General features: G+C 59.9%; 100 protein-coding genes (2 of these 100 running past the window's edge). 40 read left to right on the forward strand and 60 right to left on the reverse strand.

The genetic code is table 11. The features are described from left to right. Both zapE and AC1UK9_RS13695 read left to right on the forward strand, forming a co-directional pair. A protein-coding gene (gene zapE / locus AC1UK9_RS13690; protein ID WP_025109961.1) for a cell division protein ZapE crosses the window boundary here: on the forward strand, positions 1–330 show its end. 786 nt of this gene lie to the left of the window's left edge; the window shows 330 of its 1116 coding nt (coding positions 787–1116); its start codon lies beyond the left edge, outside the window; it ends in the stop codon at positions 328–330. Between the two features lie 209 nt (positions 331–539). Continuing rightward, a complete protein-coding gene (locus AC1UK9_RS13695; protein WP_473015994.1) occupies positions 540–1037 on the forward strand; it encodes a GNAT family N-acetyltransferase in 498 nt (165 codons plus the stop codon). 83 nt (positions 1038–1120) lie between these two features. On the opposite strand, the gene AC1UK9_RS13700 is transcribed toward AC1UK9_RS13695, so the two are convergent. Both AC1UK9_RS13700 and AC1UK9_RS13705 read right to left on the reverse strand, forming a co-directional pair. After that, positions 1121–1330 (reverse strand): hypothetical protein, encoded by a 210-nt coding sequence (locus AC1UK9_RS13700; RefSeq protein ID WP_025109959.1) that lies wholly within the window; start codon positions 1328–1330, stop codon positions 1121–1123. A 132-nt stretch (positions 1331–1462) separates the two neighbouring features. After that, on the reverse strand, positions 1463–3709 hold the full coding sequence (locus AC1UK9_RS13705) for a TonB-dependent siderophore receptor (protein WP_482580419.1): 2247 nt from the start codon (positions 3707–3709) through the stop codon (positions 1463–1465). Between the two features lie 197 nt (positions 3710–3906). Here AC1UK9_RS13705 and gorA point away from each other — a divergent pair, with 197 nt between their 5' ends. Beyond that, the gene (gene gorA, locus AC1UK9_RS13710; protein ID WP_482580420.1) at positions 3907–5265 is read left to right on the forward strand and encodes a glutathione-disulfide reductase; all 1359 of its coding nucleotides are present in this window, start codon (positions 3907–3909) and stop codon (positions 5263–5265) included. On the opposite strand, the gene AC1UK9_RS13715 is transcribed toward gorA, so the two are convergent. Continuing rightward, a complete protein-coding gene (locus tag AC1UK9_RS13715) occupies positions 5262–6278 on the reverse strand; it encodes a DNA-binding protein (protein ID WP_482580421.1) in 1017 nt (338 codons plus the stop codon). The genes gorA and AC1UK9_RS13715 overlap by 4 nt on opposite strands. A gap of 177 nt (positions 6279–6455) precedes the next feature. Here AC1UK9_RS13715 and AC1UK9_RS13720 point away from each other — a divergent pair, with 177 nt between their 5' ends. The 3 genes from AC1UK9_RS13720 (at position 6456) to ahpF (ending at position 9781) form a co-directional block, all read left to right on the forward strand. After that, positions 6456–7394 (forward strand): site-specific integrase, encoded by a 939-nt coding sequence (locus AC1UK9_RS13720; RefSeq protein WP_025109954.1) that lies wholly within the window; start codon positions 6456–6458, stop codon positions 7392–7394. Positions 7395–7530: 136 nt separating this feature from the next. Next, a complete protein-coding gene (gene ahpC / locus AC1UK9_RS13725) occupies positions 7531–8094 on the forward strand; it encodes an alkyl hydroperoxide reductase subunit C (RefSeq protein WP_003224621.1) in 564 nt (187 codons plus the stop codon). Between the two features lie 124 nt (positions 8095–8218). Continuing rightward, entirely contained in the window at positions 8219–9781 is a 1563-nt protein-coding gene (ahpF, locus tag AC1UK9_RS13730; RefSeq protein ID WP_025109953.1) for an alkyl hydroperoxide reductase subunit F, read from the forward strand. Between the two features lie 105 nt (positions 9782–9886). Here ahpF and gloA read toward each other — a convergent pair whose 3' ends face one another. Beyond that, entirely contained in the window at positions 9887–10408 is a 522-nt protein-coding gene (gene gloA / locus AC1UK9_RS13735) for a lactoylglutathione lyase (RefSeq protein ID WP_025109952.1), read from the reverse strand. A gap of 139 nt (positions 10409–10547) precedes the next feature. Here gloA and AC1UK9_RS13740 point away from each other — a divergent pair, with 139 nt between their 5' ends. Beyond that, positions 10548–11066, forward strand: a complete 519-nt coding sequence (locus AC1UK9_RS13740; RefSeq protein WP_025109951.1) for a DUF4946 domain-containing protein — start codon at positions 10548–10550, stop codon at positions 11064–11066. A 218-nt stretch (positions 11067–11284) separates the two neighbouring features. On the opposite strand, the gene AC1UK9_RS13745 is transcribed toward AC1UK9_RS13740, so the two are convergent. The 3 genes from AC1UK9_RS13745 to AC1UK9_RS13755 all read right to left on the reverse strand — a co-directional run bounded on the left by AC1UK9_RS13745 (position 11285) and on the right by AC1UK9_RS13755 (position 14409). After that, complete coding sequence (locus AC1UK9_RS13745; RefSeq protein ID WP_025109950.1) at positions 11285–11650, reverse strand: histone-like nucleoid-structuring protein, MvaT/MvaU family; 366 nt, start codon at positions 11648–11650, stop codon at positions 11285–11287. Positions 11651–11885: 235 nt separating this feature from the next. Further along, entirely contained in the window at positions 11886–13421 is a 1536-nt protein-coding gene (locus tag AC1UK9_RS13750; RefSeq protein WP_482580422.1) for an EAL domain-containing protein, read from the reverse strand. Positions 13422–13536: 115 nt separating this feature from the next. After that, the gene (locus AC1UK9_RS13755; RefSeq protein ID WP_482580423.1) at positions 13537–14409 is read right to left on the reverse strand and encodes a LysR family transcriptional regulator; all 873 of its coding nucleotides are present in this window, start codon (positions 14407–14409) and stop codon (positions 13537–13539) included. A 78-nt stretch (positions 14410–14487) separates the two neighbouring features. On the opposite strand from AC1UK9_RS13755, the gene AC1UK9_RS13760 reads away from it, so the two are divergent. Then, the gene (locus AC1UK9_RS13760; RefSeq protein ID WP_482580425.1) at positions 14488–15435 is read left to right on the forward strand and encodes a DMT family transporter; all 948 of its coding nucleotides are present in this window, start codon (positions 14488–14490) and stop codon (positions 15433–15435) included. A 245-nt stretch (positions 15436–15680) separates the two neighbouring features. Beyond that, positions 15681–16757, forward strand: a complete 1077-nt coding sequence (gene hppD, locus AC1UK9_RS13765; RefSeq protein WP_025109946.1) for a 4-hydroxyphenylpyruvate dioxygenase — start codon at positions 15681–15683, stop codon at positions 16755–16757. A gap of 126 nt (positions 16758–16883) precedes the next feature. On the opposite strand, the gene rarD is transcribed toward hppD, so the two are convergent. From rarD to AC1UK9_RS13785, 4 genes are all read right to left on the reverse strand, one after another. Further along, positions 16884–17765 (reverse strand): EamA family transporter RarD, encoded by an 882-nt coding sequence (rarD, locus tag AC1UK9_RS13770; RefSeq protein WP_025109945.1) that lies wholly within the window; start codon positions 17763–17765, stop codon positions 16884–16886. A gap of 427 nt (positions 17766–18192) precedes the next feature. Continuing rightward, positions 18193–19206, reverse strand: coding sequence for an aldo/keto reductase (locus tag AC1UK9_RS13775; protein WP_025109944.1), 1014 nt, complete (start codon positions 19204–19206; stop codon positions 18193–18195). Between the two features lie 68 nt (positions 19207–19274). Continuing rightward, the gene (locus tag AC1UK9_RS13780) at positions 19275–20174 is read right to left on the reverse strand and encodes a LysR family transcriptional regulator (RefSeq protein WP_473015681.1); all 900 of its coding nucleotides are present in this window, start codon (positions 20172–20174) and stop codon (positions 19275–19277) included. 194 nt (positions 20175–20368) lie between these two features. Next, positions 20369–21679, reverse strand: coding sequence for an MFS transporter (locus AC1UK9_RS13785; protein ID WP_025109942.1), 1311 nt, complete (start codon positions 21677–21679; stop codon positions 20369–20371). A gap of 172 nt (positions 21680–21851) precedes the next feature. On the opposite strand from AC1UK9_RS13785, the gene AC1UK9_RS13790 reads away from it, so the two are divergent. The 4 genes from AC1UK9_RS13790 to AC1UK9_RS13805 all read left to right on the forward strand — a co-directional run bounded on the left by AC1UK9_RS13790 (position 21852) and on the right by AC1UK9_RS13805 (position 27519). Then, the gene (locus AC1UK9_RS13790) at positions 21852–22970 is read left to right on the forward strand and encodes a sugar diacid recognition domain-containing protein (protein WP_025109941.1); all 1119 of its coding nucleotides are present in this window, start codon (positions 21852–21854) and stop codon (positions 22968–22970) included. Positions 22971–23275: 305 nt separating this feature from the next. Continuing rightward, positions 23276–24418: a glycerate kinase gene (locus tag AC1UK9_RS13795; protein ID WP_482580426.1), complete on the forward strand. Its 1143-nt coding sequence runs from the start codon at positions 23276–23278 to the stop codon at positions 24416–24418. Between the two features lie 246 nt (positions 24419–24664). Beyond that, the gene (locus AC1UK9_RS13800) at positions 24665–26290 is read left to right on the forward strand and encodes a methyl-accepting chemotaxis protein (RefSeq protein WP_482580427.1); all 1626 of its coding nucleotides are present in this window, start codon (positions 24665–24667) and stop codon (positions 26288–26290) included. Positions 26291–26331: 41 nt separating this feature from the next. Then, entirely contained in the window at positions 26332–27519 is a 1188-nt protein-coding gene (locus AC1UK9_RS13805; RefSeq protein WP_482580428.1) for a pyridoxal phosphate-dependent aminotransferase, read from the forward strand. A gap of 144 nt (positions 27520–27663) precedes the next feature. Here the strand turns inward: AC1UK9_RS13805 and AC1UK9_RS13810 are convergent, their stop codons facing one another. The 5 genes from AC1UK9_RS13810 to AC1UK9_RS13830 all read right to left on the reverse strand — a co-directional run bounded on the left by AC1UK9_RS13810 (position 27664) and on the right by AC1UK9_RS13830 (position 32973). After that, positions 27664–28641 (reverse strand): 2-hydroxyacid dehydrogenase, encoded by a 978-nt coding sequence (locus tag AC1UK9_RS13810; RefSeq protein WP_482580429.1) that lies wholly within the window; start codon positions 28639–28641, stop codon positions 27664–27666. Positions 28642–28654: 13 nt separating this feature from the next. Further along, positions 28655–29953: an MFS transporter gene (locus AC1UK9_RS13815; RefSeq protein ID WP_473015686.1), complete on the reverse strand. Its 1299-nt coding sequence runs from the start codon at positions 29951–29953 to the stop codon at positions 28655–28657. A gap of 43 nt (positions 29954–29996) precedes the next feature. After that, positions 29997–31028, reverse strand: a complete 1032-nt coding sequence (locus AC1UK9_RS13820; protein WP_482580430.1) for a sugar kinase — start codon at positions 31026–31028, stop codon at positions 29997–29999. Next, positions 31021–31803, reverse strand: coding sequence for a sugar phosphate isomerase/epimerase family protein (locus AC1UK9_RS13825; RefSeq protein WP_482580431.1), 783 nt, complete (start codon positions 31801–31803; stop codon positions 31021–31023). Before AC1UK9_RS13825 ends, AC1UK9_RS13820 begins: the two co-directional genes overlap by 8 nt. A 141-nt stretch (positions 31804–31944) precedes the next feature. Continuing rightward, the gene (locus AC1UK9_RS13830) at positions 31945–32973 is read right to left on the reverse strand and encodes a LacI family DNA-binding transcriptional regulator (RefSeq protein WP_482580432.1); all 1029 of its coding nucleotides are present in this window, start codon (positions 32971–32973) and stop codon (positions 31945–31947) included. Between the two features lie 241 nt (positions 32974–33214). On the opposite strand from AC1UK9_RS13830, the gene AC1UK9_RS13835 reads away from it, so the two are divergent. From AC1UK9_RS13835 to AC1UK9_RS13845, 3 genes are all read left to right on the forward strand, one after another. After that, positions 33215–34027 (forward strand): hypothetical protein, encoded by an 813-nt coding sequence (locus AC1UK9_RS13835; protein WP_473015691.1) that lies wholly within the window; start codon positions 33215–33217, stop codon positions 34025–34027. A gap of 101 nt (positions 34028–34128) precedes the next feature. Continuing rightward, positions 34129–36138: a hypothetical protein gene (locus AC1UK9_RS13840; RefSeq protein WP_482580433.1), complete on the forward strand. Its 2010-nt coding sequence runs from the start codon at positions 34129–34131 to the stop codon at positions 36136–36138. A gap of 9 nt (positions 36139–36147) precedes the next feature. Then, positions 36148–38670: an autotransporter outer membrane beta-barrel domain-containing protein gene (locus tag AC1UK9_RS13845; protein ID WP_482580434.1), complete on the forward strand. Its 2523-nt coding sequence runs from the start codon at positions 36148–36150 to the stop codon at positions 38668–38670. 64 nt (positions 38671–38734) lie between these two features. Here AC1UK9_RS13845 and AC1UK9_RS13850 read toward each other — a convergent pair whose 3' ends face one another. The 4 genes from AC1UK9_RS13850 to AC1UK9_RS13865 all read right to left on the reverse strand — a co-directional run bounded on the left by AC1UK9_RS13850 (position 38735) and on the right by AC1UK9_RS13865 (position 44477). Beyond that, the gene (locus AC1UK9_RS13850) at positions 38735–39190 is read right to left on the reverse strand and encodes a hypothetical protein (protein WP_482580435.1); all 456 of its coding nucleotides are present in this window, start codon (positions 39188–39190) and stop codon (positions 38735–38737) included. Positions 39191–39386: 196 nt separating this feature from the next. Beyond that, the gene (locus tag AC1UK9_RS13855) at positions 39387–40028 is read right to left on the reverse strand and encodes a DUF1345 domain-containing protein (protein WP_473015695.1); all 642 of its coding nucleotides are present in this window, start codon (positions 40026–40028) and stop codon (positions 39387–39389) included. 177 nt (positions 40029–40205) lie between these two features. Then, positions 40206–43304 (reverse strand): multidrug efflux RND transporter permease subunit, encoded by a 3099-nt coding sequence (locus tag AC1UK9_RS13860; protein ID WP_482580436.1) that lies wholly within the window; start codon positions 43302–43304, stop codon positions 40206–40208. A gap of 15 nt (positions 43305–43319) precedes the next feature. Then, a complete protein-coding gene (locus AC1UK9_RS13865; RefSeq protein ID WP_473015697.1) occupies positions 43320–44477 on the reverse strand; it encodes an efflux RND transporter periplasmic adaptor subunit in 1158 nt (385 codons plus the stop codon). A 277-nt stretch (positions 44478–44754) separates the two neighbouring features. On the opposite strand from AC1UK9_RS13865, the gene AC1UK9_RS13870 reads away from it, so the two are divergent. Beyond that, a complete protein-coding gene (locus AC1UK9_RS13870; RefSeq protein ID WP_003224662.1) occupies positions 44755–45456 on the forward strand; it encodes a response regulator in 702 nt (233 codons plus the stop codon). Between the two features lie 4 nt (positions 45457–45460). Further along, a complete protein-coding gene (locus tag AC1UK9_RS13875; RefSeq protein ID WP_025109925.1) occupies positions 45461–46762 on the forward strand; it encodes an ATP-binding protein in 1302 nt (433 codons plus the stop codon). A gap of 113 nt (positions 46763–46875) precedes the next feature. Here the strand turns inward: AC1UK9_RS13875 and pncA are convergent, their stop codons facing one another. From pncA to AC1UK9_RS13895, 4 genes are all read right to left on the reverse strand, one after another. Beyond that, positions 46876–47502 carry a bifunctional nicotinamidase/pyrazinamidase gene (gene pncA, locus AC1UK9_RS13880; protein WP_473015698.1) on the reverse strand — a complete coding sequence of 209 codons (627 nt, stop codon included), beginning with the start codon at positions 47500–47502 and terminating at the stop codon, positions 46876–46878. A gap of 50 nt (positions 47503–47552) precedes the next feature. Continuing rightward, entirely contained in the window at positions 47553–48311 is a 759-nt protein-coding gene (locus tag AC1UK9_RS13885) for an anti-sigma factor family protein (protein WP_482580437.1), read from the reverse strand. Then, positions 48308–48793, reverse strand: coding sequence for an RNA polymerase sigma factor (locus tag AC1UK9_RS13890; RefSeq protein ID WP_371262565.1), 486 nt, complete (start codon positions 48791–48793; stop codon positions 48308–48310). Before AC1UK9_RS13890 ends, AC1UK9_RS13885 begins: the two co-directional genes overlap by 4 nt. A gap of 63 nt (positions 48794–48856) precedes the next feature. Further along, the gene (locus AC1UK9_RS13895; protein ID WP_473015700.1) at positions 48857–49390 is read right to left on the reverse strand and encodes a tetratricopeptide repeat protein; all 534 of its coding nucleotides are present in this window, start codon (positions 49388–49390) and stop codon (positions 48857–48859) included. 175 nt (positions 49391–49565) lie between these two features. On the opposite strand from AC1UK9_RS13895, the gene AC1UK9_RS13900 reads away from it, so the two are divergent. The 3 genes from AC1UK9_RS13900 (at position 49566) to nudC (ending at position 52189) form a co-directional block, all read left to right on the forward strand. Then, positions 49566–50339: a class I SAM-dependent methyltransferase gene (locus AC1UK9_RS13900; RefSeq protein ID WP_473015701.1), complete on the forward strand. Its 774-nt coding sequence runs from the start codon at positions 49566–49568 to the stop codon at positions 50337–50339. A gap of 200 nt (positions 50340–50539) precedes the next feature. Further along, positions 50540–51352 (forward strand): crotonase/enoyl-CoA hydratase family protein, encoded by an 813-nt coding sequence (locus AC1UK9_RS13905; protein WP_025109919.1) that lies wholly within the window; start codon positions 50540–50542, stop codon positions 51350–51352. Positions 51353–51358: 6 nt separating this feature from the next. Then, positions 51359–52189, forward strand: coding sequence for an NAD(+) diphosphatase (gene nudC / locus AC1UK9_RS13910; RefSeq protein WP_482580439.1), 831 nt, complete (start codon positions 51359–51361; stop codon positions 52187–52189). Here the strand turns inward: nudC and AC1UK9_RS13915 are convergent. From AC1UK9_RS13915 to AC1UK9_RS13930, 4 genes are all read right to left on the reverse strand, one after another. Further along, positions 52157–52936, reverse strand: a complete 780-nt coding sequence (locus AC1UK9_RS13915; RefSeq protein WP_025109917.1) for a TSUP family transporter — start codon at positions 52934–52936, stop codon at positions 52157–52159. The two genes, nudC and AC1UK9_RS13915, sit on opposite strands and share 33 nt — an antisense overlap. Before the next feature lie 107 nt (positions 52937–53043). Then, positions 53044–53565: a carbohydrate binding domain-containing protein gene (locus AC1UK9_RS13920; protein ID WP_482577680.1), complete on the reverse strand. Its 522-nt coding sequence runs from the start codon at positions 53563–53565 to the stop codon at positions 53044–53046. Positions 53566–53795: 230 nt separating this feature from the next. Further along, positions 53796–54275 carry a nuclear transport factor 2 family protein gene (locus tag AC1UK9_RS13925; RefSeq protein ID WP_473015706.1) on the reverse strand — a complete coding sequence of 160 codons (480 nt, stop codon included), beginning with the start codon at positions 54273–54275 and terminating at the stop codon, positions 53796–53798. Between the two features lie 55 nt (positions 54276–54330). After that, the gene (locus tag AC1UK9_RS13930; RefSeq protein WP_482577681.1) at positions 54331–54894 is read right to left on the reverse strand and encodes a TetR/AcrR family transcriptional regulator; all 564 of its coding nucleotides are present in this window, start codon (positions 54892–54894) and stop codon (positions 54331–54333) included. A 215-nt stretch (positions 54895–55109) separates the two neighbouring features. Between AC1UK9_RS13930 and pssA the strand changes: the two genes are divergently transcribed. Then, positions 55110–56453 (forward strand): CDP-diacylglycerol--serine O-phosphatidyltransferase, encoded by a 1344-nt coding sequence (gene pssA, locus AC1UK9_RS13935; RefSeq protein WP_482577682.1) that lies wholly within the window; start codon positions 55110–55112, stop codon positions 56451–56453. A 153-nt stretch (positions 56454–56606) separates the two neighbouring features. Here pssA and efeO (AC1UK9_RS13940) read toward each other — a convergent pair whose 3' ends face one another. Genes efeO (AC1UK9_RS13940) through efeU form a run of 4 tightly spaced genes read right to left on the reverse strand, consistent with a single transcriptional unit; the run spans position 56607 to position 60829 of the window. Further along, entirely contained in the window at positions 56607–57431 is an 825-nt protein-coding gene (efeO, locus tag AC1UK9_RS13940; protein WP_025109912.1) for an iron uptake system protein EfeO, read from the reverse strand. A 25-nt stretch (positions 57432–57456) separates the two neighbouring features. After that, complete coding sequence (gene efeB, locus AC1UK9_RS13945; RefSeq protein ID WP_025109911.1) at positions 57457–58755, reverse strand: iron uptake transporter deferrochelatase/peroxidase subunit; 1299 nt, start codon at positions 58753–58755, stop codon at positions 57457–57459. Positions 58756–58772: 17 nt separating this feature from the next. Then, the gene (efeO, locus tag AC1UK9_RS13950; RefSeq protein WP_482577683.1) at positions 58773–59972 is read right to left on the reverse strand and encodes an iron uptake system protein EfeO; all 1200 of its coding nucleotides are present in this window, start codon (positions 59970–59972) and stop codon (positions 58773–58775) included. 8 nt (positions 59973–59980) lie between these two features. Continuing rightward, entirely contained in the window at positions 59981–60829 is an 849-nt protein-coding gene (gene efeU / locus AC1UK9_RS13955) for an iron uptake transporter permease EfeU (protein WP_025109909.1), read from the reverse strand. Positions 60830–61125: 296 nt separating this feature from the next. Here efeU and AC1UK9_RS13960 point away from each other — a divergent pair, with 296 nt between their 5' ends. From AC1UK9_RS13960 to AC1UK9_RS13985, 6 genes are all read left to right on the forward strand, one after another. Beyond that, the gene (locus AC1UK9_RS13960; RefSeq protein WP_482577684.1) at positions 61126–62142 is read left to right on the forward strand and encodes an AraC family transcriptional regulator; all 1017 of its coding nucleotides are present in this window, start codon (positions 61126–61128) and stop codon (positions 62140–62142) included. A gap of 765 nt (positions 62143–62907) precedes the next feature. Continuing rightward, complete coding sequence (locus AC1UK9_RS13965; RefSeq protein WP_482577685.1) at positions 62908–64572, forward strand: AMP-binding protein; 1665 nt, start codon at positions 62908–62910, stop codon at positions 64570–64572. Between the two features lie 15 nt (positions 64573–64587). After that, positions 64588–65349 (forward strand): SDR family NAD(P)-dependent oxidoreductase, encoded by a 762-nt coding sequence (locus tag AC1UK9_RS13970; RefSeq protein WP_482577687.1) that lies wholly within the window; start codon positions 64588–64590, stop codon positions 65347–65349. Positions 65350–65361: 12 nt separating this feature from the next. After that, complete coding sequence (locus tag AC1UK9_RS13975; protein ID WP_482577688.1) at positions 65362–66555, forward strand: acetyl-CoA C-acyltransferase; 1194 nt, start codon at positions 65362–65364, stop codon at positions 66553–66555. Between the two features lie 144 nt (positions 66556–66699). After that, positions 66700–67827, forward strand: coding sequence for an acyl-CoA dehydrogenase (locus AC1UK9_RS13980; protein ID WP_025109815.1), 1128 nt, complete (start codon positions 66700–66702; stop codon positions 67825–67827). Positions 67828–67842: 15 nt separating this feature from the next. Next, on the forward strand, positions 67843–68616 hold the full coding sequence (locus AC1UK9_RS13985) for an enoyl-CoA hydratase (protein ID WP_025109814.1): 774 nt from the start codon (positions 67843–67845) through the stop codon (positions 68614–68616). 100 nt (positions 68617–68716) lie between these two features. Here the strand turns inward: AC1UK9_RS13985 and AC1UK9_RS13990 are convergent, their stop codons facing one another. From AC1UK9_RS13990 to arnB, 14 genes are all read right to left on the reverse strand, one after another. Next, entirely contained in the window at positions 68717–69868 is a 1152-nt protein-coding gene (locus AC1UK9_RS13990) for an acyl-CoA dehydrogenase family protein (RefSeq protein ID WP_025109813.1), read from the reverse strand. A gap of 3 nt (positions 69869–69871) precedes the next feature. Next, complete coding sequence (locus tag AC1UK9_RS13995; RefSeq protein WP_482577689.1) at positions 69872–70978, reverse strand: enoyl-CoA hydratase/isomerase family protein; 1107 nt, start codon at positions 70976–70978, stop codon at positions 69872–69874. 185 nt (positions 70979–71163) lie between these two features. Beyond that, entirely contained in the window at positions 71164–71853 is a 690-nt protein-coding gene (locus AC1UK9_RS14000) for an HPP family protein (protein WP_025109811.1), read from the reverse strand. 154 nt (positions 71854–72007) lie between these two features. Then, the gene (locus tag AC1UK9_RS14005) at positions 72008–73186 is read right to left on the reverse strand and encodes an MFS transporter (protein WP_482577690.1); all 1179 of its coding nucleotides are present in this window, start codon (positions 73184–73186) and stop codon (positions 72008–72010) included. A 125-nt stretch (positions 73187–73311) separates the two neighbouring features. After that, positions 73312–73830: a GNAT family N-acetyltransferase gene (locus tag AC1UK9_RS14010; protein WP_482577692.1), complete on the reverse strand. Its 519-nt coding sequence runs from the start codon at positions 73828–73830 to the stop codon at positions 73312–73314. 70 nt (positions 73831–73900) lie between these two features. Further along, a complete protein-coding gene (locus AC1UK9_RS14015) occupies positions 73901–75499 on the reverse strand; it encodes an ArnT family glycosyltransferase (RefSeq protein ID WP_482577693.1) in 1599 nt (532 codons plus the stop codon). After that, complete coding sequence (locus AC1UK9_RS14020; RefSeq protein WP_025109807.1) at positions 75496–76875, reverse strand: UDP-glucose dehydrogenase family protein; 1380 nt, start codon at positions 76873–76875, stop codon at positions 75496–75498. The genes AC1UK9_RS14015 and AC1UK9_RS14020 overlap by 4 nt, the downstream gene beginning before the upstream one ends. Continuing rightward, entirely contained in the window at positions 76872–77285 is a 414-nt protein-coding gene (gene arnF, locus AC1UK9_RS14025; RefSeq protein ID WP_025109806.1) for a 4-amino-4-deoxy-L-arabinose-phosphoundecaprenol flippase subunit ArnF, read from the reverse strand. The genes AC1UK9_RS14020 and arnF overlap by 4 nt, the downstream gene beginning before the upstream one ends. Then, the gene (arnE, locus tag AC1UK9_RS14030) at positions 77282–77626 is read right to left on the reverse strand and encodes a 4-amino-4-deoxy-L-arabinose-phosphoundecaprenol flippase subunit ArnE (RefSeq protein ID WP_025109805.1); all 345 of its coding nucleotides are present in this window, start codon (positions 77624–77626) and stop codon (positions 77282–77284) included. Before arnE ends, arnF begins: the two co-directional genes overlap by 4 nt. Further along, on the reverse strand, positions 77623–79272 hold the full coding sequence (arnT, locus tag AC1UK9_RS14035; RefSeq protein ID WP_025109804.1) for a lipid IV(A) 4-amino-4-deoxy-L-arabinosyltransferase: 1650 nt from the start codon (positions 79270–79272) through the stop codon (positions 77623–77625). Before arnT (AC1UK9_RS14035) ends, arnE begins: the two co-directional genes overlap by 4 nt. Beyond that, on the reverse strand, positions 79269–80153 hold the full coding sequence (gene arnD, locus AC1UK9_RS14040; protein WP_025109803.1) for a 4-deoxy-4-formamido-L-arabinose-phosphoundecaprenol deformylase: 885 nt from the start codon (positions 80151–80153) through the stop codon (positions 79269–79271). Before arnD ends, arnT (AC1UK9_RS14035) begins: the two co-directional genes overlap by 4 nt. Beyond that, complete coding sequence (gene arnA / locus AC1UK9_RS14045; RefSeq protein ID WP_025109802.1) at positions 80153–82144, reverse strand: bifunctional UDP-4-amino-4-deoxy-L-arabinose formyltransferase/UDP-glucuronic acid oxidase ArnA; 1992 nt, start codon at positions 82142–82144, stop codon at positions 80153–80155. The genes arnD and arnA overlap by 1 nt, the downstream gene beginning before the upstream one ends. Further along, a complete protein-coding gene (gene arnC, locus AC1UK9_RS14050) occupies positions 82141–83172 on the reverse strand; it encodes an undecaprenyl-phosphate 4-deoxy-4-formamido-L-arabinose transferase (RefSeq protein ID WP_025109801.1) in 1032 nt (343 codons plus the stop codon). Before arnC ends, arnA begins: the two co-directional genes overlap by 4 nt. Next, on the reverse strand, positions 83169–84317 hold the full coding sequence (gene arnB / locus AC1UK9_RS14055) for a UDP-4-amino-4-deoxy-L-arabinose aminotransferase (RefSeq protein ID WP_025109800.1): 1149 nt from the start codon (positions 84315–84317) through the stop codon (positions 83169–83171). The genes arnC and arnB overlap by 4 nt, the downstream gene beginning before the upstream one ends. A gap of 436 nt (positions 84318–84753) precedes the next feature. On the opposite strand from arnB, the gene AC1UK9_RS14060 reads away from it, so the two are divergent. Beyond that, entirely contained in the window at positions 84754–85644 is an 891-nt protein-coding gene (locus tag AC1UK9_RS14060) for a site-specific integrase (RefSeq protein ID WP_482577695.1), read from the forward strand. Here the strand turns inward: AC1UK9_RS14060 and AC1UK9_RS14065 are convergent, their stop codons facing one another. From AC1UK9_RS14065 to pmrG, 6 genes are all read right to left on the reverse strand, one after another. Next, complete coding sequence (locus AC1UK9_RS14065; RefSeq protein ID WP_482577696.1) at positions 85645–86703, reverse strand: ABC transporter ATP-binding protein; 1059 nt, start codon at positions 86701–86703, stop codon at positions 85645–85647. Next, complete coding sequence (locus tag AC1UK9_RS14070; RefSeq protein WP_482577698.1) at positions 86700–88295, reverse strand: ABC transporter permease; 1596 nt, start codon at positions 88293–88295, stop codon at positions 86700–86702. The genes AC1UK9_RS14065 and AC1UK9_RS14070 overlap by 4 nt, the downstream gene beginning before the upstream one ends. A 3-nt stretch (positions 88296–88298) precedes the next feature. Further along, positions 88299–89312, reverse strand: a complete 1014-nt coding sequence (locus AC1UK9_RS14075) for an iron ABC transporter substrate-binding protein (RefSeq protein ID WP_482577699.1) — start codon at positions 89310–89312, stop codon at positions 88299–88301. 213 nt (positions 89313–89525) lie between these two features. Then, positions 89526–91043 carry an ArnT family glycosyltransferase gene (locus AC1UK9_RS14080; protein WP_482577700.1) on the reverse strand — a complete coding sequence of 506 codons (1518 nt, stop codon included), beginning with the start codon at positions 91041–91043 and terminating at the stop codon, positions 89526–89528. After that, a complete protein-coding gene (arnT, locus tag AC1UK9_RS14085) occupies positions 91040–92761 on the reverse strand; it encodes a lipid IV(A) 4-amino-4-deoxy-L-arabinosyltransferase (RefSeq protein WP_473015732.1) in 1722 nt (573 codons plus the stop codon). The genes AC1UK9_RS14080 and arnT (AC1UK9_RS14085) overlap by 4 nt, the downstream gene beginning before the upstream one ends. Positions 92762–93059: 298 nt before the next feature. Beyond that, a complete protein-coding gene (pmrG, locus tag AC1UK9_RS14090; protein ID WP_371262558.1) occupies positions 93060–93602 on the reverse strand; it encodes a lipopolysaccharide core heptose(II)-phosphate phosphatase PmrG in 543 nt (180 codons plus the stop codon). 456 nt (positions 93603–94058) lie between these two features. Here pmrG and AC1UK9_RS14095 point away from each other — a divergent pair, with 456 nt between their 5' ends. Further along, positions 94059–95321, forward strand: a complete 1263-nt coding sequence (locus AC1UK9_RS14095; RefSeq protein WP_482577701.1) for a sensor histidine kinase — start codon at positions 94059–94061, stop codon at positions 95319–95321. 8 nt (positions 95322–95329) lie between these two features. On the opposite strand, the gene AC1UK9_RS14100 is transcribed toward AC1UK9_RS14095, so the two are convergent. The 5 genes from AC1UK9_RS14100 to AC1UK9_RS14120 form a co-directional block, all read right to left on the reverse strand. Further along, the gene (locus AC1UK9_RS14100) at positions 95330–95881 is read right to left on the reverse strand and encodes a PqiC family protein (protein WP_025109792.1); all 552 of its coding nucleotides are present in this window, start codon (positions 95879–95881) and stop codon (positions 95330–95332) included. A 16-nt stretch (positions 95882–95897) separates the two neighbouring features. Then, on the reverse strand, positions 95898–97553 hold the full coding sequence (locus tag AC1UK9_RS14105) for a PqiB family protein (protein ID WP_025109791.1): 1656 nt from the start codon (positions 97551–97553) through the stop codon (positions 95898–95900). Between the two features lie 113 nt (positions 97554–97666). Next, a complete protein-coding gene (locus AC1UK9_RS14110; protein ID WP_025109790.1) occupies positions 97667–98968 on the reverse strand; it encodes an NAD(P)/FAD-dependent oxidoreductase in 1302 nt (433 codons plus the stop codon). Continuing rightward, entirely contained in the window at positions 98965–100053 is a 1089-nt protein-coding gene (locus AC1UK9_RS14115; RefSeq protein ID WP_025109789.1) for a polyamine ABC transporter substrate-binding protein, read from the reverse strand. Before AC1UK9_RS14115 ends, AC1UK9_RS14110 begins: the two co-directional genes overlap by 4 nt. Positions 100054–100250: 197 nt before the next feature. Continuing rightward, positions 100251–101609 (reverse strand): glutamine synthetase family protein, encoded by a 1359-nt coding sequence (locus AC1UK9_RS14120; RefSeq protein WP_025109788.1) that lies wholly within the window; start codon positions 101607–101609, stop codon positions 100251–100253. A 161-nt stretch (positions 101610–101770) separates the two neighbouring features. Between AC1UK9_RS14120 and AC1UK9_RS14125 the strand changes: the two genes are divergently transcribed. Both AC1UK9_RS14125 and AC1UK9_RS14130 read left to right on the forward strand, forming a co-directional pair. Continuing rightward, positions 101771–102670: a helix-turn-helix domain-containing protein gene (locus AC1UK9_RS14125; RefSeq protein ID WP_482577702.1), complete on the forward strand. Its 900-nt coding sequence runs from the start codon at positions 101771–101773 to the stop codon at positions 102668–102670. A 126-nt stretch (positions 102671–102796) separates the two neighbouring features. Further along, entirely contained in the window at positions 102797–103312 is a 516-nt protein-coding gene (locus AC1UK9_RS14130) for a cupin domain-containing protein (RefSeq protein WP_482577703.1), read from the forward strand. A 160-nt stretch (positions 103313–103472) separates the two neighbouring features. Here AC1UK9_RS14130 and AC1UK9_RS14135 read toward each other — a convergent pair whose 3' ends face one another. Beyond that, positions 103473–104084 (reverse strand): dTMP kinase, encoded by a 612-nt coding sequence (locus AC1UK9_RS14135; protein ID WP_482577705.1) that lies wholly within the window; start codon positions 104082–104084, stop codon positions 103473–103475. A gap of 218 nt (positions 104085–104302) precedes the next feature. On the opposite strand from AC1UK9_RS14135, the gene AC1UK9_RS14140 reads away from it, so the two are divergent. After that, complete coding sequence (locus AC1UK9_RS14140) at positions 104303–105436, forward strand: aminotransferase class V-fold PLP-dependent enzyme (RefSeq protein WP_482577706.1); 1134 nt, start codon at positions 104303–104305, stop codon at positions 105434–105436. 118 nt (positions 105437–105554) lie between these two features. Here the strand turns inward: AC1UK9_RS14140 and AC1UK9_RS14145 are convergent, their stop codons facing one another. Next, positions 105555–106427, reverse strand: a complete 873-nt coding sequence (locus tag AC1UK9_RS14145; RefSeq protein WP_473015742.1) for a patatin-like phospholipase family protein — start codon at positions 106425–106427, stop codon at positions 105555–105557. 133 nt (positions 106428–106560) lie between these two features. Here AC1UK9_RS14145 and AC1UK9_RS14150 point away from each other — a divergent pair, with 133 nt between their 5' ends. Together AC1UK9_RS14150 and AC1UK9_RS14155 are read left to right on the forward strand one after the other, a co-directional pair. Continuing rightward, positions 106561–107190 (forward strand): cytochrome b/b6 domain-containing protein, encoded by a 630-nt coding sequence (locus AC1UK9_RS14150; protein WP_482577708.1) that lies wholly within the window; start codon positions 106561–106563, stop codon positions 107188–107190. Then, on the forward strand, positions 107187–107963 hold the full coding sequence (locus tag AC1UK9_RS14155) for a molybdopterin-dependent oxidoreductase (RefSeq protein ID WP_482577709.1): 777 nt from the start codon (positions 107187–107189) through the stop codon (positions 107961–107963). The genes AC1UK9_RS14150 and AC1UK9_RS14155 overlap by 4 nt, the downstream gene beginning before the upstream one ends. A gap of 77 nt (positions 107964–108040) precedes the next feature. Here the strand turns inward: AC1UK9_RS14155 and AC1UK9_RS14160 are convergent, their stop codons facing one another. Next, entirely contained in the window at positions 108041–108625 is a 585-nt protein-coding gene (locus tag AC1UK9_RS14160; RefSeq protein ID WP_473015745.1) for a TetR/AcrR family transcriptional regulator, read from the reverse strand. 199 nt (positions 108626–108824) lie between these two features. Between AC1UK9_RS14160 and AC1UK9_RS14165 the strand changes: the two genes are divergently transcribed. The 5 genes from AC1UK9_RS14165 to AC1UK9_RS14185 all read left to right on the forward strand — a co-directional run. Continuing rightward, positions 108825–109502: a type 1 glutamine amidotransferase domain-containing protein gene (locus tag AC1UK9_RS14165; RefSeq protein WP_482577710.1), complete on the forward strand. Its 678-nt coding sequence runs from the start codon at positions 108825–108827 to the stop codon at positions 109500–109502. Between the two features lie 102 nt (positions 109503–109604). Next, positions 109605–110729: an alkene reductase gene (locus AC1UK9_RS14170; RefSeq protein WP_482577711.1), complete on the forward strand. Its 1125-nt coding sequence runs from the start codon at positions 109605–109607 to the stop codon at positions 110727–110729. A 525-nt stretch (positions 110730–111254) separates the two neighbouring features. After that, a complete protein-coding gene (locus AC1UK9_RS14175) occupies positions 111255–111797 on the forward strand; it encodes a DUF3833 domain-containing protein (RefSeq protein WP_482577712.1) in 543 nt (180 codons plus the stop codon). A gap of 135 nt (positions 111798–111932) precedes the next feature. Continuing rightward, positions 111933–113471, forward strand: a complete 1539-nt coding sequence (locus AC1UK9_RS14180; RefSeq protein WP_482577713.1) for a cryptochrome/photolyase family protein — start codon at positions 111933–111935, stop codon at positions 113469–113471. A gap of 141 nt (positions 113472–113612) precedes the next feature. Then, positions 113613–115343, forward strand: partial view of an ATP-binding protein gene (locus tag AC1UK9_RS14185; RefSeq protein ID WP_482577714.1) — the 5' portion only. Its footprint extends 459 nt past the window's final position; 1731 of the gene's 2190 nt are visible here — the first part of the coding sequence; it begins with the start codon at positions 113613–113615; its stop codon lies beyond the right edge, outside the window.

Raw genomic sequence — 115343 nt, forward strand, 5'->3', positions numbered from 1 at the left:
ACCCTGTGCGATAGCTATCGATCTATTCTGTTGAGCGAAGTGCCGAACCTCAGTGCACAAAAACGCGAGGGGCGTATCGCTCGCGGTACGGAAGACGGCTCGGCGCAGGTGGTGGCCGGTGACCGCGAGTTGCCGCAATTGTCGGTTCACGACGACGGTGTGCGCCGCTTCATCGCGTTGGTCGACGAGTGTTACGACCGTAAAGTCCCTCTGTACATCGAGGCTCAGGTACCGATGGAGGCGCTGTACACCGAGGGGTATCTGGAGTTCCCGTTCCGCCGCACCCTCAGCCGCTTGCAGGAGATGCAACTGCAGCGTTTTGCCGAATGAGCGAAGAGGGCGCAAGCATGAGCCAACCGCTGTCCCATCACTTACTGACCATGGCTTACCAGAACGCGTGGGGGACATTGAACAGCCGGTAACATTCCTCGCCGACGATTTTCATCTTTAGAGGTTGTAGGTTGAATCAGCCTCGCGTTATGGTCGAACAGCCTTTCAGGTGCGCGCCTTGCACGCCGGGGTCATGATCGGGGATGGAAATGGATTCCGCAGAAGTTCTTGTGCTTCAAGCCAGCTACACCAACCCACTGCACGCCGAAGCCATCGGCATCGTGCTCAATCACTACGCAGAAGATCCCATGGGTGGCGGTCATTCGCTTGCCCCCGAACTGCTGCGTCGCGTGCCCGAAGAGCTGGCGCGCAGACCCCATGCTTTCAGCGTGCTGGCTTTTGTCGGCGGTGAACCGGCAGGGCTGGTGAACTGCTTCGAAGGCTTCTCGACGTTTGCCTGCAAACCGCTGGTCAATGTTCATGACGTGGCGGTGGTGGCGAAATTTCGCGGCCTCGGGCTGAGTCAGAAAATGCTGCGCAAGGTCGAGGATATTTCCCGCCAGCGCGGTTGCTGCAAAATCACCCTGGAAGTACTCGAAGGCAACGCCGTGGCGCAGAACTCTTATCGCAAGTTCGGTTTTGCCCCGGGGATGTTCGACCCCGAGCATGGTCGCATGCTGTTCTGGATCAAGGATCTGCAGGCATAAAAAAGGCGCCCCGAGCAGGGCGCCCAACTGTCGTCTCCGAGGCCAGAGCGGAGCCATCGGAGGTCCATCGGTTGCTCGTTGAATCAGTCGCGATAAGACTCGGTGACTTGCGCGGTCTGATCGTCTGGAACCTTCAGTTCCACCGTTTTGGATGCGCTCTGCTGCTCGCTTTGCGCGTGGTGGACCGGGAAGTTGTCGTAGTAATGCCGCATGCGTTCGGCGCCGCCCTCGGCAAAGGCGCTGGCGGAACCGAGGGCGAGTAGCCCGGCAAGGATTACGGTGCTGGTGTTCATGGTGCCTCCTACTGAAAAACGTGGGAGCCGTTCGTCCATGAAGCAGATCTCGGGGCACAGTGTCCCCAGCGTGAATTAACTCGGGGTTAACACCTCGCCAGGGATTGCCCTGTAATGGCGCGATGCGCTGGATCAGAGCTTCCAGTCCAGGCTCAGGGTCACCGTGCGCGGGTCGCCCCAGTACACGCCGTTGTAGAAGCCGACGTTGTCGTAATACTTCTTGTCGAACAGGTTATCGACGTTGAGCGATGCCGACAGGTGCCTGTCGAACTCATAACGCGACATCAGCTTGACCACGGTGTAGGCGCCCTGACTGATTTGCGCGCGTTCGGTGATGAGCCGGCCATTGGCACCACGACCGACCGGACGGTTGGATGCACCATAGACATCGCTCTGCCAGTTCACGGCGCCCCCTACGGTCAGAGCGTGCCAGTTGCCCGGCAGGCGATAGGCCGTGGACAGGCGCAACATGTTCAGCGGCTCATTGGTGTTGGTGCGCTGTTTTTCGCCGTTGACCGAGTGGGTGTAGGTGTAGCCGGCGGTCATGTTCCAGCCGTCGAGAACCTCCCCGGAGACCTCTGCTTCAAAGCCATTGACCTTGTTGCCCTTGCCGCCGGACTTGTAGAACTGCTCGCCGGTCACCGGGTCCGGCACCACTGAATCGTCCAGTTCGGCGACGTTGTCCTGCTTGCTCCAGAACAACGCCGTGGACAGGTTCAGGCGCTCATCGAGCAGGCTGCCCTTGAGGCCCACCTCGTAGTTGCTGCCGACCACTGGCTCGATGTATTTGCGATTGGCGTCGCGTTTGGTCTGTGGTTTGAAAATGTCGGTATAGCTGACGTAGGCGGTGTATTCCGGCGTCAGGTCGTACAGCAGACCGGCGTAAGGCGTCCACATGTCGTTGTGTTGCTGGCTGCTTTTGTCGACGCCGCTCAGGTGCAGGCTATCGTCGTAGGCGTTGGTGGTGCTGGCTGTCTTCCAACTGCCGTAACGACTGCCGAGCACCGCATGCAGTTCATCGGTGAAGCTCAGGCGCGTTGCCAGGTAACCGGCCTTTTGCCGGGTGTAATCCTTGAAGCCGCTCAGTCCGGTCACGGTGTCCGGGAATTTGCCGATGTCGCCCATGTACTTCCAGTCACGGATGGTGTCGTAACCGGCCGGCAGCGCACCGGCGATGGTGTACGGGTCATCGGAGCGGCGTTCGGCTTCGCCGTAGCCGAACATCATTTCGTGCTCGCGTCCGAGCAGCGAGTAGGGGCCGGAGACGTTGAAGTCATACGCCTTCATGGTTTGGTTGCCGGCCATGTGGCTGGTGTTGGCGGACATGCCGCTGCGGTCGGCTTCGGGGAAGCCGCCACCGCCGTAGTAGATCTTGCCGTCGGTGTCGCTTTTACGATGGGTGTAGGCGGCTTTCAAGTGCCAGCCGCCGGCCAGTTGCTGGTCGAGGTTGGCGAACGCGGTCTTGTCGCGCAGCGGCCAGGAACTCCAGGAGGTGGCCATGTTGGTCGAGCGCCCCAGCCCGGCCTTGCCGCCCTCGGCATTCCAGTAGGGCACGGTGCCCCACGAGGTGCCCTGAACCTGTTTGTCCTGATAGTCATAACCGACTGCCAATACGGTGGAGTCGGTCAGGTCGGCTTCGAGGATGCCGTAGCCGACTTCACGTTGCAGCGCGTACTTGTCGCGGAACGACTGGCTGTCGCGATAGGCCAGTACCGTGCGCCCGCGCAAGCGACCATCGAACGCCAGTGGACCGCCGACATCGACGTAGCTGTAGTAGTCGTCATAGCTGCCGCCGCTGACGCCTGCCAGCGCTTGCAGTTGGGCGGTAGGACGTTTGCGCACCATGTTGATGGTCGCCGAGGGATCGCCGGCGCCGGTGGTGAGTCCGGTTGCACCGCGCACCACTTCAATCCGGTCGTAGATGATGGTGTCGGCGTCGGACTTCATGTAGCTGAAGGTGTTCAGCATCCCGTCGATCTGGAAATTGTCGATCGAGTAACCGCGCGCCGAGTAGCTGACCCGATCCGAGTCGTTGTGCTGCACGACGATGCCGGTGGTCTGGCTCATGGCCTCGGACAATGTACCGAGTTTGAAATCGTCCATCTGCTGACGCGTGACCACCGACACCGATTGCGGGGTTTCCTTGATCGACAGGTTCATCCGCGTTGCGGTGCTCATCGCGCCGGTGGTGTAGGCGTGAGTGTTTTCGGTGTTGATGCCCAGGCCCTCGGCGCTGACGCTGGTGGCTGCCAGCTCCAGTGCCTGGGCGGCGGATTGCGCCGGTGTTTCCGGGGCAGCGTCAGCCAGCAGATCGGGACTCAACGCGGCACTGCACAGGCCGAAAGTGAGGGTCATGGAACGGGTGATGGGCGCGAACATCGCAGCCGACTCCTTGTCTTCGAGAGAAAAAATCCGTTGGTTCAGAGACGAGGTGCAGCCCGGCGATTTAGTAACAAACGAGAAATATTATTATTTGGAGAGGTTGTCCGACTTGGCCGCCCAAGGTGAAAAGCTGCGCACAGCGCTTGCCCAATGGAGCGCTGCGGGTATGCTGATGGCCTGCCGAGGAGATAGAAATGGCCTACGATTTTGACCTTTATGTGATTGGTGCCGGTTCCGGCGGTGTACGCGCAGCGCGTTTTGCCGCCGGTTTCGGCGCAAAAGTGGCGGTGGCCGAGAGCCGCTATCTTGGCGGCACTTGCGTCAACGTCGGTTGCGTGCCGAAAAAGTTGTTGGTGTACGGCGCGCATTTCGCCGAAGACTTCGAGCAGGCTTCCGGTTTCGGGTGGAGTCTTGGCGAAGCGAATTTCGATTGGGCGACATTGATCGTCAACAAGGATCGCGAGATCAATCGCCTCAACGGCATTTATCGCAATCTGCTGGTCAACAGCGGCGTGACCCTGCACGAGGCGCACGCGAAGATCGTCGGCCCGCACGAGGTCGAGGTCAATGGTGAGCGCTTCACCGCGAAAAACATCCTGATCGCCACTGGCGGCTGGCCGCAGATCCCGGAGATTCCGGGGCACGAACACGCGATCAGCTCCAATCAGGCGTTCTTCCTCAAAGAGCTGCCGAAACGTGTGCTGGTGGTCGGTGGCGGTTACATCGCGGTCGAGTTCGCCGGGATCTTCCACGGTCTGGGCGCGAATACCACGCTGCTGTATCGCGGTGATCTGTTCCTGCGCGGTTTCGATGGCTCAGTGCGCAAGCACCTGCAGGAAGAGCTGACCAAGCGCGGCATGGATCTGCAATTCAATGCCGACATCGCGCGCATCGACAAACAATCTGACGGCAGCTTGAAAGCGACCCTCAAGGATGGTCGCGTGCTGGAAGCCGATTGCGTGTTCTACGCCACGGGTCGTCGTCCGATGCTGGACAACCTGGGCCTGGAAAATACTGATGTGCAGCTCACCGACAAGGGCTTCATCAAGGTCGACGAGCAATACCAGACAGGCGAGCCGTCGATTCTCGCGCTGGGCGATGTGATCGGTCGCGTGCAACTGACGCCGGTGGCACTGGCCGAAGGCATGGCGGTGGCGCGGCGACTGTTCAAGCCTGAGCAATACCGTCCGGTGGATTACAAGATGATCCCGACGGCGGTGTTCAGCCTGCCCAACATCGGCACTGTCGGCCTGACCGAAGAAGAGGCGCGGGACGCGGGTCACGAAGTAGTGATTTTCGAGAGCCGCTTCCGTCCGATGAAGTTGACCCTGACCGAATGTCAGGAGAAAACCCTGATGAAGCTGGTGGTGGATGCCAAGACCGACAAAGTGCTGGGCTGCCACATGGTCGGCCCTGATGCGGGTGAGATCGTCCAAGGCCTGGCGATCGCGCTGAAGGCCGGCGCCACCAAACGTGACTTCGACGACACGATCGGGGTTCACCCGACGGCCGCCGAAGAGTTCGTCACTATGCGTACACCGGTCGGCGCTTAAGCGTCTTTCGGTTTGGCCGTGTCTGGCGCTGCTGCAACGGTAGCCGCCAGACGCAGGCTGTCTTCGAGGCTCGTCTGAGTCTTGGTCAGCTCTTTTTCCAGTGACTGATTGAGCAGCAGCTGTTCGTCGACGTTCTGTTTCAGCGTCTGACTTTCCAGCAGGGCCACGCGCAGGCGTTCCTGGAGGAGGGTGCGTTCGCTGTCGACACGGTTGGCCTGTTCGAGCAGTTGATCCTGGCGCTGATTGCTGTGCTTGAGCTGATCCTGCATCAGGCTCAGTTCGCGCTGGGTGCCACGGTTCTCGGTAAGCAAGCGTTCGTTGTCACGGTGCAACTGGGTGATCTCGTCCTGACGCACCAGCGCACTTTGTTGCGTCTGACGCAGCTCCATCTGCAACTGCTGGATCTGCCCTTCGTGACGAGCCTGTTCCTGCTCGCGCTGTTCTTTGGTGGCGTTGCGGTAGTGCTCCAGCGCATCGCGGGCGTGCAGGTGTTTTTCTTCCAGCGAGCGGATCTGCTCGTCCTTGTCCTGCAAGCGCAACTCGAAGTCGGCCAGTGCCTGGTTCAGCCCGGCGTTGCGCGTTTGCTCGGTCTGCAGCATCGAGCGGGTTTCGTTCAGCGCCTCGGATTCCCTGGCCAGCGCGGCGCCTTGAATATCGTGCTGCTGTTCCAGTTGCTCGAGTGCCTGGCGCACTTGCTTCAATTGCGCTTCCAGCGTTTCGCGCTGTTCTTCGAACTGCTCGCGGGCTTGTTCGATGGGCTCTTGTGCCTGTTCTTTGAGGCGCTGGGCGAGGCGCGAGACCAGTGCCGTCAGCTCGTCATTGATCGGTTCTGCGGACGCTTCGACCGGCTGACTGCCGTCGTCCAGCTCTTTCAGATAGCGATGGATCGTGGTTTTCGAACCGGTATTGCCCAGTTCGATGCGTACTGCATCGATGCTCGGGTGTTCGCCTCGGGCCAGAATCGCTGTGCGCGCTATCTGAACCACCGCTTTATTTACGCCGCCACGGGCCATGTGAACTCCTACCATTTCGTACTGTGGTACATGCCACCAAAGTACGCAGTGTACCACGCTGAAAATAAAGTTAAATGATTGATTATAAAGAGGCGGGATATACTGGTATTACCCAATGTCAGGTGCTTAAATGGCTTTTTTGCGCCCTGAATCAGTACGTCTGCGAGAACACAGCCCATGAGCGATATCGATCGCTATTTGCAAGCCGCCACCCGTGACAACACCCGCCGCAGCTATCGCTCGGCAATCGAGCACTTTGAAGTGAAGTGGGGTGGCTTCCTGCCGGCGACGGCCGACAGCGTTGCGCGTTACCTGGTCGAGCATGCCGGGGTGCTGTCGATCAATACGCTGAAGCTGCGCCTGTCGGCTCTGGCGCAATGGCATAACAGCCAGGGCTTTGCCGATCCGACCAAGGCGCCGGTGGTGCGCAAGGTGTTCAAAGGCATTCGCGCGCTGCATCCGGCGCAGGAGAAACAGGCCGAGCCGCTGCAACTGCACGATCTGCAGCACGTGGTCGATTGGCTGGAGCAGGAAGCCAGCAGTGCCCGACAGCAGCAGGATCGCCCGCAACTGCTCAAGGCCTATCGCGACCGGGCGCTGATTCTGCTCGGCTTCTGGCGCGGCTTTCGCAGTGATGAGCTGTGCCGGCTGCAGATCGAACATGTGCAGGCGCACGCCGGTAGCGGCATCACCTTGTATCTGCCGCGCAGCAAGGGCGATCGCGAAAACCTCGGGCAGACCTATCAGGCGCCGGCGCTGCTGAAGCTGTGCCCGGTGCAGGCTTATATTGACTGGATCACCGAAGCGGCGTTGGTGCGCGGCCCGGTGTTTCGCGGGATCGACCGCTGGGGCCATTTGAGCGAGGAGGGCTTGCACGCCAACAGCGTGATTCCATTGCTGCGCCAGGCGCTGGAGCGCGCCGGGATTTCAGCCGAACGCTACACCAGCCACTCCCTGCGCCGCGGCTTTGCCACGTGGGCGCATCAAAGCGGCTGGGATCTGAAGTCGTTGATGAGTTACGTCGGCTGGAAGGATATGAAGTCAGCCATGCGCTATGTTGAAGCCAGCCCCTTTCACGGGATGGCTCGGATTACGGATAAACCGCTTACGTCGTAGATATCGTTTTCTTCTATTAATACAGTCAGCTAATAGCGAAAACAAATCAGCAGCATCAGGTTTGCCAATGAGCCATCCGTCGAGTGAGTGGGTAGGATTCACCCATCGAATTCACAACCCTGACGGAGAGTCATCAATGCCTATCATCAACAGCCAAGTAAAACCGTTCAAAGCTACCGCGTTCAAAAACGGCGACTTCGTACAAGTCTCGGACGCTGACCTGAAAGGCAAATGGTCCGTAGTGTTTTTCTACCCAGCCGACTTCACCTTCGTTTGCCCAACCGAACTGGAAGACCTGGCCGACAACTACGCTGCGTTCCAGAAACTGGGCGTGGAAATCTACAGCGTTTCGACCGACACCCACTTTGCCCACGCTGCCTGGCACAACACTTCGCCAGCCATCGGCAAAATCGAATACACCATGATCGGCGACCCGACCCACGTCATCTCCCGCAACTTCGACGTGCTGATCGAAGAAGCCGGTCTGGCTGACCGTGGCACCTTCGTGATCAACCCTGAAGGCCAGATCAAAATCGTTGAACTGAACGATGGCGGCGTTGGCCGTGACGCTTCCGAACTGCTGCGCAAGATCAAGGCTGCTCAGTACGTTGCTGCTCACCCAGGCGAAGTTTGCCCAGCCAAGTGGAAAGAAGGCGAGGCCACTCTGGCACCGTCCCTGGACCTGGTCGGCAAGATCTAAGTCTGTGACACGCAACTCAGGGCGGTACGCCGCACCTTCTTAAGTACGCTGCACCGCCCAATAAAAATGCCCGGGCGAGATTCGCTCGGGCTTTTTTTCGCCTCAAATAAAGGAAATCGCCCGTATGTTGGACGCCAATCTTAAAGCCCAGTTGAAATCGTACCTGGAACGGGTCACCCAGCCGATCGAGATCGTTGCCTCCCTCGACGACGGTGCGAAATCCCGTGAAATGCTGGAACTGCTGAAAGACGTTGCCAGTCTTTCGAGCCAGATTACCTTGATCGACAACGGTGATGATGCACGCAAGCCATCGTTCTCGATCAATCGCCCGGGGGCCGACATCAGCCTGCGTTTCGCCGGCATCCCGATGGGCCACGAATTCACTTCCCTGGTGCTGGCCCTGCTGCAAGTCGGCGGCCACCCATCGAAAGCCAGTGCCGAAGTGATCGAGCAGATCCGGTCGCTCAAAGGCGAATTCACCTTCGAAACCTACTTCTCGCTGTCGTGCCAGAACTGCCCGGATGTGGTCCAGGCGCTGAACCTGATGGCTGTGCTGAACCCGAACATCCGTCACGTTGCTATCGACGGCGCGCTGTTCCAGGACGAAGTCAACGATCGCAAGATCATGGCCGTGCCGAGCATCTACCTTAATGGGGAGAACTTTGGTCAGGGCCGTATGGGCCTGGAAGAGATCCTCGCCAAACTCGACACCGGCGCCATTGAGCGTCAGGCCGAGAAAATCAGTGCCAAGCAAGCGTTTGATGTGCTGGTGGTTGGTGGTGGCCCGGCCGGTGCTTCGGCAGCGATCTATGCTGCGCGTAAAGGCATTCGCACCGGTGTCGCGGCTGAGCGTTTCGGTGGTCAGGTGCTGGACACCATGGCCATCGAGAACTTCATTTCCGTGCAGGAAACCGAAGGCCCGAAACTGGCCACGGCGCTGGAAGAACACGTCAAGCAATACGACGTTGACATCATGAACCTGCAACGTGCCGATAAGCTCATCCCGGGCAAGAACGGCGAGCTGCACGAAGTCCACTTCGCCAGCGGCGCGACCCTCAAAGCCAAGAGCGTGATTCTGGCGACCGGTGCGCGCTGGCGTGAAATGAACGTGCCAGGTGAGCAGCAATACCGCAACAAAGGCGTGGCGTACTGCCCGCACTGCGACGGCCCGCTGTTCAAAGGCAAGCGCGTGGCGGTGATCGGCGGCGGTAACTCCGGCGTTGAGGCGGCCATCGACCTGGCCGGGATCGTGGCGCACGTGACGCTGCTGGAGTTCGACGTGCAACTGCGCGCCGACGCGGTACTGCAACGCAAACTGCACAGCCTGCCGAACGTCACCGTGATCACCAGTGCGCAAACCACTGAAGTCACCGGGAACGGCGAGAAGGTCAACGGCCTGCGCTACAAGGATCGCAACAGTGATGAACTGCGCACCGTCGAGCTGGAGGGGATCTTCGTGCAGATCGGTCTGCTGCCCAACACCGACTGGCTCAAAGGCACCATCGAGCTGTCGCCGCGCGGCGAAATCATCGTCGACAACCGTGGCGAGACGTCGATCCCGGGCATCTTTGCTGCCGGTGACGTGACCACCGTGCCGTACAAGCAGATCGTGATTGCGGTGGGCGAGGGCGCCAAGGCTTCCCTCAGCGCGTTCGATCACTTGATCCGCACGTCGGCTCCGGCGTAAACGCCAGTCGCTGAAACGAAAAAACCCATGAGCGATCATGGGTTTTTTTATGCCTGACACATATTCAATTGCAGGAGTGAGCCTGCAGGAGATTGATGTAGTCAGTTACAGCGGCGCAGGCTGAATGATTTCAACCCAGTAGCCATCCGGGTCCTTGATGAACGCCAGGCTTTTCATGCGGCCGTCAGTCAGGCGCTTCTGGAAATCACAACCCAGCTCTTCAAAACGTGCACACGCAGCAACGATGTCCGGCACCGAGATGCAGATGTGGCCGAAACCACGCGGGTCGGTGTTGCCGTTGTGGTAGGCGAATTCGGCGTCGTTTTCGGTGCCGTGGTTGTGGGTCAGTTCGAGGATGCCGGGAATCGACTTCATCCACTCGGTGCGGGCAGCGGCGTCGGCCGGGATCTGCGCCTTGTCGACCAGAGCGAGGAAGTACAGGCTGAATTCGGCTTCCGGAAAGTCACGCTTCTCGACCAGTGAGAAACCCAGTACGCGGGTGTAGAAGTCCAACGACTGAGTGATGTCTTTCACACGCAGCATGGTGTGGTTGAAGACGAAGTTGCGGGTTGCGCTGTCCGGGGTGGCGGTAACGCCGGGGAAAGTGTTCAGTTCGTGCAGGCTCATAGGCCCTCCGTAACAATGGGGCGAGTGAATGGGCGCAATGATACGCATGCGGGCCGGCATCGCCAAACCGAATGCGCGGCTTGCTCTGTGAACGGGCCGGCCTCAGACTTTACTGCTCAATCTGCGAGTGCCTCTGGTAATGATCCGACCGTTCAAAGCGCTGTTCGTTGTCCTTTTCTCGTCGCTGCTGGCCGTTCCGGCACTGGCGGATCAGCCGAGTATCACCTGGCCTGCCGGTTGGGAGGTCCAGGCATTGCCCGACACACCGCCGCAAGTGTCCCGCCAGCGTGCGGTGAAAAACGACGCCGACGGCAATCAGGTCATGGTGATGGAGTTGACCATGACCCAGGTCGAGGCTGGCCATCAGGTCAATGTGCCGGGCGTTCTGCTGGAGATGCGCAAGTCGATTCAGAAAGACTTCTTCCAGGGCGGTTATCAGAGTGTTTGCAACAAGGTGCACCCGGCAAAACTCGGCGCTCTCGATGCACTGGAGACCACCTGCACGATCACCGAAAACGGCCGTCATGTGTTGTCGCAAACATTGGTCGCTGCGGTCGAAGCGGATAAGGCTTATGTACTTTCTTACGCCGGTCAGGCTGAGGTTTATAAGGCCAGCGCCGACGAAATAGTCGCCGCGAGAAACAGCTTGAAACTTTAAGCCTCTGTTCGCTGACCGGTGGTCTTTAGATACCCGAAGGCATTAAGCACAAAGTTAGCGCAGGTTACGCTGGTAACATCCCGGCGCAAAATGTTTAGCCGCGCGTCTTGTGGCTGTTAAAACCGCCTCATAACTAGCCCAAGGGAAATCGTTGCTTTTGTTAGATATTGTCCAAAAAAAAGCCCTGCATAATGCAGGGCTTGTTTGTTGACGCAAGATCAACCGCGCAACCAGGAATCAACGGTGGCTGCACCGTACTGTTCCTTCCAGGCTTTCAGGCCACGGTGGTTGCCGCCCTTGGTTTCGATCAGTTCACCGGTGTGCGGGTTCTGATAGACCTTGACCACGCGAGCGCGGCGGGTTTTCGGTGCGGCAGACACTTGCAGGCCGGATTTGCCCGGGTTCGGATCGAGGATGGCGATGATGTCTTTCAGGCCTTTGCCGTAGGTTTTCATCAGCCCCTGGAGCTTTTCTTCGAATTCGATTTCTTTCTTGAGCCCGGCATCGTTCTTCAGCGATTCCAACTGCTTGAGCTGTTCCTGAAGGGCCTTTTCAGCTGCACGAAATTCAGCGAGTCTGGACAATATCTTTACTCCAATAGTGTGTTTGGCTGATACCAACCGCAAACAAAGCTATAAGCCAAGAGCCTTGAAGCGACTCGGTGATAAATGGCTCACCTGCCAATCTTGCACAGGCTGAAAAAATTGTAGTAGTTAATGCGCCAAGAGTAAATCCTGTTGTTGTCGTCATGTAACAACAGTGGTGTTTTGTATCAATTTGGTGCGTCGGCTCGCAGCGCCCGGGGTTAATTCATTTTAGTTAATGGTGACTTAATGCAGCGATGAAGTCAGCGCCGGGCATGGGTTTCCCGAACAGATAGCCCTGCAGGAAGTTGACGTGGTGTGCAGTCAGATAATCGGCCTGTGCCTGAGTTTCTACACCTTCGGCAACAATACCCAGATCGAGCTTGGCCGAAAGTTCGATAATCGTGTCCAGAATATGCCGTGACAGCGCATCAATTCCGATCATCGCGACGAAGCTTTGGTCGATCTTGAGAAAGTCGACGTTGAATGTTCGCAGGTAGCCCAGGCTCGAGTGCCCGGTACCGAAGTCGTCAATGGCGATCATCACACCCAGCGTATGCAACTGCTCGAACAACTGGTGCGTAATGTCGGTTGGCTCGATCAGTTCGCGCTCGGTCAACTCCAGTACCAGGCTGACGCTGGCGGGCGCAAATGCAGCGAGAAACTCGCGGCAGTCGTCGACCAGTTGCAGGTCCTGACAGTGACTGGCAGTGATGTTGATGCCGATGTGGAAGGGCTTGTCGAAGTCCGGGGACAGCGGGCCGAGCAGGGCGGCGGTCTGCTGCATCAGGGCGCGGGTCATGGGCACGATCAGGCCCGAATGTTCGGCGAACGGGATGAACAGGTCCGGGCGCACCAGACCTTCCTTGGGGTGCTTCCAGCGCATCAGCACTTCAGCGCCGGACCACTTCTTGCTGTCGCCATGCACCACCGGCTGGAAGTACGGGATGAACTCGCCGGCCTCCAGTGCACGGAGCATTTCATGGCTGGGCGAGGTGGAACGTCGTTGCAGGACATGGCCGATAGCGCCCGAAATCACCCCGAAAAATATCAGCAGGCTGAACAACGGCGGGTACTCGTCGGCCATGTAGCGCCAGGTCTCGCCTGGCGGGAAACCGGCGCTGACACTGAAGGCGTAGCGCGAAGACGCCAGCATGCTCTGCGCCACCGGTAATGCTGGCAGCGCACCCTGATGCACCTTGCCATCGGCCGACAGCCAATTGTCGCCGACCTGCAGCAACAACAGCGTCTGCCGACCAATCAGGCGCAGCACGTTGCTCAGGTGGTAGCCATCGAGCGTGGTCAGTGCGCCGCCGCGACCTTCGCTGAGCCGATACACCAACAGCGCGGTGTTCGGGGTGACGGGGTTGCCGTTCATCAACCACAGTTTGCCCTGGGTGTAGTCGCCCGGGTTCACGGCTTCCTTGAACTCACCGAACAACGAGCTGCAATAAAGGTTGTTGTCCCACACCAGATTGGTCGAGCGCACGAAGGGTCGACGGGTCACCTGTTCGCGTAATGCCAGTTTTACGCTCTCGCAGGGCTGGCCGGCCAAGGGCAGTAGATCACTGGCGGCCTGGGCGGTGTTGTCGAGCATCAATTCGAACTGACGCAGCGCCTCGTTGGCGGTGTTTTGCGTGCTCTGTTGCAAGGTACGCTGGGCCTGCATATACAGAATCGCGCTGCCCAACAGGACGGGCAGCAGACCACAAAGCGAGGTCACAATGATGCGCACGCTACGTTTGCGGCGGGGTCTGACGGTCAAGGGCATGGGCGCATCCTGATGCGATAGGGTGAAACTCTCGAATGCAGGCCTGGCAACGGCGCGCCTGTGAAAATCAGCGGAGTCAGAAGGGATGATAGATGGCCGTTGACGCTTGTGCTGCTCACGGTTGATGGATCTGTGTCGCCAGTTCGATAAAGGCCAGCGTGGCCGGAGATGCCTGGCGCTGATCGAGGACGGCAAGGCCGATCTGGCGCTGCACGGCGGGCAACAGTGGCTTCTTTACACAGCGCTGCGTTGCAACGTCCGGTAAGGAGCCTTCGGCGACGATAGTGATCGCCTCGCCACGCCCAACGACATCCAGCGTGCTGAGCAGTTGCGAGCAACGATAGCGGATGTTCGGTTGCAGGCGCGCGGCATTGAACAAGCGTGAAACCAGCTCCGAGGAGCCAGCCTCGGTCAGCACAAACGGATCGGCGCACAAGTCCTTGAGGCTCAGTGCGGGGGACGCGGCCAATGGATGATTGACCGGCAGCAGTGCGACCATCTGGTCTGCGGCCAGGGCGAAGGTATCGAAACGTTCCTCGGGCAGCACCACAAAACCGATGTCGATTCGCCGTTCTTCCAGCCACTGGACAATCTGCCGATCCGGCCCTTCATCAATGTGCACTTCGATGCCCGGATGCGCTTGGCGATAGTGGCGGAGAATCGGCGGGAGCAACTTGATCGACGAGGTGGGGCCGAACGAGCCGATGCGCAACGTGCCGCTTTTCATGCCGCGCGCATCGGCCGCTTCCTGGCGCAAGGTGTTGGCCAGGCCAAGCATGGCCCGCGCGCGCTGCAGCAATTGCTCGCCGATGTCGGTGAGTTCGACCTGCGACTGATGCCGGCGTAACAGTTCGACGCCCAGTTCCTGCTCCAGCGACTTCAGCGCATGCGACACGGCCGACTGCGAAATTCCCAGACGATGGGCGGCGAGGGTGAAACCGCGCAGTTGCGCGACCAGCGAGAAAATCTCCAATTGAGTGAGGGTCATGAGTGTTTGCTCATTTTACGATGACAAGGAATGAGGTGAATGATACGCCATCCTTCAGCTTTCTTCGTTTGGAGCCTCATGCGTAACGTTGAGCAAACCCACACAACAGCCTCCGACCGCCCGGTTTATCTAACCCTTGCAGCGGTCACCATGATTTGGGGCGGGACCTTTGTCGCCGGGCGTTTTCTGGCAGGCAGCCTCAGCCCGCTGTTCGCTGCCAGCCTGCGTTTCCTGCTCGCCAGTGCGGCGCTGCTGGGGTTTCTGTGGATCGCGCGAATCCCGCTGGCGCGGCCAACGCCCCGGCAATGGCTGCAACTGACGCAGCTGGGGTTCTTCGGAATTTTCTTCTACAACCTGTGCTTCTTTTATGGCTTGCACTACATCAACGCCTCGCGTGCTTCGTTGATTGTTGCTTTGAATCCGGCAGTGATCGGCCTCGCCTCATGGTTGCTGTTCAAAGAACGTCTGGGGCGGGTGAAAGTCGCTGGCATCGCGCTGTGCATCGCCGGCGCCAGTCTGGTGATTGTCAGTCGCAATCCGCAAGTGCTTGCGGCGACACCTGACGCGTGGATCGGCGATCTATTGATTCTCGGCTGCGTAGTGGGGTGGGGTGTCTACTCGCTGTTCTCCCAAAGTCTGAACCGGTCCCTCGGCCCGCTGCAGACCGTGACGTTCTCGGTGTTGATCGGCACCGTGATGCTATGGGGGCTGGCGGTAATGCGCGGCGAAGTGAGCGGGGCAGCCTTGATCAGCCTCGGCACGCCACAGTGGCTGAGCCTGATCTACCTCGGCGTGCTCGGCTCGGCGCTGGCTTACATCGGCTATTACGACGGCATCCGCAAAATCGGGGCGACCCGTTCCGGCGTGTTCATTGCGCTGAATCCGTTGACGGCGGTGGTGCTCGGTGCGCTGTTGCTCGGCGAACAGCTGACATTGACCCTGTGCCTGGGCGGCGGCTTGGTACTGGCGGGGATTTACCTGTGCAACAAACCCCTTGCGCCCGCGCCAAAAAGGCGGATTTTATAGAGAGGGCAGACAACCCTATTTACGCTGTGTAGAATCGGGTTACGCATACAATAATAATCGTCTTCTGGCAGCAGAAGCCTCGCCCGCAAGAGCCTTGGGTCGACAATGAAGATATTCGGGTTTCAACTGATCTATGGTGACTTCCTCGCCCGCAGTGTGCGAGGCATCTCCTGCGCACCTCCCGCCGGTCTCAGCATTACTGACAAATAACTCTGGTTAATTGATAAGAATGATGAGGCGTCACCATGACCGATTTATACGAAAACCCAATGGGCCTGATGGGCTTTGAGTTCATCGAGTTCGCATCGCCGACTCCTGGCACCCTGGAGCCGATCTTCGAGATCATGGGCTTCACCAAGGTCGCGACCCACCGTTCCAAGAACGTGCACCTGTATCGTCAGGGCGCGATCAACCTGATCCTCAACAACGAACCCAACAGCGTCGCATCGTACTTCGCGGCCGAACATGGCCCGTCGGTGTGCGGCATGGCGTTCCGCGTCAAGGACTCGCAGAAAGCCTACAACCGCGCCCTGGAACTTGGCGCCCAGCCCATCCACATCGAAACCGGGCCGATGGAGTTGAACCTGCCGGCGATCAAAGGCATTGGCGGCGCTCCGCTTTACCTGATCGACCGTTTCGGCGAAGGCAGCTCGATCTACGACATCGATTTCGTGTTCATCGAAGGCGTTGACCGCAACCCGGTTGGAGCCGGTCTGAAGATCATCGACCACCTGACCCACAACGTTTACCGCGGGCGCATGGCCTACTGGGCCAACTTCTACGAGAAGCTGTTCAACTTCCGCGAGATCCGCTACTTCGACATCAAGGGCGAATACACCGGCCTGACCTCGAAAGCGATGACCGCGCCGGACGGCATGATCCGCATCCCGCTGAACGAGGAATCGTCCAAGGGCGCCGGACAGATCGAAGAGTTCCTGATGCAGTTCAACGGCGAAGGCATCCAGCACGTGGCGTTCCTCACCGACGACCTGATCAAGACCTGGGATCAGTTGAAGAAGATCGGCATGCGCTTCATGACCGCGCCGCCGGACACCTACTATGAAATGCTCGAAGGCCGTCTGCCGAATCACGGCGAGCCAGTGGATCAACTGCAATCGCGCGGCATCCTGCTCGACGGCTCGTCGAACCCGGACGACAAGCGCCTGCTGCTGCAGATCTTCTCGGAAACCCTGATGGGTCCGGTGTTCTTCGAATTCATCCAGCGCAAGGGCGATGACGGTTTCGGCGAGGGTAACTTCAAGGCCCTGTTCGAGTCGATCGAGCGTGACCAGGTGCGTCGTGGTGTACTGACCACCGAGTAATTTTCGACACTGCTACAAATTGTGGGAGCGAGCCTGCTCGCGAATGCGGTCCTTCATTCAACATCAAAGTTGACTGAGTTGACGCTTTCGCGAGCAGGCTCGCTCCCACAGTTGTTTTGTGCTGTTTTAAGGTCGGCGTTGCCGCATCAGGTGCTTGAACCCTTCAAACACCAGCACCACCACCGCCATCCAGATCGGAATGTAGGTCAGCCATTCGCCGGCCTTGATGCTTTCGCCCAGCAACAGCGCCACACCGAGCAGCAACACCGGCTCTACATAGCTGAGCAGGCCGAACAGGCTGAACGGCAGCAAGCGGCTCGCAATGATGTACACCACCAGTGCCGAGGCGCTGATCAGACCGAGCAGCGGAATCAGCCACAGCAGGCCCGGATACTGATCGAACACACCAAAGCCTTGCTCGCCACCGCGCACAAACCAGTACGCCACCGGCAGCATCAGCGTCATGTCGACCCACAAGCCGCCGAGGTGATCGGTCTTCAGGCGTTTGCGCAGCACGAAGTACAGCGGGTAGCCAACCACGACCACCAGCGTCGCCCAGGAAAAACCGCCGACCTGATACAGCTCGTTCGCCACGCCCAGGGTTGCAAAGAACACCGCGATTTTTTGCAGATACGACAGGCTGTCGCCGTATACGATGCGCCCGGTCAGCACCATCGCCAGTGGCAGCAGGAAATAGCCCAGCGACACGTCGAGGCTGTAGCCGTTGAGCGGCGCCCACATGAACAGCCACAGCTGCACGCCGAGCAACGCTGCCGAAACGAGCAGGCCACCGATCAGCTTCGGAAAACCGGCCACACGCCGCAGCAATTCCAGCACCCGCCGCCATTCCCCGGAGACCAGCATGAACACCGTCATGCACGGCACGGTCAGCAGCATTCGCCAGCCAAAGATTTCCACGCCGCTCAACGGGGTGAGCAGCGAGGTGTAGTAATACATGACGGCAAACAGCACCGAGGCTGAAACCGATAAAGCGATACCTTTAGACAAACTGTCCTCGCGGGTGGGTGATCAAACAGGGCGCGCAGGATACGTGGTTTTTGTGTTGAATATTGGCCAAGTGATCAATATTCCCCACATCTTGAAGATAAGCACAAATCCTGTGGGAGCGACGCTACGACGATTCGGTCTGCTCGCGAGAGGGAAGCAAACCTGACATCTTCAGAGACTGATCCACCGCTTTCGCGAGCAAGCCCGCTCCCACAATGGGGTCTGCGGCGAGCCACCCATCCCGATCCAGCCCGCAATCCCGTGTGGGAGCGGGCTGAATCGCGAAGGCGTCCGCCTATTCAACAATCGTGCTGCCTGATCCACCGCTTTCGCGAGCAAGCCCGCTCCCACAATGGGGCCTGCGGCAAGGCACCCATCCCGACCCAAACCTCAATCCCCTGTGGGAGCGGGCTTGCTCGCGAAGCTTTTATGCCTGACGCGGTTGACGGCCCGACACAAAATGGCTCACATCATTGAACCCCGGTGTCGACGCATGCCCCGGTGTCACCAGAGAGTCGATGAACGCCTCATCCTCAGCCGTGATCTTCACCGCCTGCGCCTTGGTGTAGGCGTCCCACTGTTGTTCGGTGCGTGGCCCGACGATCGCCGACGTCACCGCGCTGTTGTTCAGCACCCAGGCAATCGCGAATTCGACGATGCCAACCCCGCGGCCTTGGGTGTATTGCTGAATCTGTTGGGCAATGCGCAGCGATTCCACGCGCCATTCGGTTTCCAGAATGCGTTTGTCCTGACGCCCGGCGCGGCTGTTGGCGTCCGGGGTTACGTCCGGCGCGTATTTGCCGCTGAGTACGCCACGGGCCAGCGGGCTGTAAGGCACCACACCGAGGCCATAGGTTTGCGCGGCGGTGATCTGCTCGGTCTCGGCCTGGCGGTTGACGATGTTGTACAGCGGCTGGCTGATCACCGGGCGGTCGACACCGAGCTTGTCCGCGATGCGAATCACCTCGGCAATCCGCCAGCCACGATAGTTCGACAGGCCCCAGTAACGGATCTTGCCCTGGCGAATCAGATCGCCAATCGCCGATACGGTGACTTCCAGCGGGGTGTTGTGGTCTTCGCGGTGCAGGTAATAGAGGTCGAGGTAGTCGGTGCCGAGACGCGTCAGGCTGGCCTCCAGCCCGTTGAAAATATGCTTGCGGCTCAAACCGCTGCGGTTCGGCACACCGTCCACCGGGCCGAAACCGACCTTGGTCGCCAACACCCAATCATGCCGGTGGCGAGCAATCGCCTCGCCGACGATCTCTTCGGAGCGGCCATTGGTATAAACGTCGGCAGTGTCGATGAAATTGATGCCTTGATCCCAGGCCTTGTCGATGATGCGCAGCGAATCCTCTGCGCTGGTCTGCTCGCCAAACATCATCGTGCCGAGGGTGAGGGTAGACACCTGCAACCCCGAGTGCCCCAGTGTGCGATAGCTCATGCCGAAATCCTTTTGTCGGTGGGAAAACTCCAATCAAATACCAGAAGCGTCCGATGCGGCAAAGTGAATTATCGGCTGAGTAACGCACAACGCGCCTGCAAAAACGTCTGCAGTACCCGGACTCGCTCGGACACCTGCACCCGATGCGGGCACAGCAGGTTGAACGGCACGCTCTCGCCTTGCCAGTCATTGAACAGCGTCACCAGTCGCCCGGCGTGCACGTCTTCGGCGACGTCCAGCCAGGCCTTGTAGGCGATGCCATGCCCGGCCAGCGCCCAGCGCCGTGCGACTTCGCCGTCATCGCTTAAGTAGTCGCCGTGGACTTCGACTTCCAGCGTTTCGTCCTCGCGACTAAAACGCCAGGTGTTGTAAGGCCGCCCCTTGCGCAGGTAGAGCAGGGCGCTGTGCTCGCTCAATTCGCCGGGATGTTGCGGTGTGCCATGGCTGGACAGATAGTCGGGGCTGGCGCAGGCAACCCGCCGATGCGCCGGCAGAATCGGCAACGCCACCAGCGTCGAATCGCTGGGCACGCCGTAGCGCAGGGCGACGTCCACGGTTTCGCGAAACAGGTCGGCCTGGCGATCGTTGAGCAGCAACTGCAGCTGGATATTCGGATGTTCGCGCTTGAAGTCGTCCAGCCACGGCAGCAACACGTTGCGCCCGAAGTCCGACGGCGCCGCGAGTTGCAGCACTCCGCTCAGGCCTTCGCCGTGTTGCTTGAGCGCTTGTTCACCTTCGGCCAGCGCACCGAGGGCGATGCGCACGCTGTCGAGATAACGCCGACCTTCTTCGGTCAGGCGCATGCTGCGAGTCGAGCGGGCGAGCAGGCGGATACCGAGCCGGGTTTCCAGCCTCTTTAGCGCAATGCTGGCAGCGGCGGGCGTCAGTTCCAAGGCACGGGCAGCGGCAGAGATACTGCCGGAATCGGCCACGCGGACGAAGATCTCCAGATCGAGAATCGAGCTCATTGGTAAAAATCCTTTAAAGATCTTTGCGCTTTTGCGGGATTTTTCCGTGATTGGCAAGCCCAGCTGCTGCAATCAGTGAGCTGCACGCTTTTGCCTGAAAGCAAAAAGATCGCAGCTTGCGGAAGCTCCTACATAGAAATACGTGTTTTCTGTAGGGGCTGCCGCAGGCTGCGATCTTTTGATTTAAAGCGTTATTACGCGCGTAACGTGCGCGTCATGCGCAACGCCAGCAAGCTGCCGCCGACGATCACACCCGCCAGCAGGTACAACGCCGCATCGGTCGAACCGGTGCTGTCCTTGACCCAGCCGACCAGGTACGGGCTGAGGAAACCCGCCATCTGCCCCATCGAATTGATCAACGCCAGGCCACCGGCAGCAGCACCCGCGCTCAACATGGCGGTCGGTACCGGCCAGAACATCGGCAGACCGGTCAACGCGCCCATGGTCGCAAGGGTCAGGCCGAGGATGGCGATGGCCGGGTTGGCGGCGAAGTTCACCGCGATGACCAGGCCGATGGCGCCCATCAGCATCGGCACCACCAAGTGCCAGCGGCGTTCTTTGCGCAAATCCGCCGAACGCCCGACCAGCAACATGAACACCGCCGCCAGCAAGTACGGAATCGCGCTCAGCCAACCGATCACCAGGTTGTCGCTGAAGCCAAGGTTCTTGATGATCGACGGCAGCCAGAAGTTGATCGCGTACACGCCGCTCTGGATGCAGAAGTAGATCAAGCCGAAGGCCCAGATCGCCGGGTTCTTGAACACCGCGAGCAGCGAGTCGGACGTGGTCTTTGGTTTGTTCGCCAGGTCTTCAGCCTGATCAGCTTCAAGGACGGAGCGCTCATGTGCGGTCAGCCACTTGGCGTTGGCGAAGCTGTCGCTGAGCAGGAAGTACGCGAGCACGCCGAGGATCACGGTCGGGATGCCTTGCAGCAGGAACATCCACTGCCAGCCGGCCAGACCACCTTGCCCGGCGGCGAAGTGATTGAGGATCCAGCCGGAGAACGGACTGCCGAGCAGGCCCGAGACTGGGATCGCCGACATGAACAGCGCCATGATCCGCCCACGGCGGAACGTCGGGAACCACTGCGAGAGGTACAGCACTACGCCCGGGAAGAACCCGGCTTCGGCCGCGCCGGTAAACAGGCGCAGGGTGTAGAACTGGGTCGGCGTGGTGACGAACAACAGGCAAGTCGACAGCGTGCCCCAGGTGATCATCATCAGCGCGATCCAGCGTCGTGGGCCGAATTTGGTCAGCGCCAGGTTGCTCGGTACGCCGCACAACACGTAGCCGATGAAGAAGATACCGGCACCGAGGCCATACACGGTTTCGCTGAACTTCAGCGCGTCGAGCATCTGCAGTTTGGCAAATCCAACGTTGACCCGGTCGAGGTAGTTGAACAGGTAGCAGATGAAGATGAAGGGGATCAAACGCAGGGTGATGCGTTTGTAGACGGCGTTTTTACCGTCATCGATGGTCTGGGTAGCTGCGGCGCTCTGCGACATAGCGGCTCTCTCTTTATTATGATTTTTTGCGATGCACAGGTTAACGTTGATCGCCCTGAGAGTCTCGGCCACCTGTGGCCGGATTGTCTTTGTGCCTGAGCACAGGGTTTGCCGTCAGACCCTGTGCGGGTGAACAACCGTCCGCCGCCGCTGCTTGAGGATTTTGCCGATCATGTTCGAACTCGATCACGACCTTGCTCAGGATATCGTCGACCGGGCCATGGCCATTTTGCCCTACAACGTCAACGTCATGGACAGCCAGGGCTTGATCCTCGGCAGTGGCGAGCCGGAGCGCATCAATACTCGCCACGAAGGCGCACAACTGGTGCTGGCCAACGGTCGTGTGGTCGAGATCGACGCGCAGACGGCGGTGCATCTGAAAGGTGTGCAACCGGGGATCAACTTGCCGCTGTTACTCGATCAACGTTTGATCGGCGTGCTCGGCATTACCGGTGAGCCGGAACAACTGCGCACCTACGCCGAACTGGTGCGCATGACCGCGGAAATGCTGGTCGGCCAGCGCAATCAGCAAGCCGAACAGCAATGGCGGCGCCAGCGTTGCGATGACCTGCTAGCGTTGCTGTTGAGCGAAGCCGGGGACTCGCCGCGCCTGGTCGATGAGGCGCAGCAACTGGGGCTCAAGCCGCAATTAACCCGGGTGCCGTATCTGTTCGAACTGGGCCTGGAACATGGCCCGGGGCAAACCGTCGAGGCGTTGAGCGCCTGGTTGACCTCGCGTTATCCGGACAGCTGGTGCGTGAGTTCGGCCAAGTCATCGCTGCTGTGGTGTCGCCCGGCGGCTCAGAACGTTGAGCATGATCGTTTGCTGGAAAAGCTTGACGGCCTCGGCTGGAACATTCTGCGCATTGCTGTCGGTGGGCAGGCGGACGGGCTGGCCGGGTTGCGTCGTTGTTATCGGCGGGTCGGCGATCTGCTTGCCTATGGCCGGGACGTGTTACCGCACTCGCGCTTGCTGACCCTCAATCGCTATCGCTTGCCGGTGATGCTCTGGCGCCATCGCAACGATGATGCGCTGGACGAGTTGCTCAAACCGTTGCGTAAAGTCATCGCCAAGGACGGCAACGGCCAACTGCTCGCGACCCTGCGCAGTTGGTGCGAGCACGACGGACAGAGCCAGGCGTGTGCCGATGCACTGGGCATTCATCGCAACAGTTTGCGTTACCGGATGGAGCGGATTGCCGAGATCAGCGGGGTGGATCCGCTGCGTCTGGATGGGATGTTGGCGTTGTACCTTGGGGTGCAGTTGTTGCCGCAGACTGATCCAGGCTGATCGGGTGTTTTCAAAGAAGCCTTCGCGAGCAAGCCCGCTCCCACCTTTTGCAATGCATTCCTCCTGTGAGAGCTTGCTCCCACCTTTTGGAATGCATTCCTCCTGTGAGAGCTTGTTCCAACCTTTTGGGGTTCACTCGTCCTGTGGGAGCGGGCTTGCTCGCGAAGAGGCAGGTACATACAACACATCTCTCGCTGAGCTTTTGTGGAAATGAACAATAAACGCCCACCCCGCTTGTGCAGCGGACAGGCGTCAATGCGCATGCCGACTGGCAGCATGAGAAGCATTGGAACTGGAGAATTCGCATGAAGATCGTCATCGCCCCCGATTCGTTCAAGGACAGCCTGAGTGCCCAAGGCGTTGCCGAGGCCATTGCACTGGGCCTGGCGCAGGTCTGGCCGCACGCCACACTGGTCAAATGCCCGATGGCCGACGGCGGCGAGGGGACGGTGGAGTCGATTCTTGCCGCCTGCGAGGGCGAGTTGCGCCGCACCCGGGTGCGTGGCCCGCTGGGCGCGCCGGTCGACGCTGCGTGGGGCTGGTTGCCGCATAACCACACCGCGATCATCGAAATGGCCGAAGCCAGTGGCTTGCAATTGGTGCCGCCGGGGCAGCGTGATGCGTGCATCAGCAGCACATTCGGCACCGGTGAACTGATTCGCGCCGCGCTTGATGCCGGCGCGCAACGGGTGATTTTGGCGATTGGTGGCAGCGCGACCAACGATGGCGGCGCAGGTGCCATGCAGGCGCTTGGGGTCAAGTTGCTCGATGCGCAAGGTCAGGCTCTGGTGCCGGGCGGTCTTGCGTTGGCGCAACTGGCGCGTCTGGACCTGAGCGCACTTGACCCACGTCTGGCCCAGGTGCGCTTCGACATCGCCGCCGACGTCAACAACCCGCTGTGCGGCCCGCACGGTGCCTCGGCAATTTTCGGCCCGCAAAAAGGCGCGTCACCGACCCAGGTGCAGCAACTGGATCAGGCACTGGGGCACTTCGCCGAACTTTGTGCGCAAGCGCTGGGCAAGGACGTTCGCGATGAACCGGGAAGCGGTGCAGCGGGTGGATTGGGCTTTGCCGCCAAGGCATTTCTCGGCGCGCAATTCCAGGCCGGGGTTGAAGTGGTGGCGGAACTGGTGGGCCTGGCCGACGCCGTCAACGGTGCCGATCTGCTGATCACCGGCGAAGGCCGCTTCGACGCGCAGACCTTGCGCGGCAAGACCCCGTTCGGTGTGGCGCGGGTCGCCAAACAGCACGGTGTGCCGGTGATCGTCATTGCGGGCACGCTGGGCGAGGGTTATCAGGAACTCTACGAGCACGGCATCGATGCGGCATTCGCCGTGACCAGCGGCCCGATGACCCTGGAACAGGCCTGCGCCGAGGCGCCGCGCTTGTTGCGCGAACGGGCGACGGATATTGCCCGGGTCTGGCAGATGGCCAAACTCAATATCTGACGCACTGAAAACATTGTGGAGAGGGGATGAATCCCCTCACCACAGGGGGGCAAGCTGGAAAGGTGTTTCAGCTCTGAAACACCTTGAAAAATATTTCCGCTTTACACGCAACCTTCCTAAAGCCCGGCCGATACAGAGATCAGGCGCACACAGATTCCCTCGAACAGTGACGCCGGACTGAACCCGCCCAAGGGCCAGTGATGACGGCAAGGACGCTCGCAGTTACCTCTATCCGAGAGTCCAACCATGTCCTTGCGTAACCTGAATATCGCGCCCCGTGCCTTCCTCGGTTTTGCCTTTATCGCCTTGCTGGTGATCGTCCTTGGCGTGTTCGCCGTCAATCGCATGTCGACCATTCGCCAGGCCTCTGTCGATATGGAAACCAATCAACTGCCCAGCGTCGCGTACCTGGGCAAAGTCACGGAAAACGTCCTGCGCCTGCGCATTCTGTCGTTCCGCGTATTGGTCAACCGAGAGCCGGCGGCGTTGCAGGATGCCCAGACCCGCATCAACGAACTGGTGGACAAGGTGCGCAGTGCCCAGGCCGCTTATGCCGCTTTGCCGGCCGGAGGGGAGGAACTGGCGCAATACAAGGTCTTCGCCGCGACGCTCGACAACTACTTGCAAGCGCAAAACCAGATGATGGAGCTGTCGCGCCAGGACAAGGTCGAAGACATGCGCACCCTGATCAATACACGGATCAAGGACGGCACCGATCAGATGGGCGAGCAGCTCAACAAACTGATCGCAATCAACGCTTCGGATGCGAAAGACGCCTCCGCTCAGGCCGGCGAACATTACGACAGCGCCATTACCGGTATCGTCACTGTTGCCGTTGTCGCGGCACTGGCCACCGTGCTGCTGGCCTTGCTGCTGACCCGCAGCATCGTCACCCCGTTGAACCGTGCAGTACTGGCGGCGCAAACCATCGCCGGTGGCAACCTGAGCAAAACCATCGAAGTCGATGGCAAGGACGAAGCCACGCAGTTGCTGCAGGCGCTGGCCACGATGCAAACCAACCTTCGTAAAACCATCGAGCAGATCGCGGGCTCGGCCACCCAGTTGGGCGCCGCCGCCGAAGAACTCAGCGCGGTCACCGAAGAAGCCTCGCGTGGCTTGCAACAGCAGAACGATGAGATCGAACAGGCTGCGACGGCCGTCAACGAAATGACCGCCGCCGTGGAAGAAGTGGCACGGAACGCCGTATCGACCTCCGAGGCCTCGAACCAGTCGACCCACGCCGCCCGCGAAGGTCGCGATCAAGTAGTGAAGACCGTCGACGCGATCCAGATCATGACCCGCGACGTGCAGAACACCGCGCAGATGATCGAAGGCCTGGCCGCGCAGGGCCGCGACATCGGCAAGGTGCTCGACGTGATCCGCGCCATCGCCGAACAGACCAACCTGCTGGCCCTCAACGCCGCCATTGAAGCGGCACGTGCCGGTGAGGCCGGGCGTGGGTTTGCGGTGGTGGCGGACGAGGTGCGCGCCTTGGCCCATCGCACCGCGCAGTCGACCCAGGAAATCGAGAAAATGGTCGCCGGCATTCAAAACGGCACCGGTGAAGCGGTGTCGTCGATGCAGCAAAGCAACCAGCGCACCCAGACCACCCTGGAAATGGCCCGCGCCGCCGGTGTGGCGCTGGAGCAGATCACCCAGTCGATCCATCAGATCAACGAACGCAACCTGGTGATCGCCAGTGCGTCGGAAGAACAGGCGCAGGTGTCTCGCGAAGTCGACCGCAATCTGGTCAATATCCGCGATCTGGCCACGCAATCGGCTGCCGGGGCCAATCAGACCAGCGCTGCGACCCATGAGCTGTCGCGTCTGGCGGTGGATTTGAACGCCATGGTGGCGCGTTTTGTGATTTGAGATAGGGTGAAGGCTGGAGACCGCGCAATCAGGAGACGTACATGCGCTATTCAGCCTTGACCCAACGAATCGCCGGGGAGGGAGCAGCGGCCTGGCAGATTCATGACCGAGCGCTGGAGTTGCGCGCCGAGGGTGTCGATATCCTGCTGCTGAGCGTGGGTGATCCGGATTTCGATACGCCGCTGCCGATCATTCACGGCGCCATCGATAGCCTGTTGGCGGGCGATACGCATTATTCCGAGGTGCGTGGCCGTTTGGCGCTGCGCAAGCTGATCGCCGCTCGTCATCAGCGCCGCAGCGGTCAGGTGGTGGATGCCGAGCACGTGATCGTGCTGCCCGGCGCGCAATGCGCGGTGTATTCAGTAGCCCAATGCCTGCTGGATCCGGGCGATGAAGTGATCGTCGCCGAACCGATGTACGTGACCTATGAGGGCGTATTCGGGGCGTGCGGCGCGACGGTGGTGCCGGTTCCGGTGCGGGCGCAGAACGGTTTTCGCGTTGACCCGGCCGATGTCGCGGCGCGGATTACACCGAAAACCCGCGTCCTGTTGCTTAACAGCCCCAACAATCCGTCCGGCGCGAGCCTTTCCCTAATGATCTGGCAGGAACTGGCGGCGCTCTGCGTGCGCCACGACTTGTGGCTGATCAGCGACGAGGTCTACAGCGATCTGCTCTATGAGGGCGAGCACGTCAGCCCGGCGAGCCTGCCGGGCATGGCCGAACGCACCGCGACCATCAACAGCCTGTCCAAATCCCACGCCATGAGCGGTTGGCGGGTCGGCTGGTCGATCGGCCCGAAAGTGCTGGCCGAGCATTTGGTGAACCTGTCGTTGAGCATGCTGTTCGGCTTGCCGGATTTCGTGCAGAAAGCTGCGGAAGTCGCGCTGGAAAGCGATCTGCCGGAAGTGGCGCAGATGCGTGAGGAATACCGTTTGCGCCGGGATCTGGTGTGCGAGCGGTTGCGCGGTTGTCCGGGGTTGCAGCCGATTCGTCCGGATGGCGGGATGTTCGTGATGGTCGATGTGCGTCAGACCGGGTTTGGCGCGCAGGCGTTTGCCGAGCGGTTGCTGGAGGGTTACGGGGTGTCGGTGCTGGCTGGGGAGGCGTTTGGGCCTAGCGCGGCGGGGCATATTCGCATCGGGCTGGTGCTGGACCGGGTGAAACTGGGCGATGCCTGCGCGCGGATTGCGTTGTGTGCGGCGCAGCTGTTGCAGGCGCGCAGTGCCTGAGAGATGTGTGTGGTTTGAACCGGCCTCTTCGCGAGCAAGCCCGCTCCCACAGTAGATGGGCGTGTACAAAACATTTTCTGTACACACTACCCCCCTGTGGAAGCGGGCTTGCTCGCGAATGCAATCTGCCATTCAGCGCATTTTTCAGCCCTGCCAAGCTACCGGGTTGACCAGATTCGCCGGCTTCTCCCCAGCCAGCGCAGCAAGCAGGTTCTCCACCGCACATCGCGCCATCGCTTCGCGCGTCTCATGCGTCGCCGAGCCCATGTGCGGGGTCGCCACCACATTGTTCAGCTGCAACAGCGGCGAGTCATGATTCAACGGCTCACGCTCGAACACATCCAGCCCCGCCGCACGAATCCGCTGATGGTGCAGCGCGTCGATCAGCGCCGCCTCATCCACGACTTTGCCCCGCGAAATATTGATGAAGATGCTCTCCGGGCGCATCAGCGCAAACTGCTCGGCACCGATCAGGCCTTCGGTCTGTGCGGTCAGCGGCAAGGTCAGGCAAATGAAATCCGCCTCTTGCAGCAGCGCTTCGAGGCTGCGGTACTGCGCATCGAAACGTGCCTCGACCGCCGGTTTTCGCGATTGGCTGTGATAAAGCACCGGCATGCCAAAACCGAAATGCCCACGCTGGGCCAGGGCCTCGCCGATACGGCCCATGCCGATGATGCCCAGGGTCTTGCCATGCACATCGGTGCCGAAATGCGCCGGGCCGATGTTGCGGTGCCATTGGCCGCTGCGCACCATGTTCGCCAGTTCTACCACGCGCCTGGCCGTGGCGAGGATCAGCGCGAAACCGGTGTCGGCAGTGGTTTCGGTGAGCACGTCCGGGGTGTTGCTCAGCAGGATCTTGCGCCGGGTCAGGTAGTCGATGTCGTAGTTGTCGACGCCCACCGAAACGCTGGCGATGGCCTGCAGTTGCGGCGCCAGGTCGAGCAGCGCCGCGTCGAGTTTCAGGCTGGCGCCGAGCAAACCGTGCGCGCCGGGCAGGGCGTCGCGCAGCTTCATCAGGCCGTCGGCATCGAGGCTTTCGATCAGCGTCACGTCACAGTGTTGTTGCAGGCGCGTCATCAGCGCCGGCGAGAGTTTCTTGTAAAGCACGACTGTTTTTTTCATGGGCAGAATCTCTTCAGGAATGCGCTGGCACGGGACGCGTGGCAACGGCTTTGGCCACGACGCGGTCACTGGCACCGGGCTTGAGAAAAATCGTCAGCACCACCGACAGCAGCAACGCGCCACTCATCAGCAGGTACGAGGCACCGGGCGAGCCGGTGGAGCTGTTCAGGTAACCGACCAGGTACGAGCCGCCGAACGAACCGAGCGCGCCCATGCTGTTGATCAGCGCCATGGCGCCACCGGCGACGTTGGCCGGCAGGATCTCCGGCACGATGGCGAAGAACGGCCCGTAAGGCGCGTACATGCAGGCGCCGGCAATTACCAGCAAGGTGTACGACCACCAGAAGTGTTCCGCGCCCAGGGCGTAGGATCCGTAGAACGCAATAGACGCGATCAGCAGTGGCGGCCAGACGAAGCGTTTGCGCTTTTGCAGTTTGTCCGAGCCCCACGACACAGCGAGCATGCCGATCACCGCCGCGAGGTACGGCAGCGCCGACAGCCAGCCGGCTTCGATCATGTCCATTTGCGCGCCGGCCTTGAGAATCGACGGCAGCCACAGCACAAAGCCGTAGACGCCGATGCTCCAGCAGAAAAACTGCAATGCCAGAATGATCACCTTCGGCGAACGGAAGGCTTCGGCGTAGTTCTTCACCGCTTTGATCCCGACCTGTTCGGCGGCGAGGGCGCTTTCCAGGTCATGCTTTTCCTGTTCGCTCAGCCACTTGGCCTGAGCGGGACGATCATCGGCCAGCTTCCACCAGATAAACGCCCAGATCACCGCCGGCAAGCCCTCGATGATGAACATCCAGCGCCAGCTGAAATGCTGCACCAGATACCCCGAGACCACCGACATCCACAGCATGGTCACCGGGTTGCCGAGGATCAGGAAAGTGTTGGCGCGCGAGCGTTCGGCACGGGTGAACCAGTGGCACAGATAAACCAGCATTGCCGGCATCACTGCCGCTTCGACCACGCCGAGCATGAAGCGAATCACGATCAGCCAATAGGCGTTGGAAACGACCCCGGTGAGGGTGGCGAGGCCGCCCCAGAAAATCAGGCTGAAGAAGATCAGCTTTTTCACGCTGTGCTTTTGCGCGTAGATCGCGCCGGGCACCTGGAAGAAAAAGTAGCCGAGGAAGAACAGCGCCCCGAGCAATGAAGACAGGCCCGGGGTGATCATCAGGTCGGCGGCCATGCCCGAGGCAGCGGCGAAGCCGTAGTTGGCCCGGTCCAGATACGCCAGGCTGTAGGTGATGAAGACGATCGGCATGATGTACCACCAGCGGCGGGTGGCGAGGGTTGCAGTTTTCATGGTTTTGCTCCTGAGCTTGTTGTTTTTGTCGCAGCAGGTTCAATTAATGGTTTGTCTGGGCGGGCCTCTTCGCGAGCAGGTTCGCTCCCCCAGGGGAATGCGTTTCAAATGTGGGCGTGAGCCTGCTCGCGAAGGCGGACTCGAATTCAGCGATGAGTTCGGATCGGGTCGGCAAACCCTCCATATCCCCGCGACTCTGCACCGCCCGACTGCCAATCCAGTTCGCACGCTGCACTGCCTCGGCAAAACTCTGGTGTTCCAGCAGGGCGCTGATCATGCCGACGGCAAACCCGTCACCCGCGCCGACGGTATCAACCACGTTGGTCACCGGTACTCCGGCGACAAAGCCCTGATCCAGTTGCGTGCGGTAATAGGCGCCCTGAGGCCCCAGCTTGATCGCCACCGCTTCAGCGCCTTGATCGAGATAAAACGCGGCAATGTCCGCCGGGTCTTCAAACCCGGTGAGCAAACGGCCCTCACTCAACCCCGGCAACACCCAGTGGGCGAGGGCAGCGAGACGATTTATCTCGCGGATCATTTCCTGCTCGCTGGCCCACAGGCTCGGACGCAGGTTCGGGTCGAACGACACGCTGCGTCCGGCCTGGCGCATGCGGGTCATCAGCTCGAAAGACATTTCCCGCGCGGTGGCCGACAGCGCCGGTGGAATCCCGGTGGCGTGCAGGTGACGGGCACTCAGCAGGCTGGTGCTGATCGACTGCGGCGACAGATGACTGGCCGCCGAGCCACGGCGGAAATACTCGACCTGCGGGTCGCTGCCATCGTCGTTACGGGACTTGAACTGGAAACCGGTCGGGTGCTGGTTATCGACCGCGACATGGCTGCAATCCAGACCTTCCCTGATCAAGGTCTCGACCACAAACCGTCCGAGGGAATCATTGCCGACCCGGCTCAGCCACGCCACGTTGAAGCCCAGTCGCGACAGACCGATCGCCACGTTGCTGTCGGCGCCGGCAATGCGTTTGTGAAAGTGTTCGACCGCGGCCAGTTCACCGGTCTGCTCGGCGACCAGCATCGCCATGGTTTCGCCGAACGAGAGAATATCGATATCAGACATGGGCAGGCTCCAGGCGCGATTGGCCAAGGCGGGCGAGGGCGGTGACGTGTTCGGTGGTGAGTTGCACCAGGTCATCGCCCTGCAACGGATATTCGGCGGCGCGCATAACGCCTTGGGCCATGTGCCGCAGCAGTTGTTCCCAAAGATGCAGGTCGCTGACGGCCGGCGGCACCGCCACCAGCTTGCCGTCGGCACGCCGAGCCACGGCTTTGCAATGTACGTAGCCGACATGCCGCCCGAGCAAGCGTGCGGCGTTGGCGGCCGATTGGTCCTGCCACTGCCAGTTGCCGATGTCGAAGGTCATTTTGACCGGCAGGTTGTGCTGCTCGACGGCGGCGAAAAAGCGCTGGAACGGTTCGATACGGCCGCCGTGCAGGGTTTGGTCATTCTCCACCAGTACCTGCACCGGGCTGTTGCCGAGCAGTTGCTGCAACGCCTGCAGATCACAGTTATCGGTGAAATAGCCGAGCGAGACTTTCAACCATTTCGAGCCGAACGCCTGGGCGTGTTGCAGAGCGCTGATCAATTCGGGATTGGGCCGCGCCTGGCCGGCGAGCCATAGTTCGGTCGGCGACGAATAGATGCTTTGCAGACCCTGCGCCTGAGTGGCGGCCCGCAGCTGCTCGGGCACTTCACGGGTCAGCAGTTCTTCACGCCATTCAATACGATCGGCGCCGGCAGCGGCCAGCACATCGATGAAAAAGTCCTGCCCGCGCTGGCGTACCAGTTCGGCGCCGTAGCTGGACAGGCTGATGGAAACGGCAGGTTTATTCATTGTTATCTACCTCTGAAACCGGTTTCATTTTTGTTCAAAAAAAATCGTTCTCTCGAACTTCATCGCTGGCAAGCCAGTTCCCACAATGTCACTGGAAAGCTCAGAACCTGTGGGAGCGGGCTTGCCCGCGAAGAGGCCGTATCAGTCACCGCAAAATCCACGGGTCGAACCGCGCTCTATGAGCACCGGCGCAAAATCCAGCATTCGTGCCGCTTCATCATCCCCCCGCAAACGCTTGAGCAAACACTCAAAAGCTCGCGCGCCAATCTCCTCTGTAGGCTGGGCGAGGGCAGTAATCCCGCTGCCCACCAACGGATACCAATCCAGATCATCCAGCGCGATCAGCCCGACATCCTCGAACAACCGACAGCCAACTTCGCGCAAGGCCAGCGTGCAGGTCAGCGCCGCCACGCCATTGGCGCAGAACAGGGCTTTCGGGCCCGAATCAGGTGTGTTCAAAAAGGTTTGAAGATCGTTCGCAAGGCTTGGGCCGGTCTCCAGCACCGCGCCATGCATGTCTTCGCGCTGGCCAATCTGCTGCTGAAAGCTGCTGACCCGCTCGATCCGCGAACTGGTGCCGTCATAGGGTTCAGTCACCAGCAGTACATCGTGATAGCTGCGCTGCTGAAGGTGTTCGAGCGCCATCTCGATGGCCTGCGGGTTGTCCAGCCCGACCATGTCGCTGTCCAGGCCTTCAACCTTGCGATCCACCAGCACCAGCGGCATTTCCCGCTTCAACTCATCCAGCTCATCCCGGTGATGACCGAGGGTGTTCACGATCAGCCCTTCGATGTTGTACGAGCGCAGGAGCGCCAGGTGCTGGCGTTCCTGCTCGTCATCGCGGTCGGTGTTGCACACCACCAGGCTGTAGCCGTGCGCACGGCAGGCGGTTTCCACCCCGTGCATCACCGCAATCGAATAAGGGTTGCGGATATCGGCCACCAGCATGCCGATCAGGCGGGTACGCCCGCGTTTCAGACCTCGGGCCATTTGATTGGGGCGGTAGCCGAGTTCGGCAATCGCCTGTTCGATGCGCTGGGCAATGGCATCGGAGAGCAGGGCACGGTCATCGCCGATAAAACGCGAGACGCTGGCCTTTGACACGCCAGCGCGCTCGGCGACATCGAGCATGGTGACGCGGCTGCGCTGGGCGGCGGAGAAGTCGTTCAAGGTTTGAACCTTTTATTGGAGTTATACATTTCAATGGTTATGAAACCGGTTTCAGAAGACAACAATAACGCTATGCCGTCAAGTCTGGACACAGGGCAGATCCAGAAGTCCGGCGACGAGCGGTAGCTTTACCTGTCAGATATGACAGTAGGCAGTTGTGGGAAAACAGCGCTCAATCACTCCCAGTGTGAACCGAAGAAATCTGTGCTTGAGACGTAGATCATCTGGAGACGCATCCACAATGTCGCAGCCCAAAGAGCAAATTACCGCCGCGCCACTCAGGGTCGAGGGGGTCAGTGATCTGGATCCGGATGGCCGAATTCCATTGGACAAGTTAATCAATGGAACCTCGGTCATCATTCCCCGATGGGTGAGATTTCCAGGGCCGCAACAACCCGGCGATCCGGTCGAACCCTATACGGATCTATATATTTATTGGTTGCAGAATGGTGTCGAGAAAGAACTGTATCGCAAACGCTATACCTTCATTGACGACCAACCGGAGTTTAAGTACGCACTGACCCCGGCAATGTTGGAAGACGATGGCAGCGCCTTCATCCGTTACGTACTCGAAGGTTACGACGGGAATCTAGATCCCTCACCCTCCCGGAAATTGACGATTGATCACACGGTACACCCAGATCTTCAGAAACCCGGTTTTCCTGACGCTGACTTCTGGGGCAATTTGAACTGCAAAACGCTGCCACCCATTTGGGAAAAGATCCGTATAGAAGTAAAGCCTGAAACGCTGTTTCAAACACTTGATGTCTGTGAACTCCAATGGCAGGGGTTTGCTTCATTAAATGGCAGTCCGCCGGCGCTGACGCCGCTGCATATATTCAGTAAGACATTAAATGAAGTTGATGTCAGGCAAGGATTTGTTCTGGATATCCCCTTTGATCCCTATGTTCGACCGATGTTTGATAAACATTCTGGAACTGCGATGTATACGTTGGTGCGCAGTGGTGTTCCGCGGGCGAAGTCTGGTGTTGCTTTGGTAAAGATTGACCGAATTATTCCGGGGGAAACAGTGCCCTGCGGAGGGAGAGCGTAGATAACGATGTGGTTGTGCGTTAGGTATGACTTGAATGCAGTTGTCTCAACTTTAAATGCTTGCCTTATAGATCGGCATGATCAAATTGATTGGAGAAAAAAATGACTATCCAGGAAAAAATCGGTAAAGGAAAAAAACTGACGGCACAGGAAATTGCCGAGAACTCGCGTTTGGCATTGAGGACTTCTTCACTCAATGTCAGCATTCTGGCGCAGCCTCCGGTCATAGTCGGGAAGATTGTCGATGACTTGATTCCAAAAGCCATTCTGGACCCGGGCCCCATGATCGTTCGTTTCGATACGACCACGATCATTGCACCGCATGATGGTGATGAATGGGCGCTCTACCAGCGCAAGGGAATAAACGGTAGCCTGGTTTTGATCAAGGAAGACGCATTCGGTCCCATCGCAACACGCCCGCAGTTCCTGGACATCGACGTGCCCACCGCTCCATTGCTGGATGACGATCTGGCGAAAGCTTCAACGACGTATCAGTACCAGTTCATCTTTTACAGGGGGGCTGACGGCAACCCGGATGCCTTGGCTTGGGTGACTGCGGAAATCGACCGTACCGCACCTGAGCAGGATAAGACCTCGGGGCGTAAATTCAAGCCAGAAGCAGCGGTTTTTACGAACTTGCCAGCCCGCGGCACCATTGATGATGAATGGCTGGCGAATAACCCGTTTCTGAATTTGATAGTGAATATCGGGTATGAATGGTATCGCCCGGATGACACTGTAGATGTTTACATTGGTCAAAACTATGGTGTGGGCTCACCGGTTTACAGTCAGCGATTGACCTCGGCCAGTATAGCGGTTCCGCGTGATGTCTTACCGAAGCTGGATTCGCTTTACTATTGTTGGTGTGTATTTCGCGATGTGGTAGGCAATGAAAGTGAGCAGTCACTCTCGAGCTCGTTCAATGTCCAGCGCCGTCCCCCTCCATCGCTGATACCTTGTGTCATTCCGAAAGGCATTTTGCCGGATGTTGTCGATCTGAAAGATCTGGAAGGCCCGGTTTTTGTCAATGTGCCCTATACCACCAATGGCCAGGAGAATGATCGAATCCTTCCAAGCGTTACTTCTGCGGCATTGTCGGTCAATTTGGGCAATCAAGCGTTGGGTTCAGACTCGACGAAAACACTTCAGTTTCCGATCTCGATCAGCCGGTTGTTGGCATTGTGGAATAACGCAACGGCAGAAGTGCCGATTGTTGCCAATTACAAGTTTTCTCGCGGGGTAGAGCCACTGGTACCAGCCGTTGACACACCTTCTGCGCTGGACTTTACCTACCGTGGCCCTGTAAATCCGGTTTTCCCCGACCTGGAAAATCCCGACATGACCAAGGTCACCGTGCTCGGTGCTTCGTCAACGCCTAACCATATCACCGCCGACGACCGGGGCAAGGACGTGGAGATCAGTACGCCAATGATTACCGCTCCGACGACATGGGTACCGTTGGGGGACGAGACAGCAAAACTCTGGTTCAACGGTTCTGTAGTCCATACTGAATTATTAACCGCCGGGGTGGTATCACCACTGACGGCCACCATGGACTCTGCGACGATTGATGCGGCGGCCCCTGTAACTGTTGCCTGGTGGACAATTGAAGAAACCGGCGGCGTGAATGTCATGAAATCGCCTGATCAAAAGGTGATCATTGATAATATTCGGGTCGATCTTCCGCCACCTTCAGTGCGTCTTTTCAATGGTTTTGTATCCTGCAGGTATCTGACGATTCCGGACTTTGAATTACCAGTGACGGTAACCATCGATCAGATTCACATGCCAACAAATACCGTTGTCACGCTCAGGTCGGTGGGCACCACAGATGCGGCGGGACAAAACGAAATTTCCGGGACGGAATATAGCGGCACCTACTCAATCACCGGCTCGGAAACAGGCGGGGTTTTCGTAAAAAACATTCAGCCATACTTGACCAAGTTGAAACCTATTCAGCCACCGGCAAGTTCGGGTCTGCCACGGGGCTACATAAAAGTCTGGTACGAAGTCACGATTCTCGGGACGGTCACTCCGTCGCGGCCTTTCCTGAATCAAGTGTCTTTACTCAATGAAAGCAATAACTACTGCGAGGGCACTCCGAATATTTGAGTGTGGGATATGACTGCCGGGAGTGTGTGTCCTCCCGGCATTTTCCTGACGGCATTAGGTAATAAATCCTCGCGAATTGAAGATTATTCCTACATACCTGTTTTTTATCGCACGGTAGTGTGCCAACCCTTCCGGGCGAGGTCGTATCGCCTGCAATCCAAATCACCATTTTTCGGTGAACAACGTGGGTGCGTTTTCATGTGGTCAAATACTCCTCACGGCGCTGAATCCTTCACAAAAGTCTGGTGGGGCAGCTCTTCTCTGTGTTTCTTCCTGCTGATATCTCCTTCTGTAAAGGCGGGAGGGCTGGTGGGAGGCAGTCAGACAATCAGCGCCGGTGCGCCTGTTGAGCAATGGACGCTTTCCCAAGGCGCCACGTTGAATGTCAACGGAGCTCAAACACTCGATGTCGCGGTTTTTCAGTCGACATTGAATACCAATGGTGCGACGACCCGGCAGATTTCCGCCTCGCAGGGCTCAACCCTCAGTGTCGTCAACTCGACGATAAACGGCGGTAATGCGCGCTCAGGACTGGAGCTGATCAACAGTGCTGCGACCATCACCGGCAGCACCATCAACGCCAATCGGCTGGGCCTGCAAGTGGCGCGTGACGTCAAAACCAGCTCCGGTTCCAGTGCAACAGTTTCGGACAGCACGATTTCAGGCGTAACAGGCGGTGCTCGCGCAACGGCCTTCAGTACCCTGACGATGTCCAACTCGATAATCGAAGGTTCCGCTGCAACCAGTTCCGGCGTGGCTCTGTTGAGTGCTACGGCCTCTGCCAGCAATGGCACCCGTATTGTCGGGGGACAAAACGGTATGACCCTGGGAATTGAAGGCGCTGGACTTCCGGCCAGTCAGTTGCAGCTCGATCGTTCGAGTGTCGAAGGCAAGACAGGGTCGGCCATTCTGGTCGATCATGCCGGAGTGTCCGCTCCCGTCTCACGAATTGCCGTTCTGAACGGGTCGTCCCTGACCGGGGGCAATGGGACGATTCTCGAAGTCCGCGGCGCTGCCGATGTGCAGATGAACGTTGCGCGCAGCAACCTGTCGGGCAATGTTCAGGTGCACGATAGCAGTGTGGCAGCGTTGAATTTTGTGCAGGGCTCATTAAACGGGAACGTGACAGGTGAATCAGGCAGTAACGTTTCCGTCAACTTGCAGCAAGGCTCACAATTGATCGGCACCTTGAATAACGTTGCGACTGTCAATATCGATGGGCAATCTCGTTGGGAATTGACCGGCAACAGCCAGGTCGGCGATCTGAATCTAACGGGCGGTACAGTCAAATTCGGTCCGGATAACGTTTTCTATCAATTGAACGTGCATAACCTTTCCGGTCATGGCCTGTTTGCGATGGGAACCGATTTCGCAACCAACCAAACCGACGTGCTCAATGTCACGGGGACTGCAACAGGCGATCATCAACTGCTGATCACCAGCACCGGCATCGATCCGGCCAGCGGTCAGCCAATCACTGTGGTGCACACTGCTGGTGGCGATGCAAAATTCTCCCTGGCCAACGCAGAAGGCAAGGTCGATCTCGGTACGTTTTCCTATGGTTTGAAGCCCGACGAGAGCGGAAAAAACTGGTTCCTGGATCCCGCAGAGCGCACGGTCAGCCCTTCTACCCGTGCAGTTACAGCTCTGTTCAACACCGCGCCGACGGTATGGTATGGCGAGCTGACCTCATTGCGCAGTCGCATGGGAGAGCTGCGCTTCAATCAGCAGAAATCCGGGGCTTGGGGCAGGGTCTATGGCAACAAGTACAACGTTGCCGACGCATTCGGTGATGGCTATCGGCAGACTCAGCAGGGATTCACATTGGGTGCGGACGCCCCATTACCGGTCGGTGACGGCCAGTGGCTGCTCGGTGTGATGGCGGGTCATAGCACCTCCGACCTGGATTTGCACAATGGCAGCAGTGGCACCATCAAGAGTTACTACGTTGGCTCCTATCTGACATGGATGGATGACATCAGTGGTTACTATGTCGATAGCGTGCTCAAACTCAACCGCTTCCAGAATGAAGCCAAAGTCGGCATGAGTGATGGCACTCGCTCGAAGGGCGATTACGATAACAGCGCGCTCGGTGGTTCGGTCGAGTTCGGTCGTCATATCAAACTGGAAAAGGATTATTTCATCGAACCGTTCACTCAATGGTCTGCTGTGGTGATTCAAGGCAAGGATTACAACCTCGACAATGGCCTGCGAGCTGAGGGAGATCGTACCCGGTCGCTGCTGGGCAAGGCCGGTTTAACGGCAGGGCGAACCCTGCAGCTGGAGAGCGGTGCAATGGTCCAGCCGTATGTCCGTGCAGCATTGGCTCATGAATTTTCAAAAAACAATGAAGTCAGCGTCAACAACAATGTGTTCAATAATGATCTTTCCGGTTCTCGCGCAGAGTTGGGGGCGGGTATTGCTGTAAATTTGTCGGATCGCTGGCAAGCGCATGCAGAAGTCGAATATATGAACGGGAAAAACATCGAGATGCCGATCGGCGGCACCGTGGGGCTGCAGTTTAAATGGTAGAGCGAACGCCAAGTCTCTTCAGGTGACCATGAAAAACCCCGGACGATGCCGGGGTTTTTTTTATTTATTCTGGAGATTGACTAAGGATTGTGTCGAACTCACCATTGCACAGATAAGTGCCACTGCCATCAGCTTTTTCAATGGGCGCGTTGAACTTTCCGCTGAATCTCAGGGTTGGCAGATCCAGCGCGTACTGGATAGTGCCCGCTTTTGCCTTTTGCAGGGTCGGATTGTCGGGGTTCTTGTAGTTATTCAAAAAAAGGGTGGCGCTGTTATCTTCATCGGTGATGCTCGTAATTGTGTCTAACGCGTCTTTTGCGAAGGTAATAGTGAACGTCATGGCATGTCCACCATGGAAGGAAGTTGCAATAACCACATAGATCTCTCCTCGACCAGGTGTAGAAGAGCCTCTTAGTTCAGTCAGTGTTGCGGAAAAGGCCGAGCCATCTTCAAGGTTTGCTACAAAACGTTCTGTAGGATCGATAAAAGGGCAAATTTCTTTCAAGGCTGCACTGCTCATGAGTTAGTTCTCCATAGGGTAGGGCGGAAGTCCGGGCTATCTTGAGGGATGAGTGCACGGATAACTCATATAAGGCCAGTGCCGAGGCTTTGTATACTGTCAGGTATAACAGGTATACAACGTTGTTTTTTTATGTTCTCCGTAATGACTCATGGCGTCACTGCGGTAGTGTCTGGCTGGCCTGTGCGCACACCGATCATCCAAACAGTCCTGCTGCAATATTGATCGAAAATCCCAGAATCGCCGTATTGAACACGAAGCCGATCAGCGACTGCGCCAATACGATCTTGCGAATATCGCGGGTTGCGACGCCGACATCCGCAGTCTGCACCGCCACACCGATGGTGAACGAAAAATACAGGAAGTCCCAATAGTTGGGCGTGGTCAGGCCTTCGGCAAAACGCAGGGCCGGTTCCTTGCCGTCCCAGGTGTAAAACAGGCGCGCGTAGTGCACACAGAAGATCACCCCGATCAGCAGCCATGAGCCCACGACCGTGAGGGCGGTGAACGCGTAATGCAGAAGTTTGCGATGGGTATCCAGATCCTTGGTACCGGCCAGTTCCAACGTGATGGCGGCCAGGCTCGCCAACGCCGCGATACACACCACGAACAGCACCAGCCCGGCGTTTTCGTCCTCGACGACGGCGATGCGTTTAACGTCCGGTGCCTTGGCGCGCACGGTCAGCCAGAACATCAGGATCAGGTAGGTCCAGACGCCGGCGTTCCAGCCGATGAGGATTTTGCCGACGATGGATTCGGCAGGCATCAGAAGACCGGTGGCAAGGCCAACCAGGGCAGCGGCGGAAAGGCGAGGGTGGGTACGGGCGAGGAAACGCATGGGAACTCGATGGGCCAGGATGATTCAGACACATTAGCCCAGCGACGTCCGGGATGACTATAGGGTTGGCTGTTCGAAGGACACTGTGGGAGCGGGCTTGCTCGCGAAAGCGTCGTGTCAGTCGATGTCCAATCGCCTGAAAATCCGCCTTCGCGAGCAAGCCCGCTCCCACAGGGGTTAGTGGTGTTTGCTGAAGCGCTGTACCAGCTTCATCACCACCACAAAAAACAACGGCACAAAGATCACCGCCAGCGTTGCCGTGATCATCCCACCGATCACTCCGGTGCCGATCGCTTGCTGGCTCGCTGAACTGGCGCCGGTGGCGATGGCCAACGGCACCACGCCAAGGATGAACGCCAGCGAGGTCATCACGATCGGGCGCAGACGCAGGCGTGCTGCCTGCAACGTGGCATCGATCAGGTCGTGGCCTTCGTCATACAGGCTCTTGGCGAACTCGATGATCAGGATCGCGTTCTTCGCCGACAGACCAATGATGGTGATCAGGCCGACCTTGAAGAACACGTCGTTGGGCATTCCGCGCAAGGTCACAGCCAATACCGCGCCGAGCACACCCAGCGGCACCACCAGCAGCACCGAGGTCGGAATCGACCAGCTCTCGTACAACGCCGCCAGACACAGGAAGACGATCAGCAACGACAGACCGAGCAGGATCGGCGCCTGGCTGCCGGACAAGCGTTCCTGCAACGACAGACCGGTCCATTCCTGACCCAGACCTTTTGGCCCCTGAGCCACCAGACGTTCGATTTCCGCCATGGCTTCGCCGGTGCTGTGGCCTGGCGACGGTTCGCCGGAAATCGCAATCGCCGGGTAACCGTTGTAACGGGTCAGTTGCGCCGGGCCCTGCGTCCATTTCGCCTGAACGAACGCCGACAGTGGCACCATGTGCCCGGCATTGTTGCGCACGTGCATTTTCAGCAGGTCATCGACCTGACTGCGCTGATCGCCTTCGGCCTGCACCACCACCCGTTGCATGCGTCCCTGATTGGGGAAGTCGTTGATGTAGGAAGAACCCACGGCGGTGGACAGGACGTTACCGATGTCGGCGAACGACACCCCCAGCGCGTTGGCCTGCTTGCGGTCCACTTCCAGTTGCACCTGCGGCGCCTCGGCCAGTGCGCTTTCACGCACGTTCATCAGTACCGGGCTTTTTTCCGCAGCGGCGAGCAGTTCACTGCGCGCCTGCATCAACGTCGCGTGACCGAGGCCACCACGATCCTGCAGACGGAACTCGAAACCGCTCGACGTACCGAGGCCATCCACCGGTGGCGGCAGAACAGCGAACGCTACCGCGTCCTTGATCTGGCTCAGGGCAATGTTGGCGCGGTCGGCAATGGAACTCGCCGAGTCATCGCTGCCGCGATGCGACCAGTCCTTGAGGGTGGTGAACGCCAGCGCGGCGTTCTGCCCGCTGCCGGAGAAGCTGAAGCCGAGAATTACCGTGCTGTCGCCGACCCCGGGTTCGCTGGCGTTGTGCGCTTCGATCTGTTCGACCACCTGCACCGTACGGTTCTTGCTCGCACCCGGCGGCAGTTGAATATCGGTGATGGTGTAACCCTGATCCTCCACCGGCAGGAACGAGGAGGGCAGTCGCGCAAAGCACAACCCCATGCCGATCAGCAGCACGCCGTAGATCAGCAGATAACGCCCGCTACGCTTCAAGGCGTAACCGACCCAGCCTTGATAACGGTCGGTCAGTTGTTCGAAGCGGCGGTTGAACCAGCCGAAGAAGCCGCTCTTCTCGTGATGTTCACCCTTGGCAATCGGCTTGAGCAGCGTTGCGCACAGCGCCGGGGTCAAGGTCAGGGCGAGAAACGCCGAGAACAGGATCGAGGTCGCCATCGACAGCGAGAACTGCCGGTAGATCACACCCACCGAGCCCTGCATGAACGCCATCGGGATGAACACCGCCACCAGCACCAGCGTAATACCGATGATCGCCCCGGCGATCTGCTTCATGGCCTTGCGCGTCGCCTCTTTCGGCGACAAACCTTCGGTAGCCATGATCCGCTCGACGTTCTCCACCACCACGATGGCGTCGTCCACCAGAATACCGATCGCCAGCACCATGCCGAACATGGTCAGCACGTTGATCGAGAAACCCAGCGCGAGCATCGTCGCGAAGGTGCCCATCAGCGCCACCGGCACCACCAGCGTCGGGATCAGCGTGTAGCGGATGTTCTGCAGGAACAGGAACATCACCGCGAACACCAGCAGCATGGCTTCGCCGAGGGTGTAGACCACTTTGGTGATCGAGACCTTCACGAACGGCGAAGTGTCGTAGGGGATCTTGTATTCCACGCCGGCCGGGAAGTAGCGCGACAGCTCGTCCATTTTCGCCCGGATCAACGTCGCGGTCGCCAGAGCATTGGCCCCCGGCGCCAACTGTACGCCTACGGCGGTCGACGGCTTGCCATTCAGCCGTGTGCCGAACTGGTATTCCTGACTGCCGATCTCGACCCGCGCCACATCCTTGATGCGCACAGTGGAACCGTCCGGATTGGCCTTGAGCACGATGTCGGCGAACTCTTCCGGTGTCGACAGTTGTCCCTTGACCAGAATCGTCGCGGTGATTTCCTGACTGCCAGGGTTCGGCAGATCGCCAATGCTGCCGGCCGACACCTGAGCATTCTGCGCGACGATGGCGGCGTTGACGTCGGCCGGCGTCAGGTTGAAACCAATCAGCTTCTGCGGATCGATCCAGATCCGCATCGCCCGTTCGGCGCCGTACAGCTGCGCCTTGCCGACGCCGTCGATGCGCTTGATCTCGTTCATCACGTTGCGCGCCAGATAGTCGCTGAGCGCCACGTCATCGAGTTTGCCGTCGCTGGAGGTGAGAGTGATCAGCAGCAGGAAACCGGCGGAGACTTTCTCCACCTGCAAGCCTTGCTGGTTGACCGCTTGCGGCAGGCGCGACTCGACCACTTTGAGGCGGTTCTGCACGTCGACCTGGGCCAGTTCCGGGTTGGTTCCCGGCTGGAACGTGGCCTTGATCGTGGCACTGCCGAGGCTGCTCTGCGATTCGAAGTACAGCAGGTGATCGGCGCCGTTCAGCTCTTCTTCGATCAGGCTGACCACGCTTTCATCGACGGTTTGCGCCGAGGCGCCCGGGTACACGGCATAGATTTCGATCTGCGGCGGCGCGACGTCGGGGTACTGCGCCACCGGTAATTGCGGGATGGCCAGCGCACCGGCCAACAGGATGAACAACGCGACGACCCAGGCAAACACCGGGCGGTCGATAAAGAACTGCGGCATAGAAGAGCGTCCTGCTTACTGACCAGAGGTCTGGGCAAGTGGAAGAGGGGTGTCGTCGATCTGCACCACTTCGCCCGGACGGGCGTGTTGCAGGCCTTCGATGACAATGCGGTCGCCGGGTTTGAGGCCGCCGGTGACGATCCAGCGGTCGTTCTGCACGGCGCCCAGTTGCACCGGCTGCTGGGCCACACGCATTTGCTCATCAACGGTCAGCACCTGAGCAATACCCGCGCTGTCACGCTGCACCGCACGTTGTGGCACGGTAATGCCGTGCGCAAGGGTCGCTTGTTGCAGGCGTACGCGGATGAAGCTGCCCGGCAGCAGGTCGAGGTCCGGATTCGGGAACTCGCTGCGCAGAATGATCTGGCCGGTGCCCGGGTCGACCGTGATGTCGCTGAACAGCAGCTTGCCCGGCAATGGATAGAGGCTGCCGTCATCCTGAATCAGCGTGGCCTTGACCTGATCCTGACCGACTTCCTGCAACTGTCCGGAACGGAAGGCGCGGCGCAGTTCATTCAGTTCACGGGTCGATTGGGTGAGGTCGGCGTGGATCGGGTTGAGCTGCTGAATCAGCGCCAGTGGCGTGGTTTCGTTCTGCCCGACCAGTGCACCTTCGGTGACCAGTGCACGCCCGACGCGTCCGGAGATCGGCGCAGTGACGGTGGCATAGCCCAGGTTCAGTTTCGCGCGCTCCACCGCAGCCTTGTTGCCGGCTACGTCGGCAGCCGTTTGCCGGGCATTGGCGCGTGCATTGTCGTAGTCCTGGGCACTGATCGCCTTGTCGTCGATCAACTGCGCGTAACGCTGCTCCTGCAGCTTCGCCTGGAACGCGTTGGCCTCGGCCTTGCGCAGCGCGGCTTCGGCGCTGTCGAGGTCAGCCTTGAACGGCGCCGGGTCGATGCGGAACAGCACGTCGCCCTTTTTCACGTCGCTGCCTTCGCGGAAGGTGCGCTGCAGCACCACACCGGCCACCCGCGCGCGCACTTCGGCGATCCGCGGCGCGGCAATGCGTCCGCTCAGTTCGCTGCTGATCGACAGGGGGCGGGCCTCGATGGTTTCGATGCGCACGGTGGCCGGTGGTGCTTCCTCTTCGGCCTTAGAGGACGAATCACAGGCACTCAGCGACAGTGCGATTGCGATCAGGCCGAGCCCGGCCAGAAGATTTTTCGACATGTACCACCCCCAATATTGAAGCCCGCATCCTACGGCCAGACGCCGAGGGTAGCGGTGAAGCTTTGTAGGCGCTGTGTGAAATTGTGTAAGGGTTTTACTCAGGGACGGGTGAGCGCGTATATCCTTTACGCCTTGAATTCTTTTGTGACGGTTGGACCGCTTTCGCGAGCAGGCTCGCTCCCACATGGGTTTTGTGATCGACGCAAAATCACTGTGGCAGCGAGCCTGCTCGCGAAGAGGGTCTGACATCCACCACAGCAATATCTGGAACACCCCCATGCCCAACATTCTCCTGGTCGAAGACGACACCGCCCTCGCCGAACTGATTTCCAGCTACCTGGAGCGCAACGGCTATTCCGTCAGCGTGATCGGGCGTGGCGACCACGTGCGCGAACGGGCACGGATCAATCCGCCGGACCTGGTGATCCTCGACCTGATGCTGCCCGGCCTCGACGGCCTGCAGGTCTGCCGCCTGTTGCGCGCGGATTCGGCGACGCTGCCGATTCTGATGCTCACCGCCCGCGATGACAGCCACGATCAGGTGCTGGGCCTGGAAATGGGCGCTGACGATTACGTCACCAAACCGTGCGAGCCACGGGTGTTGCTGGCACGCGTGCGGACCTTGCTGCGCCGCAGCAGCCTCGGCGAACCGATGACCGTCAATGACCGGATCGTCATGGGCAACCTGTGCATCGACCTGTCCGAGCGCACCGTGACCTGGCGCGAACAACCGGTGGAGCTGTCCAGTGGCGAATACAATTTGCTGGTGGTGCTGGCCCGGCATGCCGGCGAAGTGCTGAGCCGCGATCAGATCCTGCAACGCCTGCGCGGCATCGAGTTCAACGGCACTGACCGCTCGGTGGACGTGGCGATTTCCAAGTTGCGGCGCAAATTCGACGACCACGCTGGCGAGGCGCGCAAGATCAAGACCGTCTGGGGCAAGGGTTACCTGTTCAGCCGTTCCGAATGGGAATGCTGAGCTGATGTTCAGAATCCTGTTTCGCCTGTACCTGGTGACGATTGTTTCCTATAGCGCGGCGATCTACCTGGTGCCGGATCTGGTGATCATGGCGTTCCGGGATCGCTTCATTACCTACAATCTCGACTATTCGCGCGGCCTGCAATCGCTGATCACCCGCCAGTTTCATGCCGTGCCGCATGATCAATGGCCGGCGCTGGCACAGTCGATGGACAAGGATTTCCAGCCGCTGCACATTGCTCTGGCGCGCATCGACGATGCCGAATTCACCACCGCCGAGCAGGCGCGTTTGCGTCGCGGGGACAACGTGGTGCGCATTGGCGACTGGGGTTGGCGTACGTTGGCGGTCACGCCGCTGAACGATGACGTTGCGGTGCAAATGGTGGTCCCGCCGGATCCGATGGACGTCAATCTGTTGTACTGGAGCATCAACGTGCTGATCGGCGCGAGCATGCTTGCCTGCCTGCTGCTGTGGATTCGCCCGCACTGGCGCGACCTGGAGCGTCTCAAAGGCGCTGCCGAGCGCTTCGGCAAGGGGCATCTGAGTGAACGTACGCAGATCCCCGGCAGCTCCAACATCGGCAGCCTGGCGAATGTCTTCGACACCATGGCCGGCGACATCGAGAACCTGCTCAACCAGCAGCGCGACCTGCTCAACGCGGTGTCCCACGAATTGCGCACGCCACTGACCCGGCTCGATTTCGGTCTGGCGCTGGCGCTGTCCGACGACTTGCCGGCGACCAGCCGCGAGCGCCTGCAGGGGCTGGTTGCGCACATTCGCGAACTGGATGAGCTGGTGCTGGAGCTGTTGTCCTACAGCCGCCTGCAAAATCCAGCGCAATTGCCCGAGCAGGTCGAGGTCTCGCTGGACGAGTTCATCGACAGCATTCTGGGCAGTGTCGATGAAGAGCTGGATTCACCGGACATCGTCATTGATGTGCTGCTGCACGGTCAGCTCGAACGCTTTTCGCTGGACCCGCGCCTGACCGCGCGGGCCATCCAGAACCTGCTGCGCAATGCCATGCGCTATTGCGAGAAACGCATTCAGATTGGCGTGCAGGTCAGCCCCGATGGCTGCGGGATCTGGGTCGACGACGATGGCATCGGCATTCCGGATGACGAGCGTGAGCGAATTTTCGAGCCGTTTTATCGGCTTGACCGCAGCCGCGACCGGGCCACCGGGGGATTTGGTCTCGGGTTGGCCATCAGCCGTCGGGCGCTGGAGGCGCAGGGTGGGACGTTGACGGTGGAGAGCTCGCCGTTGGGTGGGGCGCGGTTCCGGTTGTGGTTGCCTGACATGGCTTGAACCGAAATCTGTGGGAGCGGGCTTGCTCGCGAAGGCGTCCTGTCAGCTGACATGTTCATTGCTGATACACCGCATTCGCCAGCAAGCCCGCTTCCACAAGGGGCACGCTTGGGTCAGATCAATTGGTTCGATTGAATCAGGCCAACTCCGGCGGTCTGCATCCGCTCCATGGCCGCCGCCAGTGATCCGTCCCTATCAATGGCGCGACAGGCATCCAGCAGCACAAACGTATTGAACCCGGCCGCCCGCGCATCCAGCGCGGAAAACATCACGCAGAAATCCAGTGCCAGACCGACCATGTACACCGTGTCGATACCGCGCTCCTTCAGATAACCGGCCAGCCCTGTGGTGGTCCGTCGGTCCGCTTCGAGAAACGCCGAGTAACTGTCGATATCCGGATTGCAGCCCTTGCGGATGATCAGTTGCGCGTGGGGCAGATCCAGTTTCGGGTGAAACTCGGCGCCGGCCGTGCCTTGCACGCAATGTTCCGGCCAGAGTGTCTGTTCGCCGTAGGGCAACTGAATCACATCGTAAGGATTGCGCCCGGGGTGACTTGAGGCAAACGAGGCGTGGCCGGTTGGGTGCCAGTCCTGGGCAATGACCACCTGTTTGAACAGGCCGCCGAGGCGATTGATCAGCGGCACGATCAGATCGCCTTCGGGCACGGCCAATTGGCCGCCGGGGGTGAAGTCGTTCTGCACGTCAATGACCAGCAGGGCGGTGCGAGGTGAAATCTGCATCGGTGCTTCCTCCTTGGATAATCACCCGCTCAGCATAGTGGCAGCGGTCATTACGCGCTCAGCTTGTCGATCAAGTGTTGTGCCAGGTCTTCCAGCGCTGATGCCGGGTTGTGCCCGATCAACATCCAGGCATGTTCACCTTCGGTCCAGTACACCACGTTCATTTCATGCCGCCGTTCGTGAGCGAGTGGCCGACTGCCGCTGTTGGAACGGGTCACGCACAGTGCCAGCGGGCCATGCCTGGCATCCAGATACGTCAGTTGTGCAATCGGTACGCCGTCGTACTCGAGCATTTGTGCACGCTTGAGTTCGGCGCCTGGCAACTTCACCAGTGCCGGTGACAGATTCAGCCCCAACCGTGCGTCCACCGTGCGCAGTTGCGCACGTTGACTGGCTTCGTCGCTCGGCAGGTGGTCGAGGGTCTGTGGCACATAGAGCGCCATGTAGTCGCCCACCAGCGCGCGCCAGTTATGCGCTTGCTGCGCCTGCCAGGCGATAAACAGGCGATCGGCCAACACGCCGCCAACCAGCAGGCCTGCGGCGGTTGCACCGATAAACCAGCGCCGGCTCAGGCCCGCCCGCTGGGGCGCGGTGATGGCATCGAGGCGTGCCTGCAAACGCTCCAGTGGCGCCTGTTGCGCCAGTTCGTCATAGGCTTGCTTGTACGGCAGGCTGCTGCGGTCGAGCCATTGCACACGCAGGCTGAGCAACGGGTCGTCGGCAATCGCGCTGTCGATCTGGCTGCGATAGGCCGGGTCCAGTTCATCATCGAGGTACGCCGTCAGTTGTTCGTCGGAGGGCTTGTTCATGGGTGGTCACCTCCGGTGGTTTTCGGCACGGCTTGCAGGGGCGGGTATTGCGCCAGTTTCAGGCGCGCGGTGGCCAGGCGACTCATGACCGTGCCGATCGGCACTTGCAGTATTTCGGCAACTTCGCGGTAGGACAAACCTTCGACATAGGCCAGGTACACGGTTTCGCGCTGGGCTTCGGGCAAGGCGTCGACCCGACGGATGACTTGCGCCGCCATGACGTGAGTCTGCGCGGCATATTCGCCGTCGAAGGCCAGTTGACCGTCGGCATCGACCTGACCCGCGCCCTGACGGACCCGGCGTGCGCGCACTTCGTTGAGCCAGATCGAATGCAGAATGCTCAGCAACCAGCGATCCATGCGCGTGCCAGCCACATACTGACTGGCGCGCTCCAGTGCCCGCACACAGGTCGCCTGCACCAGATCCTCGGCCACGTGCCGATTGCGTGACAGCAGCAGACCGTAGCGCCACAGGCGTGCCAGGTGCTGTCCGAGTTCTGCTCTGAATGCCTGATCGCTGACGATGATGGCGTTCCTTTATCTATTTCAGGTTTTCGATGAATCGTTGATGGCTTCAGCCAGGTCCTGGTATTCCTCGCAAGAGGTGCCGCAGATCGATTTGATCCGCTGCAACTGTTCCTGCGCGAGGTCGACGCGGCCTTTGATCACATAGGCCTCGCCGAGGTATTCACGCACTTGCGCGTACTGCGGATCGAGTTTTACCGATTGCAGGTAATAGCGGATGCCTTCATCGGTGCGCCCCAGTTTCCGCGTGGCGTAACCACGGTAGTTGAGGGCCTTGGCGGTGTTCGGTTGTTTCAGGGTGTCGAGCAGCGCCAGGGCCTCTTCGTATCGACCGTCCTTGGCCAATCTGTAGGCGTAGTCGGTACGGTCGGCATCCGGCACGGCGCTGCTGGTCTGCATCACGCATTGCTTCGATTTGCTGTCCCAGACCTGGCCTTTGGGGCAGTTGGGTTTCTGCACGGGCGCGCTTTCATCACCGTTGGCAAACGCCATCGATGCGGACAACGCGGTCACCAGTAGCAACGGGGCGGCGAACATAACGGAACGGATAGTCATGGGCAAGGCTCCACAGTGGGTCATGTTTCACTTTGAACACCGCAGGACGGCAATTTATTCATTGCTTTGTCAGGGTCTGTTCAAGGTACGCGCAAATTGTGGCGTTATCCTCAGGAACGCCAGCCGTCCATCCAGCGCGTTGCCCGCCCGCAACGCTGCCCCACGAGGAACTGCCATGAAAGATCAGGTCCATCACTCCGCTGCTGCCGGCTACAAGACCGCCGCCGATACTTACGTCAAAGGCCGCCCCGACTATCCGCCGCAGGTCAGTCAGTGGCTGACGCAAACATTGGGCCTGGACAGTCACAAGACCGTCATCGATCTGGGCGCCGGCACCGGCAAGTTCACCGGGCGGCTGGCGGCGACCGATGCTCAGGTGATCGCCGTGGAACCCGTGCCGCAGATGCTGGAAAAGTTGTCCGCCGCCTGGCCTGAGGTGCTGGCCGTGAGCGGCACCGCGACGGATCTGCCATTGCCCGATGCATCGGTGGACGTGGTGGTCTGCGCACAGGCGTTTCACTGGTTCGCCACCCCCGAGGCCTTGACGGAGATTGCCCGGGTACTCAAGCCCGGCGGCAAGCTCGGCCTGATCTGGAACCTGCGCGACACACACGTCAGCTGGGTGCCGAAACTTGATGCGATCGTCAACGCCCTGGAGGGTGATACGCCGCGCTACTACACCGGCCAATGGCGTGAGGCGTTTCCGCATCCGGCGTTCGGTGCCCTGCAATTGCAGCAGTTTCACCATGGGCACACCGGATCGCCCGAAGACGTGATTTTCAATCGGGTGCGTTCCACCAGTTTCATTGCTGCACTGCCTCAGGCGCAGCGCGACAAGGTCGATGAACAGATCCGCGCATTGATTGCCTCGGAGCCGGCGTTACGCGGTCGGCATGTGCTGACGGTGCCTTATGAGACGGCGGCGTATGTGGCGGTGAAGGGCAGCTAGATCGGTGGTGCAGCTTTTCGCGAGCAGGCTCGCTCCCACAGGGGCAGTGGGTGACGGCAGAATCGCTGTTCACTGAAGATCAACGTGGCAGCGAGCCTGCTCGCGAAGAGGCCGACCCAGTCCCGCATTTGGCCGAACCGCCATCGTGATGCCTTGTTATAGTTCGGGCCTCATTTTCTGCCCGGTAAAGGATCACTGCCATGTCTCAATACACCGCCTTCAGCGTCGAACTGGCCGACAACATCGCTCATGTGCAGATCAATCGACCGGAAAAGATCAACTCGATGAACGCCGCGTTCTGGAGCGAGATCGTCGAGATTTTCCAGTGGATCGATGACACCGACGAAGTGCGGGTGGTGGTGCTCAGCGGCAACGGCAAACACTTTTCCTCCGGCATCGACCTGATGATGCTCGCCGGCGTCGCCAATGAGCTGGGCAAGGACGTCGGCCGTAATGCGCGCCTGCTGCGGCGCAAGATCCTCACCCTGCAAGCCTCGTTCAACGCCGTCGACAATTGCCGCAAGCCGGTGCTGGCCGCGATTCAGGGCTACTGCCTGGGCGGCGCGATCGACCTGATCGCCGCCTGCGACATGCGTTACGCCGCTGAAGACGCGCAATTCTCGATCAAGGAAATCGACATCGGCATGGCCGCCGATGTTGGCACTTTGCAACGGTTGCCACGCATCATCGGCGACGGCATGCTGCGTGAGCTGGCTTACACCGCACGGACCTTTGGCGCCGAAGAGGCGCGCAGCATCGGTTTGGTCAATCGCGTGTACAGTGACAAGGAACTGTTGCTCGAAGGCGTGATGGACATTGCCCGCGACATCGCCGGCAAGTCGCCGATCGCGGTCACCGGCACCAAGGAAATGATCAGCTACATGCGCGACCATCGCATCGACGACGGTCTCGAATACGTTGCCACCTGGAACGCCGCCATGTTGCAATCCACCGACTTGCGCGTGGCCATGGCCGCCCATATGAGTAAACAGAAACCCGAATTTCTGGATTGAGAAACCATGACAGCTCGCTGGACCACTGCAGTACTGGACACCGATCAACCCGGCGGCTGGGCCGTGGCGCACAGCCCCGAAGGCTTTCTGTTCGATGACAACGGCGCGCTGTTCCCCCGGGAATGGCTCAAGCGTCAGGACTTGTCAGTCCTCGTCGAACACGGCATCGGCCATCTCGACGGCGAGCCGGTGTATCTGCTGGAGTTGCGCAGTTCCGGCGAAGTGCCGGGCTGCAGCTGGAAAGGCTTGCGGGCGTTCATGCTCGAAGGCGATCACACCGTTTACAAGGTGCTGGGTTATGCCGCTCAGATCGGCACCTGGGCGCGCGAACATCGCTTTTGTGGCAACTGCGGGCAGGCGATGGCGCAGGTGCCGGGCGAGCGGGCGATGTATTGCCAGCCGTGCGACCTGCGCAGTTATCCGCGCATTTCACCGAGCATGATTGTGCTGATCACGCGCGGTGACGAGATTTTGCTGGCGCGCTCTCCGCGCTTTGTCAGCGGGGTTTACAGCACGCTGGCCGGTTTTGCCGAGCCGGGCGAGTCGGCGGAAGACTGCCTGGTTCGCGAAGTGCGCGAGGAAGTCAGTATCGAGGTGAAGAACATCCAGTACATGGGCAGCCAGTGCTGGCCGTTCCCGCATTCGATGATGCTCGGCTTCCACGCCGAATACGCCGGGGGCGAGATCATCTGTCAGGAAGACGAGATCGAAGACGCCCAGTGGTTCAACGTGCACGATCTGCCGCCGTTGCCGGCGTCAAAATCGATTGCCCGTTACCTGATCGACGTCTACGTGGCGCGGCGCTTAGGCCACGCTGAACCAGTGCTGCCAGGCTAACCGCACGGTCAGCCCCAGCACCACGGTGATGAACACCGGGCGAATGAACTTGGCGCCGCCGCTGATCGCGGTGCGCGCTCCGAAGAACGCGCCGACCATCACCGACAGGCCCATGCTCAGGCCGATGATCCAGTCCACCTGCCCGGAAAACACGAACACCGACAGCGCTGCAATATTGCTGACGAAGTTCATGCTGCGCGCCACGCCGCTGGCCTTGACCAGATCAATCGGGTAGAGCAGCAGACTGCTGACAGTCCAGAACGCGCCTGTGCCGGGGCCGGCCACGCCGTCGTAGAAACCGAGGCTGAAGCCCTGACTCGATTGCCATTTCTTCTTGATCGGCGCATCGCTGTCCAGGGGCGCCTTGGGCGTGCCGCCGAACAACAGATACACGCCGCAGGCGAAGACGATCACCGGCAGCATCTTGTTCAGCCATTCTGCCGGCAGGTAGTGGGCGACGATGGCGCCGGTCAGCGCGCCGACCAGAGTACCGATGATCGCGTGCGTCCACTGCCGAGGGTGGAACAGCTTGCGCCGGTAGAAGGTGAAACTGGCGGTGGCCGAACCGAAGGTCGAACTCAACTTGTTGGTGCCCAGCACCAGGTGTGGCGGCAGGCCAGCGGTGAGCAGCGCCGGGGTGGTCAGCAGACCGCCACCGCCGGCGATGGCGTCGATGAAACCGGCAATGAATGCGACGAGGGCCAGAACGGCCAGGGTAGTGAGGTCAACGCTGAGTTCGAAAGGCATGGAATCGGCTTATTCGGCAGGGCAGGAGCGGGTGGTCATCATAGCTGTAACAACCGCTCATCGCGACTTGGATCCTCATCAATCAATTGCTACCTGGAAGGAAGTCGCTACAGAACCCAGAACCAGAAATCGCTGATGAGGTAATGTCCTTTGTTTCCATAGGGATCGCTGGGAATAGCGATGTGAATATCGACCAGCTCGAAACCTGGCCGAACTGTGCCTTTGAGTGTCAGCGTTTTTTTAGTCGGATCTACATATTTCAACTGATGCCAGATTTCTGATTCTCCGGCAGTTGGATTTTCCAGCCAGAGTGTATAAATGACAAACGCATGGAACAGTGGATTTGAAAGTTCGCCGCTGTCCGAGATGTGAAACCGTCGATCCTTGGTGTCTCGCAGCGGAACGGCGTCGGGTGCTTGAACGTCGAAGCTCAAAGTGAACTCTCCGGGCTGGGATCGGAAACGTTCGGTGGCCAGATTTTGTCCCTGGTTTCTCCCGCCGACCATGCGCGCTGCAAAGCCGGAGTTATGGGGTACGACCGACATAGGGGTGTCGTAGTTGCGGGCAATCCAATGCTGGAAGTCGCCAGTGCTGAAATTACCATTTCGGATCAGATTTTTTTGCGTCATGTCAGATGCTCACGTAGACAGAGGAAGGGCAGTTGCCGTCCGCTTCGACCGGGCAACCTCGCTATGTGAATATCATTCGACGCATTCCCCCTCGTTGCTACTGTTACAACTGACAGTCCGTAAGCACCATTCGCAATAAGCAAAACAATCTGCTGCGATCTCCAACAGCCGTTAGAACAGCACAACGGCGGGAGCACCTGCGCTCCCAACGCTGGCACTCTGATGCGTAATTACAGACCCAGCTCAGACAGGCCCGGGTGATCATCCGGGCGCCGCCCCAGCGGCCAGTGGAATTTGCGCTCGCTTTCCTTGATCGGCATGTCGTTGATGCAGGCATAGCGCTGGAACATCAGGCCGTGCTCATCGAACTCCCAGTTTTCGTTGCCATAAGAGCGGAACCAGTTGCCCGAGTCGTCGTGCCATTCATAGGCATAACGCACAGCGATGCGTGTGTCCGAATAGGCCCAGAGTTCCTTGATCAAGCGGTAATCCAGCTCCCTGGCCCATTTACGGGTCAGGAAGGCCTTGGCTTCTTCGCGGTTGTGGGCGAACTCGGCGCGGTTACGCCATTGGGTGTCCAGGGTATAGGCCAGCGACACCTTTTCGGGATCGCGGGAGTTCCAGCCGTCTTCGGCCAGACGCACTTTTTCAATGGCCGATTCACGGTTGAACGGCGGTAAAGGCGGACGCACTTGGGCAGCAGTCGACATTTTCAGTCTCCCGATCTAATTAACGATTAAACAACGGTCAGGCTTATTTAAGGCGTTACAGGTCCAATAACTTACGCGCCATGCATTGCGCATTATCAGCGGCACTGTGATCGCCCATCACAAGCGCTACGGTAATGGCGCCGTCAATCAGGATCAGCAACTGTCTGGCGAGCATTTGCGGATTTTCGGTGCCATGTTCGGTACACAGCTCGCACAGGTAGTCGAGCAGCTTCTGTTTGTGGTCTTTGGCGACCTGACGCACCGGGTCTTGCGGGTCACCGGTTTCGCCACTGGTATTGATGAAGGCGCAGCCTCGGAAGCCTTCCGAGGCGAACCAGCCCTTGAGCACGGTAAACAGGTTGAGCAGGCGATCGGCCGGGGTTTCGGCATGATCGACCGCGCTGCGATACCAGTGCATCCAGCGCACGTCGCGGCGTTGCAGGGCGGCGACAGTCAACTCCTCCTTGTTGGCGAAGTAGCGGTAGATGCTTTTTCTGGAGACGCCGGCGGTCTTCACCAGCAGATCCATGCCGGTGGCCGCGATGCCACTTTTGTAGATCAGCTTTTCGGTGACATCCAGAATGATGTCGCGGGTTTCATTGCTGGTTATTTCGTTCATATGGCGAACAGTAGAACGATCGTTCTCCTTGGTCAAGTGGATATTTTTGTGTTTGCCATACCGCTTTCGCGAGCAGGCTCGCGCCCACCGGGGATCGCCTTTCAACTGCAGGCGTGAGCCTGCTCGCGAAGGCGTCATCACAGACAGTTACAAGACCCGAACCGAGCGATGGTGTAAGCTCTCGGGCTCTTCGGATTCGACCCATTGCGAGCCCTATGCCGTTGCTTTTCAAACGCTCTTTGCTGCCCAAACTGCGCAGCTTTCCGCTGACTGCCGAGGCCGTGACCATTCTGTCCGGCGCCGCCGAGTTCCGTCGTTGCCTGCTGGAGAAAATCGCCGAGGCGACCCAGCGCATCTACATCGTCGCGCTGTATCTGCAGCACGACGAGGCCGGTCAGGAAATCCTCGATGCCTTGCACGCCGCCAAGCTCAAGCGCCCGACGCTGGAAATTGTCGTGGTGGTCGACTGGCTGCGCGCCCAGCGCGGGCTGATCGGTGCCGGTAAACAACCGGGCAACGCAGCGTGGTACCAGGAAATGACCCGCACTCACCAGAGTGAAGTGCCGGTCTACGGCGTACCGGTGCAGACCCGCGAGCTGTTCGGCGTCCTGCATTTGAAAGGCTTCGTGATCGACGATTGCGTGGTCTACAGCGGTGCGAGCCTGAACAACGTGTACCTGCACAAGTTCGACAAGTACCGTTTCGACCGTTATCACGCGCTGCACAGCCGCGAACTGGCGGACTCGATGCACCACCTGGTCAAGCACGGCCTGATCGAATCCAAGGCCGTGCATCGCCTCGATCTGCCGAACCTGCCGACCACCCGCAGCCTGCGCAACGACATCGGCGACCTGCGCAACCGTCTCAAATACGCGGCGTACGACACCAGTGCCGGCAGTACTGCACACACCGGCCTGTCGGTGAGTCCGCTGTTAGGCGTGGGCAAGAACAACCCGTTGAACCGGGTGATTGTCGAGCTGATCGCCAGTGCGCAACAGCAGCTGACCATTTGCACGCCGTACTTCAATCTGCCGCTGCCGATCATCCGCGAGGTCAACCGTGCGCTGGCCCGAGGGGTGAAGATCGACATCGTGGTCGGCGACAAGACCGCCAACGATTTCTACATTCCGCCAAGCGAGCCGTTCAAGGTGATTGCGGCGCTGCCGTACCTGTACGAAATCAGCCTGCGCCGCTTCGCCAAGCGTCATCAGCGCAACATCGACAGCGGGCAGTTGAACCTGCACCTGTGGCGTGACGGCGACAACAGCTATCACCTCAAGGGCATGTGGGTCGACCAGCGCTATACGCTGCTGACCGGCAACAACCTCAATCCACGGGCGTTCCGCCTGGACCTGGAAAACGCGTTGCTGATCGATGATCCGCAAGGCGAGTGGCTGCAGCCACGGGCGCTGGAGCAGGCAGAGATTTTCCGCAATACCACGCGGATTGCCAGCTTCCAGAACCTGGAGACCTTGCCGGAGTACCCGGCGGGGGTAGCGAAGTTTTTGAAGCGAGTGAGTCGGGTGCGGATCGAGCGGTTGCTCTACCGGATTTTGTAACCCTTCAAATCATGTCGTGCGGCTGACAATGCCTTCGCGAGCAAGCCCGCTCCCACAAGGGGGGGCTATGGCGACCACAAACAAGGTGATCGACACAGATCCACTGTGGGAGCGGGCTTGCTCGCGAAGGGCTGGTTCAGGCGTTACAAAAACTCAGTTCAGCCCCAACTTGCCACGCAATGTGGACAGGTCTTCAGCCAAAGTATTGACCGGCCCGACCAGCGCCTTGCGGTCGTTATCCTTTACTTTGTCGTAAGTCTCGAAACCACCGTCCTTGGTCTTGTACTTGGCAAGGATCTTGTCCACGGTGGCAAAGTTCTTGTCCACTTTGGCGACAAAAGCCTTGTCCTGCTTCTCGATCTGAGGACGGAACAGGTCGACGATTTTCTTCGCGCCGTCGATGTTGCCCTGGAAGTCGTACAGATCCGTGTGGCTGTAGCGGTCTTCTTCACCGGAGATCTTGGTCGCGGCGACTTCTTCCAGCAGCGCAGCAGCGCCACCGACGACTTTTTCCGGCGGGAAGGTCAGGCCGGCGACGCGGGTCTGCAGGTCTTTCACGTCGCTGTCGAGCTTGTCTGCAAGAGCGCCCAGGCCTTCAGTGGTCTTTTCCGAGAACAACGAGTATTCGATGCGGTGGAAGCCGGTGAAGTCTTCGGCTTTCACACCTTTTTCGTGGTCGTCGACACGGGAGTCGATGGACGCATCGAGGTCACTGAACAGCTCGGCGATCGGCTCGATCGACTCGTAGTAAACGCGAGTCGGTGCGTAGAGCTTTTGCGCGGTGGCCAGATCACCTTTTTTCACAGCGTCGGTGAATTGTTTGGTGTGGCTGCCCAGCTCATCCAGTTGCTCAGTCACATAGATCTTGTAGTCCGAGACTGGCCCGACCAGATCCAGAGGCGCCGTCGCGGCGAAAGCCGAAAACGGGGTGTTGAGCAAACCGAGGGTCAGCAATAACGCGAGTGGCGACTTTTTCATGGAGCGGCTCCGAGGGCTTTTATGGTTATGCAGCTGTTTTGGGTTGTGTGGCATTAAGCAGTGAGCGACCGATGAAGTCCTTGTCGCTCGTGACACCCGGCAAGGTGAAGAAGTAGCCGCCGCCGACCGGTTTGAGGTATTCCTCAAGCGGCTCGCCGTTGAGCCGGGTCTGTACGGCAATGAAGCCTTTTTCCAGGTCGGCCTGGTAGCAGATGAACAGCAGGCCCATGTCGAGCTGGCCGTTCTTGTTCACGCCGTTGGAGTAGTTGAACGGGCGGCGCAGGATCAGATTGGCCTGACTCGCAGCGGTGCGCGGGTTGGCGAGACGGATGTGCGCGTCGAGCTTGGTCAGCTTGCCCTCCGGATCCTTGCTGTAGTCCGGAACCTCGGTCTCATGGTTGGCGCCCATCGGTGCGCCGGTGGTCTTGACCCGACCAATGATGCTTTCCTGCTCTTGCAACGGCGTACGGTCCCAGCGCTCGACGAAGTTGCGGATGATCCGTACCGCTTGATAGCTGCCGTGCGCCGCCCAGGCCGGCTCATCGTGGCCCGGTTGCACCCAGACGATCTTGTCCATCGCGTTGGCATCGTTGGAATCCGGGTTGGCCGAGCCATCACGGAAACCCAGGAAGTTGCGCGCCGATTGCGCCGGCACACCCGGTTTCGCCGGAGCTTGCGGTGGCACGCTGCCTTCTTGTTTCCAGCGCACCAAGAGCAGGTCCGGCAGGTTCTTGACGATGTCGCGCAGGGCGTGGATGTTGGTGTCGGCAGTGTTCGAGCAGAACTGCAGGCTCAGGTCGCCGTGGCAGCAATCGGCCTCCAGCGCATCGTTGGGGAAGCCGACCATGCGTTGCAGGCGCTTCGGTTTGGCATCGGCCAGACCAAAGCGCTCATCGAACAGCGACTCGCCCACCGACACGGTGATGGTCAGGTTGTCCGGGGTCACGACCGGGCCGAGGATGCCAGAATCCGGTGGCGGCAGTTTCGGGTCGATCTGTGCCACGGGGCCGCCCTTCATCAGGAACGCAATGCGCTCGTTGAGGGTGCGGAACAGCCGCTCCAGATCTTCGCGATCACTGGCCAGCACATCGAACGAAACGAACATGCCGGACGCCGGACGCGGGGTGACAATGCCGGTCTGGTGCACACCGTGGAAGTCGTGACGGTCTTCGGTCTTGTCGCTGCTCGGGGCTTCGGTGACTTGTGCCGGGGCCGCAGCCATGGCCGGGCAACTGAGGGCCGAACCGGCCAGCGCGACCCCCGCAACCCCCATGCCCATCAGGACGCGGCGACGTTGCAGATCGAGGTTTTCTAAATCTTTCATCGGTATTCGTCTTCTGCTTACAGGCCGGAAAGGCCGAGGGCGGGGTCGATGCCATCCAGAGCGTCAGCCAGGGCCTGAGCCTTGTCGGCGATCTGTTTGCGTTGTTCGCCACTGACCGTGTCGTAAGTGGCGTAGCCGTCCTTGACCTTGAAACTGTTCAATTCGTTGTCGAAATCACTCAGCGCCGCGTCGATTTTCGGCAGCAGCTCCGGCGCCGATTTGCTCAGCATTGGCCGCAGCAACTCGACCACCTTGTGTGCGGTTTCCAGGTTGCCGGCGAAACCGTTCAGGTCGCCGTGGCTGTAGCGCTCCTCTTCGCCGCTGGCGGCGCGCACGTCGGCCAGGGTGTTGAGGTTGCGCACCACGATGTTGACCAACTGCTCCGGCGGCAGGGACTGGGCCAGCAGTTGCTGTCTGAGCGTGGTGACGTCTGTCAGCAGGCGCTCGGCGACCGGGTTCAAACCATCGATTTTGCGCTGTTGGAACAGCGCATATTCGACTCGGTGGAAGCCGACGAAGGCCGGATCCTGTTCGCGTTTTTCGAAATAGTCGGCGCGGGCATTGATGCTGTTGTCCAGTTCGGCCAGGCGTTGCGCGGCCGGAGCCAGGCGCTGGTAAGCGGCACGCGCCGGCAGGTACAAAGCCTGTGCCTGGGCCAAGTCGCCGCTTTCAATCGCCTGATTCAACGCAGTCACCGCTTTGATCAGCGTGCTGCCCTGGCTGGCGAGGTACACACGAAACTCTGACAGTGGTCCGACGAAAGCGACCATCGACGGCTTGGCCTTCGCAGCAGCATCGGAAGCCGCCGTCGGCGTCACGTGCAGCACGCCACGCGGGTTGCTCAAGAGCCCGCAAGTGATGGCGTAGTCGCCGGGTTGCAGGTTGGCGTTGATCACCTGGCTGAGGCCCGGGGCGATGTTCTCGCGCTCTTCGACCACCAGCACGCCGTCGAGGATTTCCCATTCCACCGCCCGATCGGAGCGGTTGACGATACGGAAACTGGCGCGTCCGGCCGGTACGCTCAGTTCGTTCGGATCGCAACTGTGGGCGTTGATGTTGACCACCACTTCGTCATGGTTGTGCTGACGCTTGGCCGCCGCCATTTTCGAGGCGTAGTAGAACAAGCCACCGGCGGCGATCATCACGACCACCGAACCGGCCACCGCCCAGCGCAGCGCGCGGGGAGGGGAGGCCTGAGGAGTATTAGGCTTTGACATGGGTGCCCTTATTGGCTGGAAGCGGAAGACGAATTGGCAGGCTTGGGCGCAGCAGGCGCGGCAGGGTAGAAAAACATCACCAGCGCCACCACCAGATAGAGCAGATACGCGCCGAGGGTGCTGACGGTCGGCGCATCCTGATAGCCGAACATGCCAGCCAGCACCGAGCCCAACGGGCCATCCATCGGCAGCGTCGCGCTGAAGTCGAACAGCACGGTTTGCAGGTGATTCCAGAGGCCCGCTTCATGCAGGGCCTGCACCGAGTTGGCCAGAATCCCGGCGGCGACCACGAGGATGAACAGCCCGGTCCACTTGAAAAACGCCGACAGGTTCAAGCGCATGCTGCCGCTGTAGATCAGGAAGCCGACGATGATCGCCAGCACCAGGCCGAGCAGGGCACCGATCGGTGCTCCCGGGCCTTCGCTCTGCTGGAACACGGCAAGCAGAAAGAACACGGTTTCCAGTCCTTCGCGGGCCACGGCGAAGAACACCATGGCGATCAGCGCGATCACCTGATGCTTTGAAGACGTCAGGGCGTGATCCAGCGACGCCTGCAGCGAATGCTTGATCGAACGCGCGACCTTGCGCATCCAGAACACCATGGAACTGAGAATGCCGACGGCGACCAGCCCGACCACGCCCTCGAACAGTTCCTGTTGTTTTTGCGGGAACTCGGCGCTGACCAGCTCCAGGCCACCCCCGACCAGCAGCGCCAGCGCAGCGGCGAGAAACACGCCGATCCACACTGCCGGCATCCATTGGCCACGGCCGGTCTGTTGCAGGTAACTGGCGATGATGCCAACGATCAGGGCGGCTTCAATGCCTTCGCGCAGCATGATCAGAAAGGGAACGAGCATTGCGGCAACCACGAGTGATTTAGATAGGTGGCTAAGTTGTAACATAATGACACTCATTCCCAAATGGGGATGGTTGACATTTACCTGAACATTCGCTGAACGGCACGTTTTTTAGTCAGCCACTGTTCAACCTTGTGGGTGCGAGCCTGCTCGCGAAGGCCTCCTGTCATTCGGCACAGTTTTTACTGACCCACCGCTTTCGCGAGCAGGCTCACTCCTACAGGGATCTGTGTTGTGCCGAGGATGGCTGCGTTAAGATGCCCGTCACTCGAAAACAACAAGGTCTGCCTCGCTCCATGTCGGAAAAAGACACCATCGCCGTGCAACTGGTGCGTGAAGCGCTGCTGCAAAGTTGTGCCCCGGGCGTGGCCACGGAAGACGTCTTGAACAAGGTCGGGATAGATCCGGCCCGGTTGCAAAGTGAAGAGGGCCGGGTGCCCGCCTCGCAATACGCGAAACTCTGGCGTTTGCTGGCGCGGCGCGGCGATGACGAGTTCTTCGGCATGGATCCGCGTCAGCTCAAGTCCGGCAGCCTCGAATTTCTCTGTCGCAGCGCCATGGCGCAACCGACCCTGGCCGCTGGCCTGAGCACAGGCCTGAATTTCCTTTCGCTGATGCTGGAAAAAATGCCGGCGCAACTGCTGCACCAGCAGAGCCTGGCGGAAATTGTCCTGCTTGAAGATGATCCCGAACCACGACGGGCGTTCACGTATTTCACTTATTGGATGATCGTTCATGGCGTGGCCTGCTGGCTGGCGGGGCGGCGGATTCCGATTCTGGCGATTGAGCTGCGCTGCGCCGAGCCGGAGTTCTGCGACGACTATCGGGTGATGTTCTCGGAAAACCTGCGTTTCGATCGTCCGCGTACGCGGATGATCTTCGCCGCTGACTGCCTTGATCTGCCGATCAAGCGCACCGCCGAGGAGCTGAAGCGCTTTCTGGTCCATGCGCCGGCGAACATTCTGGTGAAGTACCGTGACCCGGAGAGCCTCGCCAGCCGGATCAAGCAGGACCTGCGGCAGTTGCCCGCCGAGCAGTGGCCGGAAACCGAGACTCTGGCGCAACAGCTGTGCATGTCCGCCTCGACCTTGCGTCGGCGTTTGGCGGAGGAGGGGCAGACCTATCAAGGTCTCAAGGACAGCGTGCGCAAGGAACTGGCGATCACCTGGCTGGCGGAGCCTTCGATCAGTTTTGTCGAGATCGCGACGCGGCTGGGGTTTGCCGATGCGAGTTCGTTCTACAAGGCGTTTCGCAAGTGGTCGGGATCGAATCCGGGGCATTACCGTACGCTGATCCTGAACGAAGCAGTCTGATCCGGATTACTTGCCGCCTGACCGGCCCCCTTCGGGAGCAAGCCCCCTCCCACTTTTGAAATGCATGCTCCCTGTGATTGCAGCCGCCCGGCAACCACAGGTGATCCTCCCTTTGAAATGCATGCTCCTGTGATTGCAGCTTGCCCGGCAACCACAGGTGATCCCCCCATTTGAAATGCATGCTCCTGTGATTGCACCTTGCCCGGCAATCACAGGTGATCCTCCCTTTGAAATGCATCCTCCCTGTGATTTCAGCTTGCCTGGCAATCACAGGTGATCCCCCTTTGAAATGCATGCTCCCTGTGATTGCACCTTGCCTGACAGTCACAGGTGATCCTCCCTTTGAAATGCATCCTCCCTGTGATTGCACCTTGCCTGGCAATCACAGATGATCCCCCTTTGAAATGCACGCTCCCTGTGATTGCAGCCTGCCTGGCAATCACAGATGATACCCCTTTGAAATGCATGCTCCCTGTGATTGCACCTTGCCCGGCAATCACAGGTGATCCTCCCTTTGAAATGCATCCTCCCCTGTCATTGCAGCTTGCTCGGCAGTCACAGATGATCCCCCCTTTGAAATGCAATTCCCTGTGGGAGGGGGCTTGCTCCCGAAGGGGCCAGTCCCGGCGACACATCTGCGCAACCTTGGCCAAACCAGTCATCCAACTTGATGGCTTTGACCATTGCCGCATCCGCGCTGCAGCGCGACTATCCCTCTGTTGTTTACGGTTCCCAGCCTAATAAAAACACAGAGGGATTCTGGCAATGCGCGATTACTTGTCTGCCACCGAACAGTTCAACTATCAACACACTGTGGACGCTGCGCTCAGCGGCTCGCTGGAGGCGCTCAACGCCTGCGTCGAATGCTGCGACCGCCACGCCTTGCCGGGGCGCATCGCACTGTTCTGGGAGGGGCGCGACGGTGCAAGCGCTACGTACACCTTCAGCGATCTGCAGGACAAAGCCGCACGTTTCGCCAATTTCCTTCTCGCCCAGGGCGTGCAGAAGGGCGACAAGGTCGCCGGCCTGCTGCCGCGCAATATCGAATTGCTCATCACCGTGTTCGCCACCTGGCGCATTGGCGCGGTGTATCAACCTCTGTTTACTGCCTTCGGCCCCAAAGCCATCGAACATCGCCTGAACAGTTCCGGCGCCAAAGTGGTGGTCACCGACGCCATCAATCGGCCGAAACTCGCTGAAGTCGCCGCTTGCCCGACCGTGGTCACCGTCGGTGGCGCCAAAGGCGAGGGCATCGTCCGCGGCGATTTCAGTTTCTGGGCTGAGCTGGCCAACTATTCCAGCGTCTGCGAACCGGTCCTGCTGACAGGCGAAGACCCGTTCCTGCTGATGTTCACTTCAGGCACCACTGGCCCGTCGAAAGCGCTGTCAGTGCCGCTCAAGGCCATCGTCGCATTCCAGAGCTACACCCGCGATGCGGTGGATCTGCGCCCCGAAGACTCGTTCTGGAACGTCGCCGACCCGGGCTGGGCCTACGGTATCTATTTCGGCGTCACCGGCCCGATGTCGATGGGGCACCCGATCACCTTTTACGACGGTCCGTTCACCCTCGAAAGTACCTGCCGGGTGATCAACAAATATGGCATCACCAACCTCACCGGCTCGCCGACGGCGTATCGCCTGTTGATTGCCGGCGGCAACGAGTTCGCCAAGTCGATCAAGGGCAGGCTGCGCATCGTCAGCAGCGCCGGCGAGCCGCTGAACCCGGAAGTGATCCGCTGGTTCGCCGACAACCTCGGTGTGGTCATTCACGACCACTACGGCCAGACCGAACTGGGCATGGTCCTGTGCAACCACCATGGCCTGGAACACCCGATCCACCTCGGCGCCGCCGGTTTCGCCTCGCCGGGCCATCGCATCGTGGTGCTCGACGAGCAGCACACCGAACTCGGCGTCGGCCAGCCTGGCATTCTCGCCATCGACCGTACTCAATCGCCGATGTGCTGGTTCGGCGGCTACGAAGGCGTGCCGACCAAAGCCTTCGTCGGCAACTATTACCTGAGCGGCGACACCGTGGAATGGAACCCGGACGGCAGCATCAGCTTCGTCGGGCGCAGCGATGACGTGATCACTACGTCGGGCTACCGCGTGGGGCCGTTCGACGTTGAAAGTGCACTGATCGAGCACCCGGCGGTCGTCGAGGCGGCAGTGGTCGGCAAGCCGGACCCGGAGCGCACCGAACTGGTCAAAGCCTTCGTCGTGCTCAACCCGCAATACCGCGCGGAACCCGCGCTGGCTGAAGAGTTGCGGCAACACGTGCGCAAGCGTCTGGCCGCGCATTCATATCCGCGTGAAATCGAATTTGTCAGCGAATTGCCGAAAACCCCAAGCGGCAAATTGCAGCGCTTTATCTTGCGCAACCAGGAAATCGCCAAGGCTCAAGAGGCCGCGGCGCACAACGTTTCAGCTTGAATCAGGAAGTCAGTCATGCAGATCGAAAACAAGGTTTTTATCGTCACTGGCGGCGCGTCCGGCCTGGGCGCGGCCACCGCTGAATGGCTGGTCAACGCCGGCGCCAAAGTGATGCTGGTGGACATGAACGCCGAAGCGCTTGCCGCGCAGGCCCAACGCCTCGGCGCGCAAAGTGTTGTCGCTGATATCAGCAACGAAGCCGCCGCCGAGGCCGCGGTGCAGGCGACAGTCAAAGCCTTTGGCAGCCTCAACGGCCTGGTCAACTGCGCCGGCATCGTCCGTGGCGAGAAGATCCTCGGCAAGAACGGCCCGCACGCGCTGTCCAGTTTTGCCCAGGTGATCAACGTCAACCTGATCGGCAGCTTCAACATGCTGCGCCTGGCAGCAGCGGCCATCGCCGAGAGCGAAGCCAACGCCGACGGCGAGCGCGGGGTGATCATCAACACCGCGTCGGTGGCGGCGTTCGACGGCCAGATCGGCCAGGCGGCGTATTCCGCCTCGAAAGGCGCAATTGCCAGCCTGACCCTGCCGGCTGCCCGTGAACTGGCGCGCTTCGGCATCCGCGTGATGACCATCGCCCCGGGCATTTTCGAAACCCCGATGATGGCCGGTATGACCCCGGAAGTCCGTGAGTCGCTGGCCGCTGGCGTACCGTTCCCGCCGCGCCTGGGCAAACCTGCCGAGTACGCCGCACTGGTTCGGCATATCATCGAAAACAGCATGCTCAATGGTGAGGTGATCCGTCTCGACGGCGCCTTGCGCATGGCCGCCAAGTAAGGAGGATTTGTCATGACTATTTCCAACGATCCGATTGTTATCGTCAGCGCCGTCCGCACCCCGATGGGCGGTTTTCAGGGCGAACTGAAAAGCCTCACCGCCCCACAACTCGGCGCTGCCGCGATCAAGGCTGCAGTGGAACGCGCCGGGGTTGCCAGCGACGCGGTCGACGAAGTGCTGTTCGGTTGCGTATTGCCGGCCGGCCTCGGCCAGGCGCCTGCACGCCAAGCTGCACTGGGTGCCGGACTGGATAAATCCACCCGTTGCACCACGGTCAACAAGATGTGCGGCTCGGGCATGGAAACCACCATTCTCGCTCACGACATGCTGATCGCTGGCAGCGCCGATGTGGTGATTGCCGGCGGCATGGAAAGCATGTCCAACTCGCCTTACCTGCTGGACCGTGCCCGCGCCGGTTACCGCATGGGCCATGGCCGGGTGCTCGACTCGATGTTCCTCGACGGCCTCGAAGACGCCTATGACAAGGGTCGCCTGATGGGCACCTTCGCCGAAGATTGCGCCGAAACCAACGACTTCAGCCGCGAAGCGCAGGATGCCTTTGCCATCGCCTCGACCACCCGCGCCCAGCAGGCGATCAAGGATGGCAGTTTCAAGGCGGAAATCGTGCCGCTGAGCGTAACTGTTGGCAAGGAACAGGTCCTGATCAGCAACGACGAGCAGCCGCCAAAAGCCAAGCTGGACAAGGTCGCCTCGCTGAAACCGGCGTTTCGTGAAGGCGGCACAGTGACGGCGGCCAACTCCAGTTCGATCTCCGATGGCGCGGCGGCACTGGTGCTGATGCGCCAGTCGCAGGCGCAGAAACTCGGTCTGAAACCACTGGCAGTGATTCACGGTCACTCGGCGTTTGCCGACACCCCGGGGCTGTTCCCGGTGGCGCCGATTGGTGCGATCAAGAAGCTGGTGAAGAAGACCGGTTGGGCGTTGAACGAGGTCGATCTGTTCGAAATCAACGAAGCGTTCGCCGTGGTCGCAATGGCGGCGATGACCCATCTGGAAATCCCCCACGACAAACTCAACGTGCATGGCGGCGCCTGCGCCCTAGGCCATCCGATCGGTGCGTCAGGTGCGCGGATTCTGGTGACCTTGCTTTCGGCCCTGCGCCAGAAAGGCTTGAAACGCGGGATTGCGGCAATCTGCATCGGCGGCGGTGAAGCCACGGCGATGGCCGTGGAATGCGTTTACTAAGATCAACACCCATCCCGATTGTGGGAGGGGGCTTGCTCCCGAAGGCGGTGTGTCCTTCAGAGATTATTTGACTGACACGGCCTCTTCGGGAGCAAGCCCCCTCCCACAATAAATAGGGGGTTTGACTAGAATTAAGGACTCACCATGATTCCCAACGAAGACCAGACCCAGATCCGTGACATGGCCCGGCAGTTCGCCGAGGAACGGCTGAAACCGTTCGCCGCCGAGTGGGATCGCGAGCACCGTTTCCCCAAGGAAGCCATCGGCGAGATGGCCGAACTGGGCTTCTTCGGCATGCTGGTGCCGGAGCAGTGGGGCGGCTGTGACACGGGCTATCTGGCTTACGCCATGGCCCTGGAAGAAATCGCCGCCGGCGACGGTGCCTGCTCGACCATCATGAGCGTGCACAACTCGGTGGGCTGCGTGCCGATCCTCAAGTTTGGCAACGACGACCAGCGCGAACGTTTCCTCAAACCGCTGGCCAGCGGCGCCATGCTTGGTGCCTTCGCGCTGACTGAACCACAAGCCGGTTCCGATGCCAGCAGCCTGAAAACCCGCGCACGCCTTGAAGGCGATCACTACGTACTCAACGGCTGCAAACAATTCATCACCTCCGGGCAGAACGCCGGGATCGTGATCGTGTTTGCCGTGACCGACCCGAGCGCCGGTAAACGGGGCATCAGTGCGTTCATCGTGCCCACTGATTCGCCTGGCTACAAAGTCGCCCGGGTCGAAGACAAGCTCGGCCAGCACGCCTCGGACACCTGCCAGATTCTCTTTGAAGACGTGAAAGTGCCGGTTGCCAACCGCTTGGGCGAAGAGGGCGAAGGCTACAAGATCGCCCTGGCCAACCTTGAAGGCGGACGCGTCGGCATCGCTTCGCAATCGGTGGGCATGGCCCGCGCTGCGTTCGAAGCGGCCCGCGATTACGCCCGTGAGCGCGACACCTTTGGCAAACCGATCATCGAGCACCAGGCCGTGGCCTTCCGCCTCGCCGACATGGCCACGCAGATCGCTGTCGCCCGGCAAATGGTGCATTACGCTGCCGCCCTGCGTGACAGTGGTCAGCCAGCCCTGGTCGAAGCCTCGATGGCGAAACTGTTCGCCTCGGAAATGGCCGAGAAGGTCTGCTCGATGGCGCTGCAGACGCTGGGCGGTTACGGTTACCTCAACGACTTCCCGCTGGAACGCATCTACCGCGATGTGCGTGTCTGCCAGATCTACGAAGGCACCAGCGACATTCAGCGCATGGTTATTTCGCGCAATCTCTGACAAGGAATCTTGCCCATGACTTACGAAACAATTCTGCTGGAAAACCACGGCCGCGTCGGTCTGATCACCCTGAACCGCCCGCAGGCGCTCAACGCCCTGAATGCGCAACTGGTCAGCGAAGTGAACCACGCCCTCGATGGCCTGGAAGCGGATGCGAACATCGGCTGTATCGTCATCACCGGCTCGAAAAAAGCGTTCGCCGCCGGTGCCGATATCAAGGAAATGGCCGAGCTGACCTACCCGCAGATCTACATGGATGATCTGTTCAGCGACAGCGATCGCGTGGCCAACCGACGCAAGCCGATCATCGCGGCAGTCAACGGCTTCGCCCTCGGTGGCGGCTGTGAACTGGCGCTGATGTGCGACTTCATTCTGGCCGGCGACAATGCAAAGTTCGGCCAGCCGGAAATCAACCTCGGCGTGCTCCCGGGCATGGGCGGCACCCAGCGCCTGACCCGTGCCGTGGGCAAGGCCAAGGCCATGGAAATGTGTCTGAGCGGGCGTTTGATCGATGCAGTCGAAGCCGAGCGTTGCGGCATTGTCGCGCGGATCGTGCCGAGCGATGAGTTGTTGGACGAAGCGCTGAAAGTCGCTGCAGTGATCGCCAGCAAATCGCTGCCGATTGCGATGATGGTCAAGGAAAGCGTCAACCGTGCTTTTGAGGTCAACCTGACCGAAGGCGTGCGCTTCGAGCGCCGGGTGTTCCATGCGGCGTTTGCCACCCAGGATCAGAAGGAAGGCATGGCGGCGTTTGTGGCCAAACGGGCGCCGGAATTTCAGGGCAAATAATGCGTTGACCTGACTGACGCCTTCGCGAGCAAGCCCGCTCCCACAGTGGATCTGCGTCGTACGCAAAGTCCCTGTAGGCGTGAGCCTGCTCGCGATGCTTCTAGAGCTGGTAGTTCTTCAGTTCACGCGCAATCACCATGCGCTGAATCTCGCTCGAGCCTTCGTAGATCTGAGTAATCCGCGCGTCGCGGTAGTATTTCTCGACCGGATAATCCTCCAGGTACCCATACCCGCCATGAATCTGAATCGCCGAGGAGCAGACCTTCTCGGCCATCTCGGACGCGAACAGCTTGGCCTGTGAAGCTTCCGACAGGCACGGTTTACCCGCCGTGCGCAGACGCGCCGCGTGCAGGATCATCAAGCGTGCCGCGTTGATTTGCATGTGCATGTCGGCCAGCAGGTTGGCGATGCTCTGGTGTTCGTTGATCGGCTTGCCGAACTGGATGCGTTCACGCGAGTAAACCAGCGCTGCTTCAAACGCGGCCCGGGCAATGCCCAGGGCTTGTGCGGCGATGCCGATGCGTCCGCCTTCGAGGTTGGACAGGGCAATCGCCAGGCCCTTGCCACGCTCGCCGAGCAGGTTAGCCTGGGGAATGCTGCAGTTGTTGAGCGTCACGGCGCAGGTGTCGGAGGCGCGGATGCCCATCTTGTGTTCGGTACGGTCGACGATGAAGCCCGGGGTATCGGTGGGCACCAGAAACGCGGAGATGCCTTTCTTGCCCAGATCCGGATCAGTCACCGCAAATACGATTGCCAGTTTCGCCCGTTTGCCGTTGCTGACGAATTGCTTGGCGCCGTTGATCACCCACTGGCCGTCACGCAGTTCGGCGCGGGTGCGCAGGTTGTGCGCCTCGGAGCCGGCTTGCGGTTCAGTCAGGCAGAAGCAGCCGATGGTCTGACCGCTGGCGAGGTCGGCCAGCCAGGTCTGTTTCTGCTCTTCGCTGCCGTAATTCATGACCGGCCCGCAGCCCACCGAGTTGTGGATGCTCATGAACGCGCCGGTCGCGCCGTCACCGGCAGAAATCTCTTCCACGGCCAAGGCGTATGCCACGTAATCGACGTAAGTGCCGCCCCATTCCTCGGGCACCACCATGCCCAGCAGGCCCAGTTCGCCCATCTTCGCCACCAGCGCGTCGTCGATCCAGCCGGCTTTTTCCCAGGCTTGCGCATGGGGCGCGATTTCGCCACGGGCAAAGTCCCGGGCCATGTCGCGGATCATCACTTGTTCTTCAGTCAGTTCGAGATCGTGCATGGCTCAGCTCCCGCTCTCAGTAAACCCGTGGAAAAAACTCGCGACGTGCCCGGCGTCCAGCGCAGCGAGGGTCGGTGGGTTCCAGCGTGGTGTCTTGTCTTTGTCGATCAGCAGGGCGCGCACGCCTTCGATCAGGTCGCCGCGTTCGAACCACTGGCGATCCAGATGCAGTTCGAGGGCGAAGCAGTGTTCCAGGCTCAGTTGCCGGCCACGGCGAAGCATCTCCAGGGTCACGGCCATTGCCAGCGGTGAGCGGGTCTCCAGCAGGTCAGCAGTGGCGGTGGCCCAGGCGTGACTGTCGGCGACCGTCACCGCACGCAGCTGCTCGACGATGCTCGGCACGTCCGGCAGGGCGAAGAAGTGGTCGATGGCCGGGCGCAGCTGTTGCAACGGTGCATCGGCCAGGGTCTGCACGCCATTTTTGGCGAGCAGGCTTTGCAGGTCCTTGAGCGGCGTGTCGTGCCATTCCAGGTGATCGAGTTGCTCGTCCAGGCTCGGCAGTTTGCTGCTGTCGACGTACCAGTCGGCCAGCCCGCAATACAGCGCATCGGCCGAGCGGATCTGCACGCCGCTGACGCCCAGATAGACCCCCAGTTCACCGGGAATCCGCGAGAGGAAATAGCTGCCGCCGACATCCGGAAAATAACCGATGGCCACTTCCGGCATCGCCAGGCGGCTCTTTTCGGTAACCACCCGCAAATCCGCACCTTGCACCAGGCCCATGCCGCCGCCGAGGACAAAGCCGTCCATCAGGGCCAGCACCGGTTTGCGGTAGTGATGAATCGTCAGGTCGAGGGCGTATTCCTCGACGAAGAAATCTTCGTGCAGCGTGTCGCCGCTTTTGAAACTGTCGTACAGGGAACGGATATCGCCACCGGCGCAGAAAGCCTTTTCCCCGGCACCGCGCAACACCACGGCCAGCACACTGGGGTCAGTGGCCCAGGCGTCGAGTTGCTGCTGCAACTGGCGAACCATGTCGAGGGTGATGGCGTTGAGACCGGCGGGGCGGTTGAGGGTCAGGTGACCGATGTGATTGCGAACCTCGGCCAGCACTTCGTTTTGCGTGGCATCCATGGACGGGGTCCGCGGGGATGAAGCCTGAGCAGTCATCACTAACTCCCTGCTTTTATTGTCTTTATTCGAGAAGCTCGCGCGCGAGCGTTAACGGATCGTAACAGTGCAAATTTGCCGTGTACAACGGGGATATGTGCAGGGGGAGTTTGCGTTTTTGCAGCAGTGCACGACTAGCCAGTGTGGCGAGGGAGCACGTTCTCTCGCCACACTGTTTCAGATGTTTATCGGGTGAAAACTTCGCCAATGCTGCGGCGTTTGGCGTGCAGCTCGCTGGCGTGAATCAGTTGTTCGAGATCCTCGGGCGTGACGTCGATAAACGCTTGCATATCCGCCAGTGCCAGTTTCAAGTCAGCGGCGGTGATGGCCTGGTTGTCGATCGGCGTCATCAATGGCGCGGGCTCGGTCGGGCGTTTCGGGTAGCGGATGCGCGTCAGGTTGTTGTAGACCAGAGCGCTGAGCAGCATGCACGCAGCGGCCAGCATCACCGGCTCCATGGCTTTCCAGTCCAGGGCGACGGTTGCCGGATCGGCCAGTACCAGCGTCAGCGCGAGCGCACCGGCCGGTGGGTGCAGGCAGCGCAGCCAGCACATCAGGATCAGCGCCATGCCTGCCGCCAGACACGCGCTGCCCAAGGTTCGACCCAGCACGTGGGCCACCAGTAGCGCGACAACACTGGCGCACAGGTAGCCGCCGATGATCGACCACGGTTGCGCGAGCGCGCCGGAAGACACAGCGAACAGCAACACCGCCGATGCGCCCAGTGGCCCGATCAGGTGATAGGCGACTTCATGGCCGAACACCTGACCGCACGCCCAGACGCTGAACAGCGTGCCCAACGCCATGCCAATGGCGGCGCGGCTCCATTCGGTGGGGCGGGTGTTGATGGCGGCGGGCAACCAGCGAGCGAGCATGTGAATCGGGTCCTTGCGCTAAATTCGGGGCAAAAAAAAGGACTTGTCCGTTTCGGAAAGTCCTCGAAGCGTTCCAACTATTGGGGGAGGAACGCGCACAGTGTGCCGTGCAAACTCGATGCTGACAAATTCATATAAATGCTGCTTCAGTGCATTATTTTTGAATTGTCGCCACACGCCGCCCACTGACAAAACACAAATACCCACCCAGCGCTGCCAGAGCGCTCAAAGCGTAGAACATGCTTGGCGCCGGCGTGTGCATCAGCAGGAACCCACACATCACCGGGCTCACCGCGCCGCCCAGCGCGGCGAGGTTCTGTGCACCGTAGTAACTGCCGCGCAGTTCTTCTGGAGCGAGAGTGTCGACAAAAAGGAAATCCGCCGGGTAGATGATCATCTCGCCGAGGGTGAAGATAAACATCGCCACGCACCAGCCAACGAGGCTGTCCGCCAAGCTGAAGCCGATCAGACCGACGATGAACAACGCGGTGCCGCCGGCAATCCAGAAGCGCAGGTGCTCGCGCTTGAGAAAACGGCCGATCTGGTATTGCAGCAGGATCACTGTGATCGCGTTGCAGGCGAGCAGGGCGGCCATGGTGTCGAGCGTCTGTTGTTGGGTGTGGGTCGCCAGCAGGTATTGCGACAGGTACAGGGTGAAGCGCCCGTGCACCAGCGTACTGAGCAGGCAACCGAGGGTAAACAGGATCATCGTGCGGTCGTTTTTCAGGATGATCAGGGTTTTCACAAAGCTTTGCGATTGGCTGGCCGACGCCAGAGGGTTTACCTCACGGGAGACGCCCAGCAACAGGAGAATGCTGCCACAGGCAATCAGGCCCGCGACGATGAACGGCACCGAGGGCCAGATCCCGGCAATCACTACGCCAATCATCGGGCCGATGGCGTAACCAATATTGGTCAGTGTGTAGTTCAGCGAAAACGCCTTGACCCGCTGGCCCACCGGCAGATTTTCACTGAGGATCGCCTTGGAGCAGATCAGGAACAGCGCTGAAGCCGTTTCACTGATGATCAGCACCAGCGTGACCAGATACAGATTTTGCGCGAAGGTCAGCAGGATCAGGCCAATGCCGCTGGAGAGCATGGTCAGGATCAACAGCCGGCGCTTGTCGAGCCGATCGATGATGTAACCGCCGTACAGCGAGAACAGCGTGGCGCTGAACACCGCGATACCCAGCAACAAACCGACATCCTGCGGGTTGAGGCCCAGTTTGTTGCTGAGGAACAGGGTCAGTAGCGGACTGATCAGCGCACGGCTGATGACGATGGTCAACGAGGTGACCATCAGGCGGCGGATCAGGCGGGAGTAAGTGGCCACGGCTGTGCAAATGTCCTTATTTTTGGGAGCGAGCCTGCTCGCGAGTGCCGGGTTTCAGGCGCCAACACAGTTGATCGAGAGGACGCTATCGCGAGCAGGCTCACGCCGACAAGGGATTTGTCGGCTCAGGGCAATATCAGGTGCATGGCGCAGCGTCGCTCGGCGGCAAAGCCATGTTCGACTTCCTTGTGCAGCGCCTCGAGCAAGTGCGCCTCAAGCTCATCCGGCGCGGCGATGACAAAGCCCATCCGCTGATAAAAAGGCGCATTCCACGGCACATCGCGAAAGGTGGTCAGGGTCACGGCACGCATCTGCCGGTGGCGCGCATGCTCAATCGCGGCCATCACCAGTTGACGACCCGCGCCTTGTCCCTGAAACGCCAGGCTGACCGACACTTCTTCAATGTGCAGTTGGTCGCCGACGTCCAGCGCGCGGATAAATCCTGCGAGTTGCGCAGTGGCGCTTTCGGCAACCCAGACGTGGGCCTGCTCGATGGCCTGGCGATGTTGTACGGCGCTTGCCACGTCACTGTCGGCGAGCCAGGCAAGGGTCGGATCGACGCGAAACAGCTCGGCGGCCGAGCGTTCGATGGCGGGGAGGGCGGATGCGTCAGTAGCCCGTGCGGGGCGAATCGTGAGGGTCATGTAAGCGGTGCCGATGGCTGCGATCGTTTGATCTTGAAAAAGACCAGAAGATCGCAGCCTTCGCCAACCGCTACAAGGGTTTGATGTACAACAGCACGTAATCGTTCTTGTCGAAGCTACCCGTCACCACCGGTTGCAGGCCGGCCAGCGCGGTGCCTTGCAGTGTTTGCAGGTCCTTGCTGTCCATCATCAGCCACGCCGGGCCCTTGATGGTTTCGAGTTGCTGCACCGTCTCGGTGAACTGCGGCTGCAGGTCGTGCTCGACGTTGACCATGAACTTGATCGCCTTGGCGTCTTTGCCCATGCCGTGCAGCACCAGCGGTGCCGGATTGGCCTGGACTTGAGCGAACGCGGCGCGACTGAACGTCTGCGTGTCATACAGACGCCGCTCCACCGGCTCGAACACCGCGGCATACACCGTCCACAACGCGAGAACCGAGCACAGTGCCAACACTTCGGCACGCCAGCGCGGGAACAGCAAACGCGAAAGCGCGAGCAATTGCAGGACGCCCAGCACGACCAGTATCAGGGTGAGGCCGTTCAGTTGCTCGGGAAACCGCCGCTTGGCCACCAGCAGAACCACCATCAGCAAACCCGGCGTCAGCAGCCACAGCCCCTGAATCAAGCCGCGCAATACCCGGAACACCCGCCCGTGCAGTACCTGGAACGGGTAGGCTGCGATGATCGCTGCCATTGGCAGCATCGGCAGCAGGTAACGCGCCTTCTTCGCCTGCGGAATCGACAGGCCGACCATCACGATCAGCCCGGCGGCCGCGCAGTATTGAACCAGGCGCAACGCCGGACCACGTTGATGCGGTTTGCTCAGCCAGGTCGCGGCCAACGCGAGGATCGCCAACGGATACGCCAGCGCGTAGTTGCCCATGGAACTGGTGAAGTAATACAGCGAGCCGCTAACGCCTTCACTGCCATCCATGCGCCCCATGAACTGCATGCGAATCACGTCCTGCAAGAAGGCTTCGCCACCGCTGAGCTTTGCCAGCCACAACAGCAGGCCGACGCACGCGGCGAGCAGGATCGAGGCGAGCACACCGAACACCAACAGGCGTTTCCACTCACGGTTGAGCAGAAAGTAGCTGCAGAGCATGCCGGTCGGCACCACGAGGCCGATTGGCCCGCGAATACCAAAACCCAGCAACAAAAGAACAAAGATCAGCGGCCAGCGGCGGCGGGAGCCGAAATGGTCGTGCGCGTAGCCCAGGTAAAACACCGACAGGGCCACGGCGGCGAGCATCAGGTCCTGCGATACGGCGCGCACTTCGGTGATGAAGGTGCTGGTGAGCATCAACAGCGCAATGCTGATCAACGCCCAACGCTGCGAATGCACCGCCAGCAAGCGGTACATCAAAGTCACGATCACCGCGCCGGCAATCGCGCTGGGCAGCCATGCTGTCAACGTGTTGACCGCGCCGAAGGGCAGCGACAACAACCAGATGAACAGCGTCGAAACCGCCGAATAATCGGCGTATGGCTGGCCGTAGGTGGTCGGGAATACCGTAGGCCCGTGTCTCAACATCTCTTGGGCAAACAGTACGAAGCGTGAATCGAAGCCAATGGGAGCCTGTCCGTAAACCCCGGCTATAAACAGCAACAGTGCCAGCAGCCCTGCGATCAGGGACTGCCGGCGGATGACAGGCGACAACGTGATCAAGCGACGTCCACGGAGTTAGGCCACTGTTGCAGCGGGATCGGCAATTTGCGCGAATCACCACGGCCGATCGGGAAGTACTTGAAGCCGTTGCGCGCCAGACGTTCGGCGTCGTACAGGTTGCGGCCGTCGAAGATCACCGGGGCTTTCAGACGTTGCTCGATCAGGTCGAAATCCGGCGCCTTGAACTGCTGCCATTCGGTGCAGATGATCAGCGCATCGGAGCCCGACAGCACCGATTCCGGGGTGCCCATCAGCATCAGTTTTTCTTCGTTCGGGTACAGATGCTGGGTTTCCTGCATCGCTTCCGGGTCGAACGCGCGCACGCTGGCGCCGGCGGCGAACAGAGAATCGAGCAATACGCGGCTTGGCGCATCGCGCATGTCATCGGTGTTCGGCTTGAACGCCAGGCCCCACAGGGCGAAGGTCTTGCCGCGCAGGTCGCCCTTGTAGAACGCGTTGATGCGGTCGAACAGCTTGTGCTTCTGCCGCTCGTTGATCGCCTCGACCGCTTGCAGCAGGTCGCTGGAGCAATGGGCCTGCTCGGCACTGTGGATCAGGGCGCGCATGTCTTTGGGGAAGCACGAGCCGCCGTAACCGCAGCCCGGGTAGATGAAGTGATAACCGATGCGGGTGTCGGCACCGATGCCCTGACGGACCGACTCGATGTCGGCGCCCAGGTGTTCGGCCAGTTCGGCGATCTGGTTGATGAAGCTGATCTTGGTCGCCAGCATGCAGTTGGCGGCGTATTTGGTCAGTTCGGCGCTGCGCAGGTCCATGAACATGATGCGGTCATGGTTGCGGTTGAACGGCGAGTACAGGTCGCGCATCACGTCGCGCACTTCGTCACCTTCACAGCCGATGACGATGCGGTCCGGACGACGGCAGTCGGACACCGCCGAACCTTCCTTGAGGAATTCCGGGTTGGAGACGATATCGAACTGCAGTTGACGGCCAGCCTTGTCCAGCGCGGCCTGGATGTGCGCGCGCAGGGTATCGCCGGTGCCGACCGGTACGGTGGATTTCTCCACCAGAATCAGCGGCTGCTCACGATGACGCGACACGGCGTCACCCACCGACAGCACGTACTTCAGATCGGCCGAGCCGTCTTCGCTGGACGGCGTACCGACCGCAATGAACGCAACGCGACCGTGTTGCACAGCGAGTTTTTCATCGGAGGTGAAATGCAGGCGGCTGGAGTCCAGGCCTTCGCGTACCAGGCTCGAAAGCCCCGGTTCAAAGATGCTGACGTGACCCTGGCGCAGCAGTTCGACTTTCTTCTGGTCGATGTCCATGCACACGACGTCGTGACCGACTTCGGCCAACACGGCGGCCTGCACCAGACCGACATAACCGCTACCAAATACTGTGATTTTCATGGAGCACTCCTGAATTCGGGCGCACGAGACGGACGAGTGTTAATAGTGATGACCCCGAGCATGACCAGTGCCACGCCCAGTGATTTAGTGAGACTGAATGATTCGTTGAACAGCGGCAGACTGGCCGCCAGCAGATAAACCAGCGCGTAACTGATGCTCAGCAGCGAATAAGCCCGACCCAGCGGCAGATCGCGCAGGGCGGCGAGCCAGCAGAGCATCGACAGCGCGTAAGCCAGAATGGCCACGAACACCACGCCCAGCGCGACAAGGTCGACGCTGCCGGCAGTGAGCGCCGACCACCATTGTTCCGGCTGCGGCAGGCGCGTCATGCTCCAGCGCATGCCCAACTGGGCACCGCTGACCAACAGCACGCTGCCCAGAGCAAAAGCGATTCCACGTCCCTGACTCATGAGTGTTGCCCCAACAGCACCACACCGCCGATCACCAGGGCGACGCCCAGCCAATGGCGGCGGTCGACCGGTTCACGGAAGACAAACCGTGCGATCAGCGTGATCAGTACAAAGTTGAGGCTGAGCATCGGGTAAGCGATGCCGACTTCCAGCCGTTGCAGGACCAGCAGCCAGACCAGCAAGCCGCTGCCCAGCGCCACAAGTGCCAGCCACAGCCAGGGCGAACGCAGTTTGTCCGCCCAGGATGAGTCGACCCCGCGCCAGCTCTCAACCGCGTATTTCTGCGCAACCTGACCCAGGCAGGTCAGCAGGCATGCCGTCAGCAGCAAGATCCAGCTCATGACGGGTCCTTGGGCAGAACCATGATCACCAGATTGCCTTGCTCGTAGCGGGTACCGTCCTTGGGCAACAGGTCGACTTCGTGCAGCTCGTCATCGCCCTTGACCCGCATGACCACGCCGACCGAACCGGTACGACGGGCATCACGCATCCAGGCTTGCACCTTGTCGGTGGTGATCCGCTGTTCGGCGCCTTCCGGGTAGGACAAGCCGTACTTCAACTCGCCCACGGTGTTGTACAACGCGACGTTTGGCCGCTGCAGACGCCAGGCCAGCGCCGAGGCCGCGCCCAGGTCGTTGCTCAACAAGTGAGTGGTGCCGGACAACTCGTCCAGGTGATGCAGGATGAACTGGTCCGGAGTCTTGTTGGACACCACGGACTTGGGCAATGCCGCCGGCAGGACACCGATCAGCAGCAGGCTGCCCAGCGCCGGTGCCGCCCAGCATTGCAACGGCAGGAACGCTTGCGCCAGGTTGGCGATGATCCAGCCGATCAGTGCAATGAACACCAGCACCATGCTGTGCAGTTCGTGGTCATACACGGGCTTTTTCAGTTGCAGATAAACCAGCGCAATCAGCAGCACAATGCCCAGCAGCAGATTGAGCAGGCCGTTGATGCTCAAGGCACGGCCCTGTTCAAGGCGCAACCGGTCCGCCAGCGCATTGCCCAGCAGCAACGCCATCGGCAGCAGGCAAGGCAGGATGTAGGTCGGCAGCTTGCCGTTGCTCAGGCTGAAAAACAGCAGTGGCATCAGCAACCACAACAGCAGGAACGCAATGGCCGGTTGAGCGCGGGTTTGCCAGGCTTGCTTGAAGCTGGTCGGCAACAGACCGACCCACGGCAGGCTGAACGCCACCAGCAACGGCAGATAGAACCACCACGGCGAATCATGCTGGGCATCGTCGCCGGCAAAACGGCGAATGTGTTCATGCCAGAAGAAGAATCGCCAGTAGTCCGGTTCATGGGAATGAACCGCCAGTGCCCACGGCAGGCTGACCGCAATCGCCACGACGATCGCCACCGGACCGAAGACCAGCAGCTCACGCCAGCGCTTTTGCCAGAGCATCCACGGCAGGGCGATCAGTACCGGCAGCGCCCAGGCGAGAAAACCCTTGGTCATGAACCCCATGCCGCACGCCAGGCCCAGTACCGCCCACGCGGCGAAGCGTTGCCCGCCAGAGCGGCTGTCCAGCGCAAACCACAGCGCGACGAGGCTCAGGTTGACCCAGAAGGTGAATTGCGGATCGAGGTTGGCGTAACCGGCCTGGCCGGCAACAATGGTGAAGCTCATGTAGAGCAGGGCGCAGACAAAGCTCTTGCGTGGGTCGTTCCATAACCGGCGAGCGATCAGGTAACCCAGCAAAACACTCAAACCGGTGCTCAGCGCCGAAGCGAAACGCACGCCGAACAGGTTCTGTCCGAACAGTTCCTGACCGATGGCGATCATCCAGTAGCCGGCAATCGGTTTTTCGAAGTAACGCAGCCCCATGAAGTGTGGCGAAACCCAGTCCCCGCTCAGCAGCATGCTCTGGCTGATTTGCGCGTAACGGGTTTCATCGGGAATCCACAAACCATGGGTGCCCAGCGGCAGCAGATACGCCAGCAGGCAAAGTACTACCAGCAACGGCAATGCCCAGCGTTTACTCATGCGCCTTGCACTCCCAGCCAGCCTTCACGGCCTTCAAGTGCGCCGCGTTGTACGTGGCCCACGGGCAACGTGTTGAAAAACTCGGGCAACAAGTCGCCCAGTGGTTTGAAGTCAATACTGCGCTGGCGTGCAGCGGCCAGCAATTGACGAAAGTCCTGAGCCATCAGAATCCCTTCTACTTCGGCATGAATGGTGTAGACGTTGAGTGCTTGCTGACGGAACCGGTCGAGGATGAAGGCGTTGAAGTCCTTGGCAGCCACGGTCGGACCGACGACTTCATCGAAGGTCGGCATGTCCACCGGGATTTGCGGCGCCCCCGGAGTGCCATCAGCCAGCAGCGGACGGAACAGGCTCTGCCCGCGGCAATCGCTGTTGTAGCGAAAGCCGAAGGTTTGCTTGGCCTGGATCACGCGTTCGTCCGCACGCCAACCGGCGGAGGCCGAACACTGGATCTTTTCCCCGAGAATATCGCTGAGGGTGTCGACACCCCGACGGATCTGTTCGATCAGTTGCGCCTCGCTCCAGCGCCCGGCGTTGGCCTGCCAGCCATGGTGATCCCAGGCGTGCAGGCCGACTTCGTGACCGGCGTCCCGGGCCTGACGCATCAGGTGCCCGAGATCGCGACCAATCGGTTTGCCTGGCCAGGCAGTGCCGGCCAGCAGAATGTCCCAGCCGTACAGGCCGGCAGCGTTGGAACGGAGCATTTTCCAGAGGAACTGCGGGCGGATCAGGCGCCACAGATGCCGGCCCATGTTGTCCGGGCCGACACTGAAGAAAAACGTTGCCTTGACCTGAGCCTCGTCGAGCATCTCCAACAGTCGCGGCACACCTTCACGGGTGCCACGGTAGGTGTCGACATCGATACGAAGACCTGCCTGCATTACTTCTTGTCCGCGATTTCGAGCATGGCTTCACGCAGGAAGAAGTCCAGGGTATTGCCGATGGTCTCGCGCATTTCCACGGTCGGCTCCCAGTTCAGCAGGCGCTTGGCGTTGGCAATGCTTGGCTTGCGGTGTTCCACGTCCTGGTAACCGGCACCGTAGAACGCCTTGCTTTCCACGTCGCGGAAACCGGCGAACGGAGGGAAGTTGTGACGCAGCGGGTGCGCTTCGAACTGACGCAGCAGCTCTTCGCCCAACTGGCGGATGCTGGCTTCGTTGTCCGGGTTGCCGATGTTGATGATCTGACCGTTGCAGACATCGTTGTCGTTATCGATGATGCGGGCCAGTGCCTCGACGCCATCAGCGATGTCGGTGAAGCAGCGCTTCTGCTCGCCACCGTCGAACAGACGGATTGGCGTACCTTCGACCAGGTTGAGGATCAACTGGGTGATGGCGCGGGAGCTGCCGATACGGGCCGAATCCAGACGGTCCAGGCGCGGGCCCATCCAGTTGAACGGACGGAACAGGGTGAAGTTCAGGCCTTTGGCGCCGTAAGCCCAGATCACGCGGTCCAGCAGTTGCTTGGAGACCGAGTAGATCCAGCGCTGCTTGTTGATCGGACCGACGATCAGGTTCGAGCTGTCTTCGTCGAAGTTCTTGTCCTGGCACATGCCATAGACTTCGGAAGTCGACGGGAAGATCACGCGCTTGTTGTACTTGACGCAGTAGCGAACCAGTTTCAGGTTTTCTTCGAAGTCCAGTTCGAATACGCGCAGCGGGTTGCGGGTGTATTCGATCGGGGTGGCGATGGCCACCAGCGGCAGGACCACGTCGCATTTCTTGATGTGGTACTCGATCCACTCGGAGTGAATGCTGATGTCGCCTTCAACGAAGTGGAAGTTGGGGTGGCTGCGCAGACGCTCGATGGCGTCGGAACCGATGTCCAGACCATAGACTTCGTAGCGGTCGTCACGCAGCAGACGCTCGGACAGGTGGTTACCGATGAAGCCGTTGACACCGAGGATCAGCACGCGGGTGCGACGTGGTGCACGACCGGACTCGGCACCGCGCAGCAGCGAACCGTCAACCAGACCCAGTTCGTTGGCCAGTTGCGGGCCGCTGAGGTACAGACCGTTGTCGTTGCGCTGACCGGCGTTGATCACCAGCGAGTCTTGACCGCAGGCAATGCGCAGCGGATCGACGCTGATCACGCGGCCGGGTGCCTGGCCTTCGTTGCCTTTGACGACTTCGGCGCTCCAGACGATCAGTTTATGCTCGCCCACAGCGCAGAAGGCGCCCGGGTAAGGACGGGTGACGGCGCGAACCAGGTTGAACAGTTCTTCGGCCGGTTTGGCCCAGACCAGTTTGCCGTCTGCCGGGGTACGACGGCCAAATACGGTGGCCTTGGATTCGTCCTGCGGGGTTTCGGTGATCTTGCCTTGCAGCATGTTCGGCAGGGTGTCGCGCAGCAGGTCGCTGGCGGCCGTGCGCAGTTTGGCGTGCAGGGTCAGGCCGGTGTCGCTGCGCTCGATGGCAACGCGCTGCTGGGCAACAATGGCGCCAGCATCAGCGCGCTTGACCATGCGGTGCAGGGTGACGCCGGTTTCGGTTTCGCCGTTGACCAGCACCCAGTTCGCCGGAGCGCGGCCACGGTAGCGTGGCAGCAGCGAGCCGTGCAGGTTGAACGCGCCTTTTTTGGCCAGGGCCAGCAGTGGCTCGCTCAGCAGGTTGCGATAGTAGAAGGAGAAAATGTACTCCGGGTCCAGCTTGGCGATGCGCTCGATCCACAGTGGGTGGTTGGCGTCTTCCGGCGCGTGCACCGGGATGCCTTTGCTGGCGCACAGTTGTGCAACCGATGCATAGAAAGCATTTTCTTTCGGATCATCGGCGTGAGTGAACACTGCTGCAATGTCATAGCCGCTGTTGAGCAGGGCTTCAATGCCGGCGCAGCCAATATCGTGGTAGGCGAAGACAACAGTTTTTGCACTCATGAGAGAACCTGATCGGAAGTGGAAGAAGTAGCGGTAGAAGAAAGACCATCAACGGTGACGGCAGGGGCCGGATCGGCCGGCTGGCTGCGCAACACCTTTTCGATGAAGAAACGTGGGCGGGCACGCACATCGCTGTACATACGGCCCAGGTATTCACCCAAAAGCCCCATGCCGATGAATTGACCACCGGTAAACACGAAGAGCACGGCGAACAGCACGAAGGTACCGTCGCCGGCCCAACCGGCACCGAAGGCCAGACGCAGAATGATCAGTGCAACGGCGAACAACACACCCAGGCCGGCCATGGCAAAGCCGACGATGCTCAGCAGGCGCAGCGGGGTGGTGGTCATGCAGGTGACCAGATCGAACATCAGGTTGATCAGGCGCATCGGGCTGTATTTCGAGTCGCCGTGTTCACGCTCGGCGTGGGCCACGACGATTTCGGTGGTGTGACGGGCGAAGCTGTTGGCCAGGATCGGGATGAACGTGCTGCGTTCGCGGCAGGCGAGCATCGCGTCGATGATGGTGCGGCGGTAGGCGCGCAGCATGCAGCCGTAGTCGCTCATGGCCACGCCGGTGGAGCGTTGCACGGCAAGGTTGATGAGCTTCGACGGATAACGGCGCAGGGCCGAATCCTGACGGTTGCCACGCACGGTGCCAACCACGTCGTAACCTTTTTCGGCCTCGGCCACCAGTCGTGGAATTTCTTCTGGCGGGTTCTGCAGGTCGGCGTCGAGGGTAATCACCACGTCGCCCTTGCACTGTTCGAAACCGGCCATGATCGCCGCGTGCTGACCATAGTTGCGGTTGAGAATGACCGCCACGAACGGGCTGTTTTCACGGCCAGCGGCTTCTTCGAGCATGTTCGCCGATTCGTCACGGCTACCGTCGTCGACCAGCACGATTTCAAAATCGTGATTCAGCTGACGGCAGGCCGCTTCGGTACGGCGCAGCAGTTCCGGCAGGCTTTCCTGTTCGTTGTAGACCGGGATGACGATCGACACACTGCGGATTGGATAAGGTTTCACAGGCGTTTTTCCATGATTTGTTCGATGGCACCGACCACGCGGTCAAGGTCTTGACCGGTCATGTCGGGGAACAGCGGGATCGAGCACAGCCGCGCCGAGTTCCATTCGGTATTGGGCAGGTACAGGTCTGGGTCACGCTGGCGATACCAGGTGTGCAGGTGGGTAGCAATGAAATGGATACCGGTGCCGATGCCCTGATCCTGCAAAGCCTTCATGAAGGCTTCGCGGTCCATGCCACAGCGCTCGCTGTCGATGCGCAGGATGAACAGGTGCCAGGCGTGTTGCTGGGCGTAGGCGGGCAGGGCCAGCGGTTGCACCGGCAGGCCTTCGAACCTTTGCAGGTAGTGGGTGGCCAGTTCGGTGCGACGGGCGTTGATTTCGTCCAGGCGTTGCAGCTGCACCAGGGCAATCGCGGCGTTGATGTCGGCCAGGTTGTATTTGAACCCCGGCTCCATCACTTGCGCCTGCGGCTTGCGGCCACCGGTCAGACGGTCGTAGGCATCGACGCCCAGGCCGTGGAATTTGAGCATGCGCACGCGGCTGGCCAGCGCTTCGTCGTCGGTGACGAACATCGCGCCTTCGGCGCAGGTCATGTTCTTGATCGCGTGGAACGAGAAGATCGCGGTGCCTTGCGAGCCGACGTGACGCCCCTTGTAGCGCGTGCCCGCGGCATGAGCGGCATCTTCGATGACCGGGATGCCATGCTTGTCGGCCAGGGCATACAGCGGATCGAGATCGAATGCGGCGCCGGCGTAGTGCACCGGGATGATCGCCTTGGTGCGCGGGGTGATGGCCGCTTCGATGCGCGCAGCGTCGGTCATCAGCGTATCGCGGTCGACATCGACGAACACCGGTTTGGCGCCGAGCAGGGAAATCATGTTGGCGGTCGACACCCAGGTCTGCGACGGGGTGATGACTTCATCGCCCGGGCCGATGCCCAACGCCAGCAGGGTGATGTGCATCCCGCCGGTGGCCGAAGACAGTGCCACGGCATGTTTGCAGCCTACGTATTGCGCGAATTGTTCTTCGAGTGCCTGATTTTTTGGCCCGGTCGTGATCCAGCCTGAGCGTAAAACCTGCTCGACAGCTGCAATTTCTTCTTCGCCGATACTAGGGCGGGAGAAGGGGAGAAACGCCTGAGACATGGGCACCTCGTAACGGATAATGATGGACAGATCCCTCTGATTTTCATCGGATCCAATTCCAGAGTAGACGCAAAAAAAGGTTTTGCATCAAGCGTTTGCCTAAAAGACAGGACGTCGGGAGCTGGTTGACTTTTCAGGCGTTGCCCGGCAGGTTGGGCGATATCGGCTGAGGATCAGTCGGGCCCAAGGTTATTCCCGATTTTGTGAAAGGAATATGAAAAACCGGTCGGTGAATCATTTATCTCCCCTTCATACAGCCACTGTTCAGGCTTGCAGCGTTTGTCGCAGCGCTTTTTTGCTAAGTCCGACAGAGTCACGCGTGTTTTATATTAAGTAGATTGCAGTTGTTAGTTGTTGTGTTGAACAGTTTTTAATCAAGGCCTTTCGTTTGATTGACTTACCCGCTTTACCTGCCGTTACCCCGAAAACCAACCCTATGTCCTTGTATCTGGCGCGTTTGGCCCCTTCCAGCCAACTCACCATGCGTTACGTTTTACAAGACGCTGCCGACCGTCTGGGGTTCGAAGACATGAATGTCGAAGAGATCCCGTGGCACGCGTTGCAACCGGAAGATGTCGTGGCGTTAGTCGCTGCTTTGCGCGAAGACAACTACGCGCCCAATACCTCGTCAATGTATGTAAATGCGGTGCGTGGGGTAATGAACGAAGCGTGGCGCATGAGCCTGATTACTCAGGAACACCTGCTGAAGATGCGTTCGGTAAAAGGCATCGCCGGCACCCGGTTGTCGCAGGGGCGTAATCTGAAACGCACGCTGATTCACGAATTGATGGAAGTCTGCGCCGCCGACCCGCGCCCGCAGGGCCTGCGCGATGCCGCAGTGATTGCACTGCTGTACGGCACCGGCATGCGCAAGTCGGAGTCAGTGGATCTGGACCTGAACCAGGTCGATTTCAGCGAGCGCAGCCTGTGCGTCACCGCCAAGGGCAACAAGCAGTTGATCAAGTACGCCCCGGCCTGGGCCTTCGCCAAACTCGATGCCTGGCTTGAGTTGCGCCGTTCGCAGCTCAAGGAAGGCGAGAGCGACGATGCTTTCCTGTTCAACCGCATTCGCCGTGGCAGCCACATCACCCGCGAGCGCATCACCAAACACGCGATCTATTACATCGCCCGTCAGCGCGGCACGCAGGTGGGGGTGAAGATCATGCCTCACGACTTCCGTCGCTCGTTCATCACCCGGGTGATCGAGGAGCACGATCTGTCGATCGCGCAGAAACTTGCTCACCACAGCAACATTCAAACGACCGCCAATTACGATGTCCGTGATGACAACGAACGGCGGCGGGCGGTGGACCGCTTCGACCTGTGATCAGCGCATGTCAAAAACGTGCGCTGCACCGAGAATCGACAACTGCACGGCGCTACCGGCCGGTGGCGCATGCATGCCGGTACTGCGCACCAACAGCGAACGCCCGATGTCCTGAGCGGCCTGCGGGCGCAGTTCGACGGTCAGGGTGCAGGTGTTGCCCCCGAAATCCCGCTCGGTCACGACCGCATGGCAGCCTTGGGTCTCGGCAGGAACCTCGCAAATCTGCAGTTGCTCGGGCCGCAGCATGATCTGCGCGCTGCCGGCAAAACCGTTGGCGTTGACGGCCACACGCCCGAGATCGCAATGCGCCCAGCCGGACTCGATCCGCGCTGGCATGACCACGGCTTCGCCGAGGAAGTGCGCCGTCTGCTCGTCGCTCGGATAGCGATAAAGGTCCATCGGATGCCCGGATTGCACCAGGCGACCGCCGCGCATCACCGCCAACTGGTCGGCGAACGACAACGCTTCGCTTTGATCATGGGTAACCAGAATGGTGGTCACCCCGGCGTTCTCCAGCAGCCGTGCCACCATTTTGCGCATGGCCCCGCGCAAACCGGTGTCGAGCGCTGAAAACGGCTCGTCGAGCAGCATCAGGCGAGGTTGTTGGGCCAAGGCCCGCGCCAGCGAAACACGTTGCTGCTGGCCGCCGGACAATTCGTGAGGCCAGCGCGTCGCCATGTTGGCGTCCAGCGCTACGCTGTCCATCAACTCAAGGATGCGCTGGTTTCTCGCGGTGCCGGTCTGGGTCAGGCCGAAGCCGATGTTGGCGGCAACGGTCATGTGCGGGAACAGCGCGCCGTCCTGCGGCACATAGCCGATCTGGCGTTGATAGGCCGGCACCGCGTGAGTGCTGTCGACCAGCACTTCGCCGTTGAGCGACAGGCTGCCGGCATCGGGAAACTCGAACCCGGCAATCATCCGCAACAAGGTGGTTTTGCCGGACCCGGACGGCCCGACGATGACCGTACGGCTGCCCGAAGGCACTGAGAGGCAGATATCATCCAGCGCGGTCTGGGCGCCGAAGGCTTTGCTGAGAGAGGTGATTTCGAGAGCGTTCATCGGCCAGCCGTACGTCTTGATTGGTGATAGAGAATGGCCGTCAACGGCAGCGAGAGCACGATCATCAGCAGGGCATAAGGCGCTGCGGCGGCGTAGTCGATTTCGCTGGTCATGGCCCAGAAACCGGTGGCCAGGGTGCGCGTGCCGTTAGGCGCGAGCAGCAGGGTGGCGGTCAATTCATTGGTGATCGCCAGAAACACCAGTGCCGCGCCGGCAGCCGCTCCCGGCGCAGCCAGGCGCAGGGTGATCAGCCACAGGGCGCGCACGGGGGATCGGCCTAGGCTTTGGGCGATGTTTTCCAGCTCTACCGGTGCCTGTGCGAAACCGGCGCGCAGGCTGACCAGCGCGCGCGGCAGGAACATCAGCAAGTACGCCAGCAGCACGGTAAGGGTGGTCTGGTAGATCGGCCGCGCGAAGTGAATGGTGACCGTCACCAAAGCCAGCGCCACAACAATGCCGGGCAGCGAACTGGTGATGTAATTGCAGCCTTCGAGCAAGCGCTGCAATCGGCCGGGAGCACGGATCGACAGCCAGGCTATCGGGATCGCCGCCACAGTGGTCAATAGCGCGCCAGCGACACCCAATGCCAACGTTTGAAGCAGTGCCGGCAGCCACTCGCCACCTTCCCAGACCTCTACGCCACCGGCAATCAGCCAGCGGCCCAGCGTCAGCAGCGGCACGCCGAGGGCCAGCAGGCAGGTGACGATTTGCAAGCCGAGGCCAAAGACCATCGCACCGCGACTCAAACGCACCGTGCGCTGCTCGCGGGCGCTGCCCGAACCGACCCGGGCATAGCGCGCCTTGCCACGGGCAGCGGACTCGGCGCTCAGCATTGCCAGGCAGCAAAGTGCCAAGACCCCGGCGAGCATGTTCGCGGCCGGGCCGTTGAAGGTCGATTTGAACTGGTCGAAGATGGCCGTGGTGAAGGTGTCGAAACGGATCATCGCGTACAGGCCGTATTCGGCCAGCAAGTGCAGGCCGACCAGCAACGCACCACCGCAGATCGCCAGTCGCAGTTGCGGCAATACCACGCGCAAGAACACCGCCCGGGGTTTGAGTCCGAGTGATTCGGCAACGTCTTCAATGGCTGGATCGAGACGACGCAACGTCGCGGCCACCGGCAGATAGAGAAACGGAAAGTACGCAATCACCGACACCAGCACCCCGGCCGGCAATCCATGAATCGAAGGCACCAGGCTGACCCACGCATAGCTGTGGACGAACGCCGGGACCGCCAGCGGCGCAACCGCAAGCAATGACCAGAGGCGTCGCCCGGGCAGATTGCTGCGTTCGGTCAACCAGGCCAGCGCCGTGCCGAGCACCACGCAGATGGGGAGGGTGATCAGCACCAGCAGAACGGTGTTGATCAGTAATTCGGCCACGCGTGGGCGAAACACCATGGCTTCGATGGTTGCCCAGCCGGTGTACCACGACACGCCGATCACGAATCCGATCGGCAGCAGCGACAGCAAGGAAACGATAATCGCCAGAACGACCACCCACGATCCCCCTCGACCAGTGAGGGCGCGGCTGGCACGTGAGCGCTGGGCGAGGGATGCCGAAGCAACCCCCGCCGGCAGGGTTTCAGGCATCACTTACAGCAGTCCGGCCTGAGTCATCAGCTCGACGGCTTTTTTACTGTCAAGTTTCGAGGCATCGACCTTCGGCGCATCGAGATCTTTGAGTGGCACCAGTTTCGGGTTGGACTGAGCGCCCTTGCCGACGGCGTACTCAAACGAATTGCCGGTGTGCAGGACTTCCTGGCCCTGTTTGCCGGTGATGTATTTGAGGAATTGTTGAGCTTCGTCCTGATGCTTGCTGGAAGCCAGCACGCCCGCACCGGAAATGCTCACGAATGCGCCCGGGTCCTGATGTTTGAAGTAGTGCAGTTGGGTGTTCTTGCTGTTTTCACCGGTCTTGGACTGATCGACGAAGCTGTAATAGTGGTAGATCACGCCGCTGTCGATCTGGCCGGCATTCACCGCTTTGAGCACGGCGCTGTTGCCGCGATAGATGGTTGCGTTGGTTTTCATGCCTTTGAGCCAGTCCAGCGTGGCGGCTTCGCCTTTCTGCTCAAGTACGGCGGCGACGATCGCCTGGAAGTCGGCACCGGCAGGCGAGGCGGCCCAGCGGCCTTTCCAGTCAGGTTTGGCCAGATCGAGCAGGGATTTTGGCAGGTCTTTCTCAGTCAGTTTGGCCGGGTTGTAGACGAACACCGTCGAGCGGGCAGCGATGCCGACCCATTGGCCGTGGGCCGGGCGGTAAGCTGAATCCACTTGCTCAAGCGTCGTCGGCGCTACCGGGGCGAACAGCTTGGCGTTATCGACCAGCACCATGGCTGGAGAGTTTTCCGTGAGGAACACGTCAGCCGGCGAGGCCGAGCCTTCCTGTACGAGCTGGTTGCCCATCTCAGTGTCGTCACCATTGCGGAGGGTGACCGGAATGCCGGTTTCCTGGGTGAACCCGTCAACCCAGGCTTTGGTCAGGCTTTCGTGCTGCGCGTTATAGACCACGATACCAACGGCGTCGGCAGCCACTGCGTGGCCGGCAACGAGCAGGACGGTCGTCAGCAGAGCGGGTTTGAAGAACGATGCAATACGTGGGTGCATGACCAGTGAGCTCCTGTTTATAAGACGTTATGAGCAAGCCTTCGCAGCGTGATGCAATGCGAATGATTTGCAAGTGTTAAGTCGCAGGGCAATTTAGGGGGGCAAATGAGAAAAAAACGTCAAACAAACCGTTAATACTTGTCATTGTCATTCAGATTAGGCGACGACGTCATCGGGCGCACGATTGCTGTGCGCCCGATGACGTGTTTTTTTTCAGGAAGGGTTTGGAATGTAAGCGACGCTCTGGTCTTCACGACCGTGGAACATCTGCTCGCCGCGGGTAGGCGTGGTGGTGATGACTTGATGATCGCTGCTCAGATAATTCAGCGGCGGTGTATCGCCGGTGCGGTACTGGGCGACGACGATCGTGCGTTGCGGATCCCAGTGCTGGCCGCTGGTGCGTTCCAGCCAGGTCATCAGCGCTGCGGTGTCACCCGTGCGCGGAAAGTCCTGACCTTCTTGCACGTAATAGAACGGCGCACCGCCGGTTTGCAGGTACATCGGCACTTTGTTGTCGACCTCGACCATGACCATGCGCCACTGGTTGAGCGGCGCCTGCTGGCTGGCCTGCTGACGTACCGAGTCGCCAAACGGAATCGCGCCGCCGCCACTGTTGGTCCACGGATAGAGGACGCCGAGAATGGCGACCAGGGCGACAGTGGCAACGCCGAAGCCGATTTTCCAGCCACGGCCTTCGGAATTGCGCTGCGCCATGCGTCGGGTGATCCACCAGGCGCCGAGAAGTTGCGCGAACGGCACCAGTGGCAGTACGTAATAGCTGCGACGGCTGCCGCTGGCGGTGAAAAACAGCATCAGCAAGCCGAGGCCGAGGATCAGCCAGCGGGTGTCTGGCTCGATGTCACGCCAGTTGCGGATCGCCACCCACAACGCAATGATCCAGCACGGCGCCCAGGGCAGGGTGTAGACCGGCAGATAGATCAGGTAGGTGTAGATCGGCCCGAATTGATCGAACGGCTGGAAAAACCGCACGACGTTTTCCCGCAGAACCAGGCCCAGGCCGCTTTCGCCATAGTTCGGCGCGCCGTAGAGGTGCGACAGCAGGAACGGCACCATATAGAAGGCGCCGGCAATCAGCAGGGCGGCGCACAGGCGCAGGTTCAGGTGGCGCTTCCAGCGGTGTTCGCCGAGCAGATGCGGCAACAGCACCAGCCCGGGCAGGATGAAGCCGATCAGGCCTTTGAACAGTGAGGTCAGCGACAACAGCCCGAAGAACACCAGATAACGCGAAAATCGCGTGTCCTCCGGTCCGCGCCAGTACCACCAGACCGCCGCCAGAATCCCGCAGACGGTGAGGATGTCAGCCGTGGCGACCCGCGCCCAGAACACAAAATAGAAGGTTGTCGCCAGCATCCAGCCGGCGATCAGTCCGGTGCCTTTGCGAAACAGTTGCTCGCCCAGCAGATACACCAGCCAGACGCTGAACCAGGCGGAAATCACCGAAGACAGGCGCAGCGACCAGTGGCCCAGGCCACCGGTCAACCAGGCGGTGCCGGTTATCAGCCAGTAGGACAGCAACGGTTTGTCGTAATAGGGCGTGCCCTTGAGGTACGGGTCAAAATAGTCGCCACTTTGCAGCATCTGCAGGGCGATATTGGCCCAGCGGGTTTCCGCGCCCCACAATTCGCGGCTGCCCAGGCCGAGCAGCAGCATCAGGGCAGTCGCGGCCAGCAGGAGCAGCAGTGGCCCCCGATCAGACGTATTCCGGGTCATGGCTGGCTCTGGTTGAAGATGAGGATTTCCAGTTGGCCACGGCGGTAATGCTTGCCGTCGATGGGCAGCAGCTCAAGTTGCTGAGCGTCCGATGTGCTGTTGACTCGCATTACCACGCCGACCGAGCCTTTTTTGCGGGCTTCGGTCATCCACTGGCCAACGTCTTCCAGACTGACTTTGCGCGAGGCCATGGCCGGGTCATCGAGACCGTACTTGAGTTCGCCGACGGTGTTGAACAGATCCACCTGCGGACGACGCAGACGCCAGGACAACGCAGATGCTGCGCCCAGGTCGTTACTCAGCAACGAGGTGGTTTCGCTCAGTTCCTGCTGGTGTTCGGCAATGAACTGATCCGGCATTTTGCTGTTGACGATGGTTGCCGGCATCGCGGCCGGCAGCAACGCGATGAGCAGGCCAATGCCCAGCGCCGGTGTCGCCCACAACGTCAGCGGTCGCAATGTTTGCAGCGAGCCGGCGATGAGCCAGCCCAGCAGCACGATATAGGCCAGCGACAGGCTGAACATTTCGGTGTGTTCGTAAATTTCGCGGGTCGCTTGCAGATAGATCAGCGCGACCAGCGCGGCAATGGCCAACACCACGTTGACTACGCCGTTGCTACGCAACACGCGACCGTCCTGGCGATCAAGCCAGCCCATCACGGTGTAACCCATCAGCAACGCCAATGGCAGCAGGCACGGCATGATGTAAGTCGGCAGCTTGCCGCTGCTCGCGCTGAAAAATGCCAGCGGCAGCACGAACCACAAGGCCAGGAAGCCGATTTTCGGGTCGCGTTTTTCGCGCCAGGTGCGCAGCAATGTCGAAGGCAACAGCAGCGCCCACGGCAAGGTGGATGCAAACAGCAGCGGCAGATAGAACCACCATGGGCGCGCATGCTGGGCATCTTCACCGGCGGCAAAGCGGCGGATGTGTTCGTGCCAGAAGAAGAAGCGCCAGAAGTCCGGTTCACGCGCATGCACGGCCAGTGCCCACGGCACGCTGACCAGTGCGGCCACCGCAACGGCAACCAGCCCATAACGCACCAGTTCGCCAAAGCGACGCTGCCAGATCATGTAGGGCAGGGCGATCAGTACCGGCAGCATCAGGGCAAGAAAGCCTTTGGTCATCAGGCCCATGCCGCAGGCGAGCCCCAACAATGCCCAACCACCCAGCCGACCGCGCGGGGTATTGCTGTCGATGGCAAACCAGATCGCTACCAGGCTCAGGTTGACCCACAAGGTGAACTGCGGATCGAGGTTGGCATAACCAGCCTGGCCGGCGATCAGGCCGAAGCTCATATAAAGGAGGGCGCAAGCCGCGCTGATGCGCGGGTTGTTCCACAGACGGCGGGCCAGCAGATAGGCCAGCCATACGCTTACCCCAGTGCTCAGCGCGGAGGCGATGCGCACGCCGAACAGGTTCTCGCCGAATATCGCCTGGCCGATGGCGATCATCCAGTAGCCGGCAATCGGTTTCTCAAAATAGCGAATGCCCATGAAGTGCGGCGCTACCCAATTGCCACTCTGCAGCATTTCCTGGCTGATCTGGCCATAACGGGTTTCATCGGGAATCCACAGGCCGTGGGTCATCAGTGGCAGCAGATAAAACACTACGAACGCCAGTACCAGACCGGGGATCGCAAAACGCTCGATCACGGTGCTCGGTTGGAGGCGAGGCAAATTCAAAGCCGCATGGTGCAGCGGTTTGTTCTCAGACGTCATGACTGGACCTTGGTGCAGTACAAAGTGTGCGTTTCAATGACGCGCCTGGCGATTTCCGTAGCAGGCGTGACATCGGGTTGGATGAATGCAGGCGCAAGCACGTCCGGTGGACGTTTCCTGCATTCAGAGAACTGGCGTGCTTCCAGCTCTAAGTTCTCTCTGGAAAGACAAGCTTTAAAACGGAATATGTCCAGTTTTCGAAACTTAAAAACATTTCTTATTACAAATTGGCGGGTGCAACGCGCGAGCCAGAGGCGTGTTTGCGCAATACCGAAAAGTTGTACAACACGCCTGCCTGTTATTTGTTCATGCGTTGCCAGCCTTCGGGATTCATGAGGCCAATGACTTTAAGCTCGCCTTGCGCGTCGATCCGCACTAAAACAGCGCTGCCATATTCGGCAGCGACTGCTCGGGGATAACCGGTTTGCCTTTCAAAATCGGCGATGCAGCCGCTGTGCGTCACCAGAATCATGTTCTGCCCGGGCGTCTTGTGCGCCACCACCTCATTGCGCAGTGTCGGGCCACAGGTTTCCAGCCATTCCTGGGGCACCGCATCGTGACCGAGCATGTAATGTGCAGTCTGCATGGTGCGCGTCAGCGGGCTGCTGAAGACCTGGGTTTTCTGCAGGCCCAATTGCATGAAGCCTTGGCCGACGCCGGCTGCAGCAATGCTGCCCACCTGAGTGATACCGTCCGCCGGCCCCAGGCAGGTATTGGTCGAGCGGTCGCAACGCTCGGTATGCCGCACCAGTGCGACGACTTCGCCGGCCTGCCAGGCGCTCACCCATTCCTGGGTGGCAGATGCACTGGCATAGCGCAGGTTGGCGGGCGAGCGTTGCATCCAGACGAAGCCGCAAATCAGTGCGATGAGCAGCAAACCGACAGCAATGATTGCCCAGGTGCGCGGACGAGACAGGTCCCATCGCTTGGACGCTGATTGTACTTGTACTAATTCAACCAAAACGTTGCCCCTTGTCATTCCCGAGTTCCATTCAGTACACACACAGTGCAACGTGAGCTCGAGAAGGTTAGTTACTTTACGGTGGTTTGCTTGAATGGCTGCTGAACACTACGGTCAGACGCGTGTCGGAGCAGTGAAGAACTTGTGAAAAATTTGCGAGGGCCAACCTGTTTTAACTAAAACGGCTATTTGATAAACAAACTCAAATACTCGTTTTGTTTATCGGCGCTACTTAACAACGACGGCCGTGGAGGCGAAGCTGCGCCCCTTGGGCCCGTGGCATCGCGCGCTACCTTGTCTGTTGTTCTGAAATCAGCACTGGAGTCATGAAACCGGATGGACCTCAAGCAAAGCCTCGCCAATCGGATCGTGATTGTGTTCGCCTTGATGAGCGCTCTGTTTGCGGGTGTGTTCGCGATGGGCATTGTCGCCACCGTGCATGTCGTCGAGCACAAGTTGACCATGACCGCCCTGAACGGTGGTTTGCGCCGCTTGCTGGCAATGGACGACATCAGCCAATGGCGGCATGAGCCGGAAAAAAGCGAATTGTTTTTCTTCGAGAACGGTCCCGGTCCCATGGCGCTGACCGAACCACTGGCGAGCCTGCCCCTGGGTTTCCAGGAGATAACGTTGAATGGTGATGACTTCTACGCCATGGTCGACGCGGTTGGCGGACGCAAATATGTGCTGCTGCGCAATCAGGAAAGCTTTGAACAGCGAGAGCATCTGCTATTTGTCGTGGTGATCGTCGGTTTCATCCTCAGCGTCATTTTGGCTGTCACGCTCGGCAGGCTGTTGGCACGGCAGGTCATGGCACCGGTGATCCGCCTGGCACGACAGGTTCGCCATCGTGATCAATTGATTGCGTTGGCGCCGGCACTGCACCCTGACTACGCCGACGATGAAGTCGGGGCCCTGGCACTGTCTTTTGACCAGACTCTTGGCCGCTTGCGAGACACCCTGAATCGGGAAAAACTCTTCACCAGTGACGTGAGCCATGAGCTGCGCACGCCGTTGATGATTCTGGCCAGCTCCTGCGAACTGTTGCTGGCCAACCCCTCGCTTGAACCGCGCTCCACCGAGCACGTCAGACGGATAGCCCGGGCCAGCAGTGAAATGCGCCAACTGGTCGAGACTTTTTTGCTGCTCGCGCGCAAGCCCGAAGAGCTCGGAACCGCCTCCACCTGCACGCTCGAAGAGGTTGCCGATGCCCAGGTCGAAGTCTGGGGGCGATTGATTCGCGAGAAGGGTCTGGCGTTCATCTATGAGTCGAAGCAGGCCGGCACGGGGCGATATGACCTGACCTTCCTGCAGTCGGTCATGGGCAACCTGCTGCGCAATGCCTGGCACTACACCGATCAGGGCTTTGTGCGTCTGACCCTGCTCAATGACAGTTTTGTGGTCGAGGACAGCGGCATCGGGATCCCTGAAGAGAAACGCCACGCCATGTTTCAGCCGTTCGTGCGCGGGGACGAACAGCGCGGGGAGGGCCTTGGACTGGGGCTGTCGCTGGTGCAGCGAATCTGCAGCCATCAACAGTGGCAGGTGCAACTGGTGACGCGCGAACCCAACGGTTGTCGCTTCACCGTCACGCTGTAGCCGATGGCTCAGGACGCCGATGGACAGCCACGCGGGTTGCCCGCCGCCTGACTGATCAATGCCGCCAGGCGCCTGACGTTGTTCTGTTGCGCGGCCACCAGATCGTCAATCCCCGGGCCTGACGGCGTTTGCAACGTGGAGCGGCACGTCAGCAAGCTGTTTTCCGCCGCGCCACTGGGGCGCAGACGCCATTTGACGTCAATCAGTCCGTACTGGCCGGGGATCGAATCAAAACGCTGCACGTCGATGCGCACAGAGACATTGCCGCGAGTGCCGGTGTTGCTCAGTTGATCGTTCAGTGCACTGCGTAACTCATCCGCCAGACTCGCTCCCCACCATTGGGTTTCCAGAATCGCCAGGCCACTGCTGCCTTGGCGGATGACAATTTGCGGGCGGTCGACTTGCGGGGGCACGGTGATTCCCTCAATGGGAATCTGCGCCCCGGCCCGGGTGTTGGGCAACTGCACCGGCGTCAGCGTGTGAAAGCTGATCGGGTCGCTGCGGCAGGCCCCAAGGAGCAGGAACGCAGCGAGCAGGGTGATCTTCAGCGGTAAAGCCATGGGGTAGCTCCTGTGCTCAATTGCGCGGCGGTCCTTTCAGATCCAATGGCGCGGCGTTGTCCGGGCGGCCACGTATCAGCGACTCCGGATGCCGTCCCAGATAATCCGACAGCTCACGCAGCGAACGCGACATGCGCCCGAGCTCGTCGAGGGTCTGCGTCAGTTTTTCACGCTGCGGCGAGTCTTCGGCCAATGTCGAGCTGGCGGACTGCAAGGTCTTGCTGACGTCGGCCAGGGTGGCCTGCACACCCGGCAGGGTTTTCGCGTTGAACTGGGTCAGGCCTTTGCGCAGCTCGACGAGATTGCTGTCGAGGTTGCCGGCAATCCGTTCGACCGGCAGTTTGTTGAGCTTGTCGACCATCGCTTCGAGCTTTTCCTGCAGCTGTTCGAGGCTGCCGGGAACGGTCGGCAGGATCACAGGCCGAACGGTCGGATCGAACGCAACCTTCTCGGCTTTCGGGAAGAAATCCAGCGCGATGTACAGTTGCCCGGTCAGCAGGTTGCCGCTGCGGGCCTGGGCGCGCAGGCCATTATCGACAAAGGTGCCGAGCAGACGAATGCCGGCGGCTTCGTCGTTGGGATCATGCTTGAATTCGGTCAGCATCTTTTTGTAGGCCTGCCCCAGACGCTGCGGGTAAATGACGATCCCGACATTAAGCGGGAAGGTGCGCTTTTTCGCATCGAAATCCAGGTTGATGCCCACCACCCGGCCGATCTCCATGCCAAGGAACTCGACCGGCGCATCGACCTTGAGTCCGCGCAGCGACTGGTCGAAACGCAGCACCATGTATTGCGCCTTGCCGTTAGGGGGGGCGAGAGCGGTCTGTTGGTCGGCGAACAGCTCGAAGTCCTTGTCTTCGCCTGCGGCCACGTCGTTGGGGCTGTAGTCCGGAGCGCGGAAGGCGATGCCGCCCACCAGCAAAGTCGAAAGCGATTCGGTTTTCACCGCAAACCCGTTGGCGCCAAAGTTGACGTCGATGCCGCTGGCATTCCAGAACCGGGTGTTCTCGGTGACAAACGCATCGTTCGGCGAGTGAATGAATACTTCGATGTCGACCCCTTTGCCATCGGGGTCGAGGGTGTAGGTGACGACTTGGCCGACCGGTATCTTGCGGAAATACACCGGTGAGCCGATGTCCAGCGAGCCCAGATCGGAGGCGTGCAGCATGAAGCGCTTGCCCGGTTCGCCGTAGGTAATCGGCGGTGGATTTTCCAGGCCTTTGAAGTGTTTCGCACGGCCATCGGCCTGACCGATGTCGGCGCCGATGTAGTCGCCGGAGAGCAGGGTGTCGATGCCCGAAACACCGCCGGCGCCGATGCGCGGGCGCACGACCCAGAATTGCGAGTCTTCGCGGGTGAAGGTTTCGGCCTGTTTGGACAGTTTGATGGTGGCGTCGACGCTCTTCTGGTCGCCGCTCAGCTCGACGTCAGTCACCTGGCCGATCACCACGTTGCGGTATTTGACCTCGGTCTTGTTGGCGGTCAGACCGCTGCCGGTCTTGAAGTTGACGATGATCGTCGGGCCTTCCTGCATCAGGTTGTGCACCACCAGCGAAATGCCGACCAGCACCGCGACGATCGGGACGATCCACACCAGTGAAATACTGAAGCGTCGGGTCTTGATCGGGGCTTGCCCCGGTGCTCGCGGCTCATCGGCGGCTGACGACTTCATCCATGTCCTCCTCGGTTTGTTGGGCACTGAGCGTCAGGAACGCAAAAGCACTTCATCAATATAGAAGTGCCTTGCGATAGAGCAAACCGAAAGGATTAATTGCCCGAACGCCGTCAGCCCACCAGCTCACGCAGCCGATACCAGAACATGCCCAGTGCCAGCAGCGGCGAACGCAGTGCCGGGCCGCCGGGAAAGGTCATGTGCGGCACTGCGCTGAACACGTCCATGCCCTGACTGTGCCCGGCATGAATCGCCTCGCCCAGCAGTTTGGCGCACCAGTGCGTGACGTTCAGGCCATGGCCGGAATACCCCTGAGCGTAGTACACGTTCGGCTGCTGCTTGAGTCGGCCAACCTGGGGGAAGCGGTTGGCGGTGATGCCGATCTTGCCGCCCCACTGATAATCGATGCGCACGTCTGCCAGTTGCGGGAAGACCTTGAGCATCTTCGGTCGCATGTAGGCCGCGATGTCGGCAGGATCGCGTCCGGAATAGTGGCATGCGCCGCCGAACAACAGGCGTCGATCCGCCGAGAGCCGGTAGTAATCGAGGCCGACTTTCTGGTCGCACAGTGCAAGATTGTGCGGGATCAATTGCGCGGCGCGCTCCTCGGACAACGGCTCGGTGGCGATGATGTAGCTGCCGGCCGGCAGCACCTTGCCGCTGAGCTGCTGTTCGAGTTCATCCAGGTGGGCGTTGCAACCGAGCACCAGACTGCCAGCACGCACGGTGCCGTGGGCGCAACGCACCTGAACGGTTTCGCCATGAATGATCTGCTGCACCGGGCTCTGCTCGAAGATCCGCACGCCGAGGGACGCCGCCAGACGTGCCTCGCCTTGCACCAGATCCAGCGGATGCAGGTGGCCGGAGCCCATGTCCACCAGACCACCGGCGTAGACCTCGGCGTTGACCACTTGTTGACGGATCTGCTCGGGGCCTACCAGCCGGGTTTCATGGCTGTAGCCAAGCTCGGCAAGGCTGACTTGCTCGTCCTTGAATGCCGCGAATTGTGCGGGGGTGTTGGCCAACTCACAGAAGCCCCAATGCAAGTCGCACTCGATGTGGTTGTCAGTGATGCGCTGGCGTACCAGCTCCACCGAATCGATCCCGGCACGTTGCAAGTAACGCACGCCGTCATTGCCGACATAGCGGGCAAAGCCTTCGACTTCATGGCCAATGCCGCGGATCAACTGGCCGCCGTTGCGCCCACTGGCACCCCAGCCGATGCGCCGGGCTTCGAGCAACACCACCGACAGGCCGCGCTGAGCGAGTTCGATGGCGGTGTTGACCCCGGTGAAACCACCGCCGATGACGCAGACATCAACGTTCAGATCGCCGTCCAGCTTGGGGTATGGCGTGCTTGCCCGCGCCGAGGCTGCGTAATAGGAGCGGGCGTGTTCCTGGGTGTACTGATTCATTTGTTCGACTTCACTTTGCTCCAGGAACGGGTCATCAGACGCATGATCGACTGGGGCGGGGTGGTGGAAATGTACAGTTTGTCGAGGACTTCCTGCGGCGGATAAACCTCTGGGTTATTCACCAGCGCGACGTCCATGTACTGTTTGGCGGGCGGATTCGGGTTGGCATAACCGACCGAGGCACTGACCTTGGCGATCACCTGCGGGTCGAGCAGGTAATTAATGAAGGCGTGGGCTTCTTTAGGATTGGCGGCGTCGGCCGGAACTGCCAGCAGGTCGAACCACAGGTTGGCGCCTTCCTTGGGAATGGCGTAGGCGATGTTCACGCCGTTCTTGGCTTCCTTGGCGCGGTTGGCGGCCTGGAACACGTCGCCGGAATAACCGAAGGCCACGCAGATATCACCGTTGGCCAGGTCCGAGACGTATTTGGAGGAGTGGAAGTAGGTGATGTACGGGCGGATGCTCAGCAGTTTGGCTTCAGCTTTTTTGAAGTCTTCCGGGTTCTCGCTGCGTGGGTCCATGCCCATGTAGTTGAGGATCGCCGGGAACACTTCGTCGGCCGAATCCATCATCGACACGCCGCACTGCGAGAGCTTCTTGATGTTTTCCGGTTCGAACAGCACGGCCCAGGAATCGATGTGATCAATGCCCAGCACTTGCTTGACCTTGTCGACGTTGTAACCGATGCCGTTGGTGCCCCAGAGGTACGGCACCGAGTGCGCGTTTTGCGGGTCGTTTTTCTCCAGCAGCGCGAGCAGTTTCGGGTCGAGATTTTTCCAGTTCGGCAACTGCTCGCGATCCAGTTTGAGGAAGGCACCGGCCTTTACCTGACGGGCAAGAAAGTGGTTGGACGGCACCACCACGTCGTAACCGGTACGACCGGCGAGGAGCTTGCCCTCCAGGGTTTCGTTGGAATCGAAAACGTCGTAGATCACCTTGATCCCGGTCTTGGTCTGGAAGTCGGCGAGGGTGGTTTCACCGATGTAGTCGGTCCAGTTGTAAACGCTGACCTGTGGCTGAGCCAGCGCTGCAGTGCTGCACACCAGCGCCAGAGCGGCAGGGACCATGGATTTCAGTAGACGCATATCGACACCTCTTGAAGTTATTGGATTTTTTCAGGTGGTTCTGGATTTTCAGGTCGCTCATTGTTCCTCTGTGGGCGGGGCTTGCTCGCGAAGAGGCCGGCACGTTCAGCATTACTTGACTGATACACCGCTTTCGGGAACAAACCCCTCCCACAAAAGCCCCTCCCACAGGGGGCGAAGGGGCTTTGCGGATTGGCTTAGACGCTGAGCAGCAGGAACTCGCGTTCCCACGAACTGATCACGCGCTTGAAGTTTTCGTGCTCGGCGCGTTTGACGGCGACGTAGCCGCGTACGAACTTGCTGCCCAGGTACTCGGCAACGGTGTCGCACTCTTCCATTTGCGTCAGCGCTTCTTCGATAGTGATCGGCAGGCGCAAATTGCGGCGCTCGTAGGCCCGACCTTCAACGGCAGCACTCGGCTCGATGCCTTCGACCATGCCGATGTAGCCACACAAAAGGCTCGCAGCAATCGCCAGGTACGGGTTGGCGTCAGCGCCCGGCAAGCGGTTTTCCACGCGCATGGATTCCGGGCCGGAGGTCGGCACACGCAGGCCGACGGTACGGTTTTCTTCGCCCCATTCGACGTTCACCGGTGCCGAAGTGTCCGGCAGGAAGCGGCGGAACGAGTTGACGTTGGGCGCGAACATCGGCAGCACTTTCGGGATGTATTTCTGCAGCCCGCCGATGTGATGGCGGAACAGCTCGCTCATCGTGCCGTCGGCATTGGCGAAGATAGGCTTGCCGGTGGCGATTTCCACCACGCTCTGGTGCAGGTGCATGGCGCTGCCGGGTTCGTCGCCTATCGGTTTGGCCATGAACGTCGCGGTGACGTTGTGCTTGAGCGCCGCCTCGCGCAGGGTGCGTTTGAATACGGTGATCTGGTCAGCCAGATCCAGTGCGTCGCCGTGACGGAAGTTGATTTCCATCTGCGCCGGACCGTCTTCGTGAATCAGCGTGTCCAGGTCCAGACCTTGCAGCTCGCACCAGTCGTAGACGTCTTCGAACAACGGATCGAATTCGTTGGCGGCGTCGATCGAGAACGACTGACGACCACTTTCCGCACGGCCCGAACGACCGAGCGGCGCCTTGAGTGGCAAGTCCGGATCTTCACAGCGCTGGGTCAGGTAGAACTCCATTTCCGGCGCCACAATTGGCTTCCAGCCTTTGTCGGTGTACAGCTGCAGGACTTTCTTCAGCACGTTGCGCGGCGACAGTTCGATCGGGTTGCCGAACTTGTCGAAGGTGTCGTGGATGACGATGGCGGTCGGCTCGATCGCCCACGGAATCACATACACGGCGTCGGCTACCGGCTTGCAGACCATGTCGATGTCGGCCGGGTCGAGCAGGTCGTAGTAGATATCGTCGTCGACAAAATCCCCGGTTACCGTTTGCAGCAGCACACTTTCCGGCAGGCGCATGCCTCGTTCATGCAGGAACTTGTTGGTCGGTGCGATCTTGCCGCGGGCGATGCCGGTCAGGTCACTGACCACACATTCAACTTCGGTAATCTTGTGATCTTTCAGCCAAGTGAACAGCTGATCGAAAGGGGCATTCATAAAGACCTCGTTATTGGTTTTATAGACGCCGGGGAGGGCGGGTTTCATCTTCCGCCCCTTCCCCTGTGGCGCGTTGACGACTATCTTGGGCGTGCCTTGCAGTTCCATCTATCCACTTTAAGCAGCACCAAAGCGCACCAAAAGAGTGCGCAAGGTCTCCCATGACAACGTGCAATCCGCTACAGGTTCAGGCTTTCAATACCGCTGATGTCTCCGAGCAAATCCGTGCCACGCCGGGTTGGGTTCAGCATTACCAGCAGATGTCTCCCGGACATTTCGCCGGGCAGATTCGCTATCTGGATTTGCAGGGCGTGCAGGTTTACGAAGAACAGATGAACACCCGCGTCGAACAGAATTTCAGCGCCCCAGCGGGTGCCTTGGCGTTTTGTTTCGATCGCAGCGACAACGCGCTGTATCTGCTCAACGAAGAGAGCCGCAACATCTGGATCACTCCGGAGAACTACCAGGAAATTGCCGTGGTTTTTGGCCCGGAATTCGTCCGGCAACACGGTCTGGACGTGTCCCGACTTGAAGGCCTGTTCATGGCGCCGCTGAATTGCGGGCAGAACGCCTTGTTCAGTCGCTGGTTAAGCTCGACACTCACGAAGTTGTCGCAAACCCTTGATCAACCAAGCAAAGAAGCCCTGACTCAACAGTTGCTTGAAGACTGTCTGTTCATCCTCGACAACGCCCGTGCGCGTCTTGATCGCGGCGGTCTGCAGCGCCGTAGCGAGGAACGGACGATCATGAAGCGAGTAGGGGAATGGGCTGCCGATTCGCCGGAAGAGACGGTCAATCTGCTGGAACTGGCACAGGTGGCGGGCGTCTCGCTACGGCAGTTGCAGCATGCGTTCAAGAACTTCACCGGCATGACGCCAAGCCACTGGTTGCGCCTGCGGCGATTGAACAGCGCGCATCGTGAGCTGCTCATGCGCGCGCCGACGGAAACTACAGTGGCCGAAGTGGCGATGAACTGGTCTTTCTGGCATCTGGGGCGGTTTTCCAGCGGCTATCGGGCGCTGTTCAATGAGTTGCCAAGTGAGACGCTCAAGCGTTGTTGATCGATCGCGCCTTTATGGTGTGCGCGCATAAAATCTGCAAACGTGCAGCTATCGTCGGTTAACTACACTAAATAGCCGTTTAGTTGAGCTATCGGAGAATCTACCTTCAAATCAACGGAGCAGACCATGAACCCAGGGAAATCAGGCGTTAAGGAGGTGATTGCGGCGCTGGATCTGCAGCCTCACGTCGAAGGCGGCTATTTTCGCAGGACGTTTCAAGCTGATGAGCGCGCCATGCTGCAAACCACCAATGGACCCCGTTACCTGATGACTGCGATTTATTACTTGCTGACCGAGGATTCGCCGGTGGGCCAGTTTCATTTCAATCAGTCGGACATCCTGCATTTTTTTCATCTGGGAGATCCCATCGAGTACAACATGATCCACGCTGACGGTTCGCTGCAGACGCTGATAATGGGCAACGACGTTCTGGCAGGTCAGCATTTGCAAATGCACGTGCCTGGTGGAATCTGGAAAGCTTCGCGGCTACTCGACGGTGAACATGGATTTGGATTGATCAGCGAAGCGGTATCGCCAGGATTTGATTTTGCGGACATGCAAATGGGTGACCGCAAGAAACTCACAGCGCAATTTTCGCAGCATCGAACGCTGATTGAAAAACTGACGCGGGATGATGATTGAGGCTTGGGAAAAGCGAGGCTCACGAGCAAAGGCTCTGGATTGAAATCTGGCGTGCAACCGGGCTGATCGCGAAACATCTTGTTACGTGTAATGTATATTATGTTAAATCATGTATTACGCTACGCGCCTCTTGCATCAACACTTGCCTCCATTCCAACGATCACACCAGCACCCTGTAGATCTCAGAAACCACCTGCATCGTAGCGTCTTCAATCGTTCCCTCGTTACGGCATAGAACCCAACCATGTTCCTTGACCGCTCGCTCGAACATCACCGTACACGCCACATGTTCTGCATGCTGCTGGATCACGGTGCCGCCTGATCCTCGAGATCGCGCCGCAGCCCTTGCCCATGAAATATCCGGATCAGTCACGACGCCGACATGCAGGTCCGGCACTCGCACGTCTCGATCCAGGTTCAACTGGAGAATCTCGGCAAACGGGATGGTTTGGCGAAACGCGGCATCAGACGGATACCAGCGATCGATCAGGACAATGCTGTCCAACGGTTGCTTCGTCAGTACGTGTCGGGAGATCCAGCGACGGCTATCAGCCAGGCGCTGGCACACAGCCCATTCCAGATCCGCCGAAGGATTTCTGGCAAGCGTGTTTATCAGGGCCATGGTTTCACCCCGAAAAGGATCACTTTTTCTCTCGCAAAGCCTGATGACTTTCTTGTTGGCTGCCCTCATTGTCTTTGTAACCGCCTCCAGCAGTGTGGTTTTACCGGTGCCCTTGGGCCCATCGAGAGAAACAAACAGCGGACGATTCATTGTTCACATCGCTTGGTTGTGGCCGCCGGACCGAACGTTTCGATCTGAAAATCGATAAACACATTGATCCGGCTGGAGAATGATTGTGCATCACTGTTCCCTCCTCGTCTTGTGCCGCTGTGATTGAACGCAAGTGCTGACAAGCCGGGCAACCTTGTCATTTGCCACGGCTTGAGGCAGGGTCGATACCACTACATCTCTGCCAAAGGAGTTCCGCCATGTCAAAGCTCTATCCCGGTATCGATCCTGAGGGACTGGTCGAGTACTCGGTGGTCTACACCGACCGCTCGCTCAACCACATGTCGCAATCCTTCCAAGGCGTGATGAAGAACGTTTCCAAGACCCTGAAACAGGTCTACAACGCCGAAGCGGTTGCGGTGGTCCCGGGCAGCGGCACTTTCGGCATGGAAGCGGTGGCGCGGCAGTTCGCCACCGGCCAGCCATGCCTGGTGATACGTAACGGCTGGTTCAGTTATCGCTGGAGCCAGATACTTGAGATGGGCAACATTCCGGCGGCCACCACGGTGCTCAAGGCGCGACCGGTCGACACCGACCGCCACGCTGCCTACGCCCCGCCTCCTCTGGACGAAGTGCTGGCAGCCATTGCGGCACATAAGCCTCAGATAGTCTTCGCGCCCCACGTTGAAACATCATCCGGGATCATCCTGCCCGACGAGTACTTGCGGGCGGTTGGCGACGCCGTGCATGCGGTGGGCGGTCTGTTTGTGCTGGACTGCATCGCCTCGGGCGCGATTTGGGTTGATATGCACAAATGCGCAATCGACCTGCTGATCAGCGCGCCGCAGAAAGGCTGGAGCGCCTCCCCTTGCTGCGCCCTGGTGATGTTCAGTGCGCGGGCCCTCGAACGCATCGAACAGACGCAAAGCAGCAGCTTCGCCTGCGACCTGAAAAAGTGGCTGCAGATCATGCAGGCCTACGAACAGGGCGGCCATGCCTACCACGCGACCATGCCCAGCGATTCCCTCGCGCGGTTCGACGATGTGATGAAAGAGACGCAAGCCTACGGTTTCGACAAGATCCGCGACGAACAACAGGCGCTGGGTGATCAGGTACGCGCCCTGTTGACCGGCAAAGGCTTCAAAAGCGTGGCTGCTGCCGGTTTTCAGGCTCCCGGCGTCGTGGTGAGCTACACCGAGGATGGCGACATCAAGAACGGCAAGAAATTTGCCGAGCACGGCCTGCAGATCGCCGCCGGAGTACCATTGCAATGTGACGAGCCGGCCGACTTCCAGACTTTCCGCATCGGGCTGTTCGGACTCGAGAAGCTGCAGAATATCGAACGTACGGTCAGCCTGCTTGAGCAGGCACTCGACGAAGTGATGGCTGACTAACTCATCTTGCCTCGGTCGATTTCATGCACTGCATTCCCGACGGGAATGCAGTCATCAGCAGCCAACGCCTCTTTATTGGCGAACACCTCGCGACGACGGTCGCTGGGTGATTCCGAGATCACTCATCAGCAAAATGATGAGTATGCGCCAGCAGCGAATCGGGTATTCCGTCGCGGATCAATCCGCCCTCCTCTATCCAGGTCTGAGTTGACTGATAAGCCCGTTGCAGCAGTTGGTCTGTCTGGTTGAAGTCGAACACTGAAGCGTCCAGTGGGCACAGCGGCGGGACCACATGGATGGCTGCACGTGCACGGTACAGCTCGATGTCACGCACCAGTTGACGCATGCTCATCAAGTTGAGCGTGTGCAAGGCCAGCGCAACGAGTCCAGTGGGCGGACAGGGGCAGGCACAACCGAACCCGGTGGGCAGCACCAGAACCCGTGTTGCGCCCAATGCCACCGCACTGGCGATCGGTGTGTTGCTGCTGACGCCGCCGTCGACCAAAAATTTTTCTCCGACTCGCACGCTGGGAAACACCAGCGGAATCGCCGCGCTGGCGAGCAAAGCCTGTTCGGCGCTGCCGCTGGACAATAGCTCCTCGGCACCGCTGAGCAGATTGGTGGTGACGATATAAAGTGGTAACTCGGTGTCTTCGATCCGTTTGACCGGCAGTGATCTGCTCACTAAACGGTGCAAGGCGGATGCACTCAGCAAGTGCCCGCGACGATTCAGAATGCCCTTGAGGGTGTCGAGCGCAGAGAAAGGGAACACATCCGACTTGCGCAGGCTGCGCCAGAAGTCCGCGAGTTCGCTCACGCCTTTGGCATTCGGTCTGGCGGCGAAGTAGGCACCGTTAATGGCGCCGACCGACGCGCCAACCACCAGGTCGAATACGACGTCAGCCTCAACCAGCGCCTGTAACATCCCGACCTGAACCGCGCCCAGGCTGCCACCACCGGCCAGGACAAGCGCTGTTTTCGCCATTGGCATAACCACCTCCTCACCTCGTGCCTCAGCTAACAAGCCTAGCTGGAGATGGCATTGCAGGGAGGCATGGTGGTTCGGGTTAGCGTCTACACTGGACAGTAGGTTATGCCGTTGTTCGGATTTGGAGCCTCCTCCAATGTCATCTGCACCTGAAACTACCCGTTCCGATACGCAGAACAGCCATCCTGCCTGGTTGAGGCTCGCCCATTGGCTGAATGCTTTGGCGATAGTGGTCATGGTCACCAGTGGATGGCGCATCTACAACGCCTCGCCTCTTTATGGCTTCGATTTTCCCAATTCGATCACCTTGGGCGGCTGGCTGGGCGGCGCGTTGCAATGGCATTTCGCGGCGATGTGGCTGCTGGTCGTCGTCAGCCTTCTCTACCTGCTTTTCAATGTTTTTAGCGGTCGGTTGTCACGACGATTTTTTCCTGTATCACCCAAAGGCTTTTTTCATGACCTGTGGTCTGCGCTGCATGGCCGGCTGGGGCATGACGATATAAGTCATTACAACCACGTGCAGCGTGTGGCGTATCTGTTTGTGATACTCGACGTGACGGTGCTGGTGATATCCGGGTTGGTCTTGTGGAAGTCAGTGCAGTTTCCGTTACTGCGCGAACTGCTCGGCGGCTACGACAGTGCGCGGCACGTGCACTTCATTGCCATGTCTCTGTTGGTGGCGTTCATCGCCGTGCATCTGCTGATGGTCGCGCTGGTGCCAAAGACGTTATGGGCCATGATTGTCGGCCACAAGGAGCGTGTATGAGCAAGCGCCCAGCGTTGGATAAATCGGCCATTCTGCAGGACGCACGGAACATCATTTCGCGGCAAATCGAAGATCACTCAAGACGCGCCTTCCTGTTGCGTAGTTTGACCCTCGGCGGCGTGGCCATGTTATCCGGCTGCAACATCTCCGATAACGATCAGGTTGAAACGGCCCTGTCGTCCATGTCGCGCTTCAATGACAGGGTCCAGGGCTGGCTGTTCAACCCCAACGCCATGGCCCCCACTTACCCTGAGTCGATGATTACGCGGCCATTTCCGTTCAATGCCTTTTACGGCATCGACGAAGCGCCGGTCGTCGATGAAGACAGCTACCGTCTGGAAGTTACCGGTCTGGTTGCTGACAAGCACAGTTGGCGGCTCGAGGAGCTGCGGGCGATGGCGCAGACCGAGCAGATCACCCGGCACATTTGCGTCGAGGGCTGGAGCGCCATCGGCCGCTGGGGCGGCGTACGCTTCAGTGATTTCCTCAAACGCGTTGGCGCCGACACCGATGCCAAGTACGTCGGCTTCAAATGCGCCGACGATTACTACACCAGTATCGACATGCCCACCGCCCTGCATGCGCAAACGCTACTCACGCTGACTTACGACGGCGCCGTACTGCCGCGTCAATATGGCTTCCCGATGAAGCTGCGCATGCCGACCAAGCTGGGCTACAAGAACCCGAAACACATTCAGGCGATTTTCGTCACCAATACCTATCCCGGTGGCTACTGGGAAGATCAGGGCTATAACTGGTTTGGCGGTAGCTGATGCAAGCGGCTAGACATCACGAAGACGCTGATCACACGGCCTGCTCATAGCCATCCGGGTCGATGAAGTGGGTGCGCTCAGCTTTGCAAAAGCCGCTTCGTCATCACCATCGACGTCTGCAGCGACTGCCCCGTGCGCTGCAACTTGTTCAACAAACTGGCCCCCAACCAAAGCTGATAAAGGGTTTCGGCCAGTTCGCGCGCATCGGTCTTCGGCAAACTTTTATCCAGCTGCCCTTCTTCCAGGCACGTCGTGATCCGCGCAACGATGCGTTCGGCGCCGTCGCGCAAGGTGAGGCGCATCGATTCGGACAGGTCGGCCACTTCTGCACTCAACTTCACCACCAGGCATTCATCGCCATGGCCTTCCAGGGTGCAGCGGTTCTGCCAGCCCTGCCAGTAATCCATCAGCCGCTCATAAGCGCTGAGACCGGGCAGTGTCAGGCGGCGCTCCATGTCGGCAAGGTAGCCGACAAAGTAGTCCTCGAGCAGCGCCTGGCCGTAGAGTTCCTTGGATTTGAAGTAGTGATAGAACGAGCCCTTGGGCACGCCGGCGGTTTGCAGGATGTCGCTCAGGCCAACGCTGGTGAAGCCCCTCTCGGCCATCATCCGGTGGCCGGTATCGAGCAGGTGTTGGCGAGTGTCGTCGTAGGTCGGTTTCATGGGGCGCAAAATACCAAACAATAGACCCGTCGTATATTTCTGATGGGCAGGAGTTTGCCACAGCGAACACTCGGAAACACGGTCGAAAGAATTTACTAGACGACCGGTCTAATTGGATTCTATGCTGTGCCCCGTCAATCCTTCCGACGGTGTCGAACGTGAACAGCTTCACCGACACCACACCAACCCAGGGTGCGCTATGAAAATCTTGATGGTTCTGACTTCCCACGATCAGCTCGGTAACACCGGCAAGAAAACCGGCTTCTGGCTCGAAGAGTTTGCAGCCCCCTACTACGCCTTCAAGGATGCCGGCGCGCAGATCACTCTGGTTTCCCCCGCTGGTGGCCAGCCACCGCTCGATCCGAAAAGTGATGAGCCCGGTGCGCAAACCGCCGAAACCGATCGGTTTCGCAACGACCCTGCTGCCCAACAGGCACTGGCCAATACCGGGCTTTTGGCGGAGGTCAGCGCTGACGATTTCGATGCCGTCTTCTACCCGGGTGGTCATGGCCCGTTGTGGGATCTGGCCGAAGACCAGCATTCGATCGCCTTGATCGAAGCCTTCGACCGCAGCAACAAGCCTCATGGTTTCGTCTGCCACGCGCCGGGCGTGCTGCGACACGTGGTTGCCGCCGATGGCAAGCCGCTGATTCAGGGCCGAGACGTGACCGGTTTCACCAATGCTGAAGAAGCGGCAGTCGGCCTGACGGATGTCGTGCCGTTCTTGATCGAGGATGAATTCCAACGTCTCGGCGGTCGCTACTCGAAAGTGGCGGACTGGCAGGTTCATGTCGTCGCTGATGGGCAACTGGTAACCGGTCAAAACCCTGCGAGTTCGGCGGCCGTCGCCGAAAAATTGCTGAAAATGCTCGCCTGACGGCTAGCGAATCAACGTCCCATGCACCGTGCACGTCCTGCACGGTGTTTTTTTTACCGCATTAATAGTCGACTGGTCTAATAAGGCCAGAACAGGAATCACATGAAAAACAGCCCTTTCTTCACCCCCGTCACCTTGGGCCTGCACACCTTGAAGAACCGCATCGTCTTGCCTCCCCTCACCCGCCAGCGCAGTTCGCAACCGGGCAATATTGCCAATGCATTGATGGCCGAGTATTACCAGCAACGCGCCGGCGCCGGTCTGCTTGTCACTGAAGGCACGCAGATCGAGCCACGCGGTCAGGGCTACGCCTGGACTCCAGGCATTCACACCGCTGAACAAATTGCCGGTTGGCGTCTGGTCACTGAGGCCGTGCATGCCGAGGGCGGGGTGATTTTCGCTCAGCTGTGGCACGTAGGCCGCGTATCCCACACTGCGCTGCAACCCAATGGCGCGGCGCCGGTGTCGGCTTCCGCTATCGCCACCGATCGAGTCAGCGTTTTTATCGAAACCGCTCCGGGTGCCGGCGAGCTGGTTGCGCCATCAACCCCGCGAGCGCTGAGCACCGATGAAGTTCAGGAACTGGTTCAGCTCTACATTCAAGCGGCGCGCAATGCCATGGACGCCGGCTTCGACGGCATCGAATTGCACTGTGCCAACGGGTATCTGGTGAACCAGTTCATTTCCGCTCACAGCAATGTGCGAACCGATCAGTACGGTGGCTCTCTGCACAATCGCCTGCGGTTTCTGCGTGAAGTGGTGTCTGGCGTCGCCGAGTGCATCGGCAAGGAAAAAGTTGGCGTACGTTTCGCCCCGTTGTTCACTACCACAGACGAAGCGCGCACCTATCTGGGCCTGGTCGAAGAGGACCCCCACACCACCTACATTGAAGCGATCAAAGTGCTTGAGGACGTGGGCATTGCTTACCTTTCGATTGCCGAAGCCGACTGGGACGATGCGCCGGCGATGCCACACACTTTCCGTCGCGCCGTGCGGGACACCTTCAGTGGCGCGATCATCTATGCCGGGCGCTACAACGCCGAGTCCGGTGCGCAATTGCTTGAATCGGGTCTGGCGGATCTGGTGGCGTTCGGCCGGCCGTTCATGGCCAACCCGGACCTGCCGGCGCGCATCGCCAATGACTGGCCACTCAATCCCCTGAACCCGGCCACGGTCTACGGCGGCAATGCCGAAGGCTATGTGGATTACCCGATCTACGGCGAATAAATCCCCCGACGCACACCCGCGCTCCCACTTCCTCGGGAGCGCACCCTTTCCTCCCCGCTACACCAACAACCTCGCGCGCCGCGCTGCGAGGTTTTCGCATCTGCACAAAAAAGATTGCCGATTCATTGTCAGGTGGTTTCTTTCAGCCTATCTTGAGTAAAACCTATACAAGATGCAAAAGTACGTATAACTCTTGAGCTATGGATTGGTCTTCACGCACGGCACCGCCGCGAGAACCCGGAATGAACCCGCTACTTGCCAGCCATTACCGTGAAATTCTCGTCGGTGTTGGCCGGAGTCCCCAGCGCGAAGGCGCTTTTGGATTCGTCGAAGCGCGGCGTAGAGAAGCGGAATTCGATCATGACGCCCTCGGTGATGCTGGGTGCCTTTCGCAACAGCTCGACGGCGCGTCAGGCGTTTCTGCCGCGCACTGGTCGACGATAAACATGTACAGGGCTTGCTCACTGTACAAGACCGGAATTCGGCATTTCACCCTCATCAGCTTTGCACTCAGGGAGTAAGGCAATGCCCCGACTTTTGCTGTTACTGGCGCTGGTACTCAGTGTTGCGAGCTGCGGCAGCGTGGATGTCGCCCGTTATGCGGACCAGCAACCGGCATTCGATTTACAGCGTTTTTTCAGCCAGCCCGTCAAAGCCTGGGGGATGTTTCAGAAGCGCAGCGGTGAGGTGGTCAAGCGGTTCGAGGTCAACATCGTCAGCCGTCGTGAGGGCAACGACCTGATTCTCGACGAGCGCTTCCTGTACAGCGACGGCACTCGCCAACGCCGCGTCTGGACCCTGACACCCGAGGGCGGAGGACGCTGGAGCGGTCGCGCGGATGATGTGGTGGGAGTCGCCCAGGGCCAGCTCGCGGGCAACACGCTGCACTGGCGTTATCGCCTGAACCTGCCGGTCGATGACTCGACCTACGAAATGAGCATGGACGACTGGATGTACTTGATGGACGAGGACACGCTGATCAACCGCACCCGCATGTCCAAGCTCGGCGTAGAGGTTGGCCAGGTGACGTTGTTCTTCCGTCGTCAGGCTGCCGGAGCACGTCAATGAATCCCTCGTTGGGCATGACTTCTCTCGGCGACGGATATCACGCGCTGGTGATCGGCGCCAATGGTGCGCCCGTCCGGCAGGCGTTGCCGCTGACCCGTTACTGACCTTGATTGACCAGAGGCCGAGTTTTACTGAATGAACGTTATTCCCCGTTTGTGCCTGGTGCTGGGCGATCAGCTGTCCTTTGACCTGCCTTCGTTGCAGGCGCTCGATGCCGAGCGCGACACGGTGCTGTTGGTCGAGGTCATGGAAGAAGCCAGCCATGTGCCGCACCACCCGCAAAAGATTGCCCTGATCTTCAGTGCCATGCGCCATTTCGCCAAAGCACTGCAAGAGCGTGGTGTGCACGTCGAATACGTCACCCTGGACGATCCGCACAACAGCGGTTCGGTGCCGGGTGAATTGCAGCGCTGGCAAGCGCTGTTGCAGGCCGAAGAAGTGCACGTCACCGAATGCGGGGACTGGCGGCTGGAGCAGTCGATCAATGACTGTGGCTTGCCGATCCACTGGCATGTCGACACGCGTTTTCTGTGCAGTCGCGCGGAGTTCGCCGCGTGGGCTGAAGGTAAAAAGCAGCTGCGCATGGAGTTCTTCTACCGCGAGATGCGTCGCAAGAGCCGCTTGTTGCTCAATGGCGACGGCTCGCCGGTGGGCGGCGCGTGGAATTTCGATGCCGAGAATCGCAAGGCGTTAACCAAAGGCGTGAAAGCCCCCTACCCGGCCCGCTTCCACAATGACGACATCACCCTTGAGGTGTTGGCGCTGGTCAAGGCGCGCTTCAGCCATCACTACGGCGCGCTCGACGATTTCAATTACCCGGTCACCCACGCCGATGCGCAAGCGCTGTGGGCGTATTTTCTGGATTATGGCCTGGCGGGGTTTGGCGATTATCAGGACGCCATGGCCAGTGATGAGCCGTTCCTGTTTCATGCGCGCATCAGCGCTGCGCTCAACATTGGTTTGCTGGATTTGCGGCAACTGTGCAGCGACGTGGAGTCGGCGTATTGGGCCGGGAGCGTGCCACTGAATGCCGCCGAAGGTTTCATTCGGCAACTGATTGGCTGGCGCGAATATGTGCGGGGCGTGTACTGGCTGAAAATGCCTGACTATGCGCTGGGCAATTCCTTCGGCAATAGCCGGGCGCTGCCCGAGTTCTACTGGAACGGCGATACGCAGATGAACTGTATGCGTCAGGCCATCGGGCAGAGTCTGCAGCACGCCTACGCGCACCACATTCAGCGACTGATGGTCACCGGTAATTTCGCCTTGCTCGCCGGCATCGCGCCGAGCCAGATCTGCGAGTGGTATCTGGCAATCTACATGGACGCCTTCGACTGGGTGGAGCTGCCCAATACGCTGGGCATGGTCATGCATGCCGATGGTGGTTATCTCGGCTCCAAACCCTATTGCGCCAGTGGCCAATACATCAATCGCATGTCTGATTACTGCCGTGGCTGCGCTTATAAAGTCAGCGAAAGCACGGCGGACAACGCCTGCCCGTTCAACGCGCTGTACTGGCATTTCCTGATGCGCCACGGTGAGCTGCTGCGCGGCAATCAGCGCATGGCGATGATGTACAAGAACCTCGATCGCATGCCGCAGAGCAAACAGCAGGCGCTGTGGCAGCGCGGGCAAGACCTGTTGGCCCGGCTCGATAGAGGGCAGTCGATTTGAATTTGAACCTGCGCCTGCAAGCGTTGTGCGCTGGCGGTGAAACTTAACGATGACCCACCCGGTCAACGGATGAACGGCGTGAACAACCCCTCGGTGCGCGCCATGAGACCAACTCCCAAAAAAACTGGAAAAGCAGGTGTGATGGACAGCCTCAAACATCTTGATCGCGCAGCGCTTGAGTCAGAGGCCAGGCGATTACGCGCGGCACTCGAGAATGCTCAGGTCGCCACACGGGCGATCGACATCGAGCGCGATATGGCGGCGCAACTGCAGGCCAGTCGGGATGCGCTCGCCCGCAGTGAGGCTCGCTTCAGCACCATTCTGGAAACCATCGAATCGGCGTTTGCCATCGTCAAAGTCAAATTCGACGCCGACGACAAGCCCGTCGACTACTACTTCGTCGAGGCCAACCCGGCGTTCGAACACCAGTGCGGAGTCAACTTGCGTGGCAAGTGGGTAACCGAGTTCGCACCCAATCTGGAAAGCTTCTGGTTTGAAACCTACGGCCATGTGGCCAAGACCGGCGAACCGGCAAATTTCGAGAATTACGCCAATACCTTCGAGCGCTGGTTCGACGTGCGCGCGGTGCGTGTCGGCGATCCGGCCGACCGGCAGATCGCGATCCTCTTCAACGACGTCACCGAGCGCCGCGACGCCGAAGAACGCTTGCGGGCCAGCGAGGCGATTGCCCGGGAAAACGTGGAGCGCGTGCAACTGGCCCTCGCGGCCGGCGCCATTATCGGCACCTGGCACTGGGACCTGCCCACCGATCGCTTTGCCGTGGACGAAGCCTTCGCCCGGGTGTTTGATCTTGCCCCGGCGTTGGGCCGCGAAGGGCTCAGCCTCGAACAAGTGATCACCACCGTGCACCCCGATGATCGCGACGGCCTGACTGCCGCGATCAACGAAGCCATTGGCCGCGGTGGCGCCTATTCGCACCAGTACCGCGTGCGCCGTACGGACGGCAAATACCAGTGGATCGAGGCCAACGGACGGGTTGACTGTGCGGAGGATGGAACGCCGCTACGCTTTCCCGGCGTGCTGATCGATGTCGAGGAGCGGCGCAATGTCGAAGCCGAGCGTGACCGTGCTATCGCTGCATTGCGTGCGCTCAACGACACCCTCGAGCAGCGCGTGTCATCGCGCACGGCGGAGCTGATGCAAGCCGAGGAAAAACTGCGTCAGTCACAAAAGATGGAAGCCGTCGGCCAGCTCACCGGTGGCCTCGCGCATGATTTCAATAATCTGTTGGCCGGTATTTCCGGCGCACTGGAGTTGATGGACGCGCGCATCCACCAGGGCCGGCTGAGTGAAGTCGACAAATACATGGTGACCGCACAGGGCGCGGTCAAACGTGCCGCTGCCCTGACCCACCGCCTGCTGGCGTTCTCCAGACGCCAGACCCTCGATCCACGGCCCACCGATGTCAACATGCTGATGATCGGCATGACCGAACTGATCCAGCGCACGGTCGGCCCGAGCATTCTCCTGGAAACCCGTGGCGCTCACGGGCTCTGGCCGACGCTGGTCGATGCCAGCCAGTTGGAAAACGCCTTGCTCAATCTGTGCATCAACGCCCGCGATGCCATGCCCGATGGCGGACGCATCACCATCGAGACGGCCAATCGTACGCTGGATGCCGAGACTGCCCACACGCTGGACATGCCCGAGGGCGAATATCTTTGCCTGTGCGTGACCGACACCGGCACTGGCATGACCGCCGATGTGATCGCCAAGGCCTTTGATCCGTTCTTCACCACCAAACCGCTGGGCCAAGGCACCGGGTTGGGGCTGTCGATGATCTACGGCTTCGCCAAACAGTCCGGCGGTCAGGTGCGCGTGCATTCGCAGGTCGGTCGGGGCACCGAGATG

The sequence above is a fragment of the Pseudomonas sp. AK-TSAG1-1 genome (genome assembly GCF_056821665.1).

Bases quoted from the DNA above. Each gene is read 5' to 3' on its own strand.
- AC1UK9_RS13695 (WP_473015994.1), top strand. From the start codon at position 540: ATGGATTCCGCAGAAGTTCTTGTGCTTCAAGCCAGCTACACCAACCCA.
- AC1UK9_RS13700 (WP_025109959.1), bottom strand. From the start codon at position 1,330: ATGAACACCAGCACCGTAATCCTTGCCGGGCTACTCGCCCTCGGTTCC.
- AC1UK9_RS13705 (WP_482580419.1), bottom strand. From the start codon at position 3,709: ATGTTCGCGCCCATCACCCGTTCCATGACCCTCACTTTCGGCCTGTGC.
- gorA (WP_482580420.1), top strand. From the start codon at position 3,907: ATGGCCTACGATTTTGACCTTTATGTGATTGGTGCCGGTTCCGGCGGT.
- AC1UK9_RS13715 (WP_482580421.1), bottom strand. From the start codon at position 6,278: ATGGCCCGTGGCGGCGTAAATAAAGCGGTGGTTCAGATAGCGCGCACA.
- AC1UK9_RS13720 (WP_025109954.1), top strand. From the start codon at position 6,456: ATGAGCGATATCGATCGCTATTTGCAAGCCGCCACCCGTGACAACACC.
- ahpC (WP_003224621.1), top strand. From the start codon at position 7,531: ATGCCTATCATCAACAGCCAAGTAAAACCGTTCAAAGCTACCGCGTTC.
- ahpF (WP_025109953.1), top strand. From the start codon at position 8,219: ATGTTGGACGCCAATCTTAAAGCCCAGTTGAAATCGTACCTGGAACGG.
- gloA (WP_025109952.1), bottom strand. From the start codon at position 10,408: ATGAGCCTGCACGAACTGAACACTTTCCCCGGCGTTACCGCCACCCCG.
- AC1UK9_RS13740 (WP_025109951.1), top strand. From the start codon at position 10,548: ATGATCCGACCGTTCAAAGCGCTGTTCGTTGTCCTTTTCTCGTCGCTG.
- AC1UK9_RS13750 (WP_482580422.1), bottom strand. From the start codon at position 13,421: ATGCCCTTGACCGTCAGACCCCGCCGCAAACGTAGCGTGCGCATCATT.
- AC1UK9_RS13755 (WP_482580423.1), bottom strand. From the start codon at position 14,409: ATGACCCTCACTCAATTGGAGATTTTCTCGCTGGTCGCGCAACTGCGC.
- AC1UK9_RS13760 (WP_482580425.1), top strand. From the start codon at position 14,488: ATGCGTAACGTTGAGCAAACCCACACAACAGCCTCCGACCGCCCGGTT.
- hppD (WP_025109946.1), top strand. From the start codon at position 15,681: ATGACCGATTTATACGAAAACCCAATGGGCCTGATGGGCTTTGAGTTC.
- AC1UK9_RS13775 (WP_025109944.1), bottom strand. From the start codon at position 19,206: ATGAGCTATCGCACACTGGGGCACTCGGGGTTGCAGGTGTCTACCCTC.
- AC1UK9_RS13780 (WP_473015681.1), bottom strand. From the start codon at position 20,174: ATGAGCTCGATTCTCGATCTGGAGATCTTCGTCCGCGTGGCCGATTCC.
- AC1UK9_RS13785 (WP_025109942.1), bottom strand. From the start codon at position 21,679: ATGTCGCAGAGCGCCGCAGCTACCCAGACCATCGATGACGGTAAAAAC.
- AC1UK9_RS13790 (WP_025109941.1), top strand. From the start codon at position 21,852: ATGTTCGAACTCGATCACGACCTTGCTCAGGATATCGTCGACCGGGCC.
- AC1UK9_RS13795 (WP_482580426.1), top strand. From the start codon at position 23,276: ATGAAGATCGTCATCGCCCCCGATTCGTTCAAGGACAGCCTGAGTGCC.
- AC1UK9_RS13800 (WP_482580427.1), top strand. From the start codon at position 24,665: ATGTCCTTGCGTAACCTGAATATCGCGCCCCGTGCCTTCCTCGGTTTT.
- AC1UK9_RS13805 (WP_482580428.1), top strand. From the start codon at position 26,332: ATGCGCTATTCAGCCTTGACCCAACGAATCGCCGGGGAGGGAGCAGCG.
- AC1UK9_RS13810 (WP_482580429.1), bottom strand. From the start codon at position 28,641: ATGAAAAAAACAGTCGTGCTTTACAAGAAACTCTCGCCGGCGCTGATG.
- AC1UK9_RS13815 (WP_473015686.1), bottom strand. From the start codon at position 29,953: ATGAAAACTGCAACCCTCGCCACCCGCCGCTGGTGGTACATCATGCCG.
- AC1UK9_RS13820 (WP_482580430.1), bottom strand. From the start codon at position 31,028: ATGTCTGATATCGATATTCTCTCGTTCGGCGAAACCATGGCGATGCTG.
- AC1UK9_RS13825 (WP_482580431.1), bottom strand. From the start codon at position 31,803: ATGAATAAACCTGCCGTTTCCATCAGCCTGTCCAGCTACGGCGCCGAA.
- AC1UK9_RS13835 (WP_473015691.1), top strand. From the start codon at position 33,215: ATGTCGCAGCCCAAAGAGCAAATTACCGCCGCGCCACTCAGGGTCGAG.
- AC1UK9_RS13840 (WP_482580433.1), top strand. From the start codon at position 34,129: ATGACTATCCAGGAAAAAATCGGTAAAGGAAAAAAACTGACGGCACAG.
- AC1UK9_RS13845 (WP_482580434.1), top strand. From the start codon at position 36,148: ATGACTGCCGGGAGTGTGTGTCCTCCCGGCATTTTCCTGACGGCATTA.
- AC1UK9_RS13850 (WP_482580435.1), bottom strand. From the start codon at position 39,190: ATGAGCAGTGCAGCCTTGAAAGAAATTTGCCCTTTTATCGATCCTACA.
- AC1UK9_RS13855 (WP_473015695.1), bottom strand. From the start codon at position 40,028: ATGCGTTTCCTCGCCCGTACCCACCCTCGCCTTTCCGCCGCTGCCCTG.
- AC1UK9_RS13860 (WP_482580436.1), bottom strand. From the start codon at position 43,304: ATGCCGCAGTTCTTTATCGACCGCCCGGTGTTTGCCTGGGTCGTCGCG.
- AC1UK9_RS13865 (WP_473015697.1), bottom strand. From the start codon at position 44,477: ATGTCGAAAAATCTTCTGGCCGGGCTCGGCCTGATCGCAATCGCACTG.
- AC1UK9_RS13870 (WP_003224662.1), top strand. From the start codon at position 44,755: ATGCCCAACATTCTCCTGGTCGAAGACGACACCGCCCTCGCCGAACTG.
- AC1UK9_RS13875 (WP_025109925.1), top strand. From the start codon at position 45,461: ATGTTCAGAATCCTGTTTCGCCTGTACCTGGTGACGATTGTTTCCTAT.
- pncA (WP_473015698.1), bottom strand. From the start codon at position 47,502: ATGCAGATTTCACCTCGCACCGCCCTGCTGGTCATTGACGTGCAGAAC.
- AC1UK9_RS13885 (WP_482580437.1), bottom strand. From the start codon at position 48,311: ATGAACAAGCCCTCCGACGAACAACTGACGGCGTACCTCGATGATGAA.
- AC1UK9_RS13895 (WP_473015700.1), bottom strand. From the start codon at position 49,390: ATGACTATCCGTTCCGTTATGTTCGCCGCCCCGTTGCTACTGGTGACC.
- AC1UK9_RS13900 (WP_473015701.1), top strand. From the start codon at position 49,566: ATGAAAGATCAGGTCCATCACTCCGCTGCTGCCGGCTACAAGACCGCC.
- AC1UK9_RS13905 (WP_025109919.1), top strand. From the start codon at position 50,540: ATGTCTCAATACACCGCCTTCAGCGTCGAACTGGCCGACAACATCGCT.
- nudC (WP_482580439.1), top strand. From the start codon at position 51,359: ATGACAGCTCGCTGGACCACTGCAGTACTGGACACCGATCAACCCGGC.
- AC1UK9_RS13915 (WP_025109917.1), bottom strand. From the start codon at position 52,936: ATGCCTTTCGAACTCAGCGTTGACCTCACTACCCTGGCCGTTCTGGCC.
- AC1UK9_RS13920 (WP_482577680.1), bottom strand. From the start codon at position 53,565: ATGACGCAAAAAAATCTGATCCGAAATGGTAATTTCAGCACTGGCGAC.
- AC1UK9_RS13925 (WP_473015706.1), bottom strand. From the start codon at position 54,275: ATGTCGACTGCTGCCCAAGTGCGTCCGCCTTTACCGCCGTTCAACCGT.
- AC1UK9_RS13930 (WP_482577681.1), bottom strand. From the start codon at position 54,894: ATGAACGAAATAACCAGCAATGAAACCCGCGACATCATTCTGGATGTC.
- pssA (WP_482577682.1), top strand. From the start codon at position 55,110: ATGCCGTTGCTTTTCAAACGCTCTTTGCTGCCCAAACTGCGCAGCTTT.
- efeO (WP_025109912.1), bottom strand. From the start codon at position 57,431: ATGAAAAAGTCGCCACTCGCGTTATTGCTGACCCTCGGTTTGCTCAAC.
- efeB (WP_025109911.1), bottom strand. From the start codon at position 58,755: ATGAAAGATTTAGAAAACCTCGATCTGCAACGTCGCCGCGTCCTGATG.
- efeO (WP_482577683.1), bottom strand. From the start codon at position 59,972: ATGTCAAAGCCTAATACTCCTCAGGCCTCCCCTCCCCGCGCGCTGCGC.
- efeU (WP_025109909.1), bottom strand. From the start codon at position 60,829: ATGCTCGTTCCCTTTCTGATCATGCTGCGCGAAGGCATTGAAGCCGCC.
- AC1UK9_RS13960 (WP_482577684.1), top strand. From the start codon at position 61,126: ATGTCGGAAAAAGACACCATCGCCGTGCAACTGGTGCGTGAAGCGCTG.
- AC1UK9_RS13965 (WP_482577685.1), top strand. From the start codon at position 62,908: ATGCGCGATTACTTGTCTGCCACCGAACAGTTCAACTATCAACACACT.
- AC1UK9_RS13970 (WP_482577687.1), top strand. From the start codon at position 64,588: ATGCAGATCGAAAACAAGGTTTTTATCGTCACTGGCGGCGCGTCCGGC.
- AC1UK9_RS13975 (WP_482577688.1), top strand. From the start codon at position 65,362: ATGACTATTTCCAACGATCCGATTGTTATCGTCAGCGCCGTCCGCACC.
- AC1UK9_RS13980 (WP_025109815.1), top strand. From the start codon at position 66,700: ATGATTCCCAACGAAGACCAGACCCAGATCCGTGACATGGCCCGGCAG.
- AC1UK9_RS13985 (WP_025109814.1), top strand. From the start codon at position 67,843: ATGACTTACGAAACAATTCTGCTGGAAAACCACGGCCGCGTCGGTCTG.
- AC1UK9_RS13990 (WP_025109813.1), bottom strand. From the start codon at position 69,868: ATGCACGATCTCGAACTGACTGAAGAACAAGTGATGATCCGCGACATG.
- AC1UK9_RS13995 (WP_482577689.1), bottom strand. From the start codon at position 70,978: ATGACTGCTCAGGCTTCATCCCCGCGGACCCCGTCCATGGATGCCACG.
- AC1UK9_RS14000 (WP_025109811.1), bottom strand. From the start codon at position 71,853: ATGCTCGCTCGCTGGTTGCCCGCCGCCATCAACACCCGCCCCACCGAA.
- AC1UK9_RS14010 (WP_482577692.1), bottom strand. From the start codon at position 73,830: ATGACCCTCACGATTCGCCCCGCACGGGCTACTGACGCATCCGCCCTC.
- AC1UK9_RS14020 (WP_025109807.1), bottom strand. From the start codon at position 76,875: ATGAAAATCACAGTATTTGGTAGCGGTTATGTCGGTCTGGTGCAGGCC.
- arnF (WP_025109806.1), bottom strand. From the start codon at position 77,285: ATGAGTCAGGGACGTGGAATCGCTTTTGCTCTGGGCAGCGTGCTGTTG.
- arnE (WP_025109805.1), bottom strand. From the start codon at position 77,626: ATGAGCTGGATCTTGCTGCTGACGGCATGCCTGCTGACCTGCCTGGGT.
- arnT (WP_025109804.1), bottom strand. From the start codon at position 79,272: ATGAGTAAACGCTGGGCATTGCCGTTGCTGGTAGTACTTTGCCTGCTG.
- arnD (WP_025109803.1), bottom strand. From the start codon at position 80,153: ATGCAGGCAGGTCTTCGTATCGATGTCGACACCTACCGTGGCACCCGT.
- arnA (WP_025109802.1), bottom strand. From the start codon at position 82,144: ATGAGTGCAAAAACTGTTGTCTTCGCCTACCACGATATTGGCTGCGCC.
- arnB (WP_025109800.1), bottom strand. From the start codon at position 84,317: ATGTCTCAGGCGTTTCTCCCCTTCTCCCGCCCTAGTATCGGCGAAGAA.
- AC1UK9_RS14060 (WP_482577695.1), top strand. From the start codon at position 84,754: ATGTCCTTGTATCTGGCGCGTTTGGCCCCTTCCAGCCAACTCACCATG.
- AC1UK9_RS14065 (WP_482577696.1), bottom strand. From the start codon at position 86,703: ATGAACGCTCTCGAAATCACCTCTCTCAGCAAAGCCTTCGGCGCCCAG.
- AC1UK9_RS14070 (WP_482577698.1), bottom strand. From the start codon at position 88,295: ATGCCTGAAACCCTGCCGGCGGGGGTTGCTTCGGCATCCCTCGCCCAG.
- AC1UK9_RS14075 (WP_482577699.1), bottom strand. From the start codon at position 89,312: ATGCACCCACGTATTGCATCGTTCTTCAAACCCGCTCTGCTGACGACC.
- AC1UK9_RS14080 (WP_482577700.1), bottom strand. From the start codon at position 91,043: ATGACCCGGAATACGTCTGATCGGGGGCCACTGCTGCTCCTGCTGGCC.
- arnT (WP_473015732.1), bottom strand. From the start codon at position 92,761: ATGACGTCTGAGAACAAACCGCTGCACCATGCGGCTTTGAATTTGCCT.
- pmrG (WP_371262558.1), bottom strand. From the start codon at position 93,602: ATGCAACGCTCGCCCGCCAACCTGCGCTATGCCAGTGCATCTGCCACC.
- AC1UK9_RS14095 (WP_482577701.1), top strand. From the start codon at position 94,059: ATGGACCTCAAGCAAAGCCTCGCCAATCGGATCGTGATTGTGTTCGCC.
- AC1UK9_RS14100 (WP_025109792.1), bottom strand. From the start codon at position 95,881: ATGGCTTTACCGCTGAAGATCACCCTGCTCGCTGCGTTCCTGCTCCTT.
- AC1UK9_RS14105 (WP_025109791.1), bottom strand. From the start codon at position 97,553: ATGAAGTCGTCAGCCGCCGATGAGCCGCGAGCACCGGGGCAAGCCCCG.
- AC1UK9_RS14110 (WP_025109790.1), bottom strand. From the start codon at position 98,968: ATGAATCAGTACACCCAGGAACACGCCCGCTCCTATTACGCAGCCTCG.
- AC1UK9_RS14115 (WP_025109789.1), bottom strand. From the start codon at position 100,053: ATGCGTCTACTGAAATCCATGGTCCCTGCCGCTCTGGCGCTGGTGTGC.
- AC1UK9_RS14120 (WP_025109788.1), bottom strand. From the start codon at position 101,609: ATGAATGCCCCTTTCGATCAGCTGTTCACTTGGCTGAAAGATCACAAG.
- AC1UK9_RS14125 (WP_482577702.1), top strand. From the start codon at position 101,771: ATGACAACGTGCAATCCGCTACAGGTTCAGGCTTTCAATACCGCTGAT.
- AC1UK9_RS14130 (WP_482577703.1), top strand. From the start codon at position 102,797: ATGAACCCAGGGAAATCAGGCGTTAAGGAGGTGATTGCGGCGCTGGAT.
- AC1UK9_RS14135 (WP_482577705.1), bottom strand. From the start codon at position 104,084: ATGAATCGTCCGCTGTTTGTTTCTCTCGATGGGCCCAAGGGCACCGGT.
- AC1UK9_RS14140 (WP_482577706.1), top strand. From the start codon at position 104,303: ATGTCAAAGCTCTATCCCGGTATCGATCCTGAGGGACTGGTCGAGTAC.
- AC1UK9_RS14145 (WP_473015742.1), bottom strand. From the start codon at position 106,427: ATGCCAATGGCGAAAACAGCGCTTGTCCTGGCCGGTGGTGGCAGCCTG.
- AC1UK9_RS14150 (WP_482577708.1), top strand. From the start codon at position 106,561: ATGTCATCTGCACCTGAAACTACCCGTTCCGATACGCAGAACAGCCAT.
- AC1UK9_RS14155 (WP_482577709.1), top strand. From the start codon at position 107,187: ATGAGCAAGCGCCCAGCGTTGGATAAATCGGCCATTCTGCAGGACGCA.
- AC1UK9_RS14160 (WP_473015745.1), bottom strand. From the start codon at position 108,625: ATGAAACCGACCTACGACGACACTCGCCAACACCTGCTCGATACCGGC.
- AC1UK9_RS14165 (WP_482577710.1), top strand. From the start codon at position 108,825: ATGAAAATCTTGATGGTTCTGACTTCCCACGATCAGCTCGGTAACACC.
- AC1UK9_RS14170 (WP_482577711.1), top strand. From the start codon at position 109,605: ATGAAAAACAGCCCTTTCTTCACCCCCGTCACCTTGGGCCTGCACACC.
- AC1UK9_RS14175 (WP_482577712.1), top strand. From the start codon at position 111,255: ATGCCCCGACTTTTGCTGTTACTGGCGCTGGTACTCAGTGTTGCGAGC.
- AC1UK9_RS14180 (WP_482577713.1), top strand. From the start codon at position 111,933: ATGAACGTTATTCCCCGTTTGTGCCTGGTGCTGGGCGATCAGCTGTCC.